Raw genomic sequence first — 115,343 nt, forward strand, 5'->3', positions numbered from 1 at the left:
AAAAGCTGAAGCTGAAGTTCTTTCAGCTGCTCAAGCACGTGCAGATCAATTGAATGAAGTAAATATCGAAATCACTGCGAAAGCGGGTGATGAAGGTAAATTATTTGGTTCAATCGGTACACGTGATATCGCTGATGCATTAACAAGCGCTGGTCTAAATGTTGACCGTGCTGAAGTTCGTTTACCAAATGGCGCTCTTCGTCATACGGGCGAATTCAACATTGTTATTCAATTGCACCACGATGTAACTGCAGACGTTCTAGTAACAATCGTTTCTGAATAAGAACCTGTTCTAGATGTCAAAAAAGAGTATGCATTTGCATACTCTTTTTTTATTTATAAAGCAGACAAAGTACCTTATTGTAACTCCACTCTAGTTTTTAAAAATTTATAACTTTATAATTACAGCGCGTTTCGCGGCTTCTCTTTTGCCTCATTTCTGTTTTCACTTTTTTAATTTTAAGGTTTTTTATGTCTAAGGCGAATGGCCAGGTTTCTACAACGATTTCCCAAAGTGACAATAAAACTCAGGAACCGAATCAACTTAAAGAATTTAGAACACCTCCGCACAATTTATCAATTGAGCAAGCTGTGCTTGCTGCCTTGATGACTGTCGCTGAGTCTTTTGAGCAAGTGAGTGATTTGTTGGTCGAAACAGACTTTTATGCAACACGACACAAATATATTTTTAGAGCAATCGAAAAGCTTGCCCAAGACAATTCACCATATGATGCGGTACTCGTTCATGATTGGTTAGTCAAACAAAGTTTAATTGATGCTATCGGTGGTGAAAACTACTTAATGCAGCTAATGTCAGACTCCCCTTCAAGTTTTTATAACTTAGAAGTATATGCCAATAAAATCAAAGAATTCGCAACGCTTCGGAGCATGATTAAAGTCAGCAATGAAATTTTAACCAATGCTTATGATACCAAAGGGCGCAGCGTTTCAGAAATTCTAGATTTGGCTGAAACCAATATTTTCTCGATTGCCGAGCAACATAGCAGTAATAAAAAAGCTGCAGGTCCTCAGCCCATTACTGCCATTGTATCGAATGTATTTAACAAACTAAGCGAACTCTCACAGCTTGAAGGTAACATTACAGGGCTATCAACTGGATTTATCGAACTTGATAATAAAACATCAGGTATGCAAGCTGGCGATTTGATTATTGTGGCTGCCCGTCCCTCTATGGGTAAAACCACTTTTGCCATGAACTTAATTGAAAGTGTACTGTTTAACTGTGATTTACCAGCCTTGGTTTTTTCTATGGAAATGCCAGCTGACTCACTTGCCATGCGTTTAATTTCTTCATGGGGCAAAGTACACCAAGGGCACTTACGTTCTGGTAAATTAGACAGTGATGAATGGTCAAAAGTGACAGGTACCATTTTACAATTGCAAGAAAAATTTCTCTATATTGATGATTCATCTGCCCTACCACCAACCGAGTTACGGTCTCGGGCACGGCGAATTGCCAAACAACATGATGGTAAAATTGGCTGTATCATGATTGATTATTTACAGCTCATGAAAGTTCCTGGCATGGGAGACAACCGGGTTGGTGAGATTTCAGAAATTTCACGAAGCTTAAAAGCTTTAGCGAAAGAAATGAACTGTCCTGTTATTGCATTATCTCAGCTCAACCGTAGTCTTGAGAATCGTCCAAATAAACGCCCTGTAATGTCTGATCTTCGTGAGTCTGGTGCGATTGAGCAAGATGCGGACTTAATTACCTTTATCTACCGTGATGAAGTCTATAATAAGGAATCTAAAGAAGCAGGTACTGCCGAAATTATTATTGGTAAACAGCGTAATGGTCCAATTGGTACAGTACGTTTAGCATTTGAAGGACAATACACACGCTTTAGTAATTTATCACCTGAGTACTATAACCAGTATGATGATGACGAATAACATCAGATGTTTAATCAGTGGCTTTGACAGTATCACAGCCGAGCCACTGATCAAAAAAATGAAAACGCGATATTCTGCAAACTCTCCATTTATGCTATGTTGAAGCTCTATTATTTTATTTATTCTTTAATTGCTCAGTATGTCATCATCACAAGAAAAAGAAACATCCAATAGCCTGTATCGACAATGGCAAATTCTTTCTTTACTGACCACTGGAAAATGGTTAGGTACTCGCCAACTTCAAGAAAAACTTGAACTTGAAGGTGTTATGGTCAGTTTGAGAACTGTGCAACGTGACCTCAACCAATTGGCACAGCGTTTTCCGATTGAGAATAATAAAGAAACACCACAAGGTTGGCGTTGGCGTGCCAATGCACCGCTACAAAGCTTACCCCATATGACCAGTTCTCAAGCTGTAACATTTATGATGGTTGAAGAACATCTAAAACACTTACTGCCGCCAAGCTTAATTGAAGAAATGAATCCATGGTTTGATTTAGCAAGACATAGCTTATCCTCGCAAAATAATGCCAGACAATGGATTAATCGCGTTCGAATTGTCCCTGCCAGTCAGCCATTAATTCCACCTACTGTTGATAAACAAGCACAACAAGGAATTTACGAGGGCTTACTTCAAGATAGGCAGATCGAATGTCTATACCGTGCAAGAATACATCAAGCTGAAAGCAAAACTTATATTTTAAATCCATTGGGATTGGTACAAAAAGGCGCTGTAATCTATTTAATTTGTACACGTCAAGGTCAATCTGATGTGCAAATTTTTGCATTACACCGCTTTCAATCGACTAAAGTTTTGGAGAGTCGTGCCTTACACCCTATTCATTTTAATATTGACGATTATATTGAATCGGGCGCTTTAGGCTTTCGTGTTGACTTCAATCAACCAACGCAACATGTGATGTTACAGCTCAAAATGGATGAGCGCACAGCACAAATGTTCTATGAGAGTCCACTTAGCACTGATCAACATATTCAAATATTAGATGATGACTTAGTATCTGTTGAAGCCAATGTACCTTTTACATCACAACTGATTTGGTGGTTACGTAGTTTTGGTAAAAAAATCATTGAAATTCAGCCACTCGAAGTCGCTCATGCAGTCTATGAAACAGAGTCATCTTAATATCAGATCTTTAGAGTTAAAAAAGACCTGCTTGAGCAGGTCTTTTTCTTAGTGCAAATTATGCCGTCTTTTTGATTAAGTGGCTTTTACGCACAGTAATCATCACAAGCTGTACTGCTGCAGGTGTAACCCCTGGAATACGCATGGCTTGTGCTAAAGTTTCAGGACGCACGTTTTCAAGCTTTTGGGTAATTTCTCTTGATAATCCAGATACTTTACTATATTCAAAGTCTGCTGGTATTTTTGTTTCTTCCAAACGTTTTAACTGTGCAACATCTTCTTGTTGACGGTCAATATACCCTGCATATTTTACTGCAATTTCAATTTGCTCACCAATTTGCTCAGTGACTGTTGAATCTGTAAGTTCAGCAATCTCAGCAAAAGTAATTTTTGGACGTTTTAGTAAATCAATCGCACTACATTCTTTACTTAAATCTGCACCTGTCATCTCAACAAATTTTTTGCCAAGTGGATTATTTGGTGCTGCCCATAAATTCTTTAAGCGTGCTGTTTCAGTTTCTACAGCTTCCATTTTTTCACAGAAACTTGCCCAACGTGCACCATCTACTAAACCAAGCTCACGACCAATCGCAGTTAAACGCTGATCTGCATTGTCTTCACGTAACATCAAGCGATATTCTGCACGTGAAGTAAACATACGGTATGGTTCTTTAGTACCTAAGGTAATTAAATCATCAACAAGGACGCCCATATATGCTTCATCACGCTTTGGTGACCACTGTTCTTGGTCATATGCACGGCGTGCTGCATTTAAACCTGCCAATAACCCTTGCGCTCCTGCCTCTTCATATCCTGTTGTGCCATTAATTTGACCTGCAAAATATAAGTTTTGGATCGCTTTGGTTTCTAATGTTGATTTTAACGCTTGCGGATCAAAGTAGTCATATTCAATTGCATAACCTGGACGCAGAATATGTGCATTTTCCATGCCTCGAATTGAGCGAACAAGTTGTAATTGAATATCAAATGGCAACGATGTTGAAATACCATTTGGATAAAGCTCATGTGTTGTTAAACCTTCAGGCTCAATAAATACCTGATGTGAATCTTTATCTGCAAAGCGGTGGATTTTATCTTCAATTGATGGGCAATAACGTGGCCCTACACCTTCAATCACACCAGTGTACATGGGTGAACGATCTAAACCACTACGAATAATTTCGTGTGTCTGTTCATTGGTATGTGTAATAAAGCAATTGACCTGTTCAGGGTGCATTGATGCATTGCCCATGAATGACATGGTCGGGGATGGAAAATCACCAGGCTGTGCAGTCATGACAGAAAAATCAACTGAACGTGCATCGATACGTGGCGGTGTTCCTGTTTTTAAACGTCCAACAGGCAATTTAAGTTCACGCAAACGATCTGCAAGTGCAATGGCTGGTGGATCACCTGCACGTCCACCACTCGATTGCTGTAACCCAATGTGAATCACGCCGCCAAGGAATGTGCCTGTCGTTAACACCACCGTTTTGGTGTCAAAGCGAATACCCATTTGAGTAATCACCGCTTTAACCACATCGCCTTCAATAATAATATCGTCAGCAGCTTGCTGAAAAATATCTAAATTCGGTTGATTTTCAAGCGTTGCGCGAATGGCCGCTTTATACAAAATTCGGTCTGCTTGAGCTCTTGTTGCTCGTACAGCTGCACCTTTTCTAGAATTCAAAATACGAAATTGAATCCCACTTTGATCTGCAGCAAGTGCCATTGCACCGCCCAAAGCATCAATTTCACGCACAAGATGAGACTTACCAATTCCCCCAATTGCAGGGTTACAGCTCATCTGCCCTAATGTTTCAATATTATGGGTTAAAAGCAAGGTCTGGCGTCCCATACGAGCAGCAGCAAGCGCAGCTTCTGTACCAGCGTGACCACCACCAATAACAATAACATCGTAAACTTTAGGATAATGCATAATATTAGCGTCAAAAATAAAAAAGACCCGATATTATATCAGAGTATCTATCACAAAATAACCATGTTTTAGATCGCGCTACAAATTAATTCTGTATCTCCAAATTAAAACATCGCAGTCGGTCTTTGCTAGGCAAAACACATATCATTAAAACGCAATAGCTAATAAATATATATACATTTGAAGTTGTCATGGACTATGCAATGATTTGATCCTATCAATCTTTTAACGTCATATGGACATGAGCATGCGTTCTACTCACACCCGATCTTGGTTAAAACTGTTACTTATTACAACTGCATCACTCTGCGCTACAGCACCTGTATTTGCTGTGATTCCACAAACAGTTAAATTAGATTACGCATACTATGCACCGACCAGTTTAATTGTGAAAGATCAAAAGCTTTTAGAAAAAGCATTACCCAATACGCGCATTAAATGGGTTTTTAGTCAGGGCAGCAATCGTTCTTTAGAATATTTAAACGGCAACAGTATTGATTTTGCATCAACAGCAGGACTTGCAGCTGTCTTGAACCGTGCCAATGGTAGCCCCATCAAAACCGTGTATATTCAAAGTCAACCTGAATGGACTGCTTTAGTGGTTAGCAAAAATTCACCCTTAAAATCTTTAAAAGACTTAAAAGGAAAGAAAATTGCAGCCACTAAAGGCACTGATCCATTTTTATTTACTTTACAAGCATTAGATACCGTGGGATTAACAAAAAAAGATGTTCAACTGATTCCACTCCAACATCCTGATGGCAAAATTGCATTAGAACGCAATCAAGTCGATGCATGGGCAGGCTTAGACCCTCTTATGGCAGCGGCTCAACTCCAAACAGGTGCACGACTGCTTTATCGCAATGTAGGTTTTAATAGTTATAGCGTGTTAAGTACCAAAGAAAACTTTGCAGCTCAAAGTCCTGAGGTGGTTGAAATTGTTATTAAGGCGTATGAAGATGCCCGTAAATGGGCAAAATCTCATCCAGATCAAACAGCAGCACTGTTAGCAAGAGAGTCTAAATTACCATTGGCTGTGGCCAAATTACAATTGAGTCGAACCAACTTCGAGCAAAACATTCCATCAAGTCTACAAATCAATGCCCTCAAACAGGCGGGCAAAATTTTAACAGAAGAAGGTTTAGTTCGTCCTGGCACACAAGTATCACAAGTGATTGATCAATTAATTGATCCTAAGTTTGCTCAAAAGGTTATTCGCTAAATGTGGTCAAACTCTGTGTTCAAACCTGAGGGTAAAGTCAATACATCATCGACGTATACCTTTAGGTCACAAACTAATTCATGGAAAACCAAATTGAGTACAGGCATAAAAGGGTTAATTTTACCTTTACTCTTGTTAAGCTTAGCTGAAATGACAGTCAGACAAGGATGGATTGCCCCTTACTTACTGCCTGCACCATCTAGTTTATGGCAAACTTTTTTAGAATTACTGCATGCCGATTTATTCAGTCACATTTATATCAGCAGTGTTCGTGTGGGCATTGGTTTTTTCATTGGTAGTGGTTTGGGACTTATTGTTGCGATTGCCGTCGGCTTAAATAAGCATATTGAAGATTATCTTGACCCAACATTGTCTGCAATTAAATCCATTCCAAGTTTGGCTTGGATTCCATTACTGTTACTGTGGCTTGGTATTGATGAAAGTTCAAAACTGACGTTAATTATTATTGGGGCTTTTTTTCCGACGTATACCAACACTGTTGCAGCCATTCAACACGTTGACCCTAAATTAATTGAACTCGGAGTTGCTTATAATTTAAATCGCTTTCAGCGAATTGTTCAAATTATATTGCCTGCAGCATTATCAGGTATTTTAACTGGGGTACGAAACAGCCTGAGCTTATCGTGGATGTTTATGGTGGCTGCAGAATTGATTGCTGCGACTCAAGGGATTGGCTATTTATTAAGTGATGGGCGTGAAACTGCACGGCCAGACATTGTGATTGTTGCCATCTTACTCTTGGCCTTGCTTGGAAAAATGACAGACCTTGGTATGAAAAAACTAGAACAGCATTTACTCAGGTGGCGCTAAATTCAGTACAGTAATTCATCGAATGTTTTTTTAAGCTACTACAGTTCTCGGTGCTTAGATACGATTTTCTGAATACAAAAATAGGAATTTGTGGCATACTATCAAGATATTTTATGGCTGTGATCTTGGTATTTTTTTTATGAATCTTGAGCGAGTGGATTTAAACTTATTGATTTATCTTGATGTCTTGTTGAGAGAAAAAAATGTCACTCGTGCAGCAGAACAATTGGGCGTTACACAGCCTGCAATGAGTAATATTTTGCGTCGATTGCGAACATTATTTAATGATCCGCTTTTGATCCGTTCTTCTGAAGGTATGACCCCGACTGAACGTGCATTAGAATTACAGCCAAGAATACGAGATGCTTTATCTGATTTATCAATGATTTTAGAGCCGCGTACAGATTTTAAACCATATACCAGTACACGTGTTTTTCGAATTATGACCTCAGATTATGCAGAGGCAACGTTAATTCCAAGACTAGTAAAAGCACTACGGGCTGAAGCACCACACGTAGTATTGGATTTTTTAACCCCAAGCGATGTGTCTTATCGAGATATGGAGCAAGGTAAGGTTGATTTAGCCATTAACCGATTTACTGAAATTCCACAAAGTTTCCACCAAGTGCTGGTTTGGCGCGATAGCTTTTCGTGTTTAATTAGCGCTCAGCATCCCCATGTCGAACACTTTAATTTAAAAAATTATTTAGATGCACATCATATTTGGGTCTCTAAAACAGGAATGGGCATTGGATTTGGGGTGAACCCTGAAAAACAATCTGGCTTAGGTTGGATAGACCAAGCATTGGAGCGGATCGGACAAAAACGTAAAATTTCTATTTTTACAAGGCATTATCAAATGCCTGCATTGCTTACGCGTAATGTTGACTTAATTGCCACATTACCAACACGTATAGCAGATTTACAAGCCACTAATCCAGAATTAGTGATTAAAGACCCACCTTTTTACATTCCAGAAATTGAATTAAAAATGGCTTGGTGTCCACTTCTTCATCACCATCCTGCACATCGTTGGTTACGCCAGCTGATTTTATATGTTGCAAGACAAATGGTAGAAGAAGAAAATCGTGAGTATTTAAAGGTAAATACGCATACACATTATTAAGTTTTCTGTCTCTTTTTTCTTACAGTGACGGTTATTTTCTATACCGCACTGTATCTTTTTATGTTACAAAATACCTAATAATGCAAAATTTATAAATACAGGTGCATTGTGAGTTTTTTTCAAAGTATTGTGATCGTTAGTATTCTGATCGCCGCTGGTAGTTTTTTGGCCCTTGCCGAAATTGCACTTGCAGGCGCAAGGAAAGTTAAACTGAAGATCTTGGCAGAATCAGGCGATGAACGCGCACAAAAGGTATTGGACGTTCAAGCGCAATCTGCTGACTTTTTTGCTGCATCCCAAATTGGTTTGAATGCAGTTGGTATTTTAGGCGGGATTATCGGAGAACCTGCATTTCGCTTGGTTTTTCTTGATCTACTAAAACACTTTTTTGATGGCGCATGGATTGAAACTGCCGCCTTTGGTCTATCATTTGTTTTTGTGACCTTAATCTTTATTTTATTTGCTGACTTTATGCCAAAGCGCTTGGCAATGATCGCACCAGAAAAAATTGCGATTGCAGTCATTGTACCCACGTTAATCTATGTCAAAATTTGCTCTCCCTTGGCATGGGTCGTAAATGTTATTACTAACTTGTTGTTTCGTTTGTTTAAAGTGAACACCATTCGTGAAGACAATATTACCTTTGATGATATTGCTGCCGTCATGGAAGCTGGCGCACAAGCAGGTGTATTACTAAAACAAGAACACCATTTTATTGAAAATGTGTTTGAGCTTGAGGAACGTACTGTACCGTCTAGCATGACCACGCGTGAAAATATTGTCTTTTTCACTTTAACTGAATCCGAAGAAAGTATTAAACAAAAATTAGCGCAATACCCATTTTCAAAATTCCTAGTCTGTAACGAAACAATTGATCAAATGATTGGTTATGTTGATGCCAAAGACTTCTTGGTTCGAATTTTGAATAATCAAAAATTGAATCAATTGAACGAATCAACCATTCGCAGTGTGTTAACTATTCCAGACACCCTCACCTTATCAGAACTGCTTGATCGTTTTAGAGCAAGTAAAGAAACATTGGCTGTGGTCATCAATGAATATGCATGGGTGGTCGGTGTCATCAGCTTAAATGACATCATGAGTACGGTCATGGGTGATTGGGTAACCCCTATGGATGAAAATCAGCAGATTATTAAACGTGACCAACATTCATGGTTAATTGAAGGCAGTACACCTATCGAAGACATGAAACATGTTTTAGATATTGATGAAATGCCGGAAGAAGAAAATTATGAAACTGTTGCAGGCTTTATGATGTATAAGCTCAGAAAAGTACCTCGTCCTGCAGATTTCGTTGAATTTAACAATTTTAAATTTGAAGTGGTCGATGTTGATCACTTTAAAATCGACCAGCTCTTGGTCACACGACTTTCTGTGATCAATGAAGATATTTTCATACCAGATAAAAATAAAGATGAAAATAGTTAAAAAAAGGTGCGTTATCGCACCTTTTTTAATGATATAAGACAAATGTCTATTATTTTAACAACAAGTAAATAAATATACTCAAGGTACCCATAACACTAAGGACAGTATTATGCTGACATGGCTAGGCATTATCATGATTGGATGCTTTATGTATCTAATCATGAGTAAGCGTTTAAGTGCACTGACTGCACTCACGATTATCCCCATCCTCTTTGCTGTACTGGCTGCTTTTTTAGGTCACTATATCGATGATTTAAATCATATTCAGTTCGATGCACTCGGCAACATGATGTTAGATGGAATTCAAAAGCTTGCACCAACAGGAATTATGCTTTTGTTTGCCATCATGTATTTTGCACTCATGATTGATACCGGCTTATTTGATCCTCCTGTACAATGGATTTTGGATCGTGTACATGGCGATCCGTTAAAAGTGACATTAGGAACCGTATTATTAACACTGATCGTCTCTTTAGATGGTGATGGTTCAACCACATATATGATTTGTGTTGCAGCAATGTTGCCGCTATTCAAACGCCTGAATATGAACCCACTGATCATGACCTGTTTAATGTTGCTCAGCAGTGGCATTATGAATTTAACGCCTTGGGGTGGCCCAACTGCACGTGCTGCAAGTGCTTTACATGTTGACCCAAGCGAAATATTTGTTGCCATGCTTATTCCTATGGGCATAAGTATTCTGTGGGTTTTTATATTGGCATATGCGTATGGTCGTTATGAGCGAAAAAGATTAGGCATCATTCAATTAAAACAACCTGAACATCAGGTTGAAATTACTGTATCGCAGAACCAAGAAGCACGTCGCCCACATTTAAGAACCATCAATGCCATCTTAACTTTATGTTTAATGATTTCATTGGTGATGGGCTTTTTGCCGATGCCTATTTTATTTATGATTGCCTTTTCTATTGCGCTATGTATTAACTATCCAAGCCTTGAACAACAAAAGGCACGAATTGCAGAACATGCTGATAGCGCATTGGCTGTGGTGAGTTTAATTTTTGCAGCAGGAATTTTTACAGGTATTTTATCAGGGACAGGTATGATTCATGCGATGTCTGAGCAATTTGTACATTCAATGCCAGAATTTCTTGGACCGTATTCTGCACCTGTGACCGCCATTGTGAGTATGCCACTCACCTTTTTTATGTCAAATGATGCATTTTACTATGGCATGTTACCTATTTTATCAGAAGCCGCAACTCATTATGGAGTGACTCCTGTTGAAATGGCACGTGCTTCAATTATTGGACAACCTGTCCATCTACTCTCACCACTTGTGCCATCAACATATTTATTATGTGGGTTGGCAGGTGTCGATTTTGCAGATCATCAACGTTTTACGCTCAAATGGGCGATTGCAACTTGTTTTGTACTGTTATTAAGTGCATTGCTATTTGGCATCATCCCTTTTGCCGTCAGCTAATCCAATTTATCAGCAATAAAAAAACCCTTTATCAATAAAGGGTTTTTTATTTCATATACGCTTAACTGTCTTTACGGCGCATATGCGGAAACAATAATACATCACGAATACTTGCAGCATTTGCAAACAACATGACAAGACGGTCAATCCCAATACCCTGTCCTGCTGTCGGTGGCAAACCATACTCTAAGGCTTCAATAAATTCAGCGTCATAGTGCATTGCTTCGTCATCACCAGCATCTTTTTCTGCCACTTGCGCTTGGAAACGTTCTGCTTGATCAATTGGATCATTCAACTCGCTAAATCCATTTGCTAACTCGCGACCACCAATGAAGAACTCAAAGCGATCTGTAACATGTGGATTATCATCATTACGACGAGCAAGTGGTGATGTTTCTGCAGGGTATTCGGTAATGAATGTAGGTTGACGCAATTGTGTTTCAACAGTTTCTTCAAACACTATTGTCTGCAATCTGCCTAAACCAAAGCCTGGTTTAACTTGCTCTTTCAGTTCGTTTTGAACAAAAGATGCTAAAAACTCACGATCTGCAACATTTTCAGCCGTGAAATTAGGATTATGTTCTAAAATAGCATCAAACATAGAGATTTTTTTGAATGGGCCTTTAAAGCTAAATGTTTCTTCTGCATAAGGCACATCAGTAGAACCTAAGATATCTAACGCTAGCTTTTCTAACATGTTTTCAGTTAGTGCCATTAAATCTTTATAATCTGCATACGCTTGATAAAATTCAATCATCGTAAATTCAGGATTATGACGTGTTGATACACCCTCATTTCTGAAGTTACGGTTAATTTCAAACACACGCTCAAAACCACCAACTACTAAACGTTTAAGATATAATTCTGGCGCAATACGCAGAAATAAATTCATATCTAGTGCATTGTGATGCGTCACAAATGGCTTGGCTGATGCACCACCAGGAATGACATGCATCATTGGTGTTTCAACTTCCATAAAACGCTCAGCAACCAAATACTGACGTATACCTGCGATAACTTGCGCACGGATTTCAAAAGTTTTACGTGTTTCTTCATTCACAATCAGATCTAAATAACGCTTACGATATTTAGCTTCTGTGTCGTTTAAACCATGAAATTTATCTGGCAATGGACGCAATGATTTAGTAAGCAGTTCAAATGTTTGTAAATGAACATATAAATCGCCTTTACCAGAACGCCCGATATATCCAGTGGCTGCCACAATATCGCCCAAATCAAGCGCTTTAATTGAGTTCAATTGGTCTTCAGGTAAACCTTTACGGTCTACATACAGCTGAATACGACCAGTCATGTCTTGTAATACAATAAACGAGCCACGGTTAAGCATGACACGTCCTGCAACTTTGACATAAACATGTTCAGCTGCTTCAATCGTTGCTTTGTCTTGATCTTGGAAAGTGGCTTGCAAGTCAGCAGCATAATGCTCACGTTTAAAACCGTTTGGCCAAGGGCTTACACCCTTTTCTTTTGCTTGTTCTTCTATTTGTTTTAACTTGGCGTGACGCTGTGCAATTAAATCGTTTTCGGAAATAGTTGGTTCAGCACTCGATTGAGCGGGGTGTTGCGTCATTTCAGCCTCGATAAAAATAATCAAAAGTTAAGTTACCGACTATAGCAGAACTCGGTTTTTTTTTCTAATTTGATGTCACATCTGCATATAAAAAATAGACAATTATCAAATTTATAGTAGGTATTAGACTATTTGCTAACTTCAAAGCCTGATGTTTCAACGTAAAATCATTATTTATAGAATGATATTCAAAAACAATCGTTCATCTTGAATAAGACATCAGAGCAATGAAACCGAAGAGTACGAAAATATTGTTTTTCCATGGCTTAGATTCATCAAAAGCATCAACAAAATTTCATGCAATTTCTTCACCTAATAAATTTTGTATTGATGTTGATTACCGTAATCTAAGTTTTAACAGTGTGCTTGAGTTTTATCATCACACCATTCATAAAATTAAACCAAACTTATTAGTCGGTCATGGTATTGGTGGATATTGGGCATTAAAAATGTCTTATTTATTTCAATTACCTGCCATTATTGCCAACCCATGTTTACAACCTAATTTTCGAACAGATTATTTAAGCATCAGTGAAACAGATCTAGACCATGAAATTCCGCAATTGGCGTATTTAGAATTGGGAGATGAAACACTTAACATGGTCGAAACACGCAATTTTTTAGAACATTTTATGTTTATTGAGGTCAATCCTGGTGGTTATCACCGGCTTGAATATCCTGAGCGGCTAAATCAACTGATTCAGTTTTTTGAAACCAACTACTTACTTGACCGAAATTAAAAAACGACTGCAAATACAGTCGTTTTTTGGTTTGAATTGCATCAGATTAACATGCAGTAGAGCGATCGCTTTCCTTCAATACCGACCATACTGGCATATCTAAAGGTTGATTTAACAACTCTAAATCAAGTAATACCGAAGTACCTAATACAGTCAGATGACTTTTTAAAGCCAAAGATAACGTGGCGCGTAATGTACCACCTGTCGCCAAAATATCATCAACTAAAATGACTTTTTGTGGCTGCACAGATGCAGACAATTCAAGACGATCTGTCCCATATTCCAAGCTATATTCAACGCCAATGACAGGTGGAGGTAACTTGCCTGCTTTACGAACTAAAATGAGTCCTTTATTGAGTCGTTGAGCTAAAAAGCTCGCCAAAACAAAGCCTCTTGCTTCAACAGCCATGAAGCTATCGACCATCTCTAATTCTGCTTGCGGAATGCTTTCAATCAAAGCATCTGTCAATGCTTGAATTTCAGTTAAAAAGAGTGGTGTTAAATCATAGAAACAAATTCCAGCACGTGGGAAATCAGGCACTGTACGAATATGTGTCCACAATGATTGAGCAAGATGAGTCATAACAAGAAAAGATCAATTGACAAAATTTGCCTGATTTTAATCTGCTTCATGAAAAAACACTATATTTTGCACCAAATCAGTGGCTTTTTTTTGTAGCCTTGCACGCATTTGGCCATCTGCCCCGTCAATTTAATCAATCATCTGTTTTATCTTAAAGCACAAAAATGATATTCAGCAATATCACCTCTTAGAGTGCAGATCAGACTCGTGTAGAATACTGCATATTGTGTTGACAGGCATTGATGTTACCCATCACCCAATTTGGAGAATATGACATGAAAACTTATCAGTGTATTGTATGCGGTTTTATTTACAGCGAAGCAGAAGGCTGGCCTGAAGATGGAATTGCAGCAGGAACAAAATGGGAAGATGTTCCTGAAGATTGGAACTGCCCAGACTGCGGCATTACCAAAGATGACTTTGAAATGAAAGAAATTTAACATGATCAAAAAGACCATAATTCTATGGTCTTTTTTTGTTTTAAGCACATCAAGCGTGTATACCCACTCAAATATGATCAAGATTTGCGCTATTTACACTCAAACTCTGTTATACTTTTATATAGATTATTCCAAATATATGAAAGTATCCTAAACAGATACAATATATATTACGAATTAAAACAAACAAATAGCTTTGCCTTATTGTAAAATACATATTGAGTTTATTGGATGAACTTTAATTTGAACATCCTTTTTATTGGTTAAATAAGAGATTTCCACTCAAACAATGAAGCATCTTCCCGTCTCTCCTTATGCACCATTTATGAATGAAATCCGTGTCGAACTTGATCACGGCATACATCTTCATGCAGAAGTCGGTGGAAACCCTGACCACCCTTGTGTGGTGTTAATTATGGGTTTAGGTGTACAACTGATTGATTGGCCTGCTTCTTTTTGTCAGTATTTGATTGACCAAGGGTTTTATGTCGTACGTTTTGACAACCGTGATATTGGTCTGTCATCTAAACTATCCGATGTCCCTGTTCGTCAAAATATACTCACGCTCATGATTCGTTTTAAACTTGGCATCGCCAATACACTCTCACCCAGTTACACCTTAGAAGACATGGCAGATGACACTGCCAACTTAATGCAAAAATTAAATATTGAGCAGTATGTTGTCATTGGTGCATCAATGGGTGGTATGATTGCCCAAATATTGGCTGCAAAATATCCAAAAAATGTGCAAAAACTTGGACTTTTGTTTACCAGTAATAATCAAGCATTTTTACCTGCGCCGGGTTTTCAACAATTACAGATGTTTTTTGGTAAAGCAAAATCCAACCAAAAAGCAGACATAATTGAACACCGAATTAAAGTCAGTAAAATTATTGGCTCGCCAAGCTGTATAAATGAGACAAAATTACGTAAAATAGCAGAGCTTGCTTATGATCGTTGCTATGCACCTGACGGTGTATTTAGACAATTATTGGCAATTCTTTGTACAGGCTCCCTCAATATTTGGGATCAGAAAATAACTCAACCCACGCTTGTTGTTCATGGACAGCGCGATAAGTTACTTCCTGCAAGTCACGGAAAGGCTGTTGCAAAATCCATTAAAAATGCGCGATTTGAATTAATTTTAGGAATGGGGCATGATATTCCGGAAGAATATGTTCCTCAATTAGGTGCCTTGTTTGCACATCATTTTAAATCTTAAAAAAAGTACTAGGACGTTATGGCCGCATTACCCTCTTTAAGACAGCTTTCTTACTTGGTCACCCTGTCTGAAACATTGCATTTTACTGAAGCAGCACGTAGATCGTTTGTTACGCAATCTACGCTCTCTGGCGGTATTATGGAACTAGAACGCTTATTAGGTGGCGTACTGGTTGAGCGTGACAGACAGAATGTTCGTTTAACACCACTTGGTGAACAAGTTGTCGCGCGTGCGCGCGTCTTGTTGGCCGATGCACAAGATTTGATGCGTCTAAGTCGTGAAATGAGTGAACCGCTGACCGGTGATTTGCATTTAGGCATTATTCCAACCATCGCACCATTTATTCTAACCCAACTGTTAGATGAGGTTCATCGTCATCTTCCAAAAATTCAGCTTCATTTACATGAAGCACAAAGCGAAAAAATTGTAGAAAAGCTTGAACATGGTAGCTTAGATATGATTATTTTGGCGCTTCCATTTGATACCCGTGGATTAAAAGTGGCTGAAATATTTCAAGAAGATCTTGTCCTTGTCTACAGTAAGCAAGATCAAACCTGTACCAATGTTACTTCTCTTGATGACTTAGACATGTCACGTTTAATGCTACTTGAAGAAGGACACTGTTTGCGTGACCATGTATTAAGTGCTTGCCCAATTGGCGACCGTAAAACAGATCACCGCATTAAAGCAAGTTCATTGCCAACGTTAGTTGAAATGGTTTCTTCAAATTTAGGTTATACCTTATTGCCAGAAATCTCATTGAAACAACACATTTTACAATACCATCAAGAATTGAATAACAAACGTATTGCCAATGCACCAACACGTACAATTTCATTGGTTACACGTAAAAGTACGCCACTTCAAAATGAGTTTGATGTGCTTGCTGACATTCTAAAGAGAATCACAACCACTACACGTGCTTAACCTGTTCAATAAGCAATAAAAAAGGAAGCACGAAGCTTCCTTTTTTATTGCTTTATCTTTTATTCTGCAACATCATCATCTTGAGCAGGCTCAGCAATACTGACCACATCATCAAGAATGACATCTTCTAATGGTTCATCTTCCTCAGGAATTAAAGCTTCAATTGAAACCACTTTCACCAAAGTTTCGTTTGTTAAACGAATGAGACGAACCCCTTGTGCGTTACGCCCTGTCGTTGCCACTTCTGAAGCACGGGTACGTACTAAAGTGCCAGCATTCGAAATCAAAAGCATTTCTTTACTTTCATCAATCGAAACCGCACCAACCAATTGACCATTACGCTCACTGGTTTTGATTGCAATAATGCCTTTCCCACCACGTTTTTTAGTTGGGAAGTCATCTACTGGCGTACGTTTACCATAACCATTTTCACATGCGCACAGAACTTCGCCACTTTCAGGAACCACAACCAATGAAACAATATAGGTGGTGCTTAACGTTGAATCAGCATCTTGAGTATCTTCTGCTGTATCATCATCTGCATCGACTGCGTCATCTAACTCTGTAACCGAGGCTGCAAAACTAACACGCATACCACGTACACCACGTGCTGTACGACCCATGGTTCTTACATCTGTTTCTGCAAAGCGAATTGCTTTTCCTTCATTCGAGAAAAGCATAATCTGTTGCTTACCATCAGTGATTGAAACACCAATTAATGTGTCTTCTTCATTCAACTCAATCGCACGTAAGCCATTCGATCTTACATTACTAAATTGTGATAGCTCAACACGTTTCACTGTACCTGATGCTGTCGCCATAAAGACATAATGATCTTCTGGGAAACTGGTCACAGGTAAAATTGCAGTAATGGTTTCATTTGGATCTAATGGCAACAAGTTGACCATTGGACGACCTTTTGCACCACGAGAGGCCTGCGGAACCTCATAAGCTTTTAAGCGATATACTTTACCCACATTGGTAAAACATAAAACTGTTGCATGGTTGGATGCCACAATCAGATGCTGAATGATGTCATCACTCTTCATTGATGTTGCAGACTTGCCGCGCCCACCACGACGCTGAGCTTGATAATCAGACAAAGGCTGTGTTTTTGCATATCCTGTTTGCGATACAGTAAGTACAATTTGCTCTTCAGGAATTAAGTCTTCACGGCTAAAGTCAATTCTTGATTCAACAATATCTGTACGACGTGTATCACCATACTGTTGCAAAATTAAGTTGAGCTCTTCACGAATTACCGCCATCAATAAACTAAAGTCATTTAAAATTGCATTGAGCTCAACAATTTGACCTAAGATATCATTGTATTCGGCATGCAGTTTATCTTGTTCTAAGCCGGTTAAACGATGCAATCTTAATTCTAAAATTGCATTCACTTGCACAGGTGACAAACGATAAATTTGATCTGAAATACCAAATGGACGCGCTAAATCTTCACCTTCAATTTCATCAGGGCGAATCGATACAGAGCCTGCTTTTTCAAGCAATGCCACAATACTTCCCGCTGTCCACTCACCATCTAATAATTTTGCGCGTGCTTCTGCGGGATTACCTGAGGTACGAATTGCTTCAATGATCGCATCAATATTGGCTAATGCAACAGTGAGACCTTCTAAAATATGACCACGTTCGCGTGCTTTACGTAGCTCATACATCGTACGGCGTGTAACCACTTCTTGACGATGGCGAATAAATGCAGAAATGATGTCTTTCAAATTCATCAGTTTCGGCTGTCCATTATCAAGACATACCATATTGATGCTAAATGAATTCTCAAGCTGCGTATTCAAGAATAAATTATTTACAATGACTTCAGCGTTTTCGCCACGCTTTAAATCAATTGCAATACGCATCCCTTCTTTATCTGACTCATCACGAAGTTCTGAAATACCTTCTAGCTTTTTCTCTTTAACCAATTCTGCAATACGCTCAATGACACGCGCTTTGTTGACTTGGTATGGAATTTCAGTAAATACGATGGTCGTACGGTTGGTTTTCTCATCTTCTTCAAAATGATATTTACCACGAATATGAACACGACCTTTCCCTGTACGGTAGGCATCAACAATGCCTGATTTACCGTAAATAATACCGCCTGTTGGGAAATCAGGGCCACTGATGTGATCCATTAAGCCTTCAACAGAGATATTTGGATCATTGGCATACGCTAAACATGCATGAATCACTTCAGTCATATTATGCGGTGCCATGTTGGTTGCCATACCGACCGCAATACCTGCTGCACCATTAATTAACAAATTTGGAATACGTGTTGGTACAACCTGAGGAATCCGTTCAGATCCATCATAGTTATCTTCCCAATCTACCGTGTCTTTTTCCAAATCTGCCAACAATTCATGTGCCAACTTGGTCATCCGAACTTCGGTATAACGCATTGCTGCTGCACTATCACCATCAATTGAACCGAAGTTACCTTGACCATCGACAAGACAATAACGCAAGCTAAAATTTTGCGCCATCCGTACAATGGTTTCATAGACGGCTGAATCGCCATGCGGGTGATATTTACCAATGACATCACCAACGACACGGGCAGATTTTTTATAGGCTTTGTTATAATCATTACCCAGCTCGTGCATAGCATAAAGCACACGACGATGAACGGGTTTCAGGCCATCTCTCACATCTGGCAATGCACGTGACACAATCACGCTCATGGCATAATCTAGATATGAGTTTTTGAGTTCATCCTCAATGGCAATCGGTCTTATTTCCGATACGCTCATGCATACTCCTTATTCTTTTGGTTAGTTATAACCACAAGTCCACAAAACAAAAGAGACTTTAGTGCAAAAAAATTGAACTAAACTTATAAAAAATTAACGCTATATTTTAGCATATTTGCCATATCAATTGTGGAGTAAGCACAATAAAGCAGGTATATTTTTATAAAAAAGATGTGATTTATTGTGAAGAAAATTATTCTGTGTGACATAAAAAAAACGCCTCAGCTTGAGGCGTTTTTTTGGATGAAAATGATTAAATTTTGCTTACCAATTCTGGCACAACATCATTTAAATCACCAACTAACCAATAGTCTGCAACCGCATTAATAGGTGCTTCTTCATCTTTATTGATGGCAACAATTACTTTAGAGTCTTTCATACCTGCCAAATGCTGAATTGCACCTGAAATACCTGCTGCAATATATAAATCTGGCGCAACAATTTTACCGGTTTGCCCAACTTGCATGTCGTTCGGTACAAAACCAGCATCCACTGCCGCACGAGATGCACCTAAAGCAGCACCGAGCTTATCTGCCAATGGATCAAGTACTTGATGGTAGTTCTCACCTGAACCTACACCACGCCCACCTGACACCACAACACGTGCGGCTGACAATTCTGGACGATCTGTTTTGATGATTTCTTCAGTAACAAATTGTGATACACCAGCGTCTTTTGCAAGGTCGATGGTTTCAATTTGTGCTGAACCACCCTCAGCTGCAACAGCATCAAATGCAGTAGTACGTACAGTTGCAAGAATAATACGTTCTTCCGACTGAACAGTTGCAATTGCATTACCCGCATAAATAGCACGCTTAAAGGTATTCGCTGCATTTACTGCGATAATGTCTGTGACCATGCTTACATCTAACAGTGCTGCAACGCGTGGTAATACATTTTTACCTGTGGTGGTAGATGGCGCTAAAATATGTGTATAGCCATTTGCAAGATCAACCACAAGAGCGGATAAGTTTTCTGCTAAATGATGTGCATAAACTGCTTGATCAGCCGCCAAAACACGACCTACACCGGCTACATGTTGTGCTTGTTCAGCCACAGCATGTACATTTTGACCTGCCACTAAAACAGTTACTTCACCACCAATTTGCTGTGCAGCAGCCACAACATGCAAAGTTGCACTGTTTAATGTCTGATTATCATGCTCAGCAATAACTAAAATACTCATGATTTATTCCTTTGTATTAGATCACTTTCGCTTCATTTTTCAGTTTATCAACCAACTCATCTACAGAATTTACGCGAATCCCGGCTTGACGCTCAGGTGGATTCTCAACTGCAATGGTTTTTAGCTTGGTTGCTACAGTGACTTGGTAATCTGCAGGTGTTTTCACATCAAGTGGTTTTTTACGTGCTTTCATGATGTCAGGTAATTTGACATATCTTGGTTCATTTAAACGTAAATCAGCTGTGATCACAGCAGGCTGTGTCAGCTCAATCGTTTGTAAACCACCATCAATTTCACGAATAACTTGTACTTTATCGCCATTCACAGTAATTTCAGAGGCAAATGTTGCCTGTCCTGAACCAAGCAGTGCGCTAAGCATTTGACCAACTTGATTTGATTCGTCATCAATCGCTTGCTTGCCAAGCAGAATTAAGTCTGGTTTTTCTTCAAGCGCAATTCCTTTTAGGATTTTTGCTACTTCAAGCGCGCCAAGGTCATCGTGATTGGTTTCAACAAGAATTGAACGATCGCCACCTAATGCCATTGAAGAACGTAACTGTTCTTGTGCTTCTTTTGGACCGACAGCAACAATGACAATTTCAGAAACGATTCCTTTTTCTTTTAAACGTACTGCTTCTTCAACAGCAATTTCGCAAAATGGATTAATTGACATTTTTACATTTGTCAAATCAACACCACTATGATCTGGCTTAATGCGAACTTTCACATTAGCATCTACTACACGTTTGACCGCAACGAGAGCCTTCATGTAATCCTCGGCTGTATATTTAATTCAATATGGAGAGGAAAAGCGTTTGGCTTTTCAAATTTGGATTTTTTCAGTGCTTATCTTGCATTGATGTGACACAGTTGGTCAAGCAACAAATTTTTAATGCTGTGGTTTTTTCAATCAGAATGATTGTTATATCACCAGCTGAATACAACTTGCACAGCATCGGTACAATTTTAAATAAACTATATTATTATATTACAGTATGTTATATCTAAGATACTCACGATTTTACTGATAAATTTATCAATTATACTGATAATAACCATAAAAATTATTCAATGTATTGATATGTTACATCCTATACATTCATGTTCATTTAGGAGGAGAAATCGCTTACATATTGCACTTATGCTCTTGGGTGTGCTTTGTCATAAACAGCAGCTAAGCGTGCAAAATCTAAATGTGTATAAACTTGTGTTGTCGATAAATTACTGTGCCCTAGCATTTCTTGCACTGCTCTTAAATCGCCACTTTCTGCCAACATATGACTTGCAAAACAGTGTCTAAGTAAATGCGGATGTAAATTCACATTAATGCCTGCACGCTTGGCTTGAAATTTGACACGATTTTCAATTTGTCTTGCACTTAATGCTTGTCCTTTAAGCGAAACAAAAACAGCATCACTAGGCTGAAAGCCCCCTTTCCAAAGCTGATAGATTTGAATCCAAGTGATTAACGCTTGTTTTGATTTTTGCCCAAATGGCACAATACGTTCTTTATTTCCTTTCCCTAAAATTCTTAATAACTGACGTTGAAAATCAATATCTTTAAAACGTAATGCTTGAATTTCAGATAAACGGATTCCACTTGAATACAGTAATTCTAGAATCGCTTTATCGCGAATCCACAATTGCTGATCACGTTCAGTTGCAGGTTCAAGTTGGTCTAATAGCTCGATAATAGTGTCTGGATCTATTAAACCAGGTAGCGGTCGAGGTTGACGCTTTAATTGAAAATCTTGGCAAATATTTTGTGGTAATACGTGGTTTTCGTTGAGCCATTTCATGAATTGACGAATTGCACTCAGTTGACGTTGCAATGTACTAGAACTCAAATGGTCTATTTCAACTTTATAAGAAATATACTCTCGCAAATCAGAAGTTTCTAACTGATAAATATCTATTTTTTTGCGATCAATAAACGTTAAAAAATCAGTCAAATCACGGCGATATGCCTTTAATGTTTCTAAAGATTGGTGTTGTGCTTGTCTAGATACAAGCCAATTCTCTAACCATTGCATATTATTCATCTAGACAAACACCTTTTAAGTCAGACGCTGAACCTTTGGCTTAGCCTTGGAAGTATCGCAAATCTAAACGACCTTCATATACTGTTGATGTTGGACCTGTCATCCATACAACACCGCCTTCTTGCCATGCAATATTTAAACGCCCACCTGCCAATTCAATTTCAACTTGTGAAGACAATAAACCACGGCGCATTGCACTGACTGCTGCCGCACATGCACCTGTACCGCAGGCCATCGTTTCACCCACACCACGTTCAAATACTCTTAAACGAGCACGCTTATCATTGATAATCTGTAAAAAACCAGCATTAACACGTTGCGGGAAACGAACATGTTTTTCAATTTGTGGGCCTAAACGTGCAACATCTACATTTAATACATCAGGGACAATCGTCACTGCATGAGGGTTGCCCATATTCACAACATCAATTTTAATATTGAGCTGATCTGCCAGTTCAAGGTTATAAAGTGCCTCTTGCTCTTCAGCAACAAATGGAATTTCAGCTGGTGTAAATTTTGGCTGTCCCATATTCACTCGAACCCAACCATTTAAACCCAATTCTGGCTCAACAATGCCCGATTTAGTTTCAACTTTAATTTTGGTTTTTCGAGTTAATTGACGGTCATGCACAAAACGTGCAAAACAGCGTACGCCATTACCACACTGCTCAACCTCTGACCCATCTGCATTAAAAATACGATATTTAAAATCTGCGTTGGGTAAATCAGGTGGTTCAACAATTAAAAGCTGATCAAATCCAATCCCAAAATGACGGTCAGCCAAACGTTGAATGGTTAGCGCATCAAACTGTGCATGTTGGCTGATTAAATCAACCACCATGAAATCATTACCTAACCCATGCATTTTTGTAAATTCAAGTAACATGTTTTATTCCTCAGGCAATAAACGTTCTCTTTCCCACAATGACTCAATGGTTTCTCGTGCTCGAATGATATGTGATGTATGACCATCTACCATCACTTCGGCTGCACGTGCGCGGGTATTATAATTCGAACTCATCACAAACCCATAAGCCCCTGCACCAAAAACAGCAAGATGATCATCTGCTTGTAATGCAAGTGCACGATCTTTTGCTAAGAAATCACCAGTTTCACAAATTGCGCCCACAATATCCCATGTTTTAACCTCAGCATCTGCTTGTGGCAATGTCACAGGCTGAATATCCATCCATGCTTGGTATAATGATGGACGAATTAAATCATTCATTGCAGCATCAACAATCGCAAAGTTGCGATGATTGGTAGGTTTTAATAAGTCAACTTTGGTCAATAACAGCCCTGCATTGGCACTAATACTACGACCTGGCTCCATATAGACTTTTAAACCAATTTGCTCTAAAGCAGGTTGCAATGCTTGAGCAAATTCAAGCATTGTCGGTGGGGTCTCATCTTTATAGACCACACCTAAACCACCACCAATATCAACATGCTGTAATTGAATACCTAACCCTTTGAGTGCATCAATCATGCTGATTAAACGCTTTAACGCATCTTCAAATGGCTGTGTTTCTGTAAGCTGTGAACCAATATGACAATCAATACCAATAATATTTAAGTGTGGTAATGAATGCGCGTATTGATAAGTTTCTAATACGGTATCACTTTGAATACCAAATTTATTTTCTTTTAAGCCTGTTGAAATATATGGATGTGTATTGGCATCAACATCTGGATTAACACGCAGTGAAATCGGTGCTTTTGTATTCAGTCGCTTTGCAACTTTTTCAATACGGTCTAATTCTGCATAAGACTCAACATTAAAACATGCAATTCCAACGTTCAATGCATTCTCAATGTCTTGTTCTGATTTACCTAAGCCTGAAAATACAATTTTTTTCGGGTCACCACCTGCAGCCAAAACACGTGCAAGCTCTCCACCGGTCACAATATCAAAGCCTGATCCCATTTTTGCCAACACATTCAGTACAGCAAGGTTTGAGTTTGATTTCACAGCAAAGCAAATTTGGTGATCGATATAACCAAATGCCTGATCTAAGCTTGAATAATGCTGTTCTAAAATGGATTTAGAATAAACATAAAGCGGCGTACCATACTGTGAAGCCAATTCGTTTAAATTGCATCCTTCAGCATGCAATACACCTTGTACTCGATTAAAACTCATAAAACATACCTACGAATAATTAATTATTTTGCCCTGATGAACGCATATTTGGCGTTGATGATGGTTCTGACGCTGTAGTTTCTGTTTTATTTTGTTTGTCTTCTTGCTGACCATGCCACAGTAAATATTTTGGTCGTGTGTCTAAATTTGGATCATTGGTCAATTGTAATGCACCTGACTGACCACAGCCACCAAGCAATGTTATTGTGGCCATGAATCCCATGACGCCAATCAATTTGTACATAACCCTATACCTAATATTTTCATTTTAATGATTATACCTTGATGTGAGATGCTTTGAAATGTTTCTCAATTAAGCTTTTGCATGCCATTGGATTATCACTACACGTGGACTTATGCCCCGCCAAATAAAGATTGAATGATAATGAAGCATGGCTTTGCACAGAAAAAGGATCAATCTCACCATGCCGTCATTTCTTGGCATCAAAAAGAAAACCCGATTGCACGCAATCGGGTCAAGTTCATTCAAATTGTCTTTTTTGCATTATTTTGGTGCAAGTTAAGAAGATTTAGAACTTTTTAGTCGGTGTGTTTTGGTTTTTGATACGCGGTTTATAAAAACCAAAGTAACCAATCGCAAGCACAAGTAACCAAATTGGGCTCACCACTAAAGAGCGGCGTGTATCATCTTCTAAGCTTAAAATTCCAATGGTAAAGACAAAGAATATAATGACAACATAGCTCATGAAGACACCACCTGGCATTTTAAAGCTTGAGGCTGTATGCAATTCTGGACGTGATTTACGATAGCGGATGTAACATAGCAGAATAATAATCCACACTGAGATAAATAAAATCGTACACAGCGTGCCTGCCAAGGTAAATGCTTCAATCGTATTTGGTACAAAATACTGAAGTAATGAACCACCCATAATACATGCGCAAGAGAATAACAACCCATTCGCAGGTACACCACTTTTGGTTAAAAAGCTCATCATTTTAGGTGCTTGAGCATCTCTTGACAAACCAAACATCATTCGGCTGGTTGAAAAAATCCCACTGTTCATAGATGACATTACAGAAGATAAAACCACCAAGTTCATAATCACTGCAGCAGTTGGAATACCTGCCATTAAGAACAGTTCAACAAACGGACTACGATCTGCTTTCACTTCAGTCCATGGTGTAACTGACATCACAACCACCAATGACAGTACATAGAATAAGATTACACGTACAGGAATCGAGTTAACGGCTTTAGGTAAGTTTTTGGTTGGATCTTTGGTTTCTGCAGCTGTTGTTCCAACCAATTCCACCCCAATAAAGGCAAAAATTGCGATTTGGAAACCTGCCAAAAAGCCATTGACGCCATTTGGGAACATCCCACCATGACTCCAAATATTACTAATTGATGCGACTGATCCGCCTGGCGAGGTATAATGCGTTGCAACCATATATGCGCCCGCAATAATTAAAGCAATAATGGCAACAATTTTAATAATTGCAAACCAAAATTCGACTTCACCAAATAGCTTTACAGTTAATAAGTTTAACAAAAGCAAGAAGATGACACAGCCTGCACTAATTAAAGCTTGATCAATTGGGCTAAAACTTGCGCCTGCTGGTAACCAAAAGGTGAGATAACTGACGACTGCAGTTAAATCGGCCATACCAACAAATACCCAGCCTAACCAATAGGTCCAGCCAACATAAAAGCCCACGCCTGGACCCAATAAGTCATAGGCCATGTCCACAAATGATTTATAGTTTAAATTTGATAACAACATTTCCCCCAATGCACGCATTAAGAAAAACACCATCGTACCAATGATCATATAAATGATTAAAATAGATGGGCCAGCCAGTGAAATTGTCTTTCCTGACCCCATAAACAGTCCTGTACCAATGGCACCGCCAATTGCTATCAGCTGTAAATGACGATTTGTCAGATTACGTTGCAAATCTGTAGAATGATGGTCTTGTGCAGTCATTCAGGTCTCTTCTTCAGTACCAGTATGTTGCTATGATAAGCAAAAAATATTCCAATATCTGCTATAAATGATGTTTTTCTCATTATTCGTCTATTTTTTATATCAAATGCTTTAATTAATTGATCCTTTTAAAGCGTATTTCTATTGAATGGATCAACGAGATCAAACTATGAGTAAAGTTAAAACCATTTACCGTTGTGAACAATGTGGCGCTGATCATACAAAATGGGCAGGTCAATGTACTGACTGTGGTGAATGGAACTCACTTGTTGAAGCAAAGTTAGATACCACAGCACACCGTGCAAGACCTAAAGTTAGTGGCTATGCAGGTCAAGTCTCTCAAATCACTACTTTAAACCAAATCTCAATTTCTAGAGAAACAAGGTTACCCACAGGAATCAGTGAATTTGATCGGGTGCTTGGTGGTGGATTGGTCACAGGATCAGTGGTATTGATCGGTGGTGACCCAGGTATTGGTAAATCTACCATTTTATTACAAACTGCAACCTATATGGCCAAAGCAGGTGCTGCACTTTATGTCACAGGTGAAGAGTCGCTCTCACAAGTGGCATTACGTGCACAACGCCTCGAGCTTTCAACAGATCATTTAAAAGTGATGGCTGAAACTTGTGTCGAGCGAATTTGCGAAGCGTTGGCTCAAGAGCGCCCTGCTGTTGCCATTTTAGATTCTATTCAGACCCTATACACTGAAACGATTCAATCCGCACCAGGCGGTGTGTCACAAATTCGTGAATCTGCAGCATTACTGACTCGTTTTGCTAAAAATAGTGGAACATCTTTATTTTTAGTTGGTCATGTAACCAAAGAAGGTGCCTTGGCAGGCCCACGTGTTTTAGAACATATGGTGGACTGTGTATTATATTTTGAAGGTCAATCTGACTCGCGTTACCGTATGATTCGTGCTGTGAAAAACCGTTTTGGCGCAGTCAATGAATTGGGTGTATTTGGCATGACCGATACAGGGCTTAAAGAGGTCTCAAACCCGTCCGCAATTTTTTTAAGCCGTTATGATGAGCCAATTCCAGGTTCAGTTGTGATGGTGAGCCGTGAAGGAACTCGCCCGCTTTTGGTTGAAGTACAAGCATTGGTCGATGATGCACATGGTCAAGCACGGCGTGTATCACTTGGTATGGATCAAAACCGACTCAATATGTTACTTGCCGTCATGCACCGCCATGGTGGTATACAAACCACAGGTCAAGATGTGTATGTCAATATTGTCGGTGGCTTAAAAATTACAGAAACAGGTTCAGACTTGGCGGTATTATTAGCGTGTGCATCAAGTTTACGGGGTAAAGCATTCCCTCAGCAGTTGGCTGTATTTGGTGAAGTGGGCTTATCAGGCGAAATACGTCCTGTGCCTAATGGTCAAGAACGTTTAAAAGAGGCCGTTAAGCATGGTTTCGAATACATTATTTTGCCACGCGCCAATGCGCCGCAAAAACCAATTAAGGGTATAAAAGTCATTGCTGTGGCACGATTGCATGAGGCATTAACAGCAGCGCTTGATTTATAAAACCACACATGAACACTACGTTTTTTACGATTTCACTGTAAATCAAAGCATTTCTCGGATTAAGTTGTTAAATTTTAGTTGCAAGCATTGAAATTTTATAATTTTGCCTGCATAAAGGTACACTTATCTTTAATTTTTAATTTTCGCAGGAAAAATTAATGAAAACACGCCAACGTGGCTTAGTTGCAAGTATTTTGATGGCAACTTTGGTGATTTCACCGTTAGTCGATGCAAAACGCGCAGGCGGTGGCAAGAGCCAAGGCATGCAGCGTTCAGTTGCACCGAGTCAATCTCAACAGCAACAACGTTATGCAACACCAAATAATCAATATCAACAGCAACGTGGACCTCAAACTGCACCAGGTGCGACAGCAGCAACTGCAGCGCAGCAAAAAAATGGGTCTAACGTAGGACGCATGGTTGCAGCAGGCGCTGCAGGTGTGGCAGTCGGCGCGATTGCAGCAAATGCATTGGCTGATGATAAAACATCAACATCATCAAACCAACAAGGGCAATCTGCAGCAAACAACCAAGAATCGCAGTCTCAGAATCAATCTGCTGCTGCACAGCCTGAAGAGAAAAAATCAGGTATTCCTGGTTGGATTTGGATTATTCTAATTGCAGGTATTGCATTCTTCATTTTCCGTAAAATGAGTGCAAAAAAAAAATTAGACAATAATCCATTTGCTCCGAACAATGGCGGTGGTACACCAAACAACAGTACCCCGTCATTCCAAAACAACAATCAAAACCAAAGTGGTACAAACATCTTTGGTCAAAATGTTGGTGGTTCGGGCTCAAACTACAACGCACCGTCGCAAGCACCTTTTGGTGCAACCACGCAAAATGAGCAAACTCAATTGCCAGATGGCACTGAATCTGCTGCATTTTTGCGTATTGCGCGCCAACGTTTTAACCACATTCAATCAATGAATACAGCAAGTAATATCGAAGAAATTCGTCGTTACTTAACGTCTGATCTTTATAATTCGATGTATCAAGACATCATGGCCAACCGTGACCAAGATGTTGCTGAATTTGAAAACCTAAATGCATCTATTGCAGACACAGCCACTGAAAATAATCAGTATGTTGTCAGTGTACGTTTTACAGGTTCTGTATCAGAAGACCTAAATAGCACACCACAGCCATTTACTGAAGTGTGGCATTTTGTTAAACCAATTCAATCACAACAAGATTGGTTGGTTGCAGGGATTCAAGTTGAAAACTAATTGTTAGCGCAAAAAAAACCAGCAACTCGGGTTGCTGGTTTTTTTATGTCTTAAATTTAACGTGGACTTCTTGGTAAAGGTATATATTCTGAAGTACTTTCACGCTTTTGCTGACGCTCACCAACCTCAACCTCAAGTTCAACAGGTTGGTTATCACGCATTAAATTCACCTTCACTAAATTGCCTGGTGCTTGTAATGCAACATAGTTAATTAGATGAGCCGCTGAATGAATAGTAAAGTTATTAATCTTCACAATACGGTCACCTGCACGAATTCCAGCTTTCATCGCAGGACCATTATTTAAAGTTTTTGCAACGACTACACCATCGGTAATGCGCTGTGTCATATCTTCGTTATATGTTGGCGGCACTAAACTTAAACCAAGCCAACCACGAACTACACGCCCATCTTTTAAAATAGAATTAAACACATGCTGGCAAATTTTAGCAGGAATTGCAAAACCAATGCCTAATGAGCCACCAGACTGCGAGAAAATAGCTGTATTCACACCAATTAAGTTCCCTGCCACATCAATTAATGCACCGCCTGAGTTGCCTGGATTAATCGCAGCATCCGTTTGAATAAAATCTTCATAAGTATTAATGCCGAGATCAGAACGTCCCAAAGCAGAAATGATTCCTTGCGTCACTGTTTGCCCCACACCAAATGGGTTACCAATGGCAAGTACAATATCTCCCACTTCATTTCCACTTAATTTAAATGGCAACACGGGTAAATGATCTAAATTGATTTTAATGACAGCTAAATCAGTGTCTGGGTCCGTTCCAACCACCTCAGCCAATGCACGGCGCCCATCTTTTAAACCCACAATAATTTGATCTGCTTGAGAGATCACATGATTATTGGTTAGGATATAGCCATCTGCACGTACAATCACACCAGAACCTAAGTTGTTTTCTTTCTTGTTTTTTAATTCAGGTAATTGATTATTGAAAAACTCTTTGAACATCGGGTCATTCACAAACACCTGATTATTGGCTTTGACATTTTGGGTTGTGAAAATATTGACTACAGCAGGTGCAGCAACTTTAACTGCTGTACTATAACTATTAATAGATCCTGATTGACTAGGATTGACCAAAGGTTCTACGCGTTCAGCAGGCATTTTAATACCATCTGAGGCCACAGGTGCTGCGGGTTGAGTCGCAGGCACTTCAACAGTTTGGAAACGATTCCAAACAAGAAAACCAATGATCACGACAACCAATAAACCCCATGGTAACCATGTTAACGCTTTACGCACGTTCTTATTCCTCTCACTGAACAGCTTAATCCATTGATATAAAATATTTTAAATCACATTGTAATCAATAATGACTGAAAAAAATGGCTTTACCACTGTGGTTTTGTCTAGCTTTAGTTAATACTATGACCATACAAAATGGTACACAATCGAAAGGTAAAACGTACAATGGCTGAACTGAAACAGATTTTAAATTGGTGTGATCAAACCTTAAAAACCGTTGAATTTAAAGACTATTCACCCAATGGTCTTCAAGTTGAAGGTAAACCCACTGTTCGAAAAATCATGTGTGCAGTGACCGCATCTTTAGATGCCATTGAAGCATGTATTACCTCAGGTGCAGATGCATTATTGGTACATCATGGTTATTTTTGGAAAGGTGAAGCCTACCCAATTACTGGCATGCGTGGGCAACGTATTAAAAAGCTGATTCAGCATGATATTTCATTAATTGCCTACCATTTGCCTTTAGATGCACATCCAACACTTGGTAATAATGCAGCAATTGCTGATTTATTAGAGCTCACTGACATCACAGCCCTTAATCCTAATGACAAACATCCGATCGGCAATATTGGAATGTTAAAAACACCTTTAACTGCTGACGCATTCAAACAACTTTTAGCTGAGCAAATCCAGCCCAATATTTTGCACTTACCTGCCGAAAAACAACAGATTCAACGTGTTGGATTTTGTACTGGTGCAGCACAGGATTTCATTACACAAGCTGCTTTTGCTGAATGTGACGCTTATCTCTCTGGTGAAGTGAGTGAGCGTACGTTTTATGAAGCCAAAGAATTGAATGTGCATTATTTTGCCTGCGGTCATCATGCAACTGAACGTTATGGTATTCAGCGTTTAGGACAAGCCCTTGCAGAACAATTTTCCTTAGACTATGTATTTTTTGAGCAGCATAACCCTGTATAACGCCTGATATAAGCAATTCAGAATATGTTGGGTTGAAATCATAGTGAGTCATTTTTTAAAGCATGAACTTGCATTATTTTATCTATTCTCTGTTCACAATATGCTGTACATCTTATGAAATGATCAGCCCAATGCCACTAAAACAGGTTACGATATTGATTTTGTTTATTAAAAATACACTTGATATGCTTTTTTAAAATAAGTACTTGACGATATTTTATATCCACTCTAGAATCCACCCCAGATTCTCCAATAGCTCAGTCGGTAGAGCGACGGACTGTTAATCCGCAGGTCCCTGGTTCGAGCCCAGGTTGGAGAGCCAATCTAATCTCCCATAGCTCAGTTGGTAGAGCGACGGACTGTTAATCCGCAGGTCCCTGGTTCGAGCCCAGGTGGGAGAGCCAGATTTAAAAACCCTAAAGTTAATTGCTTTGGGGTTTTTTAGTGTTGGGTCTTGGTAAAATATAAAATAAGACGAACACAATAAATTGGTTCGCCCTACCTTGTATGATGCGGCTTCCTGCTCTAAGAATGCCATCCCCCGCCCAAAGCCACAATTAATGTCACGCTGTTTTGTAACTGTGTAGATTGCAACTGTAAAACACTTTGTTGACTATTTAAACGTGTTGCCTCTGTCGTTGCGACATTTAAATAATCAATCATTCCTTCTTCATATTGATTCTGATAGATTCTTACGGTTTCTGTTGCTGCTGCCAAAGCCTTTTGCTGTGCGATCATTTCCGTTTTTAAATTGGCTGATTTGGATAAACCATCTTCAACAGCTTGCATAGCATCTAAAACCGTTTGGCGATAACTTGCCACGGTTTCATTATAAGCTGCACGTGCAGATTGCACATTGGCTTTGTTACGACCAAAATCCCACACTGTTTGCGTAGCAGATGCACCCAATGACCAAATCAATGTACTTGCTGAAAATAACGTTGAAAAATGCTCAGTACTGCTGCCTGCACTTCCAGATAATGTCAAACTTGGAAAGTATCCTGCAATTGCAATTCCAATTGCTTCATTTGCAGCGGCAACACGGCGTTCTGCCGCTGCTATATCTGCACGGCGCTCAAGTAACTGACTCGGTACACCGACAGGCACGTCTGGCACATACAGCGGTGTATGGGTTTGTTTAGCCAAACTAAACTCAGCCGGTGCTTTACCAACAAGTACAGCTATCGCATGTTCATATTGTGCACGTTGCCATACCAAATCTGCTTTAGAGGCTTCTGCACTGTGCAAGGATTGCTGAGCTTGTGTTAAATCAGATTTTGCAATGATGCCTTCTTTATATTTCGCATCCAATACATTGCAATACTTGGTATAAATCGTAATTGTGCGTTCATATAACTCAATACGTTGATCTAATACTCGCAGTGCAAAATAGCTTTGTGCCAAAGTCGATTGTGCACTTAAAGTGGCATTGGCTAAGTCAGCAACACTCGCTTGCATACTGGCTTTATTTTCTTGAACTTGTCTACGTAATTTACCCCATAAATCAATTTCCCAACTTAGCCCGAGATTGGTTGCATATGCATTATCAATGGTGGTGGTTTCAATTGAATTGGTGCTTGAATTTTTTGCAGTTCGTGTTGCACTTGGTGTTAAGGTGAATGATGGATATAACGCAGCATTTGATGACCCTACCAAAGCGGCAGCTTGCTGGTATTTTGCAATATATTGCGCCACATTTTGATTTGAGATCACAACTTGTTCTTCAAGCTGGTTAAGCAGCGGATCTTGATATATCTTCCACCAATGACCTCGATCAATATCATCATTTGGTGTAGCCACTTTCCAGCCTGCCATTTCTTTATATTGCACCACATTCGATACAGCTGGACGCTGATAATTTGGACCAACGGTACAGCCTGTTAATACAGGAAGTATCACCAATAAAGATTGAATGGTTTTATTGTTCAACATATTAATGCTCATGTTTACTGACTGTTGGTTTATAAATTTGATGCCATAGTCGATTTGCCCACTGTGCAAAACGATCTAAATAGACATAAACCACAGGGGTTGTATATAAAGTTAAAATTTGACTTAATGCCAAACCACCACAAATGGCAAAACCAAGCGGTTTATGAATTTCTGCATTCCCCCCTGTTTCAACAATTAAAGGGAGGGCACCAAAAAAGGCTGCAAGGGTGGTCATTAAAATTGGTCTAAAACGTTTAGCGCAGGCATCGACAATGGCCGCTTCTGCAGAAACATGCTGTTTTTTCTGCGCATCTAATGCAAAATCAATCATTAAAATGGCATTCTTTTTGACAATACCAATTAAAAGTAAAATGCCTATCATCGCAATCACTGTGAGCTGTGTTTTAGTGATCAACAATAAAATCAGTGCACCTACGCCAGCTGAAGGTAAGGTTGATAAGATGGTTAATGGATGGACCCAACTTTCGTATAACACACCAAGTAAAATATAAATGGTGACCAATGCTGCCAAAATAAGCCACGGCATACTTTGAGCAAAACCAGTCGCCAATTTGGCTGTTCCTTGTAAACTGCCATGAATATCTGTGGGTACACCAATTTTGGTGAGTGTTTCATCAATAGCTTGTTGTGCTTGATTCAAAGACACGTTATCTGCAAGATTAAATGCAATGGTTGTGGTCGCCATTTGATCTTGGTGTGCCACAGCAAGCGCTGTATTGGCATACTCTAAATGTGCAAATGAAGAAACCGCAATAGGCTGATTACTACTATTTAAAACATGAAGCTGATTTAAAATATCTGGATTTTGTGTGTACTGCTCACCCAAACCAACAATCGTATAATACTGATTCAGCATTTTGTATTGTGTCGCAGTCTGTCTTTGACTAAAGGCATTATTTAAAAAGGTGTCAATGTCTTCAACATCTAAACCAAAACGCGTTGCAGCTTCTCGGTCAATCACAATTCTAACTTCTTGACCGCCTGTTTGTGAGTCACTGTCTACACTGGTCAGTTGCGGCAAGCCTTTTAAAGCAGCATAAATGATTGGGCTCCATTTTCTCAGCTGATCTAAATTGTCACTTTGCAAACTGAACTGATACGTTGCATTGGCGCTTCGTCCGCCAAATCTTAAATCTTGTGCTGGCATAAGAAATAAAGAAACCCCTGCCATGTCTTTTGTCACCATACTCAATCGGTTGGCAATTTGCATGGCTGAATCTTTACGTTGTTCTAAGTCTTTTAAACGAATGAAAAATGTACCTGTATTTCGAGAACCAAAACCACTACCCCCTGTCGATGACATGACATATTTTACATTCGGATCTTTCATGACCTGATCCGCAATGAACTTTAACTTCGGCTCAAAAGCTTGGAAACTGATATTTTGATCTGCTCGTACCATTCCCATTAACATGCCTGTATCTTGGTTCGGGAAAAACCCTTTTTCAACAGCCGAATATAAGTAGACATTACCAATCACAGTCAACAGTAACCCAAACATAGTCAATCGTTTATGCCGCATAATGACTGTTAAGCTATTCACATAAAATTGCTGTAATTTTGCTAAGCCATGTTCAATTGCTTGATAAATACGGTTTTGACTCGGTGTTTGTGCTTGATGCGGTTTCAGTAATTTTGCACATAACATGGGTGTTAATGTCAGCGATACAAACAATGAGAAAATTAAAGAAATAGACAAGGTTACCGCAAATTCTCGAAACAGCCGCCCTAAAATTCCGCTCATTAATAACAGTGGAATAAATACTGCAATTAATGAGGCTGTCATTGAAAGCACTGTAAAACCAATTTCTCGGCTGCCATCTAATGCAGCTTGAATCGGTGTTTTACCTTCTTCTAAATGCCGCATTATATTTTCAAGCACCACAATAGCATCATCAACCACGAACCCTGTAGCAATGATCAATGCCAACATAGACAGCGAATCTAGGGTATAACCCAATAAATACATGGCTGTAAATGTACTTACAATTGAAATGGGCAATGCCACTGCAGGAATAATCAGTGCACGACCATTTCTTAAAAAGATAAACACGACAGCGATAACCAATAAAATGGCGATGATTAAGGTCTTTTCCGTGTCATGCAATGCACTTCGGGTTAGAGTTGACCGATCAATGGTTAAACCCAACTGTGTTTCTGCTGGCAACATGCTATTTAAGGTTGGCATTTCTGCTTTTAACGCATCAATGGTATCTAACATATTGGCATTGGCTTGACGCGTGATTGAAATCATGACCGCAGGTTTATTGTTTAAATAACCTGCTGCATAAATGTCTTGTATCGAATCAACGACAGTCGCAACATCTTTTAATTTCACAGCAACACCATTACGGTATGCCACCACAATATCTCGATATTCATCCGCCTTGGTCAACTGACCATTGGCATCAATCCAAATATTATAATCTTGACCATTTAATTGCCCACGAGGGCTATTGGTGGTCGCGTTATCAATTGCTGTTCGTACTGTATCTAAGCTAATGCCATAACTTTCAAGCAGTTTAGGCTCCAACCCAACTCGGACCGCAGGCAAAGCACTGCCCCGAATATTAACCTGCCCCACACCCTGAATTTGCGCTATTTTCTGTTGTAATTTACTAGACGCTAAGTCATATAACTGACCACGCGATAAATTCGCTGAGGTCAGTGATAAAATCACAATCGGTGCATCTGATGGATTGGCTTTACGATATGTGGGTAAAGTTTTCATGCTGCTTGGTAACAAGCTACGCGCAGAGCTGATCGCAGCTTGAACCTCACGTGCTGCCCCATCAATATCTTTATCTAAATCAAACTGAATAATAACATTGGTTGAGCCTTGACCACTGGTTGAGGTTAACTCTGTAATTCCTGCAATTTGTCCCATGGCACGCTCAAGTGGCGTTGCCACCGTCGCAGCCATGGTTTCAGGGCTTGCCCCTGCCAAACTTGCTTGCACCATAATGGTCGGCATTTCAATTTTAGGCATCGGTGCGACAGGCATTAAATAAAATGACAGCGCACCAAGCAATGTCATGGCAATACTAATCAATAAGGTAGCAATTGGCCGTATTACAAATATTTTAGAAAAGTTCATTGCTTAACTTTCCTTCAATTTAGACGACTTAAAGCGTTCACTTAATCGCTCAAAGGCCAAATAAATCACAGGTGTTGTAAATAAGGTCAGCAACTGACTGAGTATTAGACCACCAACAATTACAAGCCCTAAAGGTTGACGCAGTTCAGAACCTGACCCTGTAGCAAACATCAAAGGAATAGCGCCTAACAATGCAGCACATGTGGTCATTAAAATTGGTCTAAAACGTAAAATACACGCTTGGTAAATTGCATCATCTGCAGTTTTACCCAACTTTCGCTCTTCTAAGGCAAAGTCAATCAGCATAATGGCATTTTTCTTGACAATACCGATCAACAAAATAATGCCAATCAGTGCAATTAAAGAAAACTCTGTGTCTGTAATTCGTAGTGCCAACAAAGCACCAATCCCTGCTGATGGCAATGTCGAGAGTACAGTAATCGGATGAATCCAACTTTCATATAAAATACCAAGCACAATGTACATGGTAATCACTGATGCCAAAATTAACCACAAGGTGTTTGAACCACTTGAACTATATGCCAATAATGCGCCCTGATTTTTAAAATTAATGGTATTTGGCAACCCAATTTCTTGCTTTATTTGATCCAATACCACGCGTGCATCTTCTAAAGTCATCCCTTTAGCCAAATTGAATGAAAAGGTCACCGCAGGGGTTTGATTAATACGGGTATAATTCAAATATCCCAACTTTTCTGTCCACGTCAGCAAATTACTCAGCGGCACCATTGCTGTAGATGTGGTCGTGGTATTGGTCGCTGTTGTTGATGTAGCAGTTGTTGTATTGGTCGTTGTGGTGCTTGTGGTGGTGGTCGTTGGTGTTAAATAGATATGTGAAAATGCAGTCATGTCTTGACGAAATTGATCTTCAACTTCAAGAACCACACGATATTGGTTGGCTTGTGTATAAATGGTCGAAATTAAACGCTGACCAAAAGCATTATACAAAGCAGTATCTATATCTGATGCAGTGATGCCATAACGACTGGCTTCAGGACGATTCATTGTTAAATAAGCCACAGGAGCGTGATTTTGCAAATTATTAGTCACATCTTTAAATGCAGGATTTTTTTGCATAGCGGTCATCATTTGATGTGTCCACTGCTCTAAATCTTTCTGATCAGATGTATCTAAACTAAATTGATATTGGCTTGGTGTAACCTGATCATCAACACTTAAATCTTGACTTTTTATAGCATAAAGCTCAATACCTGGGATATTTGATGCTTTATCTTTTAAACGCGCAATCACAACATCTGCTTTATCGCGAGATGAAAAGTCTTTTAAACTAATTTGTAAACGACCCGAATTCAAAGTTGAATTATTGGCTGCATCCACACCAACAATTGACGAGATTGAATCTACTGCTTCATCTTGTTGCAATGCATGTACCAAGGCTTGCTGACGCTTAGACATTTCAGTGAATGAAACACTTTGCGGTGCCACGGTAATTGCTTGAATTAAGCCTGTATCTTGCGCTGGGAAAAAGCCTTTAGGCACAAAAACATATAATGCCGCTGTTAAGAATACCGTCCCAATCGCAACCAATAACGTCAATTTTTGATGCTGTAAAACATACTTCAAACCATGCTCATAGACCTGTAATACACGGTCAAAGCCATGCCCGAAACCACGTGCAATCACATTATGTTTTTCTTCAGGAATGTGTTTTAACAAATATGCACTCAACATGGGGGTCAATGTCAGTGACACAATCATGGATACAAAAATTGAAACTGCAAGCGTAATTGAAAATTCACGAAACAAACGCCCAATAACATCGCCCATAAACAACAATGGAATCAGCACAGCCACTAAAGAAATGGTTAATGAAATAATGGTAAAACCAATTTCACGTGACCCTTTAATAGCAGCTTGCATTGGTGGTTCGCCATTTTCAATGTGACGCTGAATATTCTCGACCACAACAATGGCATCATCAATCACAAAACCTGTGGCCACTGTCAGCGCCATTAAGGTCAAGTTATTAATTGAAAAACCGGACAAATACATCACACCAAAAGTACCAATTAACGATAAAGGCACCGTGACACTTGGGATAAATGTCGCTGCAAATGTTCTTAAAAACAAAAATGAGACCATGACCACCAAACAAATGGACAACATCAACTCAAATTTCACATCATGAATAGATGCCCGAATGGTTTGTGTTCGGTCAGACAACACAGACAGTTTCACTGATGCAGGTAAACTGGCTTGGATTTGTGGCAACTGTTTTTGAATGCTGTCAACAATTGCCACCACATTGGTACCTGGTTGACGCTGTACATTCACAATAATGGCAGGCTTTCCATTTGCCCATGCACGTTGATATAAATCTTGTGGTGCTTCTTGAATTGTTGCGACATCTTTTAAATAAATAGCAGCATTATTTTCATATTTTAAAATTAAGTTTTTATATTCATCTGCACTGCGTAATTGATCATTTGCCTCAATGGTTACAGATTTACTTGCACCATCAAAACCACCCTTAGACCCATTCACATTCGCAGCATTAATGACTGTCGAAATACTTGCTAAAGTTAAGCCGTGTTGTGCCAATGCTGTTGGATTGGCCTGAATACGTACAGCAGTTTGTTGTCCACCTGCAAGGGTTACTAAACCAACACCAGAAATTTGTGATAATTTCAATGCCACCCGATTATTCAGTAAATCTTGAATTTTAATTAAAGGAATCGTATCTGATGTTGCTGCCAAGGTCACAATTGCGGTGTCTGCTGGATTGACCTTTTTATAACTTGGTCGATTGGGTAAGTCGGATGGCAATAAAGAATCAGCCACATTAATTGCAGCTTGAACCTCTTGCTCAGCAACATCTAAAGACGTTGTTAAACTGAATTTTAATGTAATAACAGATGCACCACCAGAGCTTGTAGAATACATCTGCTCAAGCCCTGCCATCTGTCCCAATTGACGTTCAAGCGGTGCAGTTACGCCACTGGTCATGACCTCGGGACCTGCACCTGGAAATAATGTTGTGACCTGAATTACAGGATAATCGACCTCAGGCAATGCTGAAATAGACAGGTTTTTATACGCTAGTAAACCGCTTAAAATCACAGCAATCATCAATAATAATGTTGCTACCGGTCGATCGATAAAAATACGTGATGGATTCATAATATCAATGTGGTCGTCTTGAATGTTCAGGCTTTTTCGCTGCATCTAAAATGCTGGTGTCTACAACTTCTGGCGTCACAATTTTGACTTTACTACCATTACCTAAAGCATCGCTCCCACTGGTTACGACACGATCACCGACACGAATTCCTGTCACAACCACTTTGCCATCTGCTGTTTCGGGTCCTGTTTTTACCACTACTTTGTGTGCTGTTGACTGCTGGTCAATGGTAAATACAAATTTACCTGAGTCACTGGCTTGTACTGCTGCTGTTGGAACCACAATGGCCTGAGGCAATGTGCTGGTATTTAACTTAATATTGACAAATTGATTCGGAAACAATTTATTATCTTGGTTGTTAAAAATAGCTTTTAACATTACTGTCCCGGTGGTGGCATCAATCTCATTACTAATTATTTTTACTTCACCTTGTGCCACTTGATTTGTTCCACTTAGATCAAATGCTTGAACTGGCAATGCTTTGCCTGCACGAATCGGCTCAACAATATTGGCCAATTGATTTTGTGGTACACCAAAAGTGACTGCAATCGGGTGCATTTGCGTGATCGTGACAATGCCTGTACTATCTGCGCTCACCGCATTACCAATGTCTGTTTTTCGAAGCCCAATATAGCCTGAAATTGGTGCTGTCACTTTCGCATACGTAATGTTGAGCTGCGCAGTTTTAATTTGCCCTTGTGCTGCTTTAACTGCACCCACATATTGGTTGGTCAAAGCAAGCTGTGTATCTAAATCTTGTTTTGCAATTGAGTCCTTTGCATATAAACGCTTATAACGCTCTAAGGTTAACTCTGCATTTTTCATCTGTGCTTGGCTTTCTGCCAATGTACCTTGATATTGCTCTAAAGTTGCTTGATAAGGTCTGACATCAATTTGAGCCAATAACTCACCTTGTTTGACATATTGCCCTTCATTAAAATAAATTTTTTCTAAGTTTCCAGTGACTCGACTGGTCACGGTGACAACCCGATCTGAAATGACTGTACCCAATGCACTGACTTGAATCGGAACATCTTGTTGTGTTGCTACCCCAACTTGAACGGGTTTAGACTGATCCATTTTGACATTGACTTGCTCATTACGGGGTCTTTTTTGGCTGAAAAAATAAACTGCTATGAAAATAATAACTATGATCACAATCCAAAGGATTGTTTTAACTTTGCGCGACATAGCAAAAACCTTGATTCCAAAGAAAATATTTGTATCGACAAATACAACTAACTCATCCATTAGTGCATAGTATTCACTATATTGATGGATTAATTATGTTTTTCACGTAAAAAAAATGAATAATCTATCTTTATCTTACCTATCAAAAATGACAACACAGAACACATGGTAAAAAATTGTACTAAATAAAAACTTTATGCTTATTTTTAAAACAAACAATCTTAAATCGCATCGCTTTTCCTCAATACAGCTTGACGCAGTGTTCAAGCCTAACTACAATTCACGCAGATTCTCCAATAGCTCAGTCGGTAGAGCGACGGACTGTTAATCCGCAGGTCCCTGGTTCGAGCCCAGGTTGGAGAGCCAGAATTCAAAAAACCCACTCTATTTGAGTGGGTTTTTTTATTATCCTCTGCATCGAAAGGATTGTATCCATGCTGCACGATTTATTGATGCAAATACCTCGCTATGTATATGTCATCGTTGCTATTGTGATTTTTATTATCTTGTTCAGATCTTTTTTTGCCCGTAAACAACAGTATTTTGCCCGCCCTGTATTAACCAATTTCGAAACCAAAATGTTTATACGGTTAAAAAAAGCATGCCCTCAACACCATGTATTGGCACAGGTGGCATTTAGTGCACTAATTACTAGCCGTGATTATAAATTAAGAAATAAATTTAACCGCAAAGTGACAGATTTTGTAATTTTAGATCAGCAAATGGATGTTTTGGCGATTATTGAGCTAGATGATCCTTCACACTTGGGCAAAGAAGCAGAAGATCAACAACGAGATGAGATGCTCCTTGATGCAGGATATCAGGTCTTTCGTTATACAAAAATTCCAACTATTGCCCAATTACAACGTGACTTATCTTAGCTTTTAACGTGAATGAGATGACACAGTTGCTTCAGGATCTGATGCCAAAGCTTGGTCATCTTTTTTATGTTGTTCAGCATATTCTGCGCGTTGTTCAGCATATTTCTTCTTGGTTTGCACATCTTTTGATGCTGCGAAAAATAGCATTAAAACCAATCCAATCGGCACAAGCAATGCTAAAAAGAAAACAATCCATGGTTTTTTGGTCTTTGGACGCTGTTCATTGCTCATACTACACTGACTCCAAACGAAAGATATAACTATAATAAGCTAAAGAAAATGCCTATAAAAATGATCATACCCACCCAGCGATTATGAAGAAATGTGGTAAAACAGCGCTGTGGATGGCGATCTTTGGTTTGTGTCCATTGATAAATGAAATCTAGCGCAACACAAAACAATGCTATAGTACCATAAGGATGTAGAATATCATCTATAAAAAGCGCTGTTCCAATACAAACAATACTCGCTATTTGTAAAAGCAAAATAATGTAAATATCAAAGCGCCCAAACAAAATGGCTGTAGATTTCACACCAATTTTTAAATCATATTCACGATCAGTGATGGCATATTGCGTATCATATGCCACAGTCCATGCTAAGTTTCCTGCATATAATAACCAACAGGTTAAATCAAGTGGACGTCCCATAGCGGTAAATGCCATTGGAATTGACCACGAAAAAGCAGCACCTAACACCACTTGTGGTAAATGCGTATAGCGCTTCATAAATGGATAAATAAAAGCCAAAAACAAGGCGCCAAATGAACAATAAAATGTTTGGATCGGTAGAAAAAATAACAAGCATGCACTGGCTGCAATCAGTACAATAAATACCGCCACTGCTTCTTTGGCTGAAATGATGCCTGTGGCAAGTGGTCTATTTTTAGTACGTGCAACATGACCATCAACTTTTCGATCCGCAAAATCATTAATGGCACAACCTGCTGCACGCATAAAAATTACGCCAAGAATCATCACTATAAGTGTTTTTAAATCAGGCATTCCTGATGCAGCAACCCAAAGTGCCCATAAAGTTGGCCAAAGCACAAGCTCGGTTCCAATCGGTTTATCAAAACGACATAAATAATAATATGCAGTGAACCGCTGAGTCCATGTAGTGGCTTTTGTCATGTCATTCACCCTAAGTTTTTTTGTTTTAAGAACCCAACAAATGAGGGTAAAAAGATTTCTTCAACCATAAAGTTATACCCATGCCAAGTATATCGACTTTGCCGTGCCCACCCATGTTCAGTTAAAAAGACACGGCGCTCACATAATGGCGTGGTACGTTGAAATAAAAAATGGCCAATCGGTTTTTGACCGAGTGTTTTAAAAATACGTGCTTTTTTTTGTAAGCCCATAATCGGGAAAATACTACGAGCTTTTACCCAAGGCATATTTTCAGAGCCATACAACAGTACTTCTCTAAACCATGCAGTATGTTGATGTGACACCTGTAAAAATACCGTATCTTGACGCGTAGGCCGCTGAAAATAAGATTGCTTAGGCTCGACATGAAACTGCCCTTGCCCAAGTTGGGTCAGCTGTTGCGTTAATGAGCCTGTGGCATACAACCAATCATAAAGCACATCATATTCAGGATGAATGTGCTTTCGTTTTGCATTATGGATTGGCTTCTTTTGATTCATTCAATGGTTTTTATTCAATCATTTTATCTAGTCTAACTGATAAAAATTAATTTTCGTATGCTATTTTGACTCAATCGTACTGATTTTATTTATTTTAATCATCTCAAAATAAAAAGCCCAATGTTGGGCTTTTTATGACAATGCTATAAATTAAAAGCGGTAGCTAATACCTGCAGTATAAACCCAAGGATCAATATTTAAGGTACCGATTTTCACGCCATCAATTTTTAAATCAGGCTCAACTTTTGCATAACGTACATCTGCAAAAACACCCCAATTTTTATTGTCTTTTATTGGATTCACCATTACACCAACTTGACCTGCTAAACCATAGGTCATATTTGCACGTAGTTTTGCACCTTCAAGATCGCCTCGTGCACGCTCTTGAAATGGAATCGCTGCAGTCACGCCTGCACCAAAATACGGAGTAATCGGTGTTGAGTTAATAAAATGATATTTAAATGTGAGTGTTGGCGGTAAATGCTTAAATTCAGCAATTTGAGCTGATGGCTGACCATTAATGCTGGCTTTCACTTCATGTTTAAATGGCGTTGCCAACAAAAGTTCTGCTGAAAAACGTGGGTCTTCAAAGAAATATTCAATCGATGGTGTAAAACTTGCACCATTGTCTGCTTTGGCATCTGTCACTAACCCTTCAGCCAACGTATTATGTTTTGCCGATGGTTGTAATAAGCTACCACCAATTTTAACTTGCCACTGACCTGCAAAAGATGCAGTTGAAATTGTTGCTAATGCAACAATAAAAGATGTTTTTAACATTGCTGTCCCCTTTATCAAACTTAAAGATAATATATAAAGGGTAATAATATGCAATCTTTTTTAAATATTTAACAGATAATAAAAAGTTATGTATAAATAGTAGCCATTTAAATCTTTATTTTGTTAACCATATGGCAAATTTACAAATATAGTTGCCCAATAAAAAAACACTTATCCATGGATAAGTGTTTTTTTATTGCTTGAAATTCGATTATTGAACGATTTTTAATGTCACATCGATATTGCCACGTGTTGCATTTGAATATGGACAAACAATATGTGCAGCTTGCACTAATTTTTCTGCCTCTTCTTGCGCTAAACCTGGCAAATGAATATTAAGTGTCACTTGAATGGCAAACCCTGTTGGGATTGGTCCAATACCGACTTCACCTGCAATTGACAAATCTTTTGGTAATGTAATTTTATCGCGACCTGCAACAAATTTCATTGCACCAATAAAACATGCTGAATAGCCTGCTGCAAACAACTCTTCTGGGTTGGTCACATCATTTCCACCAGCGCCACCCATTTCTTTTGGCGTACCCAATTTTAAATCAAGTGAGCCTGTTTCTGTTGTTGCTTTACCATCACGACCACCAGTTACAGTTGCTTTTGCTGTGTAAACTACTTTTTCTATTGACATTTTTATGCTCCGTGTTTTGTTTATATTAATTTATATCGTACACGATATAAATTCTCTGTCAACCAAGGAATGTTAAATAAGAATCAGTGATTTAACTTATCACGCAATGTATTGAGTTTTTGTTTTAATTCAAGCAAGCTTTGTATAGATTGTTCAGTTTCACAGTGAACTTGACGTGGAATATCTTTAGCTAGGGACCTCAAGTTACGCCCTTTTTGGGTTAAAGAGACAATCACTTGACGTTCATCATGTTCTGACTTCACACGTTTAATACACCCTAACACTTCTAAGCGTTTTAACATGGGTGTCAAGGTTGATGTTTCTAAAAACAATTGATGACCAATTTCAGAAACAATTTGATTATTCTTTTCCCACAGCACCAACATCACTAAATACTGTGAATATGTTAAGCCCAAAGGCTTTAACAATTGGCGATATAACTGATTAAAAGACAAATTGGTCGAATACACTGCAAAGCAGAGCTGGTTTTCCAGTTTAAATAAATCGTCTTTTTCGCTCATAGACTTGCCCTGTCCTATTTCATTGCCTCAACTATTATCAGGCATTATATATACAGTTATATGAAATAATCATCTTATGATGCTGAAATAAACGTTTTATATGAAAAACTTAAAGCCCATAATGGGCTTTAAGTGAAATAAAAACAAATCATTATCCCAATTGAGATGCTAGAACAGTACGAAGACTGGTACTTGGTCTAGCAAGTAAATGCACTAAATCTTTTGATTCACTAAATAAAGCGCCTTGGCTTGCTTGTACATCTGCATCCACCAAAATATCCGCAACAAAAGCGGGTAAACCAATGTTGACTAAAAGCTGATGAAACTCATCCCCTGTTAAATTTTGGTAAATCACCTTTTTATTGGCAATATGAGAAAGCTCGTCAGCCAATTCGGTCAACGTGTAAGATGCTGAACCTGCAAGTTCATATATTTTATTGTCATGCCCAGCTGTAGTTAATACATGAGCTGCAGCTTCTGCATAATCAGATCGCGTTGCTGAGCTAATTTTGCCATCATGCGCTGCACCATGCAGTATGCCTTGTTCAATCACTTGCTGTGCAGCTTGAGTATAATTCTCGGTATACCATCCATTTCGAAGCAAGGTATAAGTTAAACCACTATTTTTAATCAGTTCTTCAGTTTCGCGATGCTCTTGCGCCAAGCTCAATGTAGATTGGTCTGCATGTAAAAGACTGGTATAAAAAATATGGGCAACGTGGGCTGCTTTAGCAGCCTCAATGACATGTTTATGCTGTAATACACGGCGTCCAACATCACTCGCTGAAATTAATAATAAACGCTCTACGCCATCTAATGCTGCTGCCAACTGATCAGGCTGATCATAATCAAATGTTCTAACGATAATGCCTTTTGCTGCAAAATGCTCAGCTTTAGTAACATCACGCACCAAGACCACAAGCTCTGCTGAATTGTGTTGTTTGAGTAGATGTTCAACCACCAACTGTCCTAATTGACCTGTTGCGCCTGTAATTGCAATTTTCATATCGATACTCACTTTATTGTTGATATAAACAGCGTATAATAACTAATAACTAAAAGTAAGTACGTACCTAAAAGTAAGCATTACAGTGATGAGGTAAATATATGAATTCACTTGCATTCCCACCAAACACTTTGTCTAAAAAATGTCCTTCGCGTGAAGTTCTTGAGCATCTTTTGAGCAAATGGTCTGTTCTTATCTTTCGCTCACTACAAAATCAGACCTTACGTTTTAGTGAGTTAAAGCGAAATATTGATGGTGTCAGTGAAAAAATGTTAGCACAAACGCTTAAAACCCTAGAAAACGATGGTTTTATTGAACGTACAGTTTATGCAGAAATTCCACCTAAAGTGGAATATGCCTTAACCGACTTAGGTTTAGAAGCTGCTCATTACATGACAAGCTTAGTATTTTGGATCGAAGATAATTTGCCTAAAATTTTGGCACAAAAAAAACCGAGCTTACATTAAGCTCGGTTTTTTAAAGCACAAGGTTTATAACATGATAAAACTTATGCCAATTAAAAATTAAACGCTGTAGTACATGTCAAATTCAACTGGGTGTACTGTTGTATTTAAACGACGTACTTCTTCAGTTTTTAATTCAATGAATGCATCAATTGAATCTTTTGTGAATACCCCACCTTTCAATAGGAATTCATGATCCGCTTGTAATGCTTCAAGCGCCATGTCTAAGCTATGCGCAACTGTAGGAATTTTCGCTTCTTCTTCAGGCGGTAAATCATACAAGTTTTTGTCTGCAGGGCCACCTGGATGGATTTTGTTTTGAATGCCATCAAGACCAGCCATTAACAATGCAGCAAATGACAAGTATGGGTTTGCTGTAGGATCTGGGAAACGTGCTTCAATACGCTTGCCTTTCGGGCTTGATACGTGAGGAATACGAATTGATGCTGAACGGTTACACGCAGAATACGCAAGCATGATTGGTGCTTCGAAGTGCGGTACTAAACGCTTGTATGAGTTCGTTGATGGGTTAGTTAAGGCATTTAGTGCACGTGCATGCTTAATGATCCCGCCAATGAAATATAACGCAGTTTCAGATAAACCTGCATATTCATCGCCTGCAAATAGGTTTTTACCATCTTTTGCAATTGAAATATGTACATGCATACCAGAACCGTTATCGCCAACCAATGGTTTCGGCATAAACGTTGCTGTTTTTGCATATTGGTGTGCAACATTATGAACAGCATATTTAAATTGCTGAACTTCATCTGCTTTTTTAACCAATGTATTGAAGCTTACACCAATTTCTAGTTGGCAAGATGCCACTTCATGGTGATGCACTTCAACGCGGCCTGGTCCTAAAATTTCTTCAATTTTTGCACACATCTCTGCACGCATATCATGATGAGAATCAACAGGTGGTACTGGGAAGTAACCGCCTTTTACACGTGGACGGTGACCTGAGTTACCAGCATCATAGTCTTTACCTGTAGACCAAGCTGCTTCTTCTGCATAGATAGTATGACGTGCGCCAGACATATCAATGTCCCACTTCACTTCATCAAATACAAAAAATTCTGGTTCTGGACCAAAAAATGCTGTATCGCCAATTCCTGTTGACTTCAAGTATTCTTCTGCACGGCGTGCGATAGAGCGTGGATCGCGCTCATAACCTTGACCTGTTGAAGGCTCGATAACATCACAAGTAACAACAACTGTTGGCTCAGCAAAGAACGGATCAATAAAAGCGCTGTTCGGATCTGGGCGTAAAATCATATCTGATGCTTCAATGCCTTTCCAACCAGCAATTGATGAACCATCAAACATTTTACCATCTTCAAAATTTTCCTCATCAATTGAATGAGAAGGATAAGTGACGTGTTGTTCTTTCCCTTTTGTATCTGTAAAGCGAAAATCAACCCATCTAGCACCACTTTCTGTGATTAGTTCAAGAACTTTATTCGCCATGCTCTTTGCTCCAGTAGACTTATTTATTACACTTGTGAAGTGCATATTAACCGTTATGTTTTAACAAGCAACTCTTATGCCACTTTGCTGAAATAGCGCCAAGAGCGTGATAACATGTCACTACATTATCATGATTTATTTGCACAACTTGTTATATTATACCAAGCAACTGATAAATCGCACCAAATTAAAACACATGATTTAACGTTTTTTCATCAAAATTTTATATTTTAAATTTTATTGCTCAATATCAGTGCGCTAATTGGGGTTTTATTTATAATCAGGCTGTAAAATTAAACAGCATATGCTGTATATAGAACAATCAAAATATATAAAATTATTTAAATACAATAACTTAAAATAATGTAAAGACAATGACTTGTACATGATCGAAGAAAAACGATGCGCTGTAATAAGGCATTTGACGCCTACTGGCATGAAAGCCAAGCCAATATCAGCATTAATATCTCATTAATTGATCAAATATCTCTCGAACTTAAAGCTATAGCACTATTTGCATGGTGTTGATGATTGCTCTTGATGATCTGTATTAGATTTACAGGTATCAACCGTTTTAGACTGTGTTGAATCTGTGGTTGTCACAGTTTTATGGTTTGGATCGGAACGGCTTTCACTATTGTCTACAACCACAAGCGAAATTCCTAGACCACCTGTTGTTTTCGCAAAGGCAGCGGTACAAGAGAATAGTAATGCGATAGATAGGATGACTTTGTCCATAATTCGTCCTCGTGTTTATTATAATTTTTATGTACTACAGATTATAAAAGAATAATTCATGATTTCATTGTGCATTCTAGTAACGATCTATAGCTAAAAACACATAAAATCACATTCATGTTTAAAATTGATAAAAAAGAACATCATTTTCCGATTGAAATAATCTGCAATAAACATGATAAATTTAGTGACTATCTTGCCTTTTATGTTAATGATATAGTCATTTATCAAACTTCTTCTGTTGGTGTAAATACGCTATATTGACCCTATAGCTTTATTGCATATCGCAGAATATGCAGCATGAATAATAAGATAAATTATTCAAATGCTGTACACCTTCACTTAAAATCAAAAGGTTGAATCAGAAATGCTTCTAATGATTGACAATTATGACAGCTTTACTTATAACATCGTCCAATATTTTGGTGAGTTAAATCAAGATGTTAAAGTTGTTCGCAATGATCAAATTTCATTAGAGGACATCGAAACATGGCAACCTGAGTATTTGGTGATAGGTCCTGGACCTTGTACCCCGAGTGAAGCTGGCATTTCAATTCCAGCCATTCAACATTTTGCGGGAAAAATCCCAATTTTAGGGGTATGTTTAGGACATCAAAGTATTGGACAAGCCTTTGGTGGCGACACGATTCGTGCAAAAACGGTAATGCACGGTCGTTTATCAAAAATGTACCATACTGATGTCGGTATTTTTCAGAAATTACCATCGCCATTTACTGCCACACGCTATCACTCATTGGTCATTGATCAATCCACTTTGCCTGACTGTTTAGAAGTCACGTGTTGGACCAATCAAGAAGATGGGTCTATTGAAGAGATTATGGGCGTTAGACACAAGACCTTACCTATAGAAGGTGTTCAATTTCACCCAGAATCCATTTTAAGTGAGCACGGACATGAAGTGTTCAAAAACTTTTTAGAAACATATAAACAGTAGCATTATGGATATTAAGCAAGCACTCAACCACATTACCAAAAATATTCATTTAACTGATGACCAAATGCAAGATGTGATGTACACCATCATGCGAGGCGAAGCATCTGATGCGCAAATCGGTGCATTACTTATGGGTCTGCGCTTAAAAGGCGAAAGCATTCAAGAAATTACTGCTGCTGCTCGTGTAATGCGTGATTTATCTATTAAGGTAAACAGTACGAACATCGATTATTTGGTCGATATTGTGGGTACAGGCGGTGATGGGCAAAACCTATTTAATGTCTCTACAGCGGCAAGTTTTGTGATCTCTGCGGCAGGTGCAACCGTTGCTAAACATGGCAATCGTGGTGTATCTAGCCGTTCAGGATCATCTGATCTATTAGAGCAAGCAGGCATTCAGTTGGATTTGAATCAAATCCAAACTGAGCGCTGTTTACGTGAAATGAATTTGGGCTTTTTATTTGCACCAAATTATCACCAAGCAATGAAGCATGCGATTCGAGCACGAAAAGACTTAGGAATTCGTACCATCTTTAATTTACTTGGACCACTTACAAATCCTGCCAATGTTCAACAATTGGTGGTGGGTGTCTTTTCAGATGAATTATGTGTTCCTATGGCCGAAGTGTTTAAACAACTCGGCGCTCAACATGTCATGGTTGTTCATTCTAAAGATGGTTTAGATGAAATTAGTTTGGCGACAAGTACATTGGTTGCTGAATTAAAAGATGGTCAAATACAGACTTGGATATTAGAACCTCAAGCCTTTCATATTGAACCACAAACACTCTATGGTCTAGATGTTAAAGACCCTAAAGAAAGTTTGGCGTTAATTAAAGACGCGTTGGGTCGAAATAAAAGCCCATTGGGTCAAAAAGCGGCAGATTTAATTGCCTTAAATGCAGGTGCAGGCATTTATGTGTCGGGTTTAGCAACCACTTATGCTGAAGGTGTCTTGTTTGCACAAGATATTATTGATGGTGGACAAGCACTTGAAAAAATGAGTGTCTTTGCTGAATACACGAAAAATATTAAGCTTGCCCCGAGCACAATGGAGTAAAATATGGATATTGCAAATACGATTTTAGGAAAGATTGTTGATCGTAAAGTAGAAGAATTGGCAATTCGCCATAAACGATATTCGATTTATGATCTTGAACAACAAGCTCAACATGCAAGCCCTGTACGCGGTTTCGCAAAAGCCTTAGGGCAAAAACGCCCTGGTGTCATTGCTGAAATTAAAAAAGCATCTCCTTCAAAAGGTGTGATTCGTGCAAACTTTGATCCTGCTGAAATTGCACAACAATATGAATCTGCAGGTGCTGCCTGTTTATCGGTTCTTACCGATATTGATTTTTTCCAAGGCGCAGATGAAAATATTTTAATTGCCCGTAAACACTGTAGTTTACCTGCGCTTCGAAAAGACTTTTTAATTGACCCTTATCAAGTCATTGAAGCACGTGCTTTACATGCAGATTGTATTTTACTGATAGTTGCCTGCTTGTCTGATCAACAACTGGAAGAAATGTCTAAAACAGCATTTGAGCATCAACTTGATGTATTGGTTGAAGTCCACAATGAAGCAGAACTTGAGCGTGCATTACGACTTGATTCACGTTGTTTACTTGGTGTAAATAACCGTGATTTAAAAACATTTAATGTAGATTTAAACCACTCTATTCGCTTGAAAAGCTTGCTTGATCCAAGTCGAATATTAATTACAGAAAGTGGCATCGCTACACCTGATGATGTACGGTTAATGCAAGAGCATGACATCCACCACTTTTTAGTGGGTGAAAGCTTTATGAAACAACCCCATCCAGACCGTGCTTTTATTGATTTGTTTGGTCAGCCAATCACTGTAAACTAAAATTTATGTGCGCAAAGAACGGTTTATACAACCGTTCTTTGTATTTTTAAACAGGTTATATAGATGAAAACATTATGAGTAATAAAGACAGTTTTTTATCAAAATCACAAAAGAGTTTGTTAAAGCAGTTTAAAAAGCAGATCAGCCCTGCGCATACATCAGCTGTAGCACCTGTCCAAGAAAAAGCGCGTAAAGAAGAAGAGCAAATTGATGATACAACTTTATTTCAAAGCGCATTACAGGGTGTACAACGCTTAGATCACAGTAATGTGGTCCAGCGTGCTAAACCTGCAAAACCTAAAAAGCCTGATGCGCAAACGATCGCAAAACGGATTGCTGCTGAAGGCATTACAGATCATGATGGTTCATCTGCACTTTCAGATACTCAAGCCGCTTTAAATCCGGTCGGCAGTCAGCAAACACTGAGCTATCGCATTACAACACTGCAAAATAAAGTATTTGAAGATTTAAAACTTGGCAAAATGAGATGGTTTGAAGCTGTTGATTTACATGGCTGCACCATTGAACAAGCACGCGCTGCAGTACTTGAAATCATTCATTTAGCACAACAAGACAATCAAAATGTTATTAAAATTGTGCATGGTAAAGGCCCTGATGCTGTATTAAAAACCTATGTAAATGGTTGGCTTCGACAACACCGTGATGTATTGGCATTTGTAAGTGCACCTGAGAACCAAGGCGGTACAGGTGCGGTACTTGTTTTACTCAAACGTGCAGAAAAAAACCCGAAATTCCAACCTGAATAGCTTTTTAAGAATTGTTATCCTCGTTGAATAAATTTTCTGATACAATGTCGCCCTGCTTAATCTGTGCAAGTGAACATCTTTTATGTCTATGCAGCAATCTTACGAAAAAATACTTGAAGCCGTTGGCGAGGACCTTGAACGCCCGGGGCTTAAAGACACGCCAATACGTGCGGCAAGAGCCTTTTCGTATTTGACCTCAGGTTATGCCAAATCACTTGAGGAAGTGACCAATGATGCGGTTTTTCCTTCTGATAATCGTGAAATGGTATTGGTAAAGAATATTGAATTTTATTCTTTATGCGAGCATCACTTATTGCCATTTTATGGCCGTGTTCATATTGGTTATTTGCCTGAAGGCAAAGTACTTGGACTATCAAAATTTGCACGCATTACTGAAATGTTTGCTAGACGTTTACAAATTCAAGAAAATCTGACCCAAGAAATTGCTCTTGCTGTGGAACAAGTCACAGGTGCACGTGGTGTTGCTGTTGTCATCGACTCTGCACACATGTGTATGATGATGCGCGGTGTGGGTAAACAAAACTCAACCACACGAACAGTATCTTTTGTCGGTGAGTTTAAAGCGCATACTGAAGCACGTCGTGAATTTTTAAGTGCTGTGCCAGAGAGTTATTAGTCTATACAAGTGAATCAATAAAAAAGGATAATTTAATTATCCTTTTTTTATGAACTGCTCTTTTAGCTGCCAAATACCATTGCTTTGGCGTTGCCCTGAAATTTTTAAGACAAAAACCAAGCTCAGCATCAAGAGCAAATACCATGACCCGATCTTTCCGATCCATACCATATGCCAGCCATCAGCCTGATTTGGATAGACCCAAATATCATAAAATGTGCTGATATTTTCAGCCACCCAAATGAGACTTGCAAGCACCAACAACAAAACCAGCATGGGTATAGTAAATTGTTGCCTATTGACCCAAAACACCGCTTTTGTTCGCCAAAATAACCATATACTCCATATAAACAATATATTTCGAATATCAAAAATAAAAAACTTACTCATAAAATTGATATATGCCACCAATGCCAATACCATCAAGTATTTAAATTCAGGCAATGCAATAAAAGATATATGAAATAAACGAATGGCACGTGCAAAAAAACTGCCGATGGCAGAATACATAAATCCTGCAAACAATGGCACTGTCAGTATTTTCAACACCGCAGGTTCAGGATATTGCCAAGAGCCAATATGTGGTGCAGTAAGTACAAGCTCCATAATGAGTGCCAAGACATGAAATAAAGCAATCACTTTTGCTTCTTGCCATGATTCAAGTTTGAAGTACATAAGCAAGCCTTGTACAACAAGGGCAAAGAAAAACAAAAAGTCATATCGGTATAAACCGAAATAAGGTTCTGTACCCATGCCATAACTCAAGGCAAAAATAAGCAGCAATAAAATACCAAAAAGCGCAGCGGATATAGACCGCTGCGCAAAAGTTAACATCAATTTCAACGGGTTTAGCACAATCGAATTAGCCCAAATATTTCGCACTATATTCATGTACTGTATCAACAAATATTTTTGGCATATCTGGATTCACCCATTGAGTAATTCCATGCCCTAAATTCGCGACATAGCCTGTTTTTTCACCATGACGATATGCATCATCAAGCATTTGTTTCACTGCATTTTCAATTGTTTTAGCTGAGCCATATAAGGTGGCTGGATCTAAATTACCTTGTAATGCGACACGGCCTTGAACACGCGCACGTGCCTGATCTAACGGTGTTGTCCAATCTAACCCATAGGCATCTGCATTGGCATCAAGCATGGTTTCTAACCACTGCCCACCACCTTTTGTGAATAAAATAACAGGGATACGACGACCATCCTTTTCACGAACTAAACCGCCCACAATTTTTTTCATATAATTTAATGAAAATTCGACATATTGACGGTGTGCAAGTGCCCCACCCCAACTGTCAAAAATTTGTACAGCTTGTGCACCCGCTTCAATTTGTGCATTTAAATAGTCAATTACGCTGTCTGCCAAATGGTCAAGCAAAGCATGTAGCAGTTCAGGTGATTTATAAAGCATTTCTTTAGTAAATCGATAATCTTTACTTGAACCGCCTTCAATCATATAAGTCGCTAAAGTCCATGGACTGCCCGAAAAACCAATCAAAGGAACTTGCCCAGACAAAGCTGAACGAATTGCACTGACGGCATTCATGACATAATCTAAATCGGTGCGCGAATTTAATTTGGGTAATTTGGCAATATCTGCTTCTGTACGAATGGTATTTTTAAATTTTGGTCCTTCACCTGTTTCAAAATATAGCCCTAAACCCAATGCATCAGGAATAGTTAAAATATCAGAAAACAAAATTGCGGCATCTAACTCATAACGGCGTAACGGCTGTAATGTTACTTCACATGCCAATTCTGTATTTTTGCATAAAGATAAAAAATCGCCTGCTTGTGCACGGGTCGCTTTATATTCTGGTAAATAACGTCCTGCTTGACGCATCATCCATATTGGGGTGGTATCTACTGGCTCTCTGAGTAATGCACGCAAAAAACGATCATTTTTTAGAGTTGTCATGGTGGTCCAATGCTGTAATCATTTAACTGTATCATAACAAATAACCTTCACATTAGATAACAGAGCCTTACGATTATATACATTGGAACTATACATGAGGCATACGAAATATTTAATGCAGGCTATATCAAATTCTGTAATAATTAGCTAGTTCTATTACAAAATAATTCTAAGGTTTAAATCATGTTTGTTCGCTCATTACTCGCTGTGAGTTTAAGCTATTTAATGCTAAATAGTGCGTTTGCCGCGTCTGAAGTCGCACAATCTGTTTCTGTTACAAGCCAAGAAGAGCCAACGTCTTCAAATACCGCATATGACTCAAATACAGCGCCTTTGAGTTCGCGAAGTGCTTCTGAAATTATGGTTAATACAGAAACAGCATCAGATGCAACTCCTGTTGCTGCTTCTGAGGGTCAAATGACCACTCAAGAGCAAAGCCATTTTAATGAAGTCACAGATGCTGTGCAAACCATTGATACCAACGCTGAACGCCAAACGTCACACCGTGCGGTATCAAGTGCTGAAAAAAGAGATTGGTCACTCGATAACTTAAACCGTGCTGAATGGTATCCTAATATTGGTAAAGGACAATTTCCAATTTATGCACGTGCCCAAGTGATGTTGAATAACACCCATGCATCGCCTGGCGCAATTGATGGATCAAGTGGGAAAAATACCTTAAAAGCGATTGCATCTTTTCAGCAAATCCAAGGCTTACCTGTCACAGGTGCCCTAGATCAAGCAACATGGGATGCATTGGTTAAATTACAAGGTAGCAAACCGACCTATATTGAATACACGATCACTGAAAGTGATTTAAAAGGTCCTTATGCCAAAACCATTCCACATGACTATGCATTACAATCTAAAATGAAAGGATTGTATTATACGCGCGTTACAGAAATGCTTGGTGAAAAGTTCCATATGGATGAAGCCTTTTTGAAACAGCTCAACCCAAATGCAGACTTTAATAAATTAGGACAAAAAATTATTGTGACCAGTGTCCGCAATAATTTACCTGAAGACATTCACTTAATTGTGGCGCACAAAGGTGCAAAACAACTGTACTTATTTAACTCTAAAAACCAAATGGTTGGCTCATTCCCAGCAACTATTGGTAGTACAGATACGCCGTCTCCTGAAGGAACATACCGAGTCACAAATGTGACACCAAATCCTTGGTATAGTTACTCACCAAGTAACTTTGTTCAAGGCAAAAACTTAAAACCACTGTCTTTACCACCAGGTCCAAATGCACCAGTAGGTAATATTTGGATTGGTTTAAGTAAAAAATCATTTGGTATTCATGGTACGCCACAGCCGTCTTTAATTTCTAAAACAGCATCGCATGGTTGTATTCGTCTAACCAATTGGGATGCAAATGATTTAGGACGTAAAGTAAAATCTGGCACGATTGCAAAATTTGTTAATTAAAATAGACATAAAAAAATAAGCCCAAATGGGCTTATTTTTTTATATAACCATTAAATTTTTGGATCACGTAGCTGAGTCATTGACTGTTGTGACTTTGCTGCCAATTCTGTCAACTGATGAAAAACAACAGGGATCACTTGATCTGCCATCTGCGCAGCTTGTAAGCCTAACTTTTCGCCCAATGTCGGTTTGTGACGGGTACTAATTAAATAAACATCATGCTCATTGATCAGATTTAAAATCACTTCGTCTGAGGTTTTAAGCTCATCTGCCAAGTCAAAACGCAATGCATCTTCACCATACCAATGTTCACCTGTCGCAACTTTCTCAACATTCAATTGTGGACGGTATTTTTCTACAAAATGCTTAAATAGCTCATGTGTTTGCTGCAATTCTTGCTCAAATTTCTCTTTACCTTCATCGGTATTTTCACCAAACATGGTAACTGTTCTTTTGTATTGCCCTGCAGTATATAATTCAAAGTCAACATTCTTTTCTTTAAGCAAACGATTAAAGTTTGGGATTTGTACCACAACACCAATTGAACCTAAAATTGCAAACGGTGCAGCAATGACTTGATTTGCAATACATGCCATCATATAACCACCACTCGCAGCAACTTTGTCTACAGTCACAGTTAAATGGAACCCTGCGTCACGCAAACGAACTAATTGAACCGCTGCCAAGCCATAGCCATGTACCACACCGCCTGGGCTTTCTAAACGTACAACAACACGGTCTTTACCAGGTGTTGCAGTCGCAATAATTAAAGTAATTTCTTCGCGTAAATTGGTCACTGCAGAAGCTTGAACATCGCCTTTAAAGTCAACCACAAAAACACGTTCTTTACTTTTTTTACGTTCTTTATTCTTTTTAAATAAGCCAAGTAAAGACTGTTTCTTCCCTTGATTTTGAGCAATTTTCTTTTTTTGCTCATTTAAACGTGCATTTAAATGGGTTACACGAATTTCTGCAGGGAGTTTTGGCAATTGAAATAACATATTGTCGCCTAATAATTTAAATATCTTATTAATATGGATACTTTTTCAGAAAAAACAATAGCTCACCTGTGTAATTAATACCGAATATATACAGGAATACGATTTTAAGTCATATAGATCACATGTACTTGATCCTATTTTTGACACAAAAAAGCGTGCCTTAAGCACGCTTTTTTATTACAGAATACATATTAGCCGATAAATTGACGCGCATTACGGAACATACGTAACCAAGCACCATCTTGATCCCAATCTTCAGGTGCCCAAGAATGTTGAATCGCGCGGAAATTACGTTCAGGATGCGGCATTAACACGGTTGCACGACCATCTGCAGATGTTACACCTGCAATTGCATCAGGCGATCCATTTGGATTGAGTGGGTAATGCTGAGTGGCTTGACCATGACTATCCACATAACGCAGAATAATTTGATCTTGCGATTTTAATGCTGCAAATGCATCTGCTGATGCCACTGCACGCCCTTCACCATGTGCAACTGCAATAGGTAAAATAGACCCTTCCATACCCTGTAGTAACACAGAATTTGAACGCTCAACTTTCACGTTAACACTACGTGCTTCAAATACTTCACTGACATTACGTTGAAAACGTGGCCAATGTTCAGCGCCAGGAATCAGTGGTGCAAGTTGCGATAGCATCTGACAGCCATTACACACGCCTAAGCTGAATGTATCTTGACGTCCAAAAAAGCGTTCAAACTGATCACGTAAGCGGTCATTAAAGAGTACAGATTTTGCCCAACCACCGCCTGCACCTAATACATCACCGTAAGAGAATCCACCACATGCCACCAAGCCTTTAAAATCTTCTAAGCTGACACGACCAGCGAGTAAATCACTCATATGGACATCAACTGTATTAAAGCCCACTTGGTCAAATGCAGCTGCCATTTCTACATGACCATTTACGCCTTGCTCACGTAAAATTGCCATATTTGGACGGCTTAAATTTAAAAATGGTGCTTCAATCGCTTCGTTTAAATCATATGTTGGCTGAGCAATTAATCCGTGATGTTGATCATCTGCAATTAATGCAAATTCTTGATCCGCGGTTTCAACATTGTCACGTAAACGCTGAATCTGATGTGACACTTCAGACCATGCATGTTGTAATTCAACACGTGATAACGCTAAACCATTTACAGTCAATTGATCTGTTTGGTTGACTTGACCAATCACAGTCAGCATATCTTTTAAATCTGATTGTTGAATTTCAGCATCTAATACAGCCCAATCTTCAGCTTTAAATTGAAGTACAGCACCAATTTCTTCAGCAAACAAACGATCAATTGATTGCTCATGCAAGTTCACACCCAATCGTGATGCAAACATCATTTCTGCAACGGTTGCAAGCACACCGCCATCACCAATATCATGGTATGACTGAATGACACCGCGTTGATTCCATGCCTGAATCGTGGCAAAAAAGCGCTTTAAATCATCAAATGATTCGACATCAGGTGTTTCATTACCAATTGATTTATAAACTTGCGCTAGAATTGAACCACCTAAACGCTGTTGCCCTTTAGACAAATCAAAACGCACAAGCACGCTGTCAGTTAAATTCTTTAATTCAGGAGTCAAGGTACGGCGTACATCTTGTACAGGTGAAAATGCTGTAATGACAAGTGACATTGGTGATGTGACTGATTTGTCTTCACCTGAATCTTGCCATGTTGTACGCATAGACAATGAATCTTTACCGACAGGGATCGCAATGCCTAGCGCAGGGCAAATCTCCATACCGATCGTTTTTACTGCATCAAATAAAGCTTGATCTTCACCCGGTTGACCTGCCGCAGCCATCCAGTTTGCTGATAACTTAATATCGCTCAATTGTTCAATGTCAGCTGAAGCAATATTGGTAATGGCTTCGGCAACAGACAAACGTGCTGATGCAGCAGGATTTAAAATGGCAACTGGTGGACGCTCGCCCATTGCCATCGCTTCACCAGTATAACCTTGTAAACTTGTTGTAGTTACAGCAGCATCTGCAACAGGCACTTGCCAACGACCAACCATTTGATCACGTGCAACCATACCTGTAATTGAACGGTCACCAATGGTAATCAAAAATGATTTTGATGCCACTGTTGGGTTTTTCAGTACACGAAAAATAGATTCTTTTAAGTCTAAGCTGCTTGTATCAAAGTCATCGCCTTGGCGAGTCGTGGTGTCATACGAACGCTGCATACGCGGTGTACCGCCAAGTAACACCTGCATTGGCATATCAACAGCATCATTATTGAACAATGGGTCTTGAACCGTTAAATGACGTGCTTCAGTTGCTTCACCAAGTACAGCAAATGGACAACGCTCACGCTCACAAATTGCTTCAAACTGTGCCAATGATTCTGGACGAATCGCAAGTACATAACGCTCTTGCGCTTCATTTGACCAAATTTCCATTGGAGACATGCCTGACTCTAATGATGGAATTTTGCGTAAGTTTAATACAGCACCTAGCTCGTGATCATTCACAAGTTCAGGCATTGCATTTGAAATACCACCTGCCCCGACATCATGAATCGATACAATTGGGTTTTCATTTTCTAAACGCCAGCAAGTATCAATCACTTCTTGGCAACGGCGTTCCATTTCAGGGTTTTCACGTTGTACAGATGCAAAGTCTAGGCTTTCTCCTAAACTACCGCTGTCAACTGAAGATGCAGCACCACCGCCAAGACCAATCAGCATGGCAGGTCCGCCAAGTACAATCAGTAAATCTTTAGGTTGAATTGGATCTTTTTCAACATGGTCAGGGCGAATATTGCCATAACCACCTGCAATCATGATTGGCTTATGAAAGCCTTTCACATCACCATGAATACGCTGTTCGAAGGTTCTGAAATAACCATTTAAGTTTGGACGACCAAACTCGTTGTTAAACGCTGCACCACCTAATGGTCCATCAATCATAATTTGTAATGGTGATGCCATGCGTGATGGCTTGCCATATTGCTCTTCCCATGGCTGTTCAAAGCCCGGAATATTTAGGTTAGATACTGTGAATCCTGTTAAGCCTGCTTTGGGTTTACCACCGCGCCCTGTTGCACCTTCATCACGAATTTCACCGCCAGAACCTGTGGCAGCTCCTGCAAATGGAGAAATAGCCGTTGGATGGTTATGGGTTTCTACCTTCATTAAAATATGTGCAGCTTGGCTTTTATATTTATAAATATAATGTCCAGTGTCTGCGTCTTGCTTTGGATAAAAACGCATACTGTCATAACCAACAATGACCGATGCATTGTCTTTATATGCAGACAATACATCTGTTGGTGATTCTTTATATGTATTTTTAATCATTTGGAACAGTGATTTTGGTTTTTTTTCACCATCCACTGTCCATTCAGCATTAAAAATTTTATGACGACAATGCTCTGAGTTTGCTTGAGCAAACATCATGAGTTCAATGTCGTTTGGATTACGGTTTAAAGTGGTGAATGCATCAACCAAATAATCAACTTCTTCATCAGACAATGCAAAACCAAATGCTTGGTTTGCTTCAACTAAAGCAGATTTGCCTTGCCCTAAAATATCAATCGTGTTTAATGGTTTTGGTGCAGTTTCTTGGAATAAAGCACTTGCATCATCGATTTGATTAAACAGTGTTTCTGTCATGCGGTCATGCAGCAAATGTTTAACTTCATCAGATAAGGTAGATACCCCTTGAATGGTATACAAAATGCCGCGTTCAATGCGATGAATTGGAGTATTACAGTTTTTAAAAATATCTGATGCTTTCGATGACCACGGTGAAATGGTTCCGACACGAGGTGTGACTAAAATTTGTACTTCATCACTTGCAGTATGCTTGAGTGTATAAGATGCGCCATCATTGAGTAATTGTTCTGCTGCTTGCAGTGCATCATCACTAAGCGCTTGATCAAACAAATAAACCCATTGACTTTCTATTGATTGAATAGAACTAAGAGACGATAAACGTGATAATAGTTGCGTTTTCTTAAAAGTAGAATGTGCTACCGCACCGGCCACGATAAACATGTTGATTTTGGCTCCACGGGTAAGTCTTAACACCTTACCGCAATGTGACTTAGAGGGAGCCCATATCATACTGCTTATTCTTTCAATGAGCTAGTTCAAAGAAATAGAATCAGCCATTTAAATGCAAATTTATTCTAAAATCTGCATGAATCTTTTAAAAATAGATTGAATCTAGACCGCTGAAACTTCAAATAAAGAACCAATCCAAAATGTAAACGACATGGCTAAAATCCCCCACACCACCACGCGTAAAACACCTTTTAAAATGGGACTTCCACCCGCATAACTTGCCACAGCACCAAGCAATCCCAAAGACAAGACCCCAACCACCATAATACCAATTTGCAAATGATCTCTTGGCAACAACAAAATGGCAAGCAATGGGCATAATCCCCCTAAACCAAATGCAATTGCAGAAGATGCCGCAGCCAAAAATGGTTGTGCAGCCATTTCTTCACTGATACCAATTTCATCACGTGCATGAGCTGCCAAAGCATTATGCGCTGTTAATTGCTGTGCGACTTCTAAAGCAAGCTCTTTATCTAAGCCACGATGAATATAAATTTTAGTTAACTCTAATAGCTCTAAATCAGGCGATAAATCTAAACTTGCAGCTTCCATTCTTAAATCAGCATCTTCGATATCTTGCTGTGACTTTACAGAAATAAATTCACCTGCCGCCATGGATACAGCACCTGAAATAACGCCTGCAATACATGTAATCAGTAATGTATGAACTGTTGCACCACTTGCTGACATTGCAACCACTAAACTTGTGACTGAAATAATGCCGTCATTTGCACCCAAAACAGACGCGCGTAGCCAACCTGAGCGTTCAATATAATGATTTTCTTCATGATGTGAATGAAGTGACATAATAACTCTTCTTTGTGATGTAATAATTAGTGTGTAAAAATCCACCTTAATCATCAGTCAATGAGTGATTGCATCACTCAATCTGATCTATAATGAACTGATACTACAGACACGTCATCGAAATCTATCTTTTTTGTGTAAAACGACAAGCTTTGACGCCAAACACTAGAGAAGCAAATGTTTTTTTGGCATGATAACAATGAACCAAAACAAGAGAATATATTTAATCAATGGAAGAAATGCGTTGGGCAGAACTCCTTTCGGCAACTCGTTTAGGAAGTAAAAAAAGTATCAACGAATTGGGGCGCAGCCCTTTTCATAAAGATTATGACCGAATTATCTTTTCACAAAGCTTTCGCCAATTAAATAGAAAAACCCAAGTTCACCCATTAACTCAAAATGATGGTGTACACACTCGACTGACGCACTCGCTTGAAGTCTCTTGCATTGGTCGTTCTTTGGGTATGCTTGCTGCTGAAAAAATCAAAAGTCAATTGCCGGTATGGGTCAGTCCCGCTGACATAGGCGCCATTATCCAAGCTGCATGTTTAGCACATGATATTGGCAATCCACCATTTGGTCATGCAGGTGAATATGCTATTCGCGAATGGTTTGATGATGCATCACATAAAGAATTACTCCATACGTTGAGCCTTGAAGAACAAGCTGATGTCAGACAATTTGAAGGCAATGCACAAGGCTTACGTTTATTAACACGGGTCGATGACCATCCTGATGATGGCGGCATGCGTTTAACCTTTGCCACTTTAGGAACTTATATTAAATATCCTTGGCTATCGCATTCGATTGACCCAAACAGTCAACAACCTGCACATGCACGCAAAAAATTTGGTTGCTATCAAACCGAAAAAGAAATACTAAAAAAAATTGCAGATACGCTCGGTTTAATTGAAAAAGCACCGTATCACTACTGCCGTCATCCACTCACCTATCTGTTAGAAGCTGCCGACGACATTTGCTATGCACTGATAGATCTTGAAGATGGCATCAGTTTAGACATGCTCACTTATGAAGAAGTCGAGCCAATATTTATTGATTTAATTGCAGATTATGGCATTCCTGCCGAATTTTCACGCCCATGGGCAACATGGCAACAAAAGATTGCGTCTTTACGCGGTCGTGCTATGAAACGTTTGGTTGAAGAAGTTGCTTCTACATTTGCACGGCATCAATATGAAATTTTAACAGGTCGTTTAGATGGTCCTTTATTGCAATATTGCCCGCCTGACATATCACATGGTATTGAGCGCGCTAAAAACTTAGCTCGTGATAAGATTTTTGGGCATCGACAAAAAATGGATTTAGAAATTGTAGCCCACATGAGCTTACAACACATTTTAAATGCATTTATTCCATTGACTGTGCCTGCAAAGCATTTAAGCTTTAAAGACCAAAAACTCATGACCATTTTGCAACAATATGGCGTCCATTTTACAGAAAGTCATTACCAAAACATCATGCAGGTATTAGACATTGTCGGCAAACTCTCAGATCATCAAGCATATGATTTAGCGCAAATCTTACAAGGTCGTCGACTGACATTAATTTAACCAAGGAACTTACATGATTGGCTGTTTAATCGGTGAAGTGATTGCACTTGAAGCCCCAACTGTTTTACTCAATGTGCATGGCGTAGGCTATGAAATTGACACGCCTTTATCTACATTTTGCCAGTTACAAAAAGGTCAACAAGTGACTTTATGGACACATTTGGCTGTTCGGGAAGATGCACAATTACTATATGGTTTTATTGATGTACGAGATAAAACCTTATTTCGTATTTTATTAAAAGTCACAGGCGTTGGCCCTAAAATGGCACTTGGCATACTCTCCACGCTCAGCGCAGACTTGTTAATTCAAACAGTTGAACATGATGATATCAATACGCTCATCAAAGTGCCGGGAGTGGGTCGAAAAACTGCAGAACGCTTAATGATTGACTTAAGAGATCGAATTAAAGCATTAGCACAATCTACCGACTCACAACGTCTTGAAACCACTCCGCTTGCATTTTCTGCACCGTCAGCTGTGGCTGAAGCAGAAGCTGCTTTGCTCTCTTTAGGCTATAAGCCATTAGAGGCTAAAAAAGTCGTGGCAATGGTTAAAGATCAACATACTGAAGTGGCCGATATTATTCGTGCTGCTCTTAAATCAATGATGAAATAGTTGCCTTATGCAAGATAGAATGATCAGTGGTTTTGAAAAACCCGAAGACCAAATTGACCGTGCCATACGCCCTGCCACCTTAAGTGACTATATCGGTCAGCCTGTGGTGCGTGAGCAAATGGAAATTTTTATTGGTGCCGCGCGAGGTCGTGGTGAAGCACTCGACCATACCCTGATTTTTGGCCCGCCAGGATTGGGGAAAACCACCTTAGCCAACATTATTGCACGTGAAATGGGCGGAAACTTAAAATCTACATCAGGTCCAGTTTTGGAGCGTGCTGGTGATTTGGCTGCACTGCTGACCAACTTAGAAGAAGGCGATGTGCTGTTTATCGATGAAATTCATCGTTTATCACCTGTAATCGAAGAAATCTTATATCCTGCAATGGAAGATTATCAGCTTGATATTATGATTGGTGAAGGTCCTGCTGCACGTTCTATTAAACTTGATTTACCTCAGTTTACCTTGGTTGCAGCCACCACACGCGCAGGTTTACTCACCTCACCATTACGCGACCGTTTTGGCATTGTGCAACGACTTGAATTCTACTCTGTAGAAGACTTAACTTTTATTGTCGAACGTTCTGCTCGTTTAATGGATGTTGTGACCAGTGCTCGTGGTGCAGAAGAAATTGCTCGGCGTTCACGTGGTACACCGCGGATTGCCAATCGCCTGCTTCGTCGTGTTCGTGACTATGCTCAAGTCAAAGGCACAGGTGAAATTACATCTGAAATTGCTGAGCGTGCCTTAGATATGCTCAATGTTGACCGCTCAGGTTTAGATACACTCGACCGTCGTTACTTAAGCATGTTGATTGAACGTTTTGATGGTGGCCCTGCAGGAGTAGACGCTTTGGCTGCAGCAATGGCAGAAGATACAGGTACACTTGAAGATGTTATTGAGCCTTATCTTATTCAGCAAGGTTATGTCATGCGTACAGCACGTGGACGGATCGCCACCAATTTGGCTTATATTCAGTTTGGTTTAACACCACCTGAAACCGTCATACAATAAAATAAATCGCATGAAATCAAGGCAAGTGTGATCTATTGATACGACTTGACCTGATTTCACTGATTTACCTCATCAGTACTTTTATTTAATAAAATGTGAAATGTCATGACTGCCAATACAACCCATCAAGCATTCAACTTTAAAATTCGTGTCTATATTGAAGATACTGATGCAGGTGGCATCGTATATCATGCCAATCATCTCCGTTTTATGGAGCGCGCTCGTACCGAATGGTTACGAGTATCTGGCATTGACCAATATTGGCATCAAACCGATTACCAGTTTGTAGTTCGTCACATTGGTATTAAATATTTACGTCCAATATTAATGGATGATTTAATTGCTGTAACAGCACGTGTTATTTCTTGTAAAACTGCATCATTTATATTGCAACAAAATATTTATCGTGGTGAAATCTTGCTTGCAGCTGGTGAGGTTGAGTTGGCTTGCTTAAATCAGCAACTCGTACCACGGAAATTGCCAGCAGAAATCATTACCTTGATTCAAAAAGACATGGCACAAGATTAGGCTTACATGACGTTTAACTATGACAACTCAAACATCGCTACACATCACTGATTTAATTTTACAAGCAAGCCCTGTTGTCCAAGCAGTGATGCTCATTTTATTGATTGCATCACTTTATAGTTGGTATCTAATTGCAAAACTGTCTATGGGCTTTCGTAAAGCCGCTGCACAAGATGAACATTTTCAAAAAATGTTTTGGTCTGGGGCTGAAATTGACACCTTATTTAACAATGCACAGCTCAATTCGAAGCGTAATGGCTTAGAAGATATTTTTTATGAAGGCTATGCTGAATTTAATAAACTGAAAAAACGTCATGCGTTGATCACACAAAAAATTGACGGCACAGAACGTATTTTACGTGTTGGATTAAGCCGTGACCAAAGCCTGTTAGAACATGGTCTAGGACATCTTGCAAGTATTGGCTCAGTTGCACCATATATTGGTTTGTTCGGTACGGTTTGGGGCATCATGAATGCCTTTATTGGTCTTGCTGCAGTCGAGCAAGTCACTTTGGCAACTGTAGCGCCAGGCATTGCTGAAGCATTGATTGCAACAGCAATTGGCTTATTTGCGGCTATTCCAGCAGTGTTGGCATTTAACAACTTCACATCGAAAGGTGAAGCGATTTACTCAGATCGTGCCTTATTTGCCGAAGAAATGGTGGCTTTATTACAGCGTCAATCAATGGGCTTTTCTCAGGAAGCTGAATAATGGCGATACAGCGTTCAGGACGTTTTAATCGAATTAAAAAACCACTTAACAGCAATATGAATGTGGTGCCATATATTGATGTCATGTTGGTATTATTGGTCATTTTTATGGTGACAGCCCCTATGATTTCGAGCAGTTTAAAAGTCGATCTTCCTAAAGCCAATAGTCAACCATTTGAATCAAAACAATCTCCTGCCATTGTTAGCTTAGATGCAGATGGACAATATTTTCTTAATTACAAACAGTTTAAAGATCAAGCCATGAATCTTGATCAACTAAAAGATGAGCTTTCAAAAGCGCAACAACATGCGGAAAGCGAAAATCAAAATTTAACTGTATTAATTAATGGCGCACAATCTCGACCTTATGGTGAAGTTGTCACCTTGATGGGCAGTTTACAAGATGCAGGTTTAACACAAGTTGGGCTACTTACTGATCCTGTTAAGTGATTTATGAAAAAATTCCAAAAAACATCCGCGCGTCATGACAATTTAAAAGCGCTTGGCTTTACTGTTGGCATACATACTGTTGCGATCATAGGCTTACTTTATTTAGGCATGAGCCGACCTGTACCTGAGCCAAAAACCCTTCAAACCTATTTAGTGAGTTCTGATCAACTCCCAACAGAAAATAATGCGGATACCGTATCGCCTCCTGCACCTGAAATGCCTTCAAGTCAAACAGATACTCCTTTGTCTACGCCGCCTGTAAATAACGATCAAGCCGAAGCACAAACTGCTGCATTAGCTGCATTGGCACAGCAACAAGCGTTAGAAAAAATAAAAACAGAACGCGAAGCAAAAGAAAAAGCCCAAAGTGATGCCAAGAAAAAAGCTGAAGCTCAAGAACAGGCGGATGCGAAACAAAAAGCGGATACAGAGGCTAAGCTCAAAGCGGAAAGTGATGCAAAGCAAAAAGCTGAGGCGCAAGCTAAACTAAAGACTGAAAGTGATGCTAAACGTAAAGCCGAAAACGACGCCAAGCAAAAAGCTGAAGCACAAGCCAAGCTAAAGGCGGAACATGATGCTAAACGTAAAGCCGAAAACGACGCCAAGCAAAAAGCTGAAGCACAAGCCAAGCTAAAGGCGGAACATGATGCTAAACGTAAAGCTGAAAACGACGCCAAGCAAAAAGCTGAAGCGCAAGCCAAACAAAAGGCTGAACATGATGCTAAACGTAAAGCAGAAAACGACGCCAAGCAAAAGGCTGAAGCACAAGCCAAACAAAAAGCTGAAAGTGATGCCAAACGTAAAGCCGAAGCTGACGCCAAGCAAAAAGCTGAAGCACAAGCCAAACAAAAAGCTGAAAGTGATGCCAAACGTAAAGCCGAAGCTGACGCAAAACAAAAAGCTGAACATGATGCCAAGCGTAAAGCCGAGAACGATGCTAAGCAAAAAGCTGAGGCGCAAGCCAAGCAAAAGGCTGAACATGATGCTAAGCGTAAAGCTGAAAATGACGCTAAGCGTAAAGCCGAAGCGGAGGCCAACCAAAAGGCTGAAAGCGATGCTAAACAAAAAAATGCGGCACAACAAAAAGCTGAAGCGAAAAAAATTGCATCAGATGCTAAAAATCAATTTACCAATAAAATTAAACAAGTGTGGGATGTTCCAGCAGGTTCAACTGGGAAAACAGCCAATGTACGTGTAACCTTAACCGATACAGGGGCTATAGCTTCAGTCATTGTTAACTCAAGTGACCCTGATGTAAAAGCCAGTGTTGAAGCTGCAGTAAAACAAGCTGCACCGTATCCATTACCAGCAGACCCTGATGCAAGACGAGAAGCGAGGTCATTTAGTGCAACGTTTACAGCAAAGTAATATTTTATTTGGCTGATCTGAAGTAAATTAAATAGGTACTATTTACTCTCAGCTCATGGATATAAACCTTTATTTATTAGATGTGCACACTCATTATGGACAAGAATCGTAAATATATATTGGCGCTTGCAGTAGCAATGACTTGTGGCGTCCTTCTGCCGACTACAGCTTCAGCACAACTGCATTTAGAAATTGCAAAAGCACCAGATCAAAGCGCACCCAAAATTGCAATTGTACCTTTTGTAGATGACCAAGCCATTTATCCTATTGTAAATAGTGACTTGAATCATTCAGGACGTTTTACAAGCGCAACCAACAACTTACCTTCTACAGGCACCATCAGTGATATTAATGCCGAGCAATGGAAAAATGCAGGTATTCCTTATGTTGTTGTCGGTAAAGTCAGCCAACCTGACCCAAATTCATATCAAATTCATTATCAACTTTATGATGTTGAAAAAAAACAATATTTACTCAATGAAGTAATCACGGCACCGACTTCACGCGTACGCCAAGCTGGTCATGCTGTCAGTGATGCGATATATCAAGCTCTCACAGGCATACCTGGCAGTTTTAGTGGTCGCATTGCATATGTATTAAGAAATCCTGCCAATTCAGGTCAAAGATATACATTGCAAATTGCAGATACCGATGGCGAACGACCAGTGACAGTACTCGCCTCTCACTACCCGATCTTGTCTCCAACATGGACACCAGATGGTAAAAGTATTGGCTATGTTTCCTTTGAAAGCAAACGACCAAAAATTTATTTGCAAAACCTCTCAACGGGTCAACGTCAAGTTTTAACTGAATTTAAAGGTTTAAATGGCGCTCCAAGTTTTTCACCTGATGGAAAGTCCATGCTATTTACTGGATCGATGGACGGAAACCCTGACATCTATCAAATGAATTTAGAAACACGGCAAACCGAACGCTTAACCAATGACTCTGCTATTGACACTGAAGCGCGTTATGCACCCGATGGAAAGTCATTTATTTTCACCTCAGATCGCGGCGGTTCGCCACAAATTTATCGCTATACATTTGCTGATGGCTCATCAAAACGTGTCACTTTCCGTGGAGCATTTAATGCGCGAAGTACCATCAGTACAGATGGCAAAAAACTCGCCATGGTTAACCGACAAACTGGCAGTAACTTTAAAATTGCAATTCAAGATTTAACTACGAATGTCTTTAGCGTACTTACACCAACCACGCTTGACGAATCACCAAGCTTTTCTCCAAATGGACAAATGGTGGTTTATGCAACACAAGAAGGAAACCGTGGACTACTCTCCATTGTTTCGATCAATGGTCAATTCCGTATGAATTTACCAAGTGAGCAAGGTGAAGTTCGCGAACCTGCTTGGGCACCTAAATAATCTCAATGACGTATACCACTTTCATGGAAAAGAAAATGAAAATTAAATATGCCGTAATACCAATGATCGCATCTGTGTTGCTGATCACAGGTTGTGCTAGCCGTAAACCTGTCACACCTGCTGTGGTCACTACCCCAGAAGCTTCTACGCCTGTTGCAGTAAATACAACTGGTTTAAGTGAAGATGCAGCACTTGATGCCAAAAATTTAACAGGTGCATCTGCTAAAGGTGTCACTGCTGAAAACAAAGCTTTCTTAGCAGACCGTGTTATTCGTTTTGACTACGATAACAGTTCAATTTCTCAAAAAGATTATCAAACATTACAAGCACATGCGCAATTCTTACAAGCCAACCCAACCTCGCATATTGCGCTGACAGGTCATACAGATGAACGTGGTACACGTGAATATAATATGGCACTTGGCGAGCGACGTTCAAAAGCGGTACAAAGCTATCTTGTTTCAATCGGTGTTAACCCAAGTCAACTTGATACTGTGAGTTATGGTAAAGAAATGCCAATTAACCCAGCTCACACGCCTGAAGCATGGGCTGAGAACCGCCGAGTAGAGCTGAATTATGAAGCTGTGCCGCCACTGTTACGTTAGATAAAATTAAGGCGCTTGAAGAAAGCGCCTTTTATTTATCTTTAAACTCAATTGAACTTGAACCTATGCTGATTGACGACTGCAATGACTCAATTAAATCATGTTTATTAAACTCTTTATATTCAGGCTTTGCCTCATATTCAGACCATGCTGACTTGACACTTTCTTCTGAAATATCATTCAGATTAAAAGAGACTAGCGGTATTGATATTTCATCGAATTTTTTTGTTGTCATCTCGGTCACCTTTCAACGCAAACTTGTTATATAATAAACATATCATGTTCTTGGCAACTTGTAAGTATTAAAAGCTCATATTATCTGTTAGAAGACAATGTTTAATTTTCCTACATATCCCGTCATATTTTCAGCTTTTACATTGCCAAGAAATTGCATAATTTTTGGAGCACCTCGCTATGTCGCATATTATATTATCCCAATATCTAAAAGAAAAAACGGGATGCCTCACACCAGAACTAGCCAGTGTCATTGATGCCATTGCAAAATGCTGCCACATTATTGATTACCATCTACAACAAGGTGCTATTGCTGGAATTCTTGGCAGTGCAGAACATGAGAATGTACAAGGTGAAACACAAAAGAAGTTAGATATATTTTCAAATGATCAATTTATCGATGCATTACAAAAACATCCTAATGTTGGTGGTTTTGCATCTGAAGAATTGGAAGATTTTACGCCAGCTCAAGAAAATGGCGAATACTTGGTTTTATTTGATCCCCTAGATGGCTCAAGTAATATCGATATTAATATGTGTGTTGGCAGTATTTTTTCAGTCTTGCCAGCCAAACAAGCTAAAACTGAACTTGAAGACTTTATGCAACCTGGTTCATGCCAAGTTGCTGCAGGTTATGTGATGTATGGCCCATCAACAATGTTAGCATTAACATTTGGTGATGGTGTTGCCCTCTTTACTTATGATATTGACATTAAATCTTTTGTACTTACACAAGAACATGTCAAGATTCCAGAACAAACTCAAGAATTTGCGATTAATTCATCAAATCATCGTCATTGGGAAAAACCTGTTCAGCGCTATATCTCAGAATTGTTAGATGGTAAAACAGGCGTTCGTGGTAAAGACTACAACATGCGTTGGATTGCATGTATGGTTGGAGATATCCATCGTATTCTTAGCCGTGGCGGTGTGTTCATGTATCCTTATGACTTGAAAAACCCAGGTAAGCCTGGTCGTTTACGTCTAATGTATGAAGCGAATCCAATGAGTATGCTCATAGAGCAAGCAGGCGGTGAAGCCACAACAGGACGCATGCGTATTATGGATGTACAGCCAACAGGTCTTCATCAACGCGTGCCTGTTATTTTAGGCGCGAAAGAAGAAATTAACATCATCGTAAGTTATCATTAAATTTTATGAGGGTGTAATCAGAGCTTGATTACACCCCATTGGTATTTTCATGTCAATTATATATCTTGAGTCGAAAGACAACCCTAAAATTAAACATATTAGGGCGCTGACAGAGCAAGCAAGTTATCGCAAAAAGCAGCAACAAACGATTTTAGAAGGTACACATTTGTGTTTGGCATGGTTAGAAGCAAGCCGTCCAATTAAATCGTTATTCACCACAGAAGCTGCCTTACAACATCTTGATATAGAAAAAATACAAACGCTGTATACAGGCCATATTTTTATTTTAAGTGAAGTACTTTATCGTGATTTAAGTACGCTTGGTACAAGTTTGCCATGTTTAGCAGTCATTGACTTACCTAGACATCAACATGCTATTGATTTTAACCAAGACACACTGATTCTAGATGGTGTGCAAGATCCAGGTAATGTCGGTACATTATTACGTTCTGCAGCTGCAGCCAATATCAAGCAGATTTTATGTACACCTGCTGTCTCATCGATTTGGTCGCCTCGTGTATTACGTGCCGGTATGGGCGCACACTTTTCTTTGTTTTGTTTTGAACAAGTCGATTTAAGCCGCGTCCTGCCTCAATTTAATATTCCTGTCTATGTCACCAGTTCACACCAATCTAAAAGCTTATATTCAGAAGACCTTACACAACCATGTGTTTGGATTTTAGGCAATGAAGGGCAAGGAGCATCTGAATATGCACTTGAACATGCCCAAGCGATCGCTATTCCGCAGCCTGGTGGGCAAGAATCTTTGAATGTTGCAATTGCAGGTTCTATTTGTCTATTTGAAATGGTGAGACAGCGACAAATTACCGCATAAACTTAACGATTATGCGTTCACAATGCGACCAAACTCATCTACACTGAAAATAACTTTAGATTATGTCAACCCATCTCAATTTTTAAACGTTATATATAAGTAAACGATTAAAATTGAGGTGGTATATGACGGGATTTTCCATCTCTATGGATCGGATACCAAAAGAAAGTCTGATACAAGCTGAGTGTAATGATATTCCGAATGAAAAACGGTTGGCGTTTTTTATGCAAGAAGTCACAGGCCGTGCCTTGGTTATGATGGAATCTGCAACAGGTCAGCAAGATATTGCAATGGATTTGGTGCAAGAGTCTTTTATCTCGTTATATAAATCATATGCCAACAAAACCACCAATGAGTGGTATCCCCTGTTTTACACCATCTTAAACAACAAACTTCAAGATTTTCGACGTAAAGAACAACGCAGTTTTAAGAATTTTTCTTTTTTCAAGAAAAAAGAAACCATTGATGACGATGATGAACTTGAAATTGTCGATGAATATAACCTTGACCCATCGGATATTCTCACTCATCACCTGACGTTAGAAGAAATTCAAACTGCGATACAGCAACTGCCTGCGCGACAACAACAGGCATTTACTTTACGTGCATGGGAAGGCTTTAGTACGCAAACGACTGCAGAAATTATGAATTGTACCGAAGGCAGTGTGAAAACACATTATCATCGTGCGATTCAGAATTTAAAAGCCGCACTCTCCCACCTCAACCCAACTGCTGGAGAATTCTCTGATGAATCATAAGGATGCGAACTTCACAAAGGATATTACCCAAAAACTAGACACCTTGGCTAAAGCACACAAAAATACGCCATTGGTCATGGACTATGTTCTTACTGAAGTCTATAAACCCAAAAGAAGTTACTATGTCAAAGCCATGGGTTTTGCAATTGCAGCAGCAATTGCAGGAATTATTGCTTTACCGCATGCGCTTAATTTCAAAAATGAAGAACATAATAATGCACAAATTGCAGTAACCAATCCAAGTAAGCTTTCACCACAAATGGTTGAAGATCTAGAAATGGTCATGGTATTGGGTGAGGATAGTCATAGCCATGGAAGCTAAAAGAATTGTCTTTGCATGTTGCACATTGGCATTTTTACAAACCAGTTTCGCTGGTTTTTGGCCGTTCTCAAGCCAAGATGCACACTCAATGTCAGAAGACGGTTGGAACGAACTCAACCCACAACAACAAGATGTGCTGCTTCAACATTATCAAAATTTAAAAGAAATTCCTGAGAGTCAACGGATGACACTCAAGCAACGGATGGATTGGTTTACTCAACTCTCTGAAGCAGACCAACAAAAAATGCGTGATGCATGGCAAAAAATGAATACAGAACAACGAAAAAAATTACGTAAACTGATGGATCAAGCAGAAACTAAAGCTGAACGTGACCAAATTCGAAACGAATATATTCAAAAATACTTGCCTAATGATCAGGCTGAAACTCCCCCTACCTCATAATTGAATTATTGGCTTTGTTTATACTCATCAATCAATGCATAAATCTGTCTGAGCGTCGAACCTGAAAGTTTTGTACGCTCACCTTTTAGCAAATTCTCTAGACGATCTAGCATCTGTAATAAAAGTGATGCCTGATGTGGTCCATGCTCTAATAAATAATCTACAATTTGTGGATCAAGTACCACTCCACGTCGGCACAATACTGAATGTACAAGTTCATAGCGATCCTCATACAAACTGCCATTCGGTAATCTTGCGCTGACTGCTTGAGTTAAACGTGACTGTAAATCTGGTAACTCAAGCTTCAACTCAATTGGTGCATAACGCGAGGAGAAAATTAGCTGTCCACCAAATTGGTTATTGTGATTAATTAAATGAAAGACTGCTTTTTGCCAGTGTTTTACACCGCTAATGGCTTCAATATCATCTAAAGCCACTAAATCACACTGCTCTAATGCATTAATTGCTTCAATCGGTGCATCAAGCAGTTCAAGTAATGACACTTGAACTGCACTTTTGCCTAACTCAAGATAAGACTCACAAATCGCAGACAATAAATGGCTTTTTCCTGTTCCTGCTTCGCCATACAGATAAAAGCGACTAATCAATCCAGCATGAAGCTGCCGAATACCATCAACAATTTCGCTCCAACCCGGACCTGAAAAATCACTGATTTGGGCATCAAGTTGAGGTTCAATTTGAAGTTGTAATTGACGCATAAAAGAGGATTACCTATTTTTTCTGATCAGTTTTTTCAACATCAGAAGATGAATCTGATGCCTGCTTTGGTGTATTGATTTGGATATCCACATCAACATTGTCTGATTTAACGCTCAAGCGTTGCGGCTCATCATTGTTGTGTATCAATTTATGGTTATACCCATATAAATTAGAATTTTCATAAAAGTCTCGCACATGTTTCAATAATACAACAATCACTGCAGCAACAGGCAATGCAATCAGCATTCCTAAAATACCACCAAGTTGTGCACCTGCTAATACTGCAAAAACCACAGCCACAGGTGACAATCCAATTTTATCACCAAGTAAGAAAGGTTGTAGAATATATCCTTCAATGGCTTGTCCAACCATAAAGACCACGCCCACTAATATAAGCTGCATCCAATCTAAACCAAACTGAAAGAACGTCGCTGCCACCGCAGAGACAATACCCACACCAAAACCTAAATAAGGAATAATACTCGCAAGCCCTGCAATCATCCCAATAATTAAGCCGACCTCTAAGCCAATCAGTTGTAAGCCCACAGCATATACCGTGCCAAGTAAAATCATAACCAAAAATTGCCCTTTAACAAAAGCACGCAATACGCTATGACACTCGCTCACAATCTGTAAGGTAATTTTTTCATAAGGACGAGGCACTAAACGGCGCATCTGAACCAGCATTCTCTGCCAATCGAGCAAAAAGTAAAATGAGATGATTGGAATTAGAACCACCGTTCCACCCAGCTGGATAAAATTAAGCCCCGATTGTGCTAAACGTAACACCAACGACTGAATGCTATCAACGCTATAATTGGTTTGAATATATTGCATTAACGTGTCAGAAATTTGGTTGGTGTCAATGGACATACGTTCAACATTAAATGTATGCGCAGCCCAAGGAAATACTGTGTGATTAATCCAATGAATGACACCAGGAATACTGTCTCTTGCATACACCACTTGCTTCCATGCCAACGGAATAATATACCAAACCGCAACCACAACACCAAGACCAATACCGATAAAGACAATACTGGTTGACAACCAACGTGGTAGCCCAAGTTTTGATAACTTCATGACTAAACCGCTAAAGAGGTACGCAATGACAAATGCTGCAAAAAACGGAATGACAACTGGTTTTAATATATATAACAACCAAATAAATAAGCTTAAACCAGCTAAAATAAAAATTCGACTTAATGTACGATCACCCATGGTCTTCGCCTGTTGAAATAATTGAATATTTTTAAGGATTATTTGCTTTAAGATAACATTTTGCAGGATAAATAACATTACAGTTTCGTATATTAGGGTATAATCTGCTGGGCAAAGCGGAGACCTTCATACATGAGCAACTCGACTTCCAACCAAAACACCCCATTAAGTTATAAAGATGCAGGCGTAGACATCCAAGCGGGTGATGCACTTGTTCATCGCATCAAATCTGTCGCAAAACGCACCACTCGTCCTGAAGTCATGGGCGGCCTAGGTGGTTTTGGTGCATTATGCAAAATTCCTAAAGGGTATGAATCCCCTGTTCTCGTCTCTGGTACAGATGGCGTTGGCACCAAATTACGCTTGGCGTTAAATTTCAATAAACATGACACCATTGGACAAGATCTAGTTGCAATGTGTGTGAATGATCTTTTAGTTTGTGGTGCAGAACCATTATTCTTCTTAGATTATTATGCAACAGGTCATCTCAATGTAGATGTTGCAGCTGATGTTGTTACAGGCATTGGTAAAGGCTGTGAACTCGCTGGCTGTGCATTAGTTGGTGGTGAAACTGCTGAAATGCCAGGCATGTATGATGGCGAAGACTATGACCTTGCAGGCTTCTCAGTCGGCGTTGTCGAAGAAAGTCGCATTATTGATGGTAAAAAAGTAAAAGCAGGTGATGTATTAATTGGTGTAGCTTCATCAGGTGCTCATTCTAATGGATATTCATTACTGCGCAAAATTCTAGATGTTAAACATGTTGATTTAGATCAAATTGTTGATGGTCGTCCACTTGCTGACGTTATCATGGAACCAACGCGTATTTATGTGAAGCCGATTCTTGAGCTTTGCAAACAAGTTGATGTTCATGCCATGGCACATATTACAGGTGGTGGTTTACCAGGTAATTTACCACGTGTTTTACCAAATGGTGCACAAGCTGTCATTCATGAGTCATCATGGCAGTGGCCAACATTATTTACTTTGTTACAAGAACATGGTCAAGTTGAACAGTTTGAAATGTACCGTACATTCAACTGTGGCGTTGGCATGATCATTGTAGTTGACCAAAATGATGCTGAGAAAACGATTCAATTGCTCACTGAACAAGGTGAAAAAGCATGGCAAATTGGATTAATCCAAGATCATGCTGAATCTGTTGAAGGTGCTGACGAAAAATTACGCGTGATTTTTGAATGAGAATAGCGGTTCTTGTTTCAGGTAGTGGCAGTAATCTACAAGCCTTACTCGATGCAAATTTATCGGGTGAGGTGGTTGGTGTAATATCTAATCGCTCTGATGCATATGCATTACAACGCGCAGCAAATGCCAATATAGCAACCTGTGTTATTAAGCATTCTGCTTATCCTGAACGTACAACATTTGATGCAGCACTACATCAACAGCTGTTAGAATGGCAAGTTGATTTGGTGATATTGGCAGGTTTCATGCGTATATTGAGTGCGTCTTTTGTTCAACAATGGGAAGGAAAAATGTTAAACATTCACCCTTCTTTATTGCCAAAATATAAAGGCATGCATACTCACCAACGTGCTTTAGATGCAGGTGATCGTACTCATGGCTGTACTGTTCACTTTGTGACTGCTGAATTAGATGCAGGACAAGCACTTGCACAAGGTGTATTAAATATACAGCCCAATGACACTGCTCAAACGCTTGCTGATCGTGTACATACAATTGAACACCATATCTATCCAATGGTGGTCGAATGGTTATGTTCAGGCCAAATGACGTATCAAGATGGCTTCATCACATATCATCAAGCCCCTTTTTCTGAACCTGAAATACTCTATTTTAATTCATAAAAAAAGCGCATCATTTGATGCGCTTTTTTTAGCGGTTATTTCAATTCAATCTGTGGGCTAGTGGTCCCAATCTCTTGTTTAATTGAACTCGTTACCCCTTGCCCAATGGTTGCACCCATTTTACCTAGAAGCGCCTCAAATGGATTATGTTCCACCGTGTAATTCACGGTTTTTTCAATCTTCAATTGGCGCTTTAATGTTTCAAGATTACCAGCACGATCAGCAATACCGAGTTTAATCGCTTGCTCACCTGTCCAAAATAAACCTGAAAATACACTTGGATCTGCATTTTTGAGACGATCCCCTCGTCCTTGTTTTACTGCATCAATGAAATGTGTATGCACATTATCTAACAGGTTTTGTACATGTTGCTTTTGTGCAGGATTAACAGGTTTTGTCATACTTAAAATATCTTTATTGCTACCTGCAGTCAGCGTACGGTCTTCAACACCTAATTTTTGTGCTAAACCACTTACACCATAATTTGGCATAATGACGCCAATCGAGCCAACTAAGCTTGATGGATTCACCCAAATTTCTTGTGCAGCTGAAGCAATATAATATGCCCCTGATGCTCCAGTATCACCAATGACAGCATATACTTTTTTACTTGGGTATTGTGTCTTTAAGTAACGGATTTCTTGCCAAATATTGTCAGACTCTACAGGTGAACCACCAGGAGAATTAATATTTAAAACAATCGCTTGGCTATTTTTTGCAGAAAATGCATCTTTTAATGCTTCAATGGTGTCTTTACTGTTGACATCTTTTTCATCTGAACTAATAACACCTTGAATATCAATCACAGCAAGGTGATTTCCTACATTCGAACCTTTGGCTTTTTCTTCAGGATCAGAAATCGAGCATGTTCTTGCTAAAACACTCACAACCACAATAAATGATAATAAGCGAAAGAAAATTGACCAACGTCGCGCTCGCCTTTGTTCATTCACTGAAGCTAAAACAACCTTTTCAAGCAACTGCCATTCATTGCCTTTGTGTTCATTTGATTGATTTGATTCTTGATTTTTTGGTTTTGGTGGCCAATCAGACATACATCACACCCAAATAATTAAAGTCAATCTATTATATACGCTCCATCGATGAATACTGTTTAAATTCGATATTTTCCCTTATAATTATCGGTCTTAATAATAATTCAGATTGTATTACTGCCATATAATGCCGAATCCTAGCTCTTTTACCTATAAGTTTCTTACTTTTATAAGCAAGCAACCGTTACAAATTACACGTGGTCTTGCGCGTTTGCTTGCAATGGTTGCAAATCATACACGTGTGGCCAAAACGGCAAAAGCTGCAGATCTTAATATTCGAATCGCCTTGCCTCATATTGAGACCACTGAGCGTGAACGGATTGTGAAAGAAGCGGTCAAAAATGAGCTCACCTCATATTTTGAATTTTTTAATGTATGGGGTTCAAGCAACAGTAAAAATATTTCGCGTGTTCACCATGTTGAAGGTGAACACTATTTTCATGATGCCATCGCGGCACAAAAAGGCTTAATTCTTTTGGTTCCCCATTTTGGCACATGGGAAATTATGAATGCATGGATTGCACAGCATAGTAAAATGACTATCATGTATAAACCCATCAAAAATGATGATGCTGATTTATTTGTGCGCCAAGCACGTAGCCGTGAAAATGCAACCTTAGTACCCACCAATGACAGTGGTATTCGTGCTATTTTCAAAGCGTTAAAACAAGGTGGTACAACTGTTATTTTGCCCGATCATACCCCCCATATTCATGGCAGTTTGGTCAATTACTTTAATGTACCTTTACATTCAAGCAACTTGTCTGCCAAATTGGTACAAAAAACCAAAGCCACTGCATTATTTTTATATGCGATTCGTAATGACAATGCAGGATTTGATATGTATATCGAACCTGTGTCTGAAAAAATTTATGAATGTAGTGATATTGAGGGGACAACGATCATTCATGAATTAATTGAAGGTTTAATTCAAAAATATCCTGAGCATTATCATTGGAGTTATAAACGCTTTAAAGCACACCCTGAACTTCATGATATTTATACGTTATCAGAGGCAGATGCGCTCGCTAAAGTTGAACACGTCAAACAAACAAGTCATTTATCATCGTAACCACAGCTTCTCATCACGATAAAAACGTGGCTGTAGTGGATGCTTTTCCTCAGGCGTTATTTGAATACTGCCTGTTTCACTCGTCACCCACAATGGAATGCGTAAATTTTCTAAGCGTTGCCGTACCTCTTGATGTGGGTGTCCATAACGATTTTGATAGCCAGCTGACGCAATCGCTACCTGAGGATGGTAATGCTTCAGAAATTCAGTTGAGGAACTAAAACGGCTACCATGATGAGCCAACACCAATATATCAACAGGGAGTTTTGGATATTTCGTCATTAATACCTGTTCAGCATTCTTCCCTGTATCGCCCATAATTAAGACATTCAATTGGTGGTCCGCATATTGATAATTTAAATACACCACACAAGAAGATTCATTTTTACTGTTAGCTATTGGATTGTGATTCGGTTGTAATGGATATAAAAACTGTACATTTAGATCATCATAACGGAGAGATTGACCCGCATGACAAAATGAAAATTTTGATTGCTCAGGAAACAGTACACTATTGTACTCATTGCTAATGACCTGACGAAAAGGAATCTTTTGCGAAATATGAGGAAAACTACCACTATGATCTAGATCATGATGAGTAAGAACCACCAAATCAAATTGTTTGACACCTTGTTGGATTAAAAATGGAAAAAGAACCTGCTCTGCAAGCGGTGCTGATGATGGAAACTGACCTGCCAAATCAATCATTAAATAATGATGTGCTGTGCGTACAAAGATCGCTTGCCCTTGCCCAACATCCAATATATGTAATGAATAATCTGCTTTTTTGCTTGGCAAATAAATAATTACGAATGCAATCAAAGCATAACTTTTCGGTATACAGCCTCGAGGCAAAAAAAGAATTAAAATCGCAACAGCAAGGGCAATAATTTGCCAAACATTCCATGCAGGTATGGTCATTTGAACAGCAAGTCGTTCAAGGACATCAAGCATAAACAACATGAAGTCGATAATACGACCAACCAAGCACCATATAAAATTTGCCAATGTAGGCTGTAAAACAAAAAGTACACCTGCAACAATACTGAGCGGAATCACAATTAAACTTAAATATGGAATGGCAATTAAATTGGCAAGGGGTGCTAACCATGAAAACTGATGAAAATAAAATAATGTGATAGGCAATAAAGCCAGAAAAATTTGGCATTGTGTCCATACTGATAACAAAAATAGCTGTTTAACTGTAATCCATAGGCTTTTATTTTCTTGATCTTGAAATATATTCTTACTCAGTTGATAAATTCGTATCAGCATAAAACATGCGATATAAGATAACCAGAATGCTGCAGATAGCACCTGTAATGGATCAATCAACAATAGAATTGATGCACTCAGCAATACAACACTCAGTGCATTTAAGCGATATTTAAAGTATATGCTAAGACTTAAAATGAGTAATATTAACCAAGTTCGAAGTGCAGGCACTTCAAAACCCACAAAAATACCATAGAAAAGAGCAGCCAATAGCATAGGCGCCATCATGACATAAGGTTTGGGGTATTTGAGATACAATGTAGGCTGAACAATGCGAATAATACGCTGAAGAGAAAAGCACAATAGCACGGCAAAAATTAAAATATGTGGTCCAGAAATTGCCAATAAATGACCTAAACCCAAGGCAGTAAATTGCTGTTTGGTTGGATTATTTAATAAGCTTTGGTCTCCTGTCAGTAACGCTAAAATTAACCCTTTATGTTGTACAGATTGATGTTTAAATGCTTGACGATAGTTAAATCGTTGCTGTTCAATGTAGATGACCAAACGATGTAATATACCTTGATGCAACTGAACAAAAATTGGAAATTGTTGAGCCACAACGTGTGTTGAACGTTGTTCGACTTCGTCGATATGTAGTTGCCCCATTACATTTTGCTGTAAAGCAAAACGTTCTAAATCAAAAGCTGATGCTACAGCGTGACCATGAATTGGAGTCACTTGACCTTTTATTTTGTAATAGTGGCCTATTTTAAACGTCTGCAGAGGGTAATGTTTAATCGGAATCAAACTTTGCCAAGTCACTTGATCATGTTGTAAAGGACGATACACCTTAAACTGTTGCTGATAAAACTGAGAATCGATACTTGATTGATTCATCTTGTCAACATAAACAATCACTTCCACAGACTGTGATGTGTTTACCCGCTTTGCCATCACATCATCAAGTGCGCGTTTTGCGTGCCACTGTGCAAGGCTTGTTGTCGAGATCAATATACAAATCATCGAAAGTACACGATATAAAGAAGATACTTTATGCTTAACGATAAGTGTATAAAAATAAGCAGCTGCACCGCCGCTCAATACGCTGATGCTCAGCCATAACGGCAGCATCAAAATATTGCATGTCCCCACAGCAGCATGCATTACAATCCAAATAAGCATCAACACATAATGCATAAAAGTGACTTATGACACAAATTATAAAATTAAAGCCCACAATGTGGACTTTAACAAGTCTTTCTTTTATTTATTTTACTGATGTCCGGTATCTGACCAAAGACCGTCCACCATATATAAGATCCGATCCGCTGAACGGGCTAATGCTTCATCATGGGTTACAATTAACATTGCCATGTTGAATTCTTGTTTCAAATCATTGAGCAATTCAAATATATTTTTGGCTGTATTACGGTCTAAGTTGCCTGTTGGCTCATCTGCTAACATCACTTGAGGTTTGGTCACCAGTGCACGTGCCAAAGCAACACGCTGACGCTCACCACCTGATAATTCACCCGGTTTGTGCGATAAACGGTGTGATAAACCAACACGCTCTAATAAATACTCAGCTTCTTTTTTTGCTTCAGCATATTGCACACTTTGTCTTAGCATCAAAGGCATGGCTACATTTTCTAATGCACTAAACTCAGGTAATAAATGATGAAACTGATAAACAAAACCTAAATGTTGATTTCTTAAATTACCACGGCTTGTTTCATTTAAGTGGTCAAAACGTGCATCATTTAAATAAATTTCGCCTTCAGTCGGTCGATCCAAACCACCTAAAATATGAAGTAATGTACTTTTACCTGAACCACTTGCACCTACAATTGAAACAAATTCACCTGCATGCACTTTTAAAGAGAGCCCTTTTAACACATCAACATAGGCACGTCCTTCATTAAACGTTTTTACAATATGTCGGGCATCTAATACCACTTTACTCATAACGTAATGCCTCTGCAGGTTGAACTTTTGCCGCACGAATGGCAGGGTAAATTGTAGCAAGGAAACTTAAAATAAATGATACAGATACAATCAGCACCACATCTTGCCATCTTAAATAGGATGGTAAATAGTTAATAAAGTAAGCATCAAATAAATGCCAACCTAAACTTGTATTTAACCAATCAATAATACTACTGATACTTGTAGCTAAAATAATTCCAAGTACTGCACCTGCAAGCGTGCCTGTGACTCCAATAATGGTTCCTTGCACCATAAATATACGAGTAATAGTTGCAGGTGAAGCACCTAACGTTCTTAATATTGCTATATCTGATTTTTTGTCTGTTACTACCATCACAAGTGAAGAGACAATATTAAACGCAGCCACCAATACAATTAAAAACAGCAGCAAGCTGACCATAGCCTTTTCCATTTGAATTGCGCTAAACAAATTACCATGGGTATATGTCCAATCAGTTGGATAAAATCCTGCAGGCAATTCACGGACAATCTCTTGCGTCACTTGAGGTGCTAAAAATAGGTTATCTAACTTCATACGAATACCTTGTGCGCCATCAGGTAAACGTAACAAAGTAGATGCATCATATAGGTTGATGTAGCCCATACTTGAGTCAACTTCGGCACCAATACTGAAAATGCCGACAATTTTAAATCGTTTAAAACGAGGCACCACACCTGCAGGTGACGGCGTTGCTTCAGGTAAAACCAAAGTGACATTGTCATTTAAGCCTAAACCTAGAGCATCTGTTAACTGTTTACCAAGGACAATTCCAAACTCACCTTTTTGTAATGCATCAATACTGCCTGCCACCATGTGGTTTTGAATAATCGAGACCTTTTTTTCGTACTGTGCATCAATCCCGGTCACCATTAAACCAGATACCTGACCTTGTGCTGTAATCATGCCTTGCAATTGAGTAAATGGTGCAACCCCGGTCACATGTTCGTGTTTAGAGACCTTCTCAGCAAGCGCAGGCCAATCCGTAATGATTTCTCCTGAAGACACCGTTGCTTGTGGAACCATTCCAAGCACACGCTGTTTTAACTCACGATCAAATCCATTCATTACAGACAATACTGTAATTAAGACCGCGACACCAAGTGTCAAGCCAATCATAGAAACAAGCGCAATAAAAGAAATAAAGTGATTACTGCGCCGAGCGCGAGTATATCTCAAACCGATGTACAGCGAGATGGGTTTAAACATACGACCTGAATCCAAGGTAAAGCAAATACAGTATTTTTCTCAAAATGGAGAATCAACGCTGCTTTTTAGTAAATAAAATTAAGCCTATCGATTGGCTTAAAATCTCGTCTTTTTATTCACTCCAATGGATATATAAAATCCATTATTGAAACAAATAGATTAAGTGAAAAAGATCAATTAATTGGCAAAATACTATCCTTATTTCGGCAAAATTTAAACCTTAATCGTTCGAGAATATGAGTCCAATTGTACAAACGATGTTACATCATGCATACATGTTCATTTTAAAAGACAACATGATCGCGGATGATATGCATACTCAAGATCAGCATCCTTGGTTATTTATGTTGTGTTTTACGCTTTTGACGTAAGATGGTCTGATCAAGCGCACTTGAAAATTCGCGCTTATCACGTTCGCCTAATGGCTTAGGGCCACCTGTTTGTACACCTGCACCTCGTAAGGTATCCATATAATCTCTTAAATGCAGACGCGCTTTAATATTGGTTAAGGTAAATACCTCACCACGTGGATGGATGGCAATCCCACCCTTTTCAATCACTTCTGCAGCCAAGGGAATATCTTGTGTAAGCACAATATCATCTGCTTGCATTTGATTCACAATTTCTTTATCCGCTTGATCGGCACCGCTTAGGACTTGTAATGATTTAATCCGCACAGACGGGGTAATTCCCAACGGTTGATTGGCAACAAAAATCACTTCTAATTGATAGCGATCAGATGCCTTAAAAATAATATCACGGTAAATTCGTGGCAATGCATCGGCATCCACCCACAATTTAAAATTCAGCACAACAACTCATATCATTGATTAATTTATAATTGAGTATAATGCCAAAAACATGCTTTCACACCCCCTTTGTTCTTCTGTTTTCATTCGCCATTGATCAAATGAACACTGCAAAAGCCATCGCTTTAAACAATTATTTCATATAAACCCTTGAAAAATGCCCTCACATGCTCGATAAAGTAAGCAAAAGGATTGAAAACATAAATGTGCTATGAATAAGACAAGTAATAGACCTGAAATAATCACAATTGAAGATCAACTCTTTGGCAGCCATGTTGAACATTGGTCGCTACTTACAGATACGCCAACAGAAACTGTACCAGCATGGTTAGGTCAAGCCCTCGAACATCCTGAAATGCCCATGGGATTATGCGCAACAGAAGCTGATATGGATGAAGATGCATGGTTAATTCAAGGTCCAAGCCAAAGTCTCATTCAAGTGGCACAAGTCATTGAGGTTGAAAATCAGCAACCTCGTGCAGTGAAAATAGCTTTTCCAGTGTTTAATAGTCCGTATAAGATGCCATGTCAGGTCGAACGTATCATTTGTTCTGACCGCCACAGTCAAGCTGTATTAAGATTAAGTGTGGGCAAACAACAAGCCATTGTCTATGCATTTGATAATTTATATAGTGTCAATCACAACCAATATATAGCAGACCAGCGTTACGCTGTATCATTGTCTGCATGGGCCTATGAATTAGATGTCGTCGATCCAAAAGAAAGTATTGTGGTTGACGATCCTGCATCAATTAAACATCACCGTGCCCTCAATGATATTTTAGCGCAGCATCAAGGTGTCGCACCGCATAATTTACAAGAGTTAATTGACCAATGGCAGCCACAATCTGAAGATGATAAAGCACCATTGAATGTTGATTTTTCTAAAATGGTTGCATATTTACACGGCGAGCATTTAGGGCAAGAAGATGAGGCATGGTTTCAAGGCAAAATCGTTGGCAAAACGTCCACTCAATTTATGCAAGATACTTATACGTTATTTGATGTGATTTTATTACTTTCTGACCAAGATGAAAGTACACTTATTCGTGTTGCCACTAAAAATCCTGCACATAATAAGTTTGAAATTAATCAATACATTCGCGGTAATATTTGGATTCAAGCCAATATTTATTCAACTGCCGCTTAATAGACATGTAAAGAACGTAGTGTGAATTTTTATGATGAGCACTGCGCTTTGTCATGATTTAAACATTATATTTTATAAAAACGTCACCAAATTAATGAAACATGAACTCAGCATTAGAGTGATTTACGCACTTTGTTTAACGGGTGCTGCATTCAATCATTTAAAAACAGTGCTGATGCATGGTCTGTTTTGGGATTATCATCATGCCCCTATTTTTGCACGATTCTTTTGGACTTCTTTAACTTTTTTAGATCCTCTTGCTGTTATTTTACTATTTTTAAAACCTAAAGCAGGTTTGATCCTTACATTTCTGATTATTTTTGTAGATGTAATTCACAATACAGGCATACTGATTTATGAAAAACGAGATATGTTAAATTCAGTACAAATTGCACAATGTATGTTTTTATGCTTTGTATGTGTAACCATCCATATTCCATGGAAAGCACATCAATTAAAAATTATAAACGGATAGAACATACAAATAGATTGACTCGATTGGCTCAATCTATATGTCATTGATTGATATTAAACTCACCTGATCTCAACTATAAAATTTGATTTTTAGCTTTAAAAATCACTATGTACGTTTTAGCGTACATGATTTTGATAATTTAAAACCAATTAAGTCAAATGGTGAGATATCTATATCAAATAGTGGTTTTCATAGACTAATATTTATTCTACAATCAGATAATACAAAAAATGTATATCAATAAATTATCGCGTTTGGAACTGCTGAATGAAAATTGTGCCAGAACAAATAATAACGTCGATACAGCGACAAACTCAGCCCAATAGTAAGCTCGACCGAGGGGCTGTTTGCTTCTTCTTGCTTGGTATATTTATTATTGCATTTACACTGCATATGCTCACTTTTGTGTCGTAACAGCAAAGAGTATTTTTGTGTAAATGAATTGCAAGCCATCTGCTTGCAATTCAGATAAATATCAATTTAGCTGTGTTTTTTGGCGAATGTATCCATAAAATCAACCAATGCTTGTACACCCTCAAGTGGCACTGCATTATAAATACTTGCGCGCATTCCACCGACTGAACGATGTCCTGCCAAATGCAATAAATTCTGTGCTTCTGACTCTTGCAAAAACAACTTATTTAAACTGTCATCACGCAATGTAAATGGCACATTCATTAATGAGCGATTCTCAAGAGCAATTGGATTATCATAAAAGTCGCTTTGATCAATATAATCGTATAGCAATTTAGCTTTGGCTAAATTAATTTGATGAATCGCCTCAACTCCGCCTTGCTCTAGCAGCCATTCAAACACTAAACCTGCCAAATACCATGCATAAGTTGCAGGAGTATTTAACATTGATTCATTTTTTGCTTGTGCTGAATATTGAAGCAGTGTCGGCGTTGCTGATTGTACTTGATCCAATAAATCTTCACGCACAATAACAAGCGTTAAACCTGCAGGACCAATATTCTTTTGCGCACCTGCATAAATTAAACCAAATTTAGACACATCAATCGGTGCAGATAAAATGCTTGATGAGAAATCAGCAACTAAAGGTACGTTGGTTTCAGGAATTTCATCAAATTGTAAACCACCAATGGTTTCATTTTCACAATAATGCAAGTAGCTTGCATTGGGTGAAATATTCCACTTATGGCTTGGTAAAATACCTGATTTTCCGTCACGCTCTTCAACAGCGTCAATGACATGAATATCACCATAACGCTGTGCTTCTTTAATGGCTTTATCCGACCAAATGCCTGTTTTGACATAGTCTGCTTGTGCATGTTGACCAAGTAAATTCATCGGAATCGCAGAGAATTGTAAGCTTGCTCCGCCTTGTAAAAAGAGGACTTTATAGTGATCAGGAATATTCAATAGCTGACGTAAATCCGATTCAGCTTTTTCTGCAACAGCCACATAATCTTTATGCCGATGGCTCATTTCCATAATCGAAATACCTTTGCCCTGCCAATCTAAAAGCTCTTGTTGTGCTTTTTCTAAAACAGCAGTTGGCAATGCTGCAGGACCAGCAGAGAAATTATACGCACGCATGATTTTTCCTTTCATACTCAATCGATCTTTGATCTTTGCATTTAAGCATAGAATGCAGCGTCATGCAGTAGTTTAAAGGAACTTATTTTAATGATTTTTAGATTAAATTTATTCATGAAATGATTTTTAAAATATTGAATTTACACGTGTAATCTAAACTTAAAATTTTAGATTAAAGATGTTGATATCATAGAAGATACTGCTCTACACATAATACGAATATCACTTAATTTAATGAATCCTTAAATGATTAATACATGGTTGAATCGCTAAAACTTACAGCCATAGTATTAAAAGATGAATGCTGTCATTTCAAACATAAAAAAGAGTGTAAAAGATCAATCTTTTACACCCTGAATATCAAGAATTCACTTTAACGGTAATACTCAAGCAATACTTCTTGCGAGTCATGCGGCTTTTCGCCTTCTTGTACTTGCACACGTTGCCATGAACCATTGCCATTTAAAGTCCAAGCACGCTGATTGTCTTTTAAATAATTTAAAAAACCTTGCTGATAAATGACTTTTCTTAATGCAGGATCTTCAATTGGGAAGCATGCTTCAACACGATTAAATAAATTACGGTTCATCCAATCTGCACTTGAGCAATAAATGTGTGCATCGCCTAAATTGCTAAAGTAAAAGACACGTGTATGTTCTAAGAAGCGACCTACAATGGAGCGAACACGAATATTTTCAGATAGCCCTGGTAAGCCCGGACGTAAACAACAAATTGAACGAATAATTAAATCAATTTTCACCCCTGCTGCCGATGCTTCATATAATTTATTGATCAACTGTAATTCTGTTAACGCATTGACCTTAACAATAATATGCGCCTCTTTGCCTGCTTTAGCATGATTAATTTCATCATCAATAAAGCCTAATAATTGACTATGTAAAGTAAATGGTGCATGAAATAGCTTTTTCAATTTCGCCATTTTACCCATGCCCGTCAACTCTTGGAAAATCCGGTGTACATCTTCACAAAGATCTTTATCTGTGGTCAGCAAGCCATAATCGGTATAAATTCGTGCATTGCCTGCGTGATAGTTTCCTGTCCCTAAATGAGCATAGCGGATCAGTTTGTCATTTTCACGACGAATCACTAAGATCATTTTGGCATGGGTTTTATATCCTACAATGCCATAAACAACCACAGCACCTGCTTCTTGCAACAAATTAGCCACGGCAATATTTGATTCTTCATCAAAACGTGCACGTAGCTCAATCACCGCTGTTACTTCTTTACCATTTCGTGCAGCTTCTGCAAGCACTTGTACAATCTCTGAGTCAGGACCGCTGCGATATAAAGTTTGTTTAATGGCAAGAACTTTCGGGTCACGGGCAGCTTCACGCAATAAAGTAATGACTGGTGAAAAAGACTCAAATGGATGATGTAATAAAATATCTTGTTTTTTCATTGCAGAAAAAATACTGCCTGATTTTTTCAAGACTTTAGGAATAACTGGCGTAAAAGAGTCATATTTTAAATGTGGACGTTTAAAATTAGACAATAAACGCGCTAGATTGACAGGACCATCTACTTTATATAATTGATGCTCATCAAGCTCAAATTCTTCAAGTAAGTAATTATAAATATGTTTAGGACAGTTTTGTGTGACTTCTAAACGCACTGCACGGCCAAAACGTCGTGAACTGAGCTCGCCTTTTAATGCAATTGCTAAGTCTTCAACATCTTCATTCAACTCTAAATCTGCATTACGCGTAACACGGAACTGATATGAACCAGTCGCTGTCATGCCAGGGAATAAATCAGATACATGCTCATGAATAATCGCAGACAACATGACATGATGCTCTTTTCCATCAGTTAATTCATCTGGTAAGCGAACAACACGTGGTAATGAGCGTGGTGCAGGTACAACTGCAAAATTAATTTGGCGACCAAATGCATCTTTACCATCTAAAGTAACCACAAAGTTTAAACTTTTATTCACTAAGCGTGGAAATGGATGTGCAGGGTCTAAACTAATTGGGGTTAAAACAGGGGCAACTTGTTCCTGAAAATATTTTTTCACCCATTGTGATTGCGCAGGGGTTAATTCACCACGGCGTAAAAAACAAATATCTTCTTCACGAAGCTTAGGTAAAATTTCATCATTCAAAATACGATATTGGCGTTCAACTGCTTCATGTGCAGTTTTAGAAATGGCTTCTAACACTTGTTTTGGCGTTAATCCATCCGGGGTATGGCTTTCATTCCCTAATGTTAACTCTTCCATCACGCCTGCAACACGAATTTCAAAAAACTCATCTAAATTACGTGAAAAAATAAGTAAGAAGTTTAATCGTTCAAGCAATGGATGCAGTGGATCAACCGCTTGTTCTAACACACGTAAATGAAAGTCTAAAATTGAAAGCTCGCGATTAATATAGCGTTCGTTATAAGCGTAATCAGGCGCAACTGTATTAATTTGCTGACCAGTTAATGAATGATTTTCAGTACTCATACCACCTTTCCATATAAAATTTTTTTGTATCTGATTTAAGTATGCTTTAAATTTATGGCAATTAAATAAAAACTTGTATAAATTTTAATTAATATCAGAAATACATTAAGGAATATGACTCAAACGCATATATTTGGCAATAAACCTTTGTTTAAAACGAAATTTTGCATCATCTCTATTGTCTTGATAATACTTCGGATTTGGTAATAACGCAGCTAAAAAAATCGCCTGTTGAGGTGATAAATACTCACTTGAACGATTAAAATAATATTGAGAGGCTGCTTCAATACCATATATTCCCTCACCGAACTCAACTGAGTTTAAATACACTTCTAAAATACGCTGTTTTGACCACATTTTTTCCATCATTACAGTAATAATGGCTTCTTCTGCCTTTCTTAAATAAGAGCGTTTATTATATAAAAACAAATTTTTTGCCAATTGCTGAGATATCGTTGAACCACCTGCAATCACATTGCCGTTTTTTTCATTTTTGGCCAATGCCACCTGTACACCATCCCAATCAAACCCATGATGATCTACAAATTTTGCATCTTCAGCAGCAATAACCGCCTTTTTAATATTTTTGCCCATATTCGGATATGAAATCCATTCATGTCGAACCTCTAAATCGGGGTTACTCCATGTGGCAATCCGCATAAACATGGTGGTTTCTACAGGTGCTGTACGCCACCAAAACAAACTCACCAATATCCAAACTTGTATGGCAATCACTATCAACAGTACTGTGTAAAAAATACGAGAAATTACCGCTTTCATGAATCTAACTTTCTCCAACGCCAAGCTTCTGCTAAGCTGAAGCTATAAAACCATACCGATGTAGTATGTCACTATGCAACCACAACCACCCGTCATTCATCGTCCTACACTTCAGCTACGCCTATGGTGGATTACCGCATTACTGATTGGCATTAATATCGGTTTGTATTTGTGGCAAATCTCTACAGGTGTCAATAGTGCCACACCAAGCTTAAAAGATGCGATAGCTTGGGGTGCAGATTATGCACCTATTACATTTTTATATGCACCTGAACGTTTATTTACCTCCATGTTTTTTCATTTTGGCTTTATTCATTTGGCGATGAATATGTGGGCATTGTATTTATTCGGACAAATTGCTGAACAGTTATATGGCAAAGTATATTTCGTCGGCTTATACATCATCGCAGGCCTTGGTGGAAGTCTATTTAGCAGTTGGTTTAGCTTTCATGACAGTATGATCTTCTTGACTCAAGGACAAGATATTTCACGCTTACCACATGTGAGTGCAGGTGCGTCAGGTGCAGTTATGGGACTCGGTGCAGGGTTGACTGTTTTATCATTATTACCACCACTGACCAAACACACTTTAATTTTAAATGCTAAGCCATTACTGCTCATCATGTTCATCAACCTCATGATTGGAATTCTCACCCCCAATATTAACAATTGGGCACATTTAGGTGGCATGATGATTGGCGTAATTTTAAGCCTCATTTATTATCTATTTGAACGAAAAAACCAACCACGCCAAGCATCTATTATTGGGATCAGCGTGGGCGTTTTAATCTGTGCAATAGCTTATTTATACTGTACAAGTTTATTGCCTAGCGTCACCCCGCTTTGGATGACGCTGATTCAAGATATGAATTAATCATAGCTTCTTAAACTTTGTAATGGCGGAATTTCGCATAAATAACTTAAACGATAACGTCCTATCAATGCACATAACAGCATCATACTAATAGGTAAAACAAGCCATAACCACCCATGTAGTTGCGGGCTTAAATGGAGCTGTCTACTTGCAATAAAGCCAATCACTTCAGCAAACAAACATGATGTGACACCCGCAATCATGCCCATGAATGCCAATTCAAGCATCATCATTTGACGAATTTTAGCTTTCGCACTGCCAAAAGCACGCCATAACGCGACCTCTTTTTTTCGTTCATCCATTAAGATATTGATACAAGCCATAAGTACCAAAAAGCCTGATACTGCAACCAATGCTGCCAATACCGTCATAATTTTAATCATCACTGAAATTAGATGTTTGACTTGATCTAAAATCATACTGATATCAATAAAAACGGTGGTGTTATAATGCTGAATTAAATTAAGCAATTTATTTTGATCTGCTTTAGGCACAAAAAAACTGCCGATATAGCTGCCTGCATTTTCATCTAACGTCCCCGGCGCAAAAATAAAGAAGAAATTAGGAGTAAAGCTTTGCCACTCTACTGTTCTAAAATTAACGACTTTGGCTTTAAATTGACCTTCAGGCAAACTGAAAGTCAACGTATCACCCAAAGCAATGCCTAAGCTTTTGGCAGTTTCACTTTCAATGGAGACATCATTAACCTGTTTTAAATGCTCATCACCTGCAATGATTTTGTTTTCTGCAGGATAAGCGTTTGATTGGGTTAAATTAAGCTCACGGCGCAAGCTATTATTCTTTTTAATTAACTCATCTGAAAAAGGCTGACCATTTTTAGCAATTAAGCGACCACGGACATTCGGATAAAGTGCAGTACTTGCCCATTTAGCAGCTTGAATATCGCTTTCAAAGCTTGGTTTATCACTAACAGGTAGTCCATAAACAAATTGGTTAGGCGTATTTGATGGTAACTCAGCTTCCCATCGGGTTAATACATCAGACCTTAATACAATTAAAATGGAGATTAAACTTAATCCAAGTGCCAACGCTGTAATCTGCAAAGCCGTTTGATATGGCAGACGTACATATGATGCCATTTTCCCTTTCGATCGCTTGATCAGTTTTAAAACCAACCACAATATGCCATACATGAGAACAGACAAGAGCGTCATTCCACCAAGCACTTGAGCGGTTAACTTTACACTTGATGTTAAAATCAAACTTAAAATAAACAAGCTTGCTAAACCGGTAATCACTGTAAAGACAGAAGCACGATTAAAGCTTGGAGTTGCTCTTAATACTCGAATTGGAGGCGTTTTTAAAAGCTGATATACATGAGGTAAAACAAAGCCCAATAACACCAATGCGCTGGTTAAAATCGCAATAGGTAAAGGTGAGATAATTAAGTCAAACCATGAAATGGTTAAAGTGACTTGGGGAATGAATTGAAGCATCACTTGCAATAAGCCATAACCTAATGCTGCCCCGAATACCGTACCAATCACCACCGAACACACCAATACAATGCCAAGCAAGGATAAAAAAGCCATCATTAATTGAGATTTATTGGCCCCTAAACAACGTATTAGTGCAATATGATCTTGGTTTTGCTGTACATAACGATGCGCACTCAATGCAATCGCAATACCGCACAATAAAATAGTGAGCAAATTACTTAACTGTAAAAAAGTTTCTAAGTTTTCAATCGGCTGCAATAAGCGATTATTGCCTGATTTGGCGTCTTTAATTTTGACATCACTTTCGGCTGTGTCTTTACTAGAAGGGATTTGTGCTTGTTTTTGCTGTTTAAACCACGTTTGGTATGCAGCAATTTTTGCGGGCTCACCTGATATGAGCAAACGATAATCGACACGACTGCCCACTTGAATAGCACGGGTTTGTGCAATATCTGCTTGATGGATCACCACCACAGGAGAAAACCCTGAAAAACCGGTTTCTTGATTGGTGTCTTTTTCAATTATGCCTGTGAATTTCAACGTTGCATCAGCAATATGAATATGATCGCCAAGCTTGGCATTTAATAAAGACTGTGCACGGGCACTCAGCCACACTTCCCCGGGTTGGATTTTGGCTGAAGGTTGGTCATGAATAACAAGCTGCCCACGTAATGGAAATTCTTGATCTACCGCTTTAACAAGTACCATCACAAATTGGTCAGAAGTGCTTGCCATGGTACTAAACACCGTGACATTGGATTGTTTGAGTTGATCCGCTTGCGCACGTTGTGCATAAATTGGTTTTAACGGTTCATGATCTTCAACCACTAAATCAGCAGCCAACAAATCTGCAGCTTGTAACACGATCGCTTGTTTAATTTGTTGATTACTAAAACTCAAAGCAGCTGTGGCACAAATGGCTAAACTCAGTGCAATAATCAGCAACCAACTGCTTTGGCTACGAAAACTTTGCTGTAACAATGGGCGTAATAAAGCATTCATTGATCACCCTCTACACGCTGTGTGCTCAGTTGAAATAATTCACCTTGGCGTAATTCATAATGGGTTTGGCAACGCTGTGCTAAATCTAAATGATGGGTAACCAATATCAGCGTTACACCCATATCGCGGTTTAAATCAAACAATAATTTTTCAATCTCTTGAGCAGTTTCACCATCTAAGTTCCCTGTGGGTTCATCTGCAAAAATTATTTTAGGATCAGTAACAAGTGCACGGGCAATAGCAACGCGTTGTTGCTCTCCGCCCGACAGTACTTTTGGTGTTTGTTGGATTTGTTTGGTCAAGCCGACTTTATTTAACAGCTCAGTGGCTTTTTTTTCTGCAGCTTGATAGTTAAATCCTGAGGTCAAACGAAGTGGCAGCATGACATTTTCAAGTGCAGTTAAATGACCAAGCAAATGAAAGGATTGAAATACAAATCCAATTGAGGTTTGTCTTACTTTTGCTCGTTGCTCTTCTGAATACTCATGTACAGGCTGATCTAAAATCCAAAGCTCACCACCGCTTGCTTCATCTAAGGTTGCAAGTAAGCCCAATAAGGTCGATTTACCCGAGCCTGAGCGCCCTGTAATTGCGACTTGTTCGCCTTGGTATACTTGAAGATTGATTGACTTAAGGAGTGTAACATCTTGATGATCTATTTTAATTTTCTGTGTGAGATGTTGTGCTGAAATAATAACGTGTGACATGATGGATTATTCACCTGACAATATAGAAGGAAACCTAAATGCAAAGAGCAACACATTATCTTAAACGATTTGGGTTAAGTGGTTTAGTAACTTTCAGTGTACTCTTTTCTAATCCGTTGTTTGCAGAAAAAATTATGATTGTGGGTGACAGTTTAAGCGCAGGTTATGGCATTAATCCTGCCAAAGGTTGGGTTGCCTTACTTCAAAAACAGCTTGATACAGACTTCCCCAAAAAACACCAAGTCATTAATGTCAGTGTTAGCGGAGAAACCACTTCAGGTGGCTTAGCACGCCTGCCAAAATTATTACAAGAATATCAACCTGACATCACAGTCATTGAACTGGGCGGTAATGATGCACTGCGTGGGCAACCGCCTCTTAGCATTCGCACCAACCTAGGAAAAATGGTTGAATTGAGTCAAAAAAACAAAAGCAAAGTCATTTTATTTGGCATGAAAATTCCGCCTAATTATGGCTCGGCATATGCCAATGCATTTGAACAAAGTTACAGTCAAATCAGCCGTAAATTCAATGTTCCTTTATTGCCTTTTTTCTTAGATCAAGTGGCAGGAAATGCACAATTGATGCAAGCTGATCGCGTACATCCAAATGAAAAAGCACAACCGTTATTACTGAAAAATGCATTCCCATACATAAAAAGTGCGCTATAAGCGCACTTTTTATTAAGACAAATTTTATATAACTAAAATTAGAAGTCGAGGAATGTTACTTCACCTGTTTCAAGTGAGTATTCTGCACCTACAACTTTTAACTTACCTTTCGCAATTAAGTCTTCTAATACTGCAGAACCGTGACGTAATTGGTTAACTGATGCAAAAACGTTTGAACGAATTGCATGTTCACATAATTTTGGTAAATCATTTTTCAGTTCAGTCAACATCAAAATTTCAACAGATGGACGAACACGATTCACGATTGACATTAAGTTATCTGATGGTGGTGTTTCTGGATTACGCAATGTATCAATTGTTGCTTTTACCGCGCCACAGTTACTATGACCAAGAACAACTAATACTGCACAATCATAACGTTCCGCAGCAAATTCAACGCTTCCCACTTGAGATGGTGAAACAATATTTCCTGCAACACGGATTACGAATAAATCACCTAAACCTTGGTCAAATACAATTTCTGCTGGCACACGTGAGTCTGAACAACCAAGCACAATAGCAAATGGATTTTGGTCTGCTGCAAGATTTGCACGGTGCTCTTTTGAGATAAGCGTAGGAATTGAAGATTCACCATTAACAAAACGTTGGTTACCTTGCTTTAAACGATCTAACGCTTCTTGAGAGGTCAACATAACTTATCCTTCTGACATAAAAATATAAATAGCAATATGATAAAAATTCAAATGATTTCAATACTAGCTGTAATAGTACTGTAATTGATCAAATCATAATACAAATTTTATCTTAATTATATGGTCTATGACTACCTAGTAATTCACCCTATAGCATATACTTTGAGCAAAATCGTTAACAAAATAAAATATTAACATGCCATCAATGCAGCAACACTCTGTTATAGAACAACTTATTCAATCTCACATTGATTTTATTACGCAACAATTTTCAAACACAGAATTGTTAAAAGAGGAAGCAAGCCACATATCTAGATGGTTATTTCAGCAAAAATTAGCAAATCTCTTTTCAATTGAGCAAATCTCTGCGGCAGTTACTCATCTTTTTATTGGTCGAAGTATGAGCCAAGCACTGCAATCTGATATTGCGCAACATATACATCTCATGCTATTGCACCCTTTAAATCAGAGTACATCTCTACAAGATGTTATTCAGACTAAGCACATTCATGATCTTGCACATTATATTGCAAGCAAAAGTACACACCGCCAAAAGCTCATTCAAGATGTTGTGCATCACCCTGCTTTTGCACGTGTATTTACTGACTTGATTCAACATGTTTTAAATGATTATTTTGAACAAAGCATGTCAGCTCAACGCCCAAGTGTCAGTCGCTTTATGAAAATGGGAAAATCAGTTTTTGAAAACATGACAGATTTGAATTTCACCAAAACGCTTACGCATTATTTAGAAAAAAATGTAGCAAAACTTGGCGATCTAAGTGAAAAAATGCTGAATCAACAACTCGATGACGATGCCTTTTATAATTTGCAATGTACCTTATGGGAGCAAATTAAAGCACTGCCACTGCATATATTAAGCCAATATATTGAAGTAAATGACTTGACACATACCGTGCATTTGGCAGAACAATTTCCACAACATTTAAGCCAAACTGCTTATTTTAAAGAGCAACTTTCTGACCATATAGTACTTTGGTATACCAAATATCAAGACCAACCATTAAGCCACCTTTTACACACGATGCATGTGTCTGAACAAGCACTTGAACACAGCATACTTGCTGTCATTCAGCCGTTTTTTCAGCAGATGGTTCAAGATGAATATATTCAAAACAAGCTGACAACACAGCTTCGTGAATTTTATTATTCGGATCACACGCTAAACTTATTAAAGCAGATAACATAAAAAAGTCAGCACATAGGCTGACTTTCTTGATGAGGCATTATTTGTAATATGCACCTTCTGCTTGACTGTGGTCAGTTTCATCGACCACACGCTTAAGTTCAGGGATATGTTCTCTTAATGTGGTTTCTACACCTTGTTTTAAGGTCACATCAATTGCTGAACATCCTTGGCATCCACCGCCGAACTTCAATATTGCAGTTAAACCGAGCTCTTCATGCTCTTCCACTGCCAATAATGAACAGTTACCGCCATGACTTGCAAGACCTGGATTAATTTCTGACTGTAAAATATATGTGATACGTTCTTCAATCGATGCATCTGCACCAACACGCGGTACTTTAGAATTAGGCGCTCTAAAGGTCAGCTGACCGCCAAAACGGTCTTTGTTGTAATCAATCACTGCATCTCTTAAATAAGAAATCGAAGGTGCATCAATATATGCTGGAAAATCAGGATAATCTTGTTTGTAATCACTTGCACTCACCTCTTCAGGTGCGCTATAGGCCATACAACATTCAGCTCGAGGTGTACCTGCATGTTCAACAAAAATGCGCACACCAATCCCCGGTGTATTTTGTTTTGACAATAAATCACTTAAATACTCTTGTGCCGATGGGGTAATGAGTAAATTAGGAATCTCTTCATGTGCGGCTTGAGCCGTGTTGACGTTCTCTGTAGACATATGATTTTTCCTCAACCTGAAGATTTGATTTTAACTTAAAATATGGGGTAAAAGAAAAAATTCAATAGATCGCAAACAAATTTCCATTTTTCCATCTTGATTCATTTTATGTCATGATAAGGTATCAAGATAATAATGACCTATCCCCTATGTTCAATTTGCCATTTAATCATAGTCTTACCCTAATCATCATCACAGTTATTGTCTCTTTAGTTGCCTTTTCTAAGCAACATGTAATGAACCGACTTATTTTTTGGCCACCTGCCATGAAAAAAGGTCAGTATGATCGCTTCATCACGCATGGTTTTGTCCACGCTGATGGTACGCACTTATTATTTAATATGATTACTTTGTTTTTCTTTGGCAGTGTTATTGAAAGCTTTTATCGACAGTATTTTTTTAATATGGGCTTTGTATTATTTTATGTCGGTGGATTAATCGTTGCTATTTTACCTAGCTATCTAAAACATAAAGATGATTACCAATGGGCAAGTTTAGGTGCATCAGGTGCGGTCTCTGCCGTGTTATTTGCTTATATTCTTTTTAAGCCATGGAGCTTAATTTTCGTTTTCTTTATTCCTGTGCCTGCAATTATTTTTGCAGTGCTTTATGTTGGCTATACAATTTGGTCGAATAAAAATAGTTCAAGCAATATCAATCACAGCGCACACTTATGGGGTGCAGTATATGGAATTGTGGTCACCATTGTCATTCAGCCTAAAATATTGCCTCACTTTTTAAATGAGCTGACCAATATTCCATTCTTCAAATAACTTAAAATAAAAAAGCCTTGTTATACAAGGCTTTTTTATTTATTGGCTTAGCCTACAAATTGCAAGAAAATCCAATATAAACTTCCTGACAGGAAAATCGTAACAGGCAATGTAAGCACCCATGCAGACAAAATACTGCGTATGGTTGACCACTGTAGCCCTGAACGGTTTGCAACCATCGTCCCTGCAACTGCACTATTTAATACGTGTGTAGTCGATACAGGCATTCCCAAACTATCTGCTGCAGCAATTGTTGTCATTGCCACCAACTCTGCAGACATCCCTTGACCATAGGTCATATGGTTTTTACCAATTCGCTCACCAACTGTCACAACAATACGCTTCCAACCAACCATGGTTCCTAGACCAAGTGCCAATGCCACCGCCACTTTGACCCATGTTGGAATATATTGTAAAAAGCTGTCTAAACTTTTTTGATACGATTTAATGGTTTTTTGCTCAGATTCATTCCATGTTGGCAATGCTTTTTGTTTATTTAAACCTTTAAATGTCGCAACTGTTAAATACATTTCATTTCGTAAATTACTGACCACAGCTTCAGGCACATCTTTTAATGACGCATAAGGTCCAAGCTCTTGACCCAAATAATAAGTCATACTCGCCAAAGCAGGAATCACTTGTGGCTGAACTTCTTTGGTTTGAATATAAGTCGTTAAAATTTCACGTGCTTTTTCTGAGCTATATGATGGCGCTTGTGATGGATTTTGCGGCGCAATAATCACAGCAGCTTCTGCTGAGAGTGTTTTAAATTGCTGGATTTGATTTTGGTCTAAATTTTTATTTAAAGAATATGCTAATGGCACTAAACCAACCAAAATCAACATGATTAAGCCCATGCCCTTTTGCCCATCGTTCGAACCATGCGCAAAACTGACCCCTGTACAAGTAAAGATCAACAAAGCACGGATAATAGGTGGTGGTGGCTTATTGCCTTCAGGTGGTTGAAATAATGCGATATGCTTTTTCAGCAACACTTTGACCAATAAAAATACAATCGCTGCAAAACCAAAGCCCACCAATGGTGAGATTAATAATGCTTTCCCAACTTTCATCACCTGATCCATATCAATGCCACTGCTATTGACCTGTGCAGCAGAATTGATGATGTGGTTCATAATACCCACACCCAAAATTGATCCGATCAATGTATGCGAACTTGAAGCAGGTATACCAAAGAACCATGTGCCAAGATTCCACAAAATTGCAGCAATCAGCAAAGCAAAAACCATGGCGAATCCGGCACCACTGCCTACATTCATAATCATTTCGACAGGCAATAAAGCAATGATTCCATATGCAACTGCACCACTGGCAAGCAATACACCCAAAAAGTTACAAAACCCTGCCCACATGACTGCAACAGGTGCAGGTAAAGCATTGGTATAAATGACCGTTGCAACTGCATTGGCTGTGTCATGAAAACCGTTCACAAACTCAAAGCCAAGTGCAATAAACAACGCAGTCGCTAAGAGAATGACTGAATACAAGCTCAGTGGCGGCACATTGGCTAAATCAGCATTCATTTGAAAGCCAATATAAATCAATGTCGCAATAATGATGGTTAGAAACACCGGCATAAAAAATTTCGGTGTTGGCAAATGAACATTCGTAGGTGAACTGGTAGCTGACGATGTTTTATTTTCAAGCGGCGTATTAGAATTCATGCAGTCATTAACAATGTGACTTTAAAGATAGCCGTATTGTTTAGGTCAAATATTACAATCTCATGACATCTTAGTTTTTACGCGCAAAAAAACCGCTCTTTTTGCTTATTTTTAAAGCACAAAGCAATAAATGACACCCTCATGACAGAACGGTGTGAATAATCTAAAAGATAAACGATTTTTTGAATAAATTTCCCACATCTATTTGGGTAAATCAATCTGCATGATTAATATTACATTTTTATTAAATTGATATTATTTTTTACTAATTTCATAATCTGTAAATAAAATTCCATTTAAATGATCAATTTCGTGTTGAATGACGCGTGCAGGAAATCCTGAAAATGTTTGTTTTTGGTATATTCCTGTCAAAGTAAAATATTCAACCGTTACCTCAACAGCGCGACGAACCACACCGCGCGTATCAGCAATACTTAAACAACCTTCTTCGCCATCACATTCGGCATCTGATGCATTCAAAATAACAGGATTTACCATCACAGTTTCTTGCATTAGTGGTGCATCGGGATAACGTTGATTGGGCCGTGATGCCACAATAATCACCCGTTTTGAAACATAGATTTGCGGTGCAGCAATACCTATACCCTGCTTGAACAACATGGTGGCTTGCATGGCATCCGCTAAGCCATGTAACCACGCTGAATTAAATTCATCTTCTGCAACCAAAGCCGCTTGAATTCTTAAAATTGGCTCACCATCTTGAGCAATGGGTAAAATGGTGCTCATGTTGTTCTCCACTAGGCAGGATTAAATATAAATATCGGCTGTCATATACAGTTTGGCATAGCCTGACACTTCAATACGATCTGGTCCCAATATTTTACAATATAAGGTGCCACCACGATTTGATGCTTGATATGCCACAAGCTCGTTTAAGTTTAATCGCTCAGCCCAAAAAGGGACGACAGCAGTATGAATTGAACCTGTTACAGGATCTTCATTCACCCCTAAAATTGGCGCAAAATAGCGGCTTATACAATCATACTGACCTTTACTTGGCGCAGTTACCACAATATCTCGTGACTTGCCATATAACTGTTCGGCATCAATACTAATTTGCTTGAGTTTCTCAAAATTAGGCTTTAATGAGCGAATCTGATCTGCATGCTCATATTCCACTATATATGCCTGTGGGTTGATATAAACCGCTTTAAATGGCAAATCAAGTGCATCCTGCAATGCTTGAGGATAATCTAATAATGGTTCAGGGGCACGAATTGGAAAATCCATCACAATTCGACCATCTGCATGCTGAGTGATATAAAAATCACCGACCGCACGTGTTCTGAAGGTAAATTCTTTAAGTGCTGGGTAATGCTCAAACAAAATAAATGCGCTCGCCAATGTCGCATGACCGCAGAAATCAATTTCACTTTCAGGGGTATACCAACAAATATCAAAAATATGATCACTATTGGGTTTAATAAATGCAGTTTCTGATAAATTATTTTCGAGTGCAATCTTTTGCATCAGCGCATCATCTAACCATTCATCCAATATAATCACTGCTGCCGAATTGCCTTTAAACAATTCTTTGGTGAATGCATCTACCTGATACATCTTCATTTTTATCATCCTTTTTTATGGTTAGCTATATTTTAAACATAACCAAAGATGGCATGTTTCACAAGGCTTTATTTATGTCTACTTCAGCAGTGATGAATAACCTAATATAACTAGATGCTTTAGCACGCTCAGTGTTACGTATTCACAAGCTCATCATCATCTGTTTGGTTTAACACCTTTTGATCAGTTTGCCCCATCAGTTGACTAGTCACCGTACCTGCCATCATTGAGCCATTAACATTAAGCGCAGTACGTCCCATGTCAATTAAAGGTTCAATCGAAATAAGAAGTGCTGCCAAAGTAATTGGAAAACCAAGTGCAGGTAAAACAATAAGTGCTGCAAATGTTGCACCGCCACCAACACCTGCAACCCCAATTGAACTGATGGTCACTATACATGCAAGAGTTAGAATCCACATCGGATCTAAAGGATTGACTCCCATGGTTGGTGCAACCATCACCGCAAGCATGGCAGGATATAAACCTGCACAGCCATTTTGACCAATGGTGGTACCAAAAGATGCAGAAAAAGTAGCAATTGAATCAGGTACACCTAAACGGCGAGTTTGTGCTTCAATATTTAGAGGAATACTTGCCGCACTTGAACGGCTGGTAAATGCAAAAGTTAAAACAGGCCACACTTTTTTAAAGAATTTTACAGGATTCACTCCTGACACCGTCAAAATCCCAGCATGAATAGCAAACATGATGGCAATCCCAACATAAGATGCCACTAAAAATCCGCCCAATTTTAAAATGTCTGTAATATTTGAATTGGCTACCACTTTAATCATTAAAGCAAAAACACCATATGGCGTTAATAACATCACTAAACGTACAAGTTTCATCACCCAAGATTGTGCAGTTTCAATCGCAAATAATACAGCCTGCCCTTTTTTACTGTCATCTTTAGCCAAACGTAAAGCAGCAATACCTAAAAATGAAGAAAAGATCACCACACTAATGATTGAAGTCGGTTTAGCACCGGTTAAATCTGCAAATGGATTGGTTGGAATAAGCGACAAGATCAGCTGTGGTACCGTTAAGTCACTGAGTTTAGTGGTGTAATCCGTCTGAATTAAATTTAAACGAGCAGTTTCTGCAGCACCTTGTACTAAACCATCTGCTGTCAAACCAAATAGCCGGGTCACAAATACTGCAACCAAAGCAGCAATAAAGGTCGTAATAAGTAATGTGCCAATACTCAGCACACTAATTTTGCCTAATGATGAGGCTGCTGTATGCAGTTTGGCAATGGCACTCAGAATAGAAATAAAAACCAGTGGCATTACAATCATTTGTAAAAGTTTGACATAACCATTACCAACAATGTTGACCCAACTGACAGACTCTGCCAATACAGGATGACCACTGCCATAAATCCATTGTAAGGCCAATCCAAACACCACACCAAGTACCAAACCAAGTAATACTTTTTTGGATAAGGTCCATGTGGTTTTTTGGGTATATGCTAACAGCACAATCAGTGCAACAAATACTAACAGGTTGAGGATCAAGGCAAAATTCATGGTCAAACTCCAAGCGTGTACGCTTTGTTTAAATTATGGTTTGGCTATTATTATAAATATAATTTCTATACTCATTGTTTGTTTTGGAGGCAATCAACTCATCTATTGACCAATCACTCAAATATCAACCACATGGTTTATCTCAACAAAATAGCATATTTGTTTAAATCATTTTTTAAATTGCACATAAAAAAACCCCACAAAAGTGAGGTTTTTTTATCAATCATTTATTATTTCATGTGTTTAATAATCGCTTGACCAAAACCTGATGTACTTAATAACGTTGCACCATCCATCAGACGCTCAAAGTCATATGTTACGGTTTTAGCAGAAATTGCACCAGATACACCTGCGATAATCAGATCAGCCGCTTCCGTCCAACCTAAATCACGTAGCATCATTTCAGCAGATAAAATCACAGAGCCTGGATTCACTTTATCTTGGCCTGCATATTTTGGTGCTGTACCATGCGTTGCTTCATACACAGAAACCGCATCACCAATGTTTGCCCCTGGTGCAATACCAATACCGCCCACTTGTGCAGCTAGTGCATCAGAAACATAGTCACCGTTTAGGTTTAATGTTGCAATAACAGAGTATTCTGCAGGACGCATTAAAATTTGCTGTAAGAATGCATCTGCAATGACATCTTTAATGATGATGTCACCACCTGTTTTAGGGTTTTTAATTGTAACCCATGGGCCACCATCAATCAGTTCTCCACCAAACTCATTTTGAGCCAAGGCATAGCCCCACTCTTTGAAAGCACCTTCGGTGTACTTCATGATGTTGCCTTTGTGCACTAAAGTCACCGATGGCTTATCATTATCAATTGCAAACTGAATTGCTTTACGAACTAGACGCTCTGTACCTTCTTTCGATACAGGCTTCACACCAATACCACACCCTTCAGGGAAACGGATTTTTTTCACACCCATTTCTTCTTGTAAGAATTTGATGACTTTTTTAGCTTCGTCTGAATCTGCTTTCCATTCAATCCCTGCATAAATATCTTCAGAGTTTTCACGGAAAATGGTCATGTCTGTTTGTTCAGGATGTTTCACAGGTGATGGAACACCTTCAAACCAACGTACAGGACGTGAACAAACATACAAATCTAATTCTTGTCTTAATGCCACGTTTAATGAACGGATACCGCCACCCACTGGTGTCGTTAATGGACCTTTAATTGCAACCACATATTCACGGATTGCATCAAAAGTTTCTGCAGGCATATATGTACCATAGGTAGCATTTGCTTTTTCACCACAGTATACTTCCATCCATTCAATAGAGCGTTCACCACCATAGGCTTTCTCTACCGCAGCATTTACAACATCTTTCATCGCTGGTGTAATATCAACACCAATACCGTCGCCTTCAATAAAAGGAATAATCGGATGATTTGGGACATTCCATGAAAGGTCTGCATTTACGGTAATTTTGTCACCACTGGTTGGTACAACAATCTTTTCATAGCCCATGTGCCAGACTCCCTTTTGTTTTTGGCAAATTACATTATTGTCTTAAATGACAATTTTTCATTTTTAAATGCACGCCTATTCTAAAGTAAATATTCACGTTGTGTTATTTTACTCAGAAATAATCTACATTTAAAAAATCAATATGTCTCATCTGAGTTTACGAGTTAAAGTAGATACTGTCATGAAAATTACGATTCTTAACAAACCATTTGATGTGCTCTCTCAATTTCGAGAAGAGGGAGAACATACCACGCTCGCGCAATTTATTGACCACCCTGACTTGCGCGTGGCAGGCCGCTTAGACCGTGATTCTGAAGGCTTACTTGTACTGACGGATCATGGTGGGTTAAACCAACATATTACTAGCCCTAAGCATAAGCAATATAAAACTTATTTAGCCCAAGTGGATGGTGCAGTCACCGAAGATGCAATTCAGCAGCTCACCAAAGGTGTAGTGTTAAACGATGGTCCAACATTACCTGCATTGGTACGTATTGTTGATGAACCTGAATGGTTGTGGGAAAGAAATCCGCCTATTCGTTTTCGTGCCAACATTCCGACCACTTGGCTTGAAATCAAAATTATGGAAGGACGTAATCGCCAAGTCAGACGTATGACTTCTGCTGTTGGCTTTCCAACATTACGTTTAATTCGTACACAAGTTGGTTGTATTGACTTAGTTGAATTAGGTTTAAAAGTTGGCGAAACCCGTGATATTGAGCCGTTGCTCTACCCTGAATTTAAAAAGATTCTGACGCAAAAAGAAGAGCCAAAACCTGCATATCAAAAAGAAAAAGGCAAAGCCAAAAAGCCACGCCATAAAGACAGCAAAACACGCCGACAAGATAAAAAACGTGATGAAGTCTTAATTGAAGTGTTTAAAACAGATGCAGTTAGACCAAAACGCATCACCAATGGCACCACACGCCCGAATAAAAAAATAGGACGTGGACGCCGTACTCGCTAGAACAGCTTGCATAAAAAAGGTCTGATATAGACCTTTTTTATGCAGTATAAATTAGACCTTTAACCAAGTATTTATTTTTTCTGCATGAGCAATACTGAGTTTGACTGCCATTAATGTCACCTCATCAGGCTGTATTCGCAGTTCAAGTAATTCATCACGGCGAAATACATGCAATGTCAGCGCATCTTTTCCTTTTGCGGCTTGAGTAAATAATTTATCTGATGCTTTAACTGAGTTGATGGCGACAATCACATCGTGTGCTGATAACCCTGCTTCTGCAGCACTGCTGGCACGTCTGACTTGCTGAACCAATAAACCTTCAGGTTTTTCTGTGATTTTTGCACCAAACGCCAATGATTGATGTGGATCAAGCTCAACCTCAACCCCAAACTCTGTCAATAACTTAATAAACGGCAGTTTATTGGTCGAATAAATAAAAGAGTCAATGGTGGTTGTTAAATCCTGTCCTGTCAGTTCCTGACATAACTCATAAATGGTTTGATCATGCACGTGTTGTCCTTGTTGTGCATTTTCATATAAGCGGCGCATTACTGCATCTAAGCTTGAACCATGCTGTCTTAATGTTAAGTCTAAGCACAGCGCAACCAAGGCCCCTTTATTGTAATAACTCGTACCTGCGTTATTACTATTTTCATCAGGGCGGTAAAACTTAATCCATGTATCAAAGCTTGACTCGGTTACGGTTTGAACATATCGACCTGGATTCTGAATATAACGATCAATTTGCGCTTTTAACAATTTCAAATAACTTTGCTGTGAAATGACGCCACTGCGTAATAAAATTAAATCATCATAATATGATGTAAAGCCTTCAAAAATCCACAACAGCGTAGTGTAACCTTCGCTATGCAAATTATAATTGGTAAAGTTTTCAGGACGAATATATTTGACTAACCATGAATGGAAATATTCATGACTACATAAGCCCAAGAAACGCTGATATGCAGCTGATGGCTCATCAGGTTCATTATATTTTGGCAAGTCATCACGAGGCGTAATTAAACTGGTCGAATTTGGATGTTCAAGCCCCCCATAATGATTGCCTGTAGCAATGGTCATGAACACATAATCTGAAAATGGTGCTGAACCAAACAAATCAATTTCAGCTTGACAGATTTTTTCTAAGTCAGTTTTTAGTCGCTCAAGATTGGTTTGGTGTTGCCCTGACACCGTAAATTCATGCGGAATATTGCCTGCCTGAAAAGAAATACGGTCTTGTACTGCCAACTCAAATGGGCTGTCAATCAACTGCATATAGTTATTGGCTTTTAAAGTAAAACGCCCAGGCACATGGCTTTTGGCTGCAAGACCTGTTGCCAAGGTAAAATGTTGCACGGCTTCTGGTAAAAAGAGATCAACTTCGCAAGCGACATCTTCTTGTCCTTCTAATCCCAAACAGGCACATGCAGGATTCACATAAAATAAGTTTTGGTCGACATATGCACCGCGTACCGATAAATCATAAGCATATACATCGTATTCAACGGTAATTAACTCATGATCTGTGTTAAATAAACGCCATTTATTTTTTTCAAATTTGGCAATATTTAAAGCACGACCTGCTTCATCAGATGCTTTGACAGATTCAATATGTTTGGCAAATTCTCGAATTAAATAACTGCCAGGAATCCACGTTGGTAACCAAAGCACTTGGTTGGGATGAGCTAAAAAGCGCAGAGTGACATGAATAAGGTGCTGTTTGTAATCGTCAAACTCTATTTGATAATGCAACATAAGTCAGAAATCTCATCCTAATCTTGATAAGCCAAGCTTTAGCTTAGCACTTTTTTCATCTAATATGCGCATCAACTCAACGCTGCCATTTGTTTCTCTAATTTTTTAATTTAATTTAAAAAATCACATGGTACTTTTCTTTTCCCTGTCGTTTAAGGTCTGTTCTTTTGAAACACTTGATGCACCAACTTACTGTATTCATTGCTCTACTTTGTGCCACTTTTTCACATGCATCTGTATTAAACATTGTACCTGAATCGGTAGATGCGGCAGCATGGATTATTTATGATCCGCAATCTGAACAAGTGATTGCAGAACATCAAAGCCATGTGCAACGCGCACCTGCTTCACTCACTAAAATGATGGTCGCTTATATCACCTTAAAAGAAATTCAAGCTGGACGTTTAAAAACCACCGATGTGATTACAGCCACCAATATTGTGCATGTAGTACAAGGTGATGAATCACAAATGCATTTACGCGTTGGACAACAAATTACTGTTGACCAATTGCTTACAGGCTTAATTGTCATGTCTGCCAATGATGCGGCTGTAACATTAGCTGAGCGTATTGCAGGTGATATTCCTCATTTTGTAGATCAAATGAATGCTGAAGCCAAAAGTTTAGGTATGAAAAATAGCCATTTCATGAACCCTGCTGGAATTACCATGGATGCGCATTATTCTTCTGCTGCAGACCTTGCGATATTGGCAGATCACTTAATTAAACAATATCCAAATTATTTATATTATTCTAAACAATTGAGCTATACCTGGAATGGTCGAATCCACCATGCAACCAATGGGCTACTAAAACAAGACCCAACTGTTGATGGGCTAAAAACTGGATACACACAAGCCGCAGGCTATAACTTAGCATTAACTGCACAACGTGAAAACATCGATCAAAAGCTGAATCAGCGCCGTTTGATTGTGGTGGTATTGGGTACCAAGAGTGCACAAAAGCGCTTACAAATTGCAGATCAGCTTTTAAACCTTGCATACCGTTACACCCAAGATGAAATTATTTTAAATCCAAAGCAGCCAATTGCCCTGTTCCCAGTCATTTCAGGCAAAGTTAAAAGCTATACTCTCTACAATCCTAAACCACACACCATTACAGCCTCATTATATGGTTCAGACCGCCCAATCAATTTAAAATATTTTGACCGTAGTACTCAATTAATTAAAGAGAATGATCAATTTGTTCAACCTTTAGAACACACCCGTTTACGCTTAAATGTTCAGTTGACTCAAAAAGAATTAATTGCGCCATTAAAGCAAAACTTAAACCTTGCATCCATTCAAGTGTTCCAAAATAATCAATTAATTAAAGATATCCCACTGTCAATGCATGTTCAATTAGAACAAGCCAGTTGGTTTGAACGCTTGATTGAATGGTTTAAATACAATTTGCCGTTTTTTTCTCACGAAAAGCAAACAAAAACCACAATTTACCCTGTAAAATGATGAACACTAGTGTACATTTGTATAATAAAAAGTGGCATATTAATGCGAATAAGATTTTCATATAAACTCAAAAGAAGGGAGCCCAGATTATGAGTAATTCGCTACATCGTATCGTTATTGTAGGTGGCGGCGCTGGCGGCCTAGAATTGGCCACTCAGCTTGGAAACTCGCTTGGTAAACACCAAAAAGCGCTCATTACTTTAGTCGATCGCTCGTTATCTCATATCTGGAAGCCGTTGTTACATGAAATTGCAGCAGGCACACTGAATCCACATTCAGAAGAAACCAATTACTTTGCACATGCTAAAAAGCATCATTATCAATTTATACTTGGTCAATTTGAGTCACTAGACCAAGACAAAAAAACCATTCACATCAGCACGCCACAGCTTTCAGAAAAGCATTATGAAGAAGGCTATTCTGAAGTGACTTATGATACCTTGGTGTTGGCAATCGGTTCTCGTTGTAATGACTTTGGTACCAAAGGGGTGCGTGAGCAATGTTACTTCTTAGATAATCGTGAACAAGCTGAATCGTTTCAACAAGATTTATTTCACTTGTACTTAAATGCGCAGCACCGTACTGATATCAAACCATTGAACATTGCAGTGATTGGTGGTGGTGCTACAGGTGTTGAATTGGCCGCAGAACTTGTCGATGCCAAAGAAAACTTTAGTCAATATGGTTTAGATAAAATCGATCCAAAACTCGTAAAAATCACTTTGATTGAAGCTACACAGCGTATCTTGCCTGCCCTGTCTGAATCTATTTCTACAGAAACGAAAAAAACTTTAGAAAACATGGGGATTGAGGTTTTACTCAACCACAAAGTTGCTGAAGTGACTCAAGACTCTATTGAGTTTGCAGACGGTAAAATTATTCCGACCAATATGGTGGTTTGGGCAGCAGGCGTTAAAGCACCGCCTGTGCTAGAAAAATTAACTCAATTTGAAAAAGATAAAATCGGTCGTTTAAAAGTATATTCAACCTTGCAAACCCTAAATGACCCAAATATTTTTGCCATTGGTGATTGTGCGCATTGCCAACCTGATGCTCATGAGCCACCTTTAGGGCCACGTGCGCAAGTAGCAAGCCAACAAGCTAGCTTTTTAACTGAAGCATTGCCAATTCGTATTCGTGGCGGGCAACTGCCAATGTTTAGTTTTACCGACAAAGGCTCATTGGTTTCATTGAGTCAGCATAGAGCGATTGGTGAAATTTTAGGGCAAGTCAAAGTACATGGTGTTTTTGCTCGTTCAATGTATGCATCGTTATATCGAATTCATCAAACCCATATTCATGGCTATGCACAAGCAGGACTCATGATGACCAAGGACTTTGTCACACGCCGTGTCGGTCCAAAAATTAAATTATATTAATCTTGTAAACAAAAAAGTATGTAACTTGGTTTATTTATTGATTTAAAACCATAGGTTGCATACTTTTCAAACAATGTTTCATTGATTTTTTACAAATCATCTTCATACTATTCTTTTAATAAGCAATACCTCTTCACAAAATAGAGACGGCATAAAACTTGTCAATTGGCTTTTTTTATGTTGAGGTATTTATATACATTCACTTGATGGGTATTCCATATGACAGCTATTGCAAATAACCTCGTGGTTGCATTCCAGTACACGCTAACAAACGCAGAAGGCGAAACCCTTGATAAATCACAAGGCGAACCGTTAACCTATTTGCACGGCGCAGGTAACATCATTCCTGGTCTAGAAAAAGCGTTAGAAGGTAAAGTTGCAGGCGATAAATTTAAAGTCACTATTCCTGCTGCTGAAGGATATGGCGAATATAACCCTGACCTTGTACAAGAAGTACCAGCGCAAATGTTCCAAGGTGTAGAAAACATCGAAGCGGGCATGCAATTCCAAGCGCAAACAGATGACGGCGTTCAGATCGTTACTGTAAAATCTGTAGAAGGCGAAACTGTTCTTGTGGATGCAAACTTCCCACTAGCAGGTCAAGATTTAACATTTGATGTTGAAATTACAGAAGTCCGTGAAGCAAGCCAAGAAGAATTAGATCATGGCCATGTACACGGTGCAGGCGGCCACCAGCACTAAGTTTATCCTGAAAAAGCAAAGCGAAAGCTTTGCTTTTTCGTTTTAATGTTTGCATACTCCATATAATAATCAAATAAAAAATAAAACTATGTCTAAACATCTCATTTGGTTCCGTCAGGACCTACGTATTAGCGATCACAGTGCGCTTTGGCATGCAACCCAAGACAGCGAAGCCAGCATTGCTCTCGTCATCATTTCACCTGAACAGTGGCGCATCCATCACGATGCCACCTATAAAATTAATTTTTATTTACGCCAGCTCAAAGTACTACGTGAGCAGTTGGCTACATTAAACATTCCTTTACTGATCCAAAAAATTGACCATTGGGCAGATGTACCAAAAGCATTGGTCAAACTCACAACACAGCTTGATGTATCTGATGTTTATGCCAATGCTGAACTTGGTTGGAATGAAAGAACGCGAGATCAAGCAACTAAAGAAGCACTTGCTCAAGAAAAGATTAAATTTCATCTTTATCAAGATCGGACTATTTTTCCAGTCCAAAGCCTGCGTACACAGTCTGATGGTCCATATAAAGTATTTGGTGCGTTTAAACGCGTCTGCTATGACCGACTTGAACCAGGCTTACCTCCATGTTATTCATCCATTGAAAAACAACCTGAAGTATCGGTTCCTAAAGAACTTGAACATCAAAATATAAATTTAGATCAATTACTTAAAGATTATGCTGTATCTGAAGATTTCGCTGAATTATGGCCTGTAGGTGAAGATATCGCGCATCAAAAACTTGCTGAATTCATCCAAGATGATGTGCAAGATTATGATTCTGCACGAGACACCCCTGCTATCCATGGTACAAGCCAACTCTCAGCTTATCTAAATATTGGTATTTTATCTGTACGACAAGCACTCAATGAGTTATTTATTGCTCAGCATGGCGAGTTCAGCTTTCAAGGTAAAGGCCAACAAACTTGGTTAGATGAATTGCTATGGCGTGAATTTTATCAACATATTTTATATGACTTTCCAAAAGTGTCTAAGCATTTACCATTTAAAGATGATACCAAAAAAGTAAAATGGCGTGATGCTGAAGAAGATTTTGAAAAATGGACCCAAGGTAAAACAGGTATTCCAATTGTTGATGCTGGTATGCAGCAGCTGTTGCAAACAGGTTGGATGCACAACCGTGTTCGTATGATCACTGCCATGTTTTTAAGCAAAAACCTTTTAATAGATTGGCGTAAAGGTGAACAGTGGTTCATGCAACACTTAATCGATGGAGAGTTGGCTGCAAACAATGGCGGTTGGCAATGGTCAGCATCGACAGGTACAGATTCTGTTCCCTATTTTAGAATCTTTAACCCTGTGACACAGTCACAACGCTTTGACCCCAATGGTGAGTATATTAAAACATGGCTACCTGAGCTAAAGTCACTGTCAAATAAAGACATTCATGCACCTTATGACAGTAAGCAAAAGCCATCTATTGATTATCCTGAACCGATTGTGGATTTAAAATCAAGCCGTGCTAGAGCGATTGATGCATTTAAAAACTTATAAAACCATGATAAAAAAGTGAGCAAATGCTCACTTTTTTATATCAAATTTATGCTTCAGCTTCATCACGCTTAAAAACCAATTCATGGTCATTTGAATTGACTGAATCAAAATAATAACCTTGGCTATTAAATGCTTTCAAATCATCAATCTTTTGTGGCTGTTGTTCAATAATGAATCTTGCCATCAATCCACGTGCTTTTTTGGCATGAAAGCTAATTACTTTATATTGTCCATTTTTTTGATCTAAAAACACAGGTTTTACAATATTCGCCTGAAGTTTTTGTGCTGAAACCACTTTATAATATTCATCAGATGCTAAGTTAATTAATAGATTGCTTTTAATCGCATCAAGGTCTTGGCGGATTAAATCACTGATTTGATCACCCCAAAACGCGTATAAATGACTATTTTGCCCATGTTTAAGACGTGTGCCCATCTCTAAGCGATATGGCATCATTAAATCAAGTGGTCGCAACAAACCATATAAACCTGACAGCATTCTTAAGTGATCTTGGGCAAAATCAATGTGCTCATCTTTTAAAGAATAACTGTCTAAACCAGTATATACATCCCCTTTAAAGGCAAATAGCGCTTGACGTGCATTTGAGAAATCAAACTCAGGGGTCCAGTCTTGAAAGCGTGCTGCATTGAGTGTGGCAATATTATCGCTCACTTTCATTAAAGCGCTAATTTGTGATGCAGATAATTCACGACATGTTTCAATCAATTCAGCAGAAGATGATAATAATCTTGGCTGTGTATAACGATCTGTTGGTAAAGCGGTTTCATAATCGAGCGTTTTCGCTGGCGAAATCAAAGCAAGCATAGTTCAACCTGTATCTTATCTATATAAATCACTATAACAGTACGTAATTTTGAAAGCTAATTTGTGTTTTTAATGACAATTATCGGTATCATAAGACTTTATTTTTCAACACACCTATCGTTATGACAGATACAATTTTCTTAAATGGACCTGAAGGTAAAATTGAAGTATTTGTAGACTATCCAGAGAGTACTGCAAAAGGATTT

At 38.8% G+C, this 115,343-nt stretch carries 103 protein-coding genes, 3 tRNA genes and 1 pseudogene (2 of these 107 only partly in view); 55 read left to right on the top strand and 52 right to left on the bottom strand.

Features of this window, described 5'->3' with window-relative positions; all coding sequences use genetic code 11:
- The 3 genes from rplI to CFY84_RS04005 all read left to right on the top strand — a co-directional run.
- Positions 1-283 carry the 3' portion of a 50S ribosomal protein L9 gene (gene rplI / locus CFY84_RS03995; RefSeq protein WP_088822893.1) on the top strand. 164 nt of this gene lie to the left of the window's left edge, so the window shows 283 of its 447 coding nt (coding positions 165-447); the start codon falls outside the window, past its left edge; its stop codon occupies positions 281-283.
- A 188-nt stretch (positions 284-471) separates the two neighbouring features.
- Positions 472-1,917 carry a replicative DNA helicase gene (gene dnaB, locus CFY84_RS04000; protein ID WP_088822894.1) on the top strand — a complete coding sequence of 482 codons (1,446 nt, stop codon included), beginning with the start codon at positions 472-474 and terminating at the stop codon, positions 1,915-1,917.
- A gap of 139 nt (positions 1,918-2,056) precedes the next feature.
- Positions 2,057-3,061 carry a helix-turn-helix transcriptional regulator gene (locus tag CFY84_RS04005; protein WP_088822895.1) on the top strand — a complete coding sequence of 335 codons (1,005 nt, stop codon included), beginning with the start codon at positions 2,057-2,059 and terminating at the stop codon, positions 3,059-3,061.
- A gap of 58 nt (positions 3,062-3,119) precedes the next feature.
- On the opposite strand, the gene mnmG is transcribed toward CFY84_RS04005, so the two are convergent.
- A complete protein-coding gene (gene mnmG / locus CFY84_RS04010; RefSeq protein WP_088822896.1) occupies positions 3,120-5,000 on the bottom strand; it encodes a tRNA uridine-5-carboxymethylaminomethyl(34) synthesis enzyme MnmG in 1,881 nt (626 codons plus the stop codon).
- A 247-nt stretch (positions 5,001-5,247) separates the two neighbouring features.
- On the opposite strand from mnmG, the gene CFY84_RS04015 reads away from it, so the two are divergent.
- From CFY84_RS04015 to CFY84_RS04035, 5 genes are all read left to right on the top strand, one after another.
- A complete protein-coding gene (locus CFY84_RS04015) occupies positions 5,248-6,222 on the top strand; it encodes an aliphatic sulfonate ABC transporter substrate-binding protein (RefSeq protein WP_088822897.1) in 975 nt (324 codons plus the stop codon).
- The gene (locus CFY84_RS04020) at positions 6,223-7,053 is read left to right on the top strand and encodes an ABC transporter permease (protein ID WP_088822898.1); all 831 of its coding nucleotides are present in this window, start codon (positions 6,223-6,225) and stop codon (positions 7,051-7,053) included.
- Between the two features lie 139 nt (positions 7,054-7,192).
- A complete protein-coding gene (locus CFY84_RS04025; RefSeq protein WP_088822899.1) occupies positions 7,193-8,179 on the top strand; it encodes a LysR family transcriptional regulator in 987 nt (328 codons plus the stop codon).
- Between the two features lie 108 nt (positions 8,180-8,287).
- Positions 8,288-9,628 carry a hemolysin family protein gene (locus CFY84_RS04030; protein WP_088822900.1) on the top strand — a complete coding sequence of 447 codons (1,341 nt, stop codon included), beginning with the start codon at positions 8,288-8,290 and terminating at the stop codon, positions 9,626-9,628.
- Positions 9,629-9,737: 109 nt separating this feature from the next.
- Positions 9,738-11,075, top strand: a complete 1,338-nt coding sequence (locus CFY84_RS04035) for a CitMHS family transporter (protein ID WP_088822901.1) — start codon at positions 9,738-9,740, stop codon at positions 11,073-11,075.
- 61 nt (positions 11,076-11,136) lie between these two features.
- On the opposite strand, the gene lysS is transcribed toward CFY84_RS04035, so the two are convergent.
- Entirely contained in the window at positions 11,137-12,666 is a 1,530-nt protein-coding gene (gene lysS / locus CFY84_RS04040; protein WP_088822902.1) for a lysine--tRNA ligase, read from the bottom strand.
- 227 nt (positions 12,667-12,893) lie between these two features.
- On the opposite strand from lysS, the gene CFY84_RS04045 reads away from it, so the two are divergent.
- Positions 12,894-13,406 (top strand): YqiA/YcfP family alpha/beta fold hydrolase, encoded by a 513-nt coding sequence (locus CFY84_RS04045; RefSeq protein WP_088822903.1) that lies wholly within the window; start codon positions 12,894-12,896, stop codon positions 13,404-13,406.
- Positions 13,407-13,452: 46 nt separating this feature from the next.
- On the opposite strand, the gene CFY84_RS04050 is transcribed toward CFY84_RS04045, so the two are convergent.
- Positions 13,453-13,989, bottom strand: coding sequence for an adenine phosphoribosyltransferase (locus tag CFY84_RS04050; RefSeq protein ID WP_088822904.1), 537 nt, complete (start codon positions 13,987-13,989; stop codon positions 13,453-13,455).
- A gap of 275 nt (positions 13,990-14,264) precedes the next feature.
- Between CFY84_RS04050 and CFY84_RS04055 the strand changes: the two genes are divergently transcribed.
- From CFY84_RS04055 to oxyR, 3 genes are all read left to right on the top strand, one after another.
- A complete protein-coding gene (locus tag CFY84_RS04055) occupies positions 14,265-14,429 on the top strand; it encodes a rubredoxin (protein WP_088822905.1) in 165 nt (54 codons plus the stop codon).
- Between the two features lie 289 nt (positions 14,430-14,718).
- A complete protein-coding gene (locus CFY84_RS04060; RefSeq protein WP_088822906.1) occupies positions 14,719-15,651 on the top strand; it encodes an alpha/beta fold hydrolase in 933 nt (310 codons plus the stop codon).
- 18 nt (positions 15,652-15,669) lie between these two features.
- Positions 15,670-16,578 (top strand): LysR family transcriptional regulator OxyR, encoded by a 909-nt coding sequence (gene oxyR, locus CFY84_RS04065; protein ID WP_088822907.1) that lies wholly within the window; start codon positions 15,670-15,672, stop codon positions 16,576-16,578.
- Positions 16,579-16,637: 59 nt separating this feature from the next.
- On the opposite strand, the gene gyrA is transcribed toward oxyR, so the two are convergent.
- From gyrA to CFY84_RS04105, 8 genes are all read right to left on the bottom strand, one after another.
- Positions 16,638-19,349 carry a DNA gyrase subunit A gene (gene gyrA / locus CFY84_RS04070; RefSeq protein WP_088822908.1) on the bottom strand — a complete coding sequence of 904 codons (2,712 nt, stop codon included), beginning with the start codon at positions 19,347-19,349 and terminating at the stop codon, positions 16,638-16,640.
- A gap of 253 nt (positions 19,350-19,602) precedes the next feature.
- The gene (locus CFY84_RS04075) at positions 19,603-20,535 is read right to left on the bottom strand and encodes an electron transfer flavoprotein subunit alpha/FixB family protein (RefSeq protein ID WP_088822909.1); all 933 of its coding nucleotides are present in this window, start codon (positions 20,533-20,535) and stop codon (positions 19,603-19,605) included.
- 16 nt (positions 20,536-20,551) lie between these two features.
- On the bottom strand, positions 20,552-21,304 hold the full coding sequence (locus tag CFY84_RS04080) for an electron transfer flavoprotein subunit beta/FixA family protein (protein WP_088822910.1): 753 nt from the start codon (positions 21,302-21,304) through the stop codon (positions 20,552-20,554).
- Positions 21,305-21,674: 370 nt separating this feature from the next.
- Positions 21,675-22,577 carry a site-specific tyrosine recombinase/integron integrase gene (xerA, locus tag CFY84_RS04085; protein ID WP_088822911.1) on the bottom strand — a complete coding sequence of 301 codons (903 nt, stop codon included), beginning with the start codon at positions 22,575-22,577 and terminating at the stop codon, positions 21,675-21,677.
- 40 nt (positions 22,578-22,617) lie between these two features.
- A complete protein-coding gene (gene dapF, locus CFY84_RS04090) occupies positions 22,618-23,463 on the bottom strand; it encodes a diaminopimelate epimerase (protein WP_088822912.1) in 846 nt (281 codons plus the stop codon).
- Between the two features lie 3 nt (positions 23,464-23,466).
- On the bottom strand, positions 23,467-24,720 hold the full coding sequence (lysA, locus tag CFY84_RS04095) for a diaminopimelate decarboxylase (RefSeq protein ID WP_088822913.1): 1,254 nt from the start codon (positions 24,718-24,720) through the stop codon (positions 23,467-23,469).
- Positions 24,721-24,739: 19 nt separating this feature from the next.
- Positions 24,740-24,934 carry a hypothetical protein gene (locus tag CFY84_RS04100; protein WP_228149593.1) on the bottom strand — a complete coding sequence of 65 codons (195 nt, stop codon included), beginning with the start codon at positions 24,932-24,934 and terminating at the stop codon, positions 24,740-24,742.
- Positions 24,935-25,250: 316 nt separating this feature from the next.
- A complete protein-coding gene (locus tag CFY84_RS04105; protein WP_088822915.1) occupies positions 25,251-26,672 on the bottom strand; it encodes an amino acid permease in 1,422 nt (473 codons plus the stop codon).
- A gap of 169 nt (positions 26,673-26,841) precedes the next feature.
- Between CFY84_RS04105 and radA the strand changes: the two genes are divergently transcribed.
- A complete protein-coding gene (gene radA, locus CFY84_RS04110) occupies positions 26,842-28,209 on the top strand; it encodes a DNA repair protein RadA (protein WP_088823384.1) in 1,368 nt (455 codons plus the stop codon).
- Between the two features lie 158 nt (positions 28,210-28,367).
- Complete coding sequence (locus CFY84_RS04115; protein ID WP_088822916.1) at positions 28,368-29,441, top strand: Tim44 domain-containing protein; 1,074 nt, start codon at positions 28,368-28,370, stop codon at positions 29,439-29,441.
- A 56-nt stretch (positions 29,442-29,497) separates the two neighbouring features.
- On the opposite strand, the gene CFY84_RS04120 is transcribed toward CFY84_RS04115, so the two are convergent.
- Positions 29,498-30,706 (bottom strand): S1C family serine protease, encoded by a 1,209-nt coding sequence (locus tag CFY84_RS04120; RefSeq protein WP_088822917.1) that lies wholly within the window; start codon positions 30,704-30,706, stop codon positions 29,498-29,500.
- A 168-nt stretch (positions 30,707-30,874) separates the two neighbouring features.
- Between CFY84_RS04120 and CFY84_RS04125 the strand changes: the two genes are divergently transcribed.
- The 3 genes from CFY84_RS04125 to CFY84_RS04135 all read left to right on the top strand — a co-directional run bounded on the left by CFY84_RS04125 (position 30,875) and on the right by CFY84_RS04135 (position 32,037).
- The gene (locus tag CFY84_RS04125) at positions 30,875-31,633 is read left to right on the top strand and encodes a Nif3-like dinuclear metal center hexameric protein (protein WP_088822918.1); all 759 of its coding nucleotides are present in this window, start codon (positions 30,875-30,877) and stop codon (positions 31,631-31,633) included.
- A gap of 246 nt (positions 31,634-31,879) precedes the next feature.
- Positions 31,880-31,955 (top strand) — tRNA-Asn (locus CFY84_RS04130).
- 6 nt (positions 31,956-31,961) lie between these two features.
- A tRNA-Asn gene (locus tag CFY84_RS04135) sits at positions 31,962-32,037 on the top strand.
- 121 nt (positions 32,038-32,158) lie between these two features.
- Here CFY84_RS04135 and CFY84_RS04140 read toward each other — a convergent pair.
- Genes CFY84_RS04140 through CFY84_RS04155 form a run of 4 tightly spaced genes read right to left on the bottom strand, consistent with a single transcriptional unit; the run spans position 32,159 to position 40,926 of the window.
- Complete coding sequence (locus CFY84_RS04140; RefSeq protein ID WP_088822919.1) at positions 32,159-33,565, bottom strand: efflux transporter outer membrane subunit; 1,407 nt, start codon at positions 33,563-33,565, stop codon at positions 32,159-32,161.
- Between the two features lies 1 nt (position 33,566).
- Positions 33,567-36,683 carry an efflux RND transporter permease subunit gene (locus tag CFY84_RS04145; RefSeq protein WP_088822920.1) on the bottom strand — a complete coding sequence of 1,039 codons (3,117 nt, stop codon included), beginning with the start codon at positions 36,681-36,683 and terminating at the stop codon, positions 33,567-33,569.
- Positions 36,684-36,686: 3 nt separating this feature from the next.
- Complete coding sequence (locus tag CFY84_RS04150; RefSeq protein WP_088823385.1) at positions 36,687-39,845, bottom strand: efflux RND transporter permease subunit; 3,159 nt, start codon at positions 39,843-39,845, stop codon at positions 36,687-36,689.
- Between the two features lie 4 nt (positions 39,846-39,849).
- Complete coding sequence (locus tag CFY84_RS04155; RefSeq protein WP_228149594.1) at positions 39,850-40,926, bottom strand: efflux RND transporter periplasmic adaptor subunit; 1,077 nt, start codon at positions 40,924-40,926, stop codon at positions 39,850-39,852.
- Between the two features lie 401 nt (positions 40,927-41,327).
- On the opposite strand from CFY84_RS04155, the gene CFY84_RS04160 reads away from it, so the two are divergent.
- Positions 41,328-41,403: transfer RNA gene (locus CFY84_RS04160), tRNA-Asn, on the top strand.
- 86 nt (positions 41,404-41,489) lie between these two features.
- Entirely contained in the window at positions 41,490-41,918 is a 429-nt protein-coding gene (locus CFY84_RS04165) for a DUF2726 domain-containing protein (protein WP_088823386.1), read from the top strand.
- Positions 41,919-41,921: 3 nt separating this feature from the next.
- Here the strand turns inward: CFY84_RS04165 and CFY84_RS04170 are convergent, their stop codons facing one another.
- From CFY84_RS04170 to CFY84_RS04200, 7 genes are all read right to left on the bottom strand, one after another.
- Positions 41,922-42,149: a hypothetical protein gene (locus CFY84_RS04170; protein ID WP_088822922.1), complete on the bottom strand. Its 228-nt coding sequence runs from the start codon at positions 42,147-42,149 to the stop codon at positions 41,922-41,924.
- Positions 42,150-42,178: 29 nt separating this feature from the next.
- Positions 42,179-43,051: a 4-hydroxybenzoate octaprenyltransferase gene (gene ubiA / locus CFY84_RS04175; protein ID WP_088822923.1), complete on the bottom strand. Its 873-nt coding sequence runs from the start codon at positions 43,049-43,051 to the stop codon at positions 42,179-42,181.
- A 5-nt stretch (positions 43,052-43,056) separates the two neighbouring features.
- Positions 43,057-43,569 (bottom strand): chorismate--pyruvate lyase family protein, encoded by a 513-nt coding sequence (locus CFY84_RS04180; protein WP_088822924.1) that lies wholly within the window; start codon positions 43,567-43,569, stop codon positions 43,057-43,059.
- Positions 43,570-43,719: 150 nt separating this feature from the next.
- Positions 43,720-44,349: an OmpW/AlkL family protein gene (locus CFY84_RS04185; protein WP_088822925.1), complete on the bottom strand. Its 630-nt coding sequence runs from the start codon at positions 44,347-44,349 to the stop codon at positions 43,720-43,722.
- Between the two features lie 211 nt (positions 44,350-44,560).
- Positions 44,561-44,992, bottom strand: a complete 432-nt coding sequence (locus tag CFY84_RS04190) for an organic hydroperoxide resistance protein (RefSeq protein ID WP_088822926.1) — start codon at positions 44,990-44,992, stop codon at positions 44,561-44,563.
- 83 nt (positions 44,993-45,075) lie between these two features.
- Positions 45,076-45,513 carry a MarR family winged helix-turn-helix transcriptional regulator gene (locus tag CFY84_RS04195; protein WP_088822927.1) on the bottom strand — a complete coding sequence of 146 codons (438 nt, stop codon included), beginning with the start codon at positions 45,511-45,513 and terminating at the stop codon, positions 45,076-45,078.
- A 151-nt stretch (positions 45,514-45,664) separates the two neighbouring features.
- Positions 45,665-46,519, bottom strand: a complete 855-nt coding sequence (locus CFY84_RS04200; protein ID WP_088822928.1) for an SDR family oxidoreductase — start codon at positions 46,517-46,519, stop codon at positions 45,665-45,667.
- Positions 46,520-46,620: 101 nt separating this feature from the next.
- Between CFY84_RS04200 and CFY84_RS04205 the strand changes: the two genes are divergently transcribed.
- Positions 46,621-46,986 carry a winged helix-turn-helix transcriptional regulator gene (locus tag CFY84_RS04205; protein WP_088822929.1) on the top strand — a complete coding sequence of 122 codons (366 nt, stop codon included), beginning with the start codon at positions 46,621-46,623 and terminating at the stop codon, positions 46,984-46,986.
- Positions 46,987-47,043: 57 nt separating this feature from the next.
- Here the strand turns inward: CFY84_RS04205 and glnA are convergent, their stop codons facing one another.
- Positions 47,044-48,453 carry a type I glutamate--ammonia ligase gene (gene glnA / locus CFY84_RS04210; protein ID WP_088822930.1) on the bottom strand — a complete coding sequence of 470 codons (1,410 nt, stop codon included), beginning with the start codon at positions 48,451-48,453 and terminating at the stop codon, positions 47,044-47,046.
- A 510-nt stretch (positions 48,454-48,963) separates the two neighbouring features.
- Positions 48,964-49,191 (bottom strand): hypothetical protein, encoded by a 228-nt coding sequence (locus CFY84_RS04215; RefSeq protein WP_088822931.1) that lies wholly within the window; start codon positions 49,189-49,191, stop codon positions 48,964-48,966.
- Positions 49,192-49,558: 367 nt separating this feature from the next.
- Here CFY84_RS04215 and CFY84_RS04220 point away from each other — a divergent pair, with 367 nt between their 5' ends.
- The 5 genes from CFY84_RS04220 to folE all read left to right on the top strand — a co-directional run bounded on the left by CFY84_RS04220 (position 49,559) and on the right by folE (position 53,420).
- On the top strand, positions 49,559-50,146 hold the full coding sequence (locus tag CFY84_RS04220; RefSeq protein WP_088822932.1) for an anthranilate synthase component II: 588 nt from the start codon (positions 49,559-49,561) through the stop codon (positions 50,144-50,146).
- Between the two features lie 4 nt (positions 50,147-50,150).
- Positions 50,151-51,206 carry an anthranilate phosphoribosyltransferase gene (gene trpD, locus CFY84_RS04225; protein WP_088822933.1) on the top strand — a complete coding sequence of 352 codons (1,056 nt, stop codon included), beginning with the start codon at positions 50,151-50,153 and terminating at the stop codon, positions 51,204-51,206.
- Between the two features lie 3 nt (positions 51,207-51,209).
- On the top strand, positions 51,210-52,016 hold the full coding sequence (gene trpC, locus CFY84_RS04230) for an indole-3-glycerol phosphate synthase TrpC (RefSeq protein ID WP_088822934.1): 807 nt from the start codon (positions 51,210-51,212) through the stop codon (positions 52,014-52,016).
- A gap of 74 nt (positions 52,017-52,090) precedes the next feature.
- Positions 52,091-52,783, top strand: coding sequence for a Smr/MutS family protein (locus CFY84_RS04235; protein ID WP_088822935.1), 693 nt, complete (start codon positions 52,091-52,093; stop codon positions 52,781-52,783).
- An 88-nt stretch (positions 52,784-52,871) separates the two neighbouring features.
- Positions 52,872-53,420 carry a GTP cyclohydrolase I FolE gene (folE, locus tag CFY84_RS04240; protein WP_171289049.1) on the top strand — a complete coding sequence of 183 codons (549 nt, stop codon included), beginning with the start codon at positions 52,872-52,874 and terminating at the stop codon, positions 53,418-53,420.
- 36 nt (positions 53,421-53,456) lie between these two features.
- Here the strand turns inward: folE and CFY84_RS04245 are convergent, their stop codons facing one another.
- Both CFY84_RS04245 and hemE read right to left on the bottom strand, forming a co-directional pair.
- Positions 53,457-54,275, bottom strand: coding sequence for a DUF817 family protein (locus CFY84_RS04245; protein WP_407640196.1), 819 nt, complete (start codon positions 54,273-54,275; stop codon positions 53,457-53,459).
- 7 nt (positions 54,276-54,282) lie between these two features.
- Positions 54,283-55,356 (bottom strand): uroporphyrinogen decarboxylase, encoded by a 1,074-nt coding sequence (gene hemE, locus CFY84_RS04250; protein WP_088822938.1) that lies wholly within the window; start codon positions 55,354-55,356, stop codon positions 54,283-54,285.
- A 183-nt stretch (positions 55,357-55,539) separates the two neighbouring features.
- On the opposite strand from hemE, the gene CFY84_RS04255 reads away from it, so the two are divergent.
- Positions 55,540-56,790: a L,D-transpeptidase family protein gene (locus tag CFY84_RS04255; protein WP_088822939.1), complete on the top strand. Its 1,251-nt coding sequence runs from the start codon at positions 55,540-55,542 to the stop codon at positions 56,788-56,790.
- Between the two features lie 50 nt (positions 56,791-56,840).
- Here the strand turns inward: CFY84_RS04255 and sohB are convergent, their stop codons facing one another.
- The 3 genes from sohB to CFY84_RS04270 form a co-directional block, all read right to left on the bottom strand.
- Complete coding sequence (gene sohB / locus CFY84_RS04260) at positions 56,841-57,791, bottom strand: protease SohB (protein ID WP_088822940.1); 951 nt, start codon at positions 57,789-57,791, stop codon at positions 56,841-56,843.
- Positions 57,792-57,982: 191 nt separating this feature from the next.
- Positions 57,983-61,819: a phosphoribosylformylglycinamidine synthase gene (purL, locus tag CFY84_RS04265; protein ID WP_088822941.1), complete on the bottom strand. Its 3,837-nt coding sequence runs from the start codon at positions 61,817-61,819 to the stop codon at positions 57,983-57,985.
- A gap of 171 nt (positions 61,820-61,990) precedes the next feature.
- Positions 61,991-62,695, bottom strand: coding sequence for a VIT1/CCC1 transporter family protein (locus CFY84_RS04270; protein ID WP_088822942.1), 705 nt, complete (start codon positions 62,693-62,695; stop codon positions 61,991-61,993).
- Positions 62,696-62,925: 230 nt separating this feature from the next.
- On the opposite strand from CFY84_RS04270, the gene CFY84_RS04275 reads away from it, so the two are divergent.
- From CFY84_RS04275 to pal, 9 genes are all read left to right on the top strand, one after another.
- On the top strand, positions 62,926-64,266 hold the full coding sequence (locus tag CFY84_RS04275) for a deoxyguanosinetriphosphate triphosphohydrolase (protein ID WP_088822943.1): 1,341 nt from the start codon (positions 62,926-62,928) through the stop codon (positions 64,264-64,266).
- Between the two features lie 13 nt (positions 64,267-64,279).
- A complete protein-coding gene (gene ruvA, locus CFY84_RS04280) occupies positions 64,280-64,882 on the top strand; it encodes a Holliday junction branch migration protein RuvA (RefSeq protein ID WP_088822944.1) in 603 nt (200 codons plus the stop codon).
- A gap of 7 nt (positions 64,883-64,889) precedes the next feature.
- The gene (gene ruvB / locus CFY84_RS04285) at positions 64,890-65,897 is read left to right on the top strand and encodes a Holliday junction branch migration DNA helicase RuvB (RefSeq protein WP_088822945.1); all 1,008 of its coding nucleotides are present in this window, start codon (positions 64,890-64,892) and stop codon (positions 65,895-65,897) included.
- A gap of 105 nt (positions 65,898-66,002) precedes the next feature.
- A complete protein-coding gene (gene ybgC / locus CFY84_RS04290; protein WP_088822946.1) occupies positions 66,003-66,425 on the top strand; it encodes a tol-pal system-associated acyl-CoA thioesterase in 423 nt (140 codons plus the stop codon).
- A gap of 19 nt (positions 66,426-66,444) precedes the next feature.
- Complete coding sequence (gene tolQ, locus CFY84_RS04295; protein ID WP_088822947.1) at positions 66,445-67,137, top strand: protein TolQ; 693 nt, start codon at positions 66,445-66,447, stop codon at positions 67,135-67,137.
- Positions 67,137-67,586, top strand: coding sequence for a protein TolR (tolR, locus tag CFY84_RS04300; RefSeq protein ID WP_088822948.1), 450 nt, complete (start codon positions 67,137-67,139; stop codon positions 67,584-67,586). Before tolQ ends, tolR begins: the two co-directional genes overlap by 1 nt.
- Before the next feature lie 3 nt (positions 67,587-67,589).
- Positions 67,590-68,954, top strand: a complete 1,365-nt coding sequence (gene tolA / locus CFY84_RS04305) for a cell envelope integrity protein TolA (RefSeq protein ID WP_088822949.1) — start codon at positions 67,590-67,592, stop codon at positions 68,952-68,954.
- A 95-nt stretch (positions 68,955-69,049) separates the two neighbouring features.
- Positions 69,050-70,336, top strand: coding sequence for a Tol-Pal system beta propeller repeat protein TolB (gene tolB / locus CFY84_RS04310; protein WP_088822950.1), 1,287 nt, complete (start codon positions 69,050-69,052; stop codon positions 70,334-70,336).
- Between the two features lie 35 nt (positions 70,337-70,371).
- Complete coding sequence (gene pal / locus CFY84_RS04315) at positions 70,372-70,941, top strand: peptidoglycan-associated lipoprotein Pal (protein WP_088822951.1); 570 nt, start codon at positions 70,372-70,374, stop codon at positions 70,939-70,941.
- Positions 70,942-70,972: 31 nt separating this feature from the next.
- Here the strand turns inward: pal and CFY84_RS04320 are convergent, their stop codons facing one another.
- Positions 70,973-71,176 carry an NF038105 family protein gene (locus tag CFY84_RS04320; RefSeq protein ID WP_088822952.1) on the bottom strand — a complete coding sequence of 68 codons (204 nt, stop codon included), beginning with the start codon at positions 71,174-71,176 and terminating at the stop codon, positions 70,973-70,975.
- Positions 71,177-71,355: 179 nt separating this feature from the next.
- Here CFY84_RS04320 and CFY84_RS04325 point away from each other — a divergent pair, with 179 nt between their 5' ends.
- The 5 genes from CFY84_RS04325 (at position 71,356) to CFY84_RS04345 (ending at position 74,645) form a co-directional block, all read left to right on the top strand.
- Positions 71,356-72,327 carry a class 1 fructose-bisphosphatase gene (locus CFY84_RS04325; RefSeq protein ID WP_088822953.1) on the top strand — a complete coding sequence of 324 codons (972 nt, stop codon included), beginning with the start codon at positions 71,356-71,358 and terminating at the stop codon, positions 72,325-72,327.
- A 49-nt stretch (positions 72,328-72,376) separates the two neighbouring features.
- On the top strand, positions 72,377-73,162 hold the full coding sequence (locus CFY84_RS04330) for a TrmH family RNA methyltransferase (protein WP_088822954.1): 786 nt from the start codon (positions 72,377-72,379) through the stop codon (positions 73,160-73,162).
- Between the two features lie 125 nt (positions 73,163-73,287).
- Complete coding sequence (locus CFY84_RS04335) at positions 73,288-73,920, top strand: RNA polymerase sigma factor (RefSeq protein ID WP_088822955.1); 633 nt, start codon at positions 73,288-73,290, stop codon at positions 73,918-73,920.
- Positions 73,910-74,242 carry a hypothetical protein gene (locus tag CFY84_RS04340; protein ID WP_088822956.1) on the top strand — a complete coding sequence of 111 codons (333 nt, stop codon included), beginning with the start codon at positions 73,910-73,912 and terminating at the stop codon, positions 74,240-74,242. Before CFY84_RS04335 ends, CFY84_RS04340 begins: the two co-directional genes overlap by 11 nt.
- A complete protein-coding gene (locus CFY84_RS04345; RefSeq protein ID WP_088822957.1) occupies positions 74,232-74,645 on the top strand; it encodes a DUF3106 domain-containing protein in 414 nt (137 codons plus the stop codon). Before CFY84_RS04340 ends, CFY84_RS04345 begins: the two co-directional genes overlap by 11 nt.
- Before the next feature lie 5 nt (positions 74,646-74,650).
- Here the strand turns inward: CFY84_RS04345 and hda are convergent, their stop codons facing one another.
- Both hda and cxpE read right to left on the bottom strand, forming a co-directional pair.
- The gene (hda, locus tag CFY84_RS04350; protein ID WP_088822958.1) at positions 74,651-75,364 is read right to left on the bottom strand and encodes a DnaA regulatory inactivator Hda; all 714 of its coding nucleotides are present in this window, start codon (positions 75,362-75,364) and stop codon (positions 74,651-74,653) included.
- Between the two features lie 13 nt (positions 75,365-75,377).
- A complete protein-coding gene (gene cxpE / locus CFY84_RS04355) occupies positions 75,378-76,586 on the bottom strand; it encodes a chloramphenicol efflux transporter CxpE (protein ID WP_088822959.1) in 1,209 nt (402 codons plus the stop codon).
- 132 nt (positions 76,587-76,718) lie between these two features.
- Here cxpE and purM point away from each other — a divergent pair, with 132 nt between their 5' ends.
- Positions 76,719-77,789: a phosphoribosylformylglycinamidine cyclo-ligase gene (gene purM, locus CFY84_RS04360; protein WP_088822960.1), complete on the top strand. Its 1,071-nt coding sequence runs from the start codon at positions 76,719-76,721 to the stop codon at positions 77,787-77,789.
- The gene (purN, locus tag CFY84_RS04365; protein ID WP_088822961.1) at positions 77,786-78,415 is read left to right on the top strand and encodes a phosphoribosylglycinamide formyltransferase; all 630 of its coding nucleotides are present in this window, start codon (positions 77,786-77,788) and stop codon (positions 78,413-78,415) included. Before purM ends, purN begins: the two co-directional genes overlap by 4 nt.
- Before the next feature lie 35 nt (positions 78,416-78,450).
- Here the strand turns inward: purN and sppA are convergent, their stop codons facing one another.
- A complete protein-coding gene (sppA, locus tag CFY84_RS04370) occupies positions 78,451-79,470 on the bottom strand; it encodes a signal peptide peptidase SppA (RefSeq protein ID WP_088822962.1) in 1,020 nt (339 codons plus the stop codon).
- A 127-nt stretch (positions 79,471-79,597) separates the two neighbouring features.
- Here sppA and CFY84_RS04375 point away from each other — a divergent pair, with 127 nt between their 5' ends.
- Positions 79,598-80,542 carry a lysophospholipid acyltransferase family protein gene (locus CFY84_RS04375; RefSeq protein ID WP_088822963.1) on the top strand — a complete coding sequence of 315 codons (945 nt, stop codon included), beginning with the start codon at positions 79,598-79,600 and terminating at the stop codon, positions 80,540-80,542.
- On the opposite strand, the gene CFY84_RS04380 is transcribed toward CFY84_RS04375, so the two are convergent.
- The 4 genes from CFY84_RS04380 to CFY84_RS04395 form a co-directional block, all read right to left on the bottom strand.
- On the bottom strand, positions 80,534-82,942 hold the full coding sequence (locus tag CFY84_RS04380) for a DNA internalization-related competence protein ComEC/Rec2 (protein WP_171289032.1): 2,409 nt from the start codon (positions 82,940-82,942) through the stop codon (positions 80,534-80,536). The two genes, CFY84_RS04375 and CFY84_RS04380, sit on opposite strands and share 9 nt — an antisense overlap.
- Positions 82,943-83,032: 90 nt before the next feature.
- A complete protein-coding gene (lolD, locus tag CFY84_RS04385; RefSeq protein ID WP_088822965.1) occupies positions 83,033-83,725 on the bottom strand; it encodes a lipoprotein-releasing ABC transporter ATP-binding protein LolD in 693 nt (230 codons plus the stop codon).
- A complete protein-coding gene (locus tag CFY84_RS04390; RefSeq protein ID WP_088822966.1) occupies positions 83,718-84,953 on the bottom strand; it encodes a lipoprotein-releasing ABC transporter permease subunit in 1,236 nt (411 codons plus the stop codon). Before CFY84_RS04390 ends, lolD begins: the two co-directional genes overlap by 8 nt.
- A 338-nt stretch (positions 84,954-85,291) precedes the next feature.
- Positions 85,292-85,765, bottom strand: coding sequence for a YaiI/YqxD family protein (locus tag CFY84_RS04395; RefSeq protein ID WP_088822967.1), 474 nt, complete (start codon positions 85,763-85,765; stop codon positions 85,292-85,294).
- Between the two features lie 208 nt (positions 85,766-85,973).
- Between CFY84_RS04395 and CFY84_RS04400 the strand changes: the two genes are divergently transcribed.
- On the top strand, positions 85,974-86,912 hold the full coding sequence (locus CFY84_RS04400) for a hypothetical protein (RefSeq protein WP_088822968.1): 939 nt from the start codon (positions 85,974-85,976) through the stop codon (positions 86,910-86,912).
- A 94-nt stretch (positions 86,913-87,006) separates the two neighbouring features.
- On the top strand, positions 87,007-87,387 hold the full coding sequence (locus CFY84_RS04405) for a hypothetical protein (RefSeq protein WP_088823387.1): 381 nt from the start codon (positions 87,007-87,009) through the stop codon (positions 87,385-87,387).
- A 480-nt stretch (positions 87,388-87,867) separates the two neighbouring features.
- Here CFY84_RS04405 and serC read toward each other — a convergent pair whose 3' ends face one another.
- The 3 genes from serC to mtgA all read right to left on the bottom strand — a co-directional run bounded on the left by serC (position 87,868) and on the right by mtgA (position 92,200).
- Complete coding sequence (gene serC / locus CFY84_RS04410; protein ID WP_088822969.1) at positions 87,868-88,947, bottom strand: 3-phosphoserine/phosphohydroxythreonine transaminase; 1,080 nt, start codon at positions 88,945-88,947, stop codon at positions 87,868-87,870.
- 373 nt (positions 88,948-89,320) lie between these two features.
- Complete coding sequence (ppk1, locus tag CFY84_RS04415; RefSeq protein WP_088822970.1) at positions 89,321-91,420, bottom strand: polyphosphate kinase 1; 2,100 nt, start codon at positions 91,418-91,420, stop codon at positions 89,321-89,323.
- 105 nt (positions 91,421-91,525) lie between these two features.
- Entirely contained in the window at positions 91,526-92,200 is a 675-nt protein-coding gene (gene mtgA, locus CFY84_RS04420; protein WP_088822971.1) for a monofunctional biosynthetic peptidoglycan transglycosylase, read from the bottom strand.
- Positions 92,201-92,273: 73 nt separating this feature from the next.
- On the opposite strand from mtgA, the gene CFY84_RS04425 reads away from it, so the two are divergent.
- Positions 92,274-93,074: a rhomboid family intramembrane serine protease gene (locus tag CFY84_RS04425; RefSeq protein WP_088822972.1), complete on the top strand. Its 801-nt coding sequence runs from the start codon at positions 92,274-92,276 to the stop codon at positions 93,072-93,074.
- Here the strand turns inward: CFY84_RS04425 and CFY84_RS04430 are convergent.
- Positions 93,071-95,536 (bottom strand): ABC transporter permease, encoded by a 2,466-nt coding sequence (locus tag CFY84_RS04430; RefSeq protein WP_088822973.1) that lies wholly within the window; start codon positions 95,534-95,536, stop codon positions 93,071-93,073. The two genes, CFY84_RS04425 and CFY84_RS04430, sit on opposite strands and share 4 nt — an antisense overlap.
- Positions 95,533-96,243: an ABC transporter ATP-binding protein gene (locus CFY84_RS04435; RefSeq protein ID WP_088822974.1), complete on the bottom strand. Its 711-nt coding sequence runs from the start codon at positions 96,241-96,243 to the stop codon at positions 95,533-95,535. The genes CFY84_RS04430 and CFY84_RS04435 overlap by 4 nt, the downstream gene beginning before the upstream one ends.
- A 38-nt stretch (positions 96,244-96,281) precedes the next feature.
- On the opposite strand from CFY84_RS04435, the gene CFY84_RS04440 reads away from it, so the two are divergent.
- Positions 96,282-96,914: an arylesterase gene (locus tag CFY84_RS04440; protein WP_088822975.1), complete on the top strand. Its 633-nt coding sequence runs from the start codon at positions 96,282-96,284 to the stop codon at positions 96,912-96,914.
- A gap of 38 nt (positions 96,915-96,952) precedes the next feature.
- Here the strand turns inward: CFY84_RS04440 and CFY84_RS04445 are convergent, their stop codons facing one another.
- A complete protein-coding gene (locus tag CFY84_RS04445; protein WP_088822976.1) occupies positions 96,953-97,567 on the bottom strand; it encodes a carbonic anhydrase in 615 nt (204 codons plus the stop codon).
- Positions 97,568-97,772: 205 nt separating this feature from the next.
- Between CFY84_RS04445 and CFY84_RS04450 the strand changes: the two genes are divergently transcribed.
- Entirely contained in the window at positions 97,773-98,777 is a 1,005-nt protein-coding gene (locus CFY84_RS04450) for a hypothetical protein (RefSeq protein ID WP_143218757.1), read from the top strand.
- Positions 98,778-98,814: 37 nt separating this feature from the next.
- On the opposite strand, the gene nfuA is transcribed toward CFY84_RS04450, so the two are convergent.
- Positions 98,815-99,459, bottom strand: coding sequence for a Fe-S biogenesis protein NfuA (gene nfuA, locus CFY84_RS04455; protein ID WP_088822978.1), 645 nt, complete (start codon positions 99,457-99,459; stop codon positions 98,815-98,817).
- 149 nt (positions 99,460-99,608) lie between these two features.
- Between nfuA and CFY84_RS04460 the strand changes: the two genes are divergently transcribed.
- Positions 99,609-100,232 carry a rhomboid family intramembrane serine protease gene (locus CFY84_RS04460; protein ID WP_088822979.1) on the top strand — a complete coding sequence of 208 codons (624 nt, stop codon included), beginning with the start codon at positions 99,609-99,611 and terminating at the stop codon, positions 100,230-100,232.
- A gap of 47 nt (positions 100,233-100,279) precedes the next feature.
- On the opposite strand, the gene CFY84_RS04465 is transcribed toward CFY84_RS04460, so the two are convergent.
- The 5 genes from CFY84_RS04465 to icd form a co-directional block, all read right to left on the bottom strand.
- Positions 100,280-101,917, bottom strand: coding sequence for an inorganic phosphate transporter (locus CFY84_RS04465; RefSeq protein WP_088822980.1), 1,638 nt, complete (start codon positions 101,915-101,917; stop codon positions 100,280-100,282).
- A gap of 255 nt (positions 101,918-102,172) precedes the next feature.
- The gene (def, locus tag CFY84_RS04470) at positions 102,173-102,664 is read right to left on the bottom strand and encodes a peptide deformylase (RefSeq protein ID WP_088822981.1); all 492 of its coding nucleotides are present in this window, start codon (positions 102,662-102,664) and stop codon (positions 102,173-102,175) included.
- A 21-nt stretch (positions 102,665-102,685) separates the two neighbouring features.
- Positions 102,686-103,504, bottom strand: a complete 819-nt coding sequence (locus CFY84_RS04475) for a PhzF family phenazine biosynthesis protein (protein WP_088822982.1) — start codon at positions 103,502-103,504, stop codon at positions 102,686-102,688.
- A 134-nt stretch (positions 103,505-103,638) separates the two neighbouring features.
- Positions 103,639-105,033, bottom strand: coding sequence for an L-cystine transporter (locus CFY84_RS04480; protein ID WP_088822983.1), 1,395 nt, complete (start codon positions 105,031-105,033; stop codon positions 103,639-103,641).
- Between the two features lie 230 nt (positions 105,034-105,263).
- Entirely contained in the window at positions 105,264-106,517 is a 1,254-nt protein-coding gene (icd, locus tag CFY84_RS04485) for an NADP-dependent isocitrate dehydrogenase (RefSeq protein WP_088822984.1), read from the bottom strand.
- 181 nt (positions 106,518-106,698) lie between these two features.
- Between icd and CFY84_RS04490 the strand changes: the two are divergent.
- Positions 106,699-107,263, top strand: a pseudogene (locus tag CFY84_RS04490) (pseudouridine synthase); the annotation flags it as partial.
- A gap of 272 nt (positions 107,264-107,535) precedes the next feature.
- Here the strand turns inward: CFY84_RS04490 and CFY84_RS04495 are convergent.
- Positions 107,536-109,239: a M61 family metallopeptidase gene (locus tag CFY84_RS04495; protein ID WP_088822986.1), complete on the bottom strand. Its 1,704-nt coding sequence runs from the start codon at positions 109,237-109,239 to the stop codon at positions 107,536-107,538.
- A 167-nt stretch (positions 109,240-109,406) separates the two neighbouring features.
- Here CFY84_RS04495 and CFY84_RS04500 point away from each other — a divergent pair, with 167 nt between their 5' ends.
- The 4 genes from CFY84_RS04500 (at position 109,407) to phrB (ending at position 114,311) form a co-directional block, all read left to right on the top strand.
- Positions 109,407-110,708, top strand: a complete 1,302-nt coding sequence (locus tag CFY84_RS04500; RefSeq protein WP_407640185.1) for a D-alanyl-D-alanine carboxypeptidase family protein — start codon at positions 109,407-109,409, stop codon at positions 110,706-110,708.
- An 89-nt stretch (positions 110,709-110,797) separates the two neighbouring features.
- Positions 110,798-112,087 carry an NAD(P)/FAD-dependent oxidoreductase gene (locus CFY84_RS04505; RefSeq protein ID WP_088822987.1) on the top strand — a complete coding sequence of 430 codons (1,290 nt, stop codon included), beginning with the start codon at positions 110,798-110,800 and terminating at the stop codon, positions 112,085-112,087.
- A gap of 219 nt (positions 112,088-112,306) precedes the next feature.
- Positions 112,307-112,789 (top strand): FKBP-type peptidyl-prolyl cis-trans isomerase, encoded by a 483-nt coding sequence (locus tag CFY84_RS04510; RefSeq protein WP_088822988.1) that lies wholly within the window; start codon positions 112,307-112,309, stop codon positions 112,787-112,789.
- An 88-nt stretch (positions 112,790-112,877) separates the two neighbouring features.
- On the top strand, positions 112,878-114,311 hold the full coding sequence (gene phrB, locus CFY84_RS04515; RefSeq protein ID WP_088822989.1) for a deoxyribodipyrimidine photo-lyase: 1,434 nt from the start codon (positions 112,878-112,880) through the stop codon (positions 114,309-114,311).
- A 46-nt stretch (positions 114,312-114,357) separates the two neighbouring features.
- On the opposite strand, the gene yaaA is transcribed toward phrB, so the two are convergent.
- Positions 114,358-115,137 carry a peroxide stress protein YaaA gene (gene yaaA / locus CFY84_RS04520; RefSeq protein WP_088822990.1) on the bottom strand — a complete coding sequence of 260 codons (780 nt, stop codon included), beginning with the start codon at positions 115,135-115,137 and terminating at the stop codon, positions 114,358-114,360.
- 122 nt (positions 115,138-115,259) lie between these two features.
- Here yaaA and CFY84_RS04525 point away from each other — a divergent pair, with 122 nt between their 5' ends.
- On the top strand, positions 115,260-115,343 hold the 5' end (the start) of the coding sequence (locus CFY84_RS04525; protein ID WP_088822991.1) for an alpha/beta hydrolase. 549 nt of this gene lie beyond the right edge of the window; 84 of the gene's 633 nt are visible here — the first part of the coding sequence; the start codon lies at positions 115,260-115,262; its stop codon lies beyond the right edge, outside the window.

The organism is Acinetobacter apis (genome assembly GCF_900197575.1).
Taxonomy (GTDB): Bacteria; Pseudomonadota; Gammaproteobacteria; order Pseudomonadales; family Moraxellaceae; genus Acinetobacter; species Acinetobacter apis.

Bases quoted from the DNA above. Each gene is read 5' to 3' on its own strand.
- dnaB (WP_088822894.1), top strand. From the start codon at position 472: ATGTCTAAGGCGAATGGCCAGGTTTCTACAACGATTTCCCAAAGTGAC.
- CFY84_RS04005 (WP_088822895.1), top strand. From the start codon at position 2,057: ATGTCATCATCACAAGAAAAAGAAACATCCAATAGCCTGTATCGACAA.
- mnmG (WP_088822896.1), bottom strand. From the start codon at position 5,000: ATGCATTATCCTAAAGTTTACGATGTTATTGTTATTGGTGGTGGTCAC.
- CFY84_RS04015 (WP_088822897.1), top strand. From the start codon at position 5,248: ATGCGTTCTACTCACACCCGATCTTGGTTAAAACTGTTACTTATTACA.
- CFY84_RS04020 (WP_088822898.1), top strand. From the start codon at position 6,223: ATGTGGTCAAACTCTGTGTTCAAACCTGAGGGTAAAGTCAATACATCA.
- CFY84_RS04025 (WP_088822899.1), top strand. From the start codon at position 7,193: ATGAATCTTGAGCGAGTGGATTTAAACTTATTGATTTATCTTGATGTC.
- CFY84_RS04035 (WP_088822901.1), top strand. From the start codon at position 9,738: ATGCTGACATGGCTAGGCATTATCATGATTGGATGCTTTATGTATCTA.
- lysS (WP_088822902.1), bottom strand. From the start codon at position 12,666: ATGACGCAACACCCCGCTCAATCGAGTGCTGAACCAACTATTTCCGAA.
- CFY84_RS04045 (WP_088822903.1), top strand. From the start codon at position 12,894: ATGAAACCGAAGAGTACGAAAATATTGTTTTTCCATGGCTTAGATTCA.
- CFY84_RS04050 (WP_088822904.1), bottom strand. From the start codon at position 13,989: ATGACTCATCTTGCTCAATCATTGTGGACACATATTCGTACAGTGCCT.
- CFY84_RS04055 (WP_088822905.1), top strand. From the start codon at position 14,265: ATGAAAACTTATCAGTGTATTGTATGCGGTTTTATTTACAGCGAAGCA.
- CFY84_RS04060 (WP_088822906.1), top strand. From the start codon at position 14,719: ATGAAGCATCTTCCCGTCTCTCCTTATGCACCATTTATGAATGAAATC.
- oxyR (WP_088822907.1), top strand. From the start codon at position 15,670: ATGGCCGCATTACCCTCTTTAAGACAGCTTTCTTACTTGGTCACCCTG.
- gyrA (WP_088822908.1), bottom strand. From the start codon at position 19,349: ATGAGCGTATCGGAAATAAGACCGATTGCCATTGAGGATGAACTCAAA.
- CFY84_RS04075 (WP_088822909.1), bottom strand. From the start codon at position 20,535: ATGAGTATTTTAGTTATTGCTGAGCATGATAATCAGACATTAAACAGT.
- CFY84_RS04080 (WP_088822910.1), bottom strand. From the start codon at position 21,304: ATGAAGGCTCTCGTTGCGGTCAAACGTGTAGTAGATGCTAATGTGAAA.
- xerA (WP_088822911.1), bottom strand. From the start codon at position 22,577: ATGAATAATATGCAATGGTTAGAGAATTGGCTTGTATCTAGACAAGCA.
- dapF (WP_088822912.1), bottom strand. From the start codon at position 23,463: ATGTTACTTGAATTTACAAAAATGCATGGGTTAGGTAATGATTTCATG.
- lysA (WP_088822913.1), bottom strand. From the start codon at position 24,720: ATGAGTTTTAATCGAGTACAAGGTGTATTGCATGCTGAAGGATGCAAT.
- CFY84_RS04100 (WP_228149593.1), bottom strand. From the start codon at position 24,934: ATGGCCACAATAACATTGCTTGGTGGCTGTGGTCAGTCAGGTGCATTA.
- CFY84_RS04105 (WP_088822915.1), bottom strand. From the start codon at position 26,672: ATGACTGCACAAGACCATCATTCTACAGATTTGCAACGTAATCTGACA.
- radA (WP_088823384.1), top strand. From the start codon at position 26,842: ATGAGTAAAGTTAAAACCATTTACCGTTGTGAACAATGTGGCGCTGAT.
- CFY84_RS04115 (WP_088822916.1), top strand. From the start codon at position 28,368: ATGAAAACACGCCAACGTGGCTTAGTTGCAAGTATTTTGATGGCAACT.
- CFY84_RS04125 (WP_088822918.1), top strand. From the start codon at position 30,875: ATGGCTGAACTGAAACAGATTTTAAATTGGTGTGATCAAACCTTAAAA.
- CFY84_RS04140 (WP_088822919.1), bottom strand. From the start codon at position 33,565: ATGTTGAACAATAAAACCATTCAATCTTTATTGGTGATACTTCCTGTA.
- CFY84_RS04145 (WP_088822920.1), bottom strand. From the start codon at position 36,683: ATGAACTTTTCTAAAATATTTGTAATACGGCCAATTGCTACCTTATTG.
- CFY84_RS04150 (WP_088823385.1), bottom strand. From the start codon at position 39,845: ATGAATCCATCACGTATTTTTATCGATCGACCGGTAGCAACATTATTA.
- CFY84_RS04155 (WP_228149594.1), bottom strand. From the start codon at position 40,926: ATGGATCAGTCTAAACCCGTTCAAGTTGGGGTAGCAACACAACAAGAT.
- CFY84_RS04165 (WP_088823386.1), top strand. From the start codon at position 41,490: ATGCAAATACCTCGCTATGTATATGTCATCGTTGCTATTGTGATTTTT.
- CFY84_RS04170 (WP_088822922.1), bottom strand. From the start codon at position 42,149: ATGAGCAATGAACAGCGTCCAAAGACCAAAAAACCATGGATTGTTTTC.
- ubiA (WP_088822923.1), bottom strand. From the start codon at position 43,051: ATGACAAAAGCCACTACATGGACTCAGCGGTTCACTGCATATTATTAT.
- CFY84_RS04180 (WP_088822924.1), bottom strand. From the start codon at position 43,569: ATGAATCAAAAGAAGCCAATCCATAATGCAAAACGAAAGCACATTCAT.
- CFY84_RS04185 (WP_088822925.1), bottom strand. From the start codon at position 44,349: ATGTTAAAAACATCTTTTATTGTTGCATTAGCAACAATTTCAACTGCA.
- CFY84_RS04190 (WP_088822926.1), bottom strand. From the start codon at position 44,992: ATGTCAATAGAAAAAGTAGTTTACACAGCAAAAGCAACTGTAACTGGT.
- CFY84_RS04195 (WP_088822927.1), bottom strand. From the start codon at position 45,513: ATGAGCGAAAAAGACGATTTATTTAAACTGGAAAACCAGCTCTGCTTT.
- CFY84_RS04200 (WP_088822928.1), bottom strand. From the start codon at position 46,519: ATGAAAATTGCAATTACAGGCGCAACAGGTCAATTAGGACAGTTGGTG.
- CFY84_RS04205 (WP_088822929.1), top strand. From the start codon at position 46,621: ATGAATTCACTTGCATTCCCACCAAACACTTTGTCTAAAAAATGTCCT.
- glnA (WP_088822930.1), bottom strand. From the start codon at position 48,453: ATGGCGAATAAAGTTCTTGAACTAATCACAGAAAGTGGTGCTAGATGG.
- CFY84_RS04215 (WP_088822931.1), bottom strand. From the start codon at position 49,191: ATGGACAAAGTCATCCTATCTATCGCATTACTATTCTCTTGTACCGCT.
- CFY84_RS04220 (WP_088822932.1), top strand. From the start codon at position 49,559: ATGCTTCTAATGATTGACAATTATGACAGCTTTACTTATAACATCGTC.
- trpD (WP_088822933.1), top strand. From the start codon at position 50,151: ATGGATATTAAGCAAGCACTCAACCACATTACCAAAAATATTCATTTA.
- trpC (WP_088822934.1), top strand. From the start codon at position 51,210: ATGGATATTGCAAATACGATTTTAGGAAAGATTGTTGATCGTAAAGTA.
- CFY84_RS04235 (WP_088822935.1), top strand. From the start codon at position 52,091: ATGAGTAATAAAGACAGTTTTTTATCAAAATCACAAAAGAGTTTGTTA.
- folE (WP_171289049.1), top strand. From the start codon at position 52,872: ATGCAGCAATCTTACGAAAAAATACTTGAAGCCGTTGGCGAGGACCTT.
- hemE (WP_088822938.1), bottom strand. From the start codon at position 55,356: ATGACAACTCTAAAAAATGATCGTTTTTTGCGTGCATTACTCAGAGAG.
- CFY84_RS04255 (WP_088822939.1), top strand. From the start codon at position 55,540: ATGTTTGTTCGCTCATTACTCGCTGTGAGTTTAAGCTATTTAATGCTA.
- sohB (WP_088822940.1), bottom strand. From the start codon at position 57,791: ATGTTATTTCAATTGCCAAAACTCCCTGCAGAAATTCGTGTAACCCAT.
- purL (WP_088822941.1), bottom strand. From the start codon at position 61,819: ATGTTTATCGTGGCCGGTGCGGTAGCACATTCTACTTTTAAGAAAACG.
- CFY84_RS04270 (WP_088822942.1), bottom strand. From the start codon at position 62,695: ATGTCACTTCATTCACATCATGAAGAAAATCATTATATTGAACGCTCA.
- CFY84_RS04275 (WP_088822943.1), top strand. From the start codon at position 62,926: ATGGAAGAAATGCGTTGGGCAGAACTCCTTTCGGCAACTCGTTTAGGA.
- ruvA (WP_088822944.1), top strand. From the start codon at position 64,280: ATGATTGGCTGTTTAATCGGTGAAGTGATTGCACTTGAAGCCCCAACT.
- ruvB (WP_088822945.1), top strand. From the start codon at position 64,890: ATGCAAGATAGAATGATCAGTGGTTTTGAAAAACCCGAAGACCAAATT.
- ybgC (WP_088822946.1), top strand. From the start codon at position 66,003: ATGACTGCCAATACAACCCATCAAGCATTCAACTTTAAAATTCGTGTC.
- tolQ (WP_088822947.1), top strand. From the start codon at position 66,445: ATGACAACTCAAACATCGCTACACATCACTGATTTAATTTTACAAGCA.
- tolR (WP_088822948.1), top strand. From the start codon at position 67,137: ATGGCGATACAGCGTTCAGGACGTTTTAATCGAATTAAAAAACCACTT.
- tolA (WP_088822949.1), top strand. From the start codon at position 67,590: ATGAAAAAATTCCAAAAAACATCCGCGCGTCATGACAATTTAAAAGCG.
- tolB (WP_088822950.1), top strand. From the start codon at position 69,050: ATGGACAAGAATCGTAAATATATATTGGCGCTTGCAGTAGCAATGACT.
- pal (WP_088822951.1), top strand. From the start codon at position 70,372: ATGAAAATTAAATATGCCGTAATACCAATGATCGCATCTGTGTTGCTG.
- CFY84_RS04320 (WP_088822952.1), bottom strand. From the start codon at position 71,176: ATGACAACAAAAAAATTCGATGAAATATCAATACCGCTAGTCTCTTTT.
- CFY84_RS04325 (WP_088822953.1), top strand. From the start codon at position 71,356: ATGTCGCATATTATATTATCCCAATATCTAAAAGAAAAAACGGGATGC.
- CFY84_RS04330 (WP_088822954.1), top strand. From the start codon at position 72,377: ATGTCAATTATATATCTTGAGTCGAAAGACAACCCTAAAATTAAACAT.
- CFY84_RS04335 (WP_088822955.1), top strand. From the start codon at position 73,288: ATGACGGGATTTTCCATCTCTATGGATCGGATACCAAAAGAAAGTCTG.
- CFY84_RS04340 (WP_088822956.1), top strand. From the start codon at position 73,910: ATGAATCATAAGGATGCGAACTTCACAAAGGATATTACCCAAAAACTA.
- CFY84_RS04345 (WP_088822957.1), top strand. From the start codon at position 74,232: ATGGAAGCTAAAAGAATTGTCTTTGCATGTTGCACATTGGCATTTTTA.
- hda (WP_088822958.1), bottom strand. From the start codon at position 75,364: ATGCGTCAATTACAACTTCAAATTGAACCTCAACTTGATGCCCAAATC.
- cxpE (WP_088822959.1), bottom strand. From the start codon at position 76,586: ATGGGTGATCGTACATTAAGTCGAATTTTTATTTTAGCTGGTTTAAGC.
- purM (WP_088822960.1), top strand. From the start codon at position 76,719: ATGAGCAACTCGACTTCCAACCAAAACACCCCATTAAGTTATAAAGAT.
- purN (WP_088822961.1), top strand. From the start codon at position 77,786: ATGAGAATAGCGGTTCTTGTTTCAGGTAGTGGCAGTAATCTACAAGCC.
- sppA (WP_088822962.1), bottom strand. From the start codon at position 79,470: ATGTCTGATTGGCCACCAAAACCAAAAAATCAAGAATCAAATCAATCA.
- CFY84_RS04375 (WP_088822963.1), top strand. From the start codon at position 79,598: ATGCCGAATCCTAGCTCTTTTACCTATAAGTTTCTTACTTTTATAAGC.
- CFY84_RS04380 (WP_171289032.1), bottom strand. From the start codon at position 82,942: ATGCTTATTTGGATTGTAATGCATGCTGCTGTGGGGACATGCAATATT.
- lolD (WP_088822965.1), bottom strand. From the start codon at position 83,725: ATGAGTAAAGTGGTATTAGATGCCCGACATATTGTAAAAACGTTTAAT.
- CFY84_RS04390 (WP_088822966.1), bottom strand. From the start codon at position 84,953: ATGTTTAAACCCATCTCGCTGTACATCGGTTTGAGATATACTCGCGCT.
- CFY84_RS04400 (WP_088822968.1), top strand. From the start codon at position 85,974: ATGAATAAGACAAGTAATAGACCTGAAATAATCACAATTGAAGATCAA.
- CFY84_RS04405 (WP_088823387.1), top strand. From the start codon at position 87,007: ATGAAACATGAACTCAGCATTAGAGTGATTTACGCACTTTGTTTAACG.
- serC (WP_088822969.1), bottom strand. From the start codon at position 88,947: ATGCGTGCGTATAATTTCTCTGCTGGTCCTGCAGCATTGCCAACTGCT.
- ppk1 (WP_088822970.1), bottom strand. From the start codon at position 91,420: ATGAGTACTGAAAATCATTCATTAACTGGTCAGCAAATTAATACAGTT.
- mtgA (WP_088822971.1), bottom strand. From the start codon at position 92,200: ATGAAAGCGGTAATTTCTCGTATTTTTTACACAGTACTGTTGATAGTG.
- CFY84_RS04425 (WP_088822972.1), top strand. From the start codon at position 92,274: ATGCAACCACAACCACCCGTCATTCATCGTCCTACACTTCAGCTACGC.
- CFY84_RS04430 (WP_088822973.1), bottom strand. From the start codon at position 95,536: ATGAATGCTTTATTACGCCCATTGTTACAGCAAAGTTTTCGTAGCCAA.
- CFY84_RS04435 (WP_088822974.1), bottom strand. From the start codon at position 96,243: ATGTCACACGTTATTATTTCAGCACAACATCTCACACAGAAAATTAAA.
- CFY84_RS04440 (WP_088822975.1), top strand. From the start codon at position 96,282: ATGCAAAGAGCAACACATTATCTTAAACGATTTGGGTTAAGTGGTTTA.
- CFY84_RS04445 (WP_088822976.1), bottom strand. From the start codon at position 97,567: ATGTTGACCTCTCAAGAAGCGTTAGATCGTTTAAAGCAAGGTAACCAA.
- CFY84_RS04450 (WP_143218757.1), top strand. From the start codon at position 97,773: ATGCAGCAACACTCTGTTATAGAACAACTTATTCAATCTCACATTGAT.
- nfuA (WP_088822978.1), bottom strand. From the start codon at position 99,459: ATGTCTACAGAGAACGTCAACACGGCTCAAGCCGCACATGAAGAGATT.
- CFY84_RS04460 (WP_088822979.1), top strand. From the start codon at position 99,609: ATGTTCAATTTGCCATTTAATCATAGTCTTACCCTAATCATCATCACA.
- CFY84_RS04465 (WP_088822980.1), bottom strand. From the start codon at position 101,917: ATGAATTCTAATACGCCGCTTGAAAATAAAACATCGTCAGCTACCAGT.
- def (WP_088822981.1), bottom strand. From the start codon at position 102,664: ATGAGCACCATTTTACCCATTGCTCAAGATGGTGAGCCAATTTTAAGA.
- CFY84_RS04475 (WP_088822982.1), bottom strand. From the start codon at position 103,504: ATGAAGATGTATCAGGTAGATGCATTCACCAAAGAATTGTTTAAAGGC.
- CFY84_RS04480 (WP_088822983.1), bottom strand. From the start codon at position 105,033: ATGAATTTTGCCTTGATCCTCAACCTGTTAGTATTTGTTGCACTGATT.
- icd (WP_088822984.1), bottom strand. From the start codon at position 106,517: ATGGGCTATGAAAAGATTGTTGTACCAACCAGTGGTGACAAAATTACC.
- CFY84_RS04495 (WP_088822986.1), bottom strand. From the start codon at position 109,239: ATGTTGCATTATCAAATAGAGTTTGACGATTACAAACAGCACCTTATT.
- CFY84_RS04505 (WP_088822987.1), top strand. From the start codon at position 110,798: ATGAGTAATTCGCTACATCGTATCGTTATTGTAGGTGGCGGCGCTGGC.
- CFY84_RS04510 (WP_088822988.1), top strand. From the start codon at position 112,307: ATGACAGCTATTGCAAATAACCTCGTGGTTGCATTCCAGTACACGCTA.
- phrB (WP_088822989.1), top strand. From the start codon at position 112,878: ATGTCTAAACATCTCATTTGGTTCCGTCAGGACCTACGTATTAGCGAT.
- yaaA (WP_088822990.1), bottom strand. From the start codon at position 115,137: ATGCTTGCTTTGATTTCGCCAGCGAAAACGCTCGATTATGAAACCGCT.